Source organism: Zhongshania sp., assembly GCF_047636175.1.
GTDB lineage: Bacteria > Pseudomonadota > Gammaproteobacteria > Pseudomonadales > Spongiibacteraceae > Spongiibacter.
Genome location: NZ_JBLIKC010000002.1, coordinates 57,672 through 173,014, shown reverse-complemented (window position 1 = coordinate 173,014; position 115,343 = coordinate 57,672). Strand labels below are relative to the sequence as shown.

The 115,343-nt window shown below is 49.5% G+C and carries 99 protein-coding genes and 1 tRNA gene (2 of these 100 cut by a window edge); 43 read left to right on the top strand and 57 right to left on the bottom strand.

The window, feature by feature from the left end; genetic code table 11:
- Together ACI955_RS01810 and ACI955_RS01805 are read left to right on the top strand one after the other, a co-directional pair.
- Positions 1-158: the 3' portion of a wax ester/triacylglycerol synthase family O-acyltransferase gene (locus ACI955_RS01810; protein ID WP_415242021.1), read on the top strand. 1,252 nt of this gene lie to the left of the window's left edge; the window shows 158 of its 1,410 coding nt (coding positions 1,253-1,410); the start codon falls outside the window, past its left edge; the stop codon is at positions 156-158.
- Positions 159-205: 47 nt separating this feature from the next.
- Complete coding sequence (locus ACI955_RS01805) at positions 206-2,194, top strand: SDR family oxidoreductase (RefSeq protein WP_415242020.1); 1,989 nt, start codon at positions 206-208, stop codon at positions 2,192-2,194.
- 378 nt (positions 2,195-2,572) lie between these two features.
- Here ACI955_RS01805 and ACI955_RS01800 read toward each other — a convergent pair whose 3' ends face one another.
- The 9 genes from ACI955_RS01800 to bioB all read right to left on the bottom strand — a co-directional run bounded on the left by ACI955_RS01800 (position 2,573) and on the right by bioB (position 15,568).
- Complete coding sequence (locus ACI955_RS01800; protein ID WP_415242069.1) at positions 2,573-2,761, bottom strand: DUF3094 family protein; 189 nt, start codon at positions 2,759-2,761, stop codon at positions 2,573-2,575.
- Positions 2,762-2,892: 131 nt separating this feature from the next.
- On the bottom strand, positions 2,893-4,683 hold the full coding sequence (locus ACI955_RS01795; protein WP_415242019.1) for an acyl-CoA dehydrogenase C-terminal domain-containing protein: 1,791 nt from the start codon (positions 4,681-4,683) through the stop codon (positions 2,893-2,895).
- Between the two features lie 66 nt (positions 4,684-4,749).
- Entirely contained in the window at positions 4,750-6,537 is a 1,788-nt protein-coding gene (locus ACI955_RS01790; RefSeq protein WP_415242018.1) for an acyl-CoA dehydrogenase C-terminal domain-containing protein, read from the bottom strand.
- Positions 6,538-7,141: 604 nt separating this feature from the next.
- Complete coding sequence (gene bioD / locus ACI955_RS01785) at positions 7,142-7,831, bottom strand: dethiobiotin synthase (RefSeq protein WP_415242017.1); 690 nt, start codon at positions 7,829-7,831, stop codon at positions 7,142-7,144.
- A 28-nt stretch (positions 7,832-7,859) separates the two neighbouring features.
- Positions 7,860-9,977: a YjbH domain-containing protein gene (locus ACI955_RS01780; protein WP_415242016.1), complete on the bottom strand. Its 2,118-nt coding sequence runs from the start codon at positions 9,975-9,977 to the stop codon at positions 7,860-7,862.
- A 114-nt stretch (positions 9,978-10,091) separates the two neighbouring features.
- Entirely contained in the window at positions 10,092-11,183 is a 1,092-nt protein-coding gene (locus ACI955_RS01775; protein WP_415242015.1) for a hypothetical protein, read from the bottom strand.
- 543 nt (positions 11,184-11,726) lie between these two features.
- On the bottom strand, positions 11,727-13,301 hold the full coding sequence (gene bioC, locus ACI955_RS01770) for a malonyl-ACP O-methyltransferase BioC (RefSeq protein WP_415242014.1): 1,575 nt from the start codon (positions 13,299-13,301) through the stop codon (positions 11,727-11,729).
- Entirely contained in the window at positions 13,298-14,485 is a 1,188-nt protein-coding gene (gene bioF / locus ACI955_RS01765) for an 8-amino-7-oxononanoate synthase (protein WP_415242068.1), read from the bottom strand. Before bioF ends, bioC begins: the two co-directional genes overlap by 4 nt.
- A gap of 24 nt (positions 14,486-14,509) precedes the next feature.
- The gene (bioB, locus tag ACI955_RS01760) at positions 14,510-15,568 is read right to left on the bottom strand and encodes a biotin synthase BioB (protein WP_415242013.1); all 1,059 of its coding nucleotides are present in this window, start codon (positions 15,566-15,568) and stop codon (positions 14,510-14,512) included.
- A 94-nt stretch (positions 15,569-15,662) separates the two neighbouring features.
- On the opposite strand from bioB, the gene ACI955_RS01755 reads away from it, so the two are divergent.
- From ACI955_RS01755 to ACI955_RS01725, 7 genes are all read left to right on the top strand, one after another.
- A complete protein-coding gene (locus ACI955_RS01755) occupies positions 15,663-16,382 on the top strand; it encodes a double zinc ribbon domain-containing protein (RefSeq protein ID WP_415242012.1) in 720 nt (239 codons plus the stop codon).
- 73 nt (positions 16,383-16,455) lie between these two features.
- The gene (gene modB / locus ACI955_RS01750) at positions 16,456-17,157 is read left to right on the top strand and encodes a molybdate ABC transporter permease subunit (protein WP_415242011.1); all 702 of its coding nucleotides are present in this window, start codon (positions 16,456-16,458) and stop codon (positions 17,155-17,157) included.
- Positions 17,154-18,251, top strand: a complete 1,098-nt coding sequence (gene modC / locus ACI955_RS01745) for a molybdenum ABC transporter ATP-binding protein (RefSeq protein ID WP_415242010.1) — start codon at positions 17,154-17,156, stop codon at positions 18,249-18,251. Before modB ends, modC begins: the two co-directional genes overlap by 4 nt.
- Positions 18,248-19,237: a serine/threonine protein kinase gene (locus ACI955_RS01740; RefSeq protein ID WP_415242009.1), complete on the top strand. Its 990-nt coding sequence runs from the start codon at positions 18,248-18,250 to the stop codon at positions 19,235-19,237. Before modC ends, ACI955_RS01740 begins: the two co-directional genes overlap by 4 nt.
- A 302-nt stretch (positions 19,238-19,539) precedes the next feature.
- Positions 19,540-19,998: a (2Fe-2S)-binding protein gene (locus ACI955_RS01735; RefSeq protein ID WP_415242008.1), complete on the top strand. Its 459-nt coding sequence runs from the start codon at positions 19,540-19,542 to the stop codon at positions 19,996-19,998.
- An 11-nt stretch (positions 19,999-20,009) separates the two neighbouring features.
- Positions 20,010-22,223 (top strand): molybdopterin cofactor-binding domain-containing protein, encoded by a 2,214-nt coding sequence (locus tag ACI955_RS01730; RefSeq protein WP_415242007.1) that lies wholly within the window; start codon positions 20,010-20,012, stop codon positions 22,221-22,223.
- Positions 22,224-22,237: 14 nt separating this feature from the next.
- Complete coding sequence (locus tag ACI955_RS01725) at positions 22,238-22,789, top strand: hypothetical protein (protein WP_415242006.1); 552 nt, start codon at positions 22,238-22,240, stop codon at positions 22,787-22,789.
- A 102-nt stretch (positions 22,790-22,891) separates the two neighbouring features.
- Here ACI955_RS01725 and ACI955_RS01720 read toward each other — a convergent pair whose 3' ends face one another.
- Positions 22,892-25,243 (bottom strand): DUF1631 domain-containing protein, encoded by a 2,352-nt coding sequence (locus ACI955_RS01720; RefSeq protein ID WP_415242005.1) that lies wholly within the window; start codon positions 25,241-25,243, stop codon positions 22,892-22,894.
- 249 nt (positions 25,244-25,492) lie between these two features.
- Here ACI955_RS01720 and nadC point away from each other — a divergent pair, with 249 nt between their 5' ends.
- Positions 25,493-26,332 (top strand): carboxylating nicotinate-nucleotide diphosphorylase, encoded by an 840-nt coding sequence (gene nadC / locus ACI955_RS01715; protein WP_415242004.1) that lies wholly within the window; start codon positions 25,493-25,495, stop codon positions 26,330-26,332.
- A gap of 65 nt (positions 26,333-26,397) precedes the next feature.
- Positions 26,398-27,210 (top strand): queuosine precursor transporter, encoded by an 813-nt coding sequence (locus ACI955_RS01710; protein ID WP_415242003.1) that lies wholly within the window; start codon positions 26,398-26,400, stop codon positions 27,208-27,210.
- Positions 27,211-27,226: 16 nt separating this feature from the next.
- On the opposite strand, the gene ACI955_RS01705 is transcribed toward ACI955_RS01710, so the two are convergent.
- The 17 genes from ACI955_RS01705 to mpl all read right to left on the bottom strand — a co-directional run bounded on the left by ACI955_RS01705 (position 27,227) and on the right by mpl (position 44,427).
- Complete coding sequence (locus ACI955_RS01705) at positions 27,227-27,952, bottom strand: SDR family oxidoreductase (RefSeq protein WP_415242002.1); 726 nt, start codon at positions 27,950-27,952, stop codon at positions 27,227-27,229.
- Between the two features lie 159 nt (positions 27,953-28,111).
- Positions 28,112-29,113 (bottom strand): lipoyl synthase, encoded by a 1,002-nt coding sequence (gene lipA, locus ACI955_RS01700; RefSeq protein ID WP_415242001.1) that lies wholly within the window; start codon positions 29,111-29,113, stop codon positions 28,112-28,114.
- A complete protein-coding gene (gene lipB, locus ACI955_RS01695) occupies positions 29,110-29,793 on the bottom strand; it encodes a lipoyl(octanoyl) transferase LipB (RefSeq protein ID WP_415242000.1) in 684 nt (227 codons plus the stop codon). Before lipB ends, lipA begins: the two co-directional genes overlap by 4 nt.
- On the bottom strand, positions 29,794-30,093 hold the full coding sequence (locus tag ACI955_RS01690) for a YbeD family protein (RefSeq protein WP_415241999.1): 300 nt from the start codon (positions 30,091-30,093) through the stop codon (positions 29,794-29,796).
- Positions 30,094-30,135: 42 nt separating this feature from the next.
- Complete coding sequence (locus ACI955_RS01685) at positions 30,136-31,299, bottom strand: D-alanyl-D-alanine carboxypeptidase family protein (protein WP_415241998.1); 1,164 nt, start codon at positions 31,297-31,299, stop codon at positions 30,136-30,138.
- Positions 31,300-31,319: 20 nt separating this feature from the next.
- The gene (locus ACI955_RS01680) at positions 31,320-32,186 is read right to left on the bottom strand and encodes a septal ring lytic transglycosylase RlpA family protein (RefSeq protein WP_415241997.1); all 867 of its coding nucleotides are present in this window, start codon (positions 32,184-32,186) and stop codon (positions 31,320-31,322) included.
- The gene (mltB, locus tag ACI955_RS01675) at positions 32,183-33,175 is read right to left on the bottom strand and encodes a lytic murein transglycosylase B (RefSeq protein ID WP_415241996.1); all 993 of its coding nucleotides are present in this window, start codon (positions 33,173-33,175) and stop codon (positions 32,183-32,185) included. The genes ACI955_RS01680 and mltB overlap by 4 nt, the downstream gene beginning before the upstream one ends.
- A gap of 41 nt (positions 33,176-33,216) precedes the next feature.
- The gene (rodA, locus tag ACI955_RS01670; protein ID WP_415241995.1) at positions 33,217-34,362 is read right to left on the bottom strand and encodes a rod shape-determining protein RodA; all 1,146 of its coding nucleotides are present in this window, start codon (positions 34,360-34,362) and stop codon (positions 33,217-33,219) included.
- Positions 34,355-36,262: a penicillin-binding protein 2 gene (gene mrdA, locus ACI955_RS01665; protein ID WP_415241994.1), complete on the bottom strand. Its 1,908-nt coding sequence runs from the start codon at positions 36,260-36,262 to the stop codon at positions 34,355-34,357. The genes rodA and mrdA overlap by 8 nt, the downstream gene beginning before the upstream one ends.
- A gap of 12 nt (positions 36,263-36,274) precedes the next feature.
- On the bottom strand, positions 36,275-36,742 hold the full coding sequence (gene rlmH, locus ACI955_RS01660; protein ID WP_415241993.1) for a 23S rRNA (pseudouridine(1915)-N(3))-methyltransferase RlmH: 468 nt from the start codon (positions 36,740-36,742) through the stop codon (positions 36,275-36,277).
- Positions 36,732-37,076 carry a ribosome silencing factor gene (gene rsfS / locus ACI955_RS01655; RefSeq protein ID WP_415241992.1) on the bottom strand — a complete coding sequence of 115 codons (345 nt, stop codon included), beginning with the start codon at positions 37,074-37,076 and terminating at the stop codon, positions 36,732-36,734. The genes rlmH and rsfS overlap by 11 nt, the downstream gene beginning before the upstream one ends.
- A 22-nt stretch (positions 37,077-37,098) precedes the next feature.
- Positions 37,099-37,779 (bottom strand): nicotinate-nucleotide adenylyltransferase, encoded by a 681-nt coding sequence (gene nadD / locus ACI955_RS01650; RefSeq protein ID WP_415241991.1) that lies wholly within the window; start codon positions 37,777-37,779, stop codon positions 37,099-37,101.
- Complete coding sequence (locus ACI955_RS01645; RefSeq protein ID WP_415241990.1) at positions 37,780-39,036, bottom strand: glutamate-5-semialdehyde dehydrogenase; 1,257 nt, start codon at positions 39,034-39,036, stop codon at positions 37,780-37,782. It lies immediately after the preceding gene.
- 180 nt (positions 39,037-39,216) lie between these two features.
- Complete coding sequence (locus ACI955_RS01640; RefSeq protein WP_415241989.1) at positions 39,217-39,840, bottom strand: LON peptidase substrate-binding domain-containing protein; 624 nt, start codon at positions 39,838-39,840, stop codon at positions 39,217-39,219.
- Complete coding sequence (locus tag ACI955_RS01635) at positions 39,840-42,353, bottom strand: efflux RND transporter permease subunit (protein ID WP_415241988.1); 2,514 nt, start codon at positions 42,351-42,353, stop codon at positions 39,840-39,842. Before ACI955_RS01635 ends, ACI955_RS01640 begins: the two co-directional genes overlap by 1 nt.
- A gap of 89 nt (positions 42,354-42,442) precedes the next feature.
- On the bottom strand, positions 42,443-43,048 hold the full coding sequence (locus ACI955_RS01630) for a flavin prenyltransferase UbiX (RefSeq protein WP_415241987.1): 606 nt from the start codon (positions 43,046-43,048) through the stop codon (positions 42,443-42,445).
- Positions 43,048-44,427: a UDP-N-acetylmuramate:L-alanyl-gamma-D-glutamyl-meso-diaminopimelate ligase gene (gene mpl / locus ACI955_RS01625; protein WP_415242067.1), complete on the bottom strand. Its 1,380-nt coding sequence runs from the start codon at positions 44,425-44,427 to the stop codon at positions 43,048-43,050. The genes ACI955_RS01630 and mpl overlap by 1 nt, the downstream gene beginning before the upstream one ends.
- A gap of 480 nt (positions 44,428-44,907) precedes the next feature.
- Between mpl and ACI955_RS01620 the strand changes: the two genes are divergently transcribed.
- Positions 44,908-45,303 carry a hypothetical protein gene (locus ACI955_RS01620; RefSeq protein WP_415241986.1) on the top strand — a complete coding sequence of 132 codons (396 nt, stop codon included), beginning with the start codon at positions 44,908-44,910 and terminating at the stop codon, positions 45,301-45,303.
- Positions 45,304-45,466: 163 nt separating this feature from the next.
- On the opposite strand, the gene ACI955_RS01615 is transcribed toward ACI955_RS01620, so the two are convergent.
- The 3 genes from ACI955_RS01615 to ACI955_RS01605 all read right to left on the bottom strand — a co-directional run bounded on the left by ACI955_RS01615 (position 45,467) and on the right by ACI955_RS01605 (position 50,338).
- Positions 45,467-46,714, bottom strand: a complete 1,248-nt coding sequence (locus tag ACI955_RS01615) for an alginate export family protein (RefSeq protein WP_415241985.1) — start codon at positions 46,712-46,714, stop codon at positions 45,467-45,469.
- Between the two features lie 398 nt (positions 46,715-47,112).
- The gene (locus tag ACI955_RS01610; protein WP_415241984.1) at positions 47,113-48,831 is read right to left on the bottom strand and encodes a protein kinase domain-containing protein; all 1,719 of its coding nucleotides are present in this window, start codon (positions 48,829-48,831) and stop codon (positions 47,113-47,115) included.
- 34 nt (positions 48,832-48,865) lie between these two features.
- Positions 48,866-50,338, bottom strand: coding sequence for a NarK family nitrate/nitrite MFS transporter (locus ACI955_RS01605; protein WP_415241983.1), 1,473 nt, complete (start codon positions 50,336-50,338; stop codon positions 48,866-48,868).
- Positions 50,339-50,757: 419 nt separating this feature from the next.
- On the opposite strand from ACI955_RS01605, the gene nirB reads away from it, so the two are divergent.
- Entirely contained in the window at positions 50,758-53,307 is a 2,550-nt protein-coding gene (nirB, locus tag ACI955_RS01600) for a nitrite reductase large subunit NirB (protein ID WP_415241982.1), read from the top strand.
- Positions 53,308-53,381: 74 nt separating this feature from the next.
- Positions 53,382-53,705 (top strand): nitrite reductase small subunit NirD, encoded by a 324-nt coding sequence (gene nirD, locus ACI955_RS01595; RefSeq protein WP_415241981.1) that lies wholly within the window; start codon positions 53,382-53,384, stop codon positions 53,703-53,705.
- 107 nt (positions 53,706-53,812) lie between these two features.
- Here nirD and ACI955_RS01590 read toward each other — a convergent pair whose 3' ends face one another.
- Entirely contained in the window at positions 53,813-54,397 is a 585-nt protein-coding gene (locus ACI955_RS01590; RefSeq protein WP_415241980.1) for a TetR/AcrR family transcriptional regulator, read from the bottom strand.
- A gap of 244 nt (positions 54,398-54,641) precedes the next feature.
- On the opposite strand from ACI955_RS01590, the gene ACI955_RS01585 reads away from it, so the two are divergent.
- Together ACI955_RS01585 and ACI955_RS01580 are read left to right on the top strand one after the other, a co-directional pair.
- Entirely contained in the window at positions 54,642-55,430 is a 789-nt protein-coding gene (locus ACI955_RS01585) for a crotonase/enoyl-CoA hydratase family protein (protein ID WP_415241979.1), read from the top strand.
- A 208-nt stretch (positions 55,431-55,638) separates the two neighbouring features.
- A complete protein-coding gene (locus tag ACI955_RS01580; RefSeq protein ID WP_415241978.1) occupies positions 55,639-56,637 on the top strand; it encodes an alpha/beta hydrolase family esterase in 999 nt (332 codons plus the stop codon).
- Between the two features lie 11 nt (positions 56,638-56,648).
- Here the strand turns inward: ACI955_RS01580 and ACI955_RS01575 are convergent, their stop codons facing one another.
- The 5 genes from ACI955_RS01575 to ACI955_RS01555 form a co-directional block, all read right to left on the bottom strand.
- Positions 56,649-57,179, bottom strand: a complete 531-nt coding sequence (locus ACI955_RS01575) for an MOSC domain-containing protein (RefSeq protein WP_415241977.1) — start codon at positions 57,177-57,179, stop codon at positions 56,649-56,651.
- A 19-nt stretch (positions 57,180-57,198) separates the two neighbouring features.
- A complete protein-coding gene (locus ACI955_RS01570; protein ID WP_415241976.1) occupies positions 57,199-57,882 on the bottom strand; it encodes a TIGR04282 family arsenosugar biosynthesis glycosyltransferase in 684 nt (227 codons plus the stop codon).
- Positions 57,875-58,546: a TIGR04283 family arsenosugar biosynthesis glycosyltransferase gene (locus ACI955_RS01565; protein WP_415241975.1), complete on the bottom strand. Its 672-nt coding sequence runs from the start codon at positions 58,544-58,546 to the stop codon at positions 57,875-57,877. Before ACI955_RS01565 ends, ACI955_RS01570 begins: the two co-directional genes overlap by 8 nt.
- 74 nt (positions 58,547-58,620) lie before the next feature.
- Positions 58,621-59,472, bottom strand: coding sequence for a DUF547 domain-containing protein (locus tag ACI955_RS01560; RefSeq protein WP_415241974.1), 852 nt, complete (start codon positions 59,470-59,472; stop codon positions 58,621-58,623).
- Between the two features lie 7 nt (positions 59,473-59,479).
- On the bottom strand, positions 59,480-61,633 hold the full coding sequence (locus tag ACI955_RS01555; RefSeq protein WP_415241973.1) for an FAD-dependent oxidoreductase: 2,154 nt from the start codon (positions 61,631-61,633) through the stop codon (positions 59,480-59,482).
- Positions 61,634-61,830: 197 nt separating this feature from the next.
- Between ACI955_RS01555 and ACI955_RS01550 the strand changes: the two genes are divergently transcribed.
- Positions 61,831-62,967: a diguanylate cyclase domain-containing protein gene (locus ACI955_RS01550; RefSeq protein WP_415241972.1), complete on the top strand. Its 1,137-nt coding sequence runs from the start codon at positions 61,831-61,833 to the stop codon at positions 62,965-62,967.
- Positions 62,968-62,972: 5 nt separating this feature from the next.
- On the opposite strand, the gene ACI955_RS01545 is transcribed toward ACI955_RS01550, so the two are convergent.
- The gene (locus ACI955_RS01545; RefSeq protein ID WP_415241971.1) at positions 62,973-63,737 is read right to left on the bottom strand and encodes a DUF1223 domain-containing protein; all 765 of its coding nucleotides are present in this window, start codon (positions 63,735-63,737) and stop codon (positions 62,973-62,975) included.
- Between the two features lie 612 nt (positions 63,738-64,349).
- Between ACI955_RS01545 and ACI955_RS01540 the strand changes: the two genes are divergently transcribed.
- The 3 genes from ACI955_RS01540 to ACI955_RS01530 all read left to right on the top strand — a co-directional run bounded on the left by ACI955_RS01540 (position 64,350) and on the right by ACI955_RS01530 (position 67,475).
- Positions 64,350-65,726, top strand: a complete 1,377-nt coding sequence (locus ACI955_RS01540) for an arylsulfotransferase family protein (protein ID WP_415241970.1) — start codon at positions 64,350-64,352, stop codon at positions 65,724-65,726.
- A gap of 46 nt (positions 65,727-65,772) precedes the next feature.
- Complete coding sequence (locus ACI955_RS01535) at positions 65,773-66,009, top strand: hypothetical protein (RefSeq protein ID WP_415241969.1); 237 nt, start codon at positions 65,773-65,775, stop codon at positions 66,007-66,009.
- Positions 66,010-66,110: 101 nt separating this feature from the next.
- Positions 66,111-67,475 (top strand): sulfotransferase, encoded by a 1,365-nt coding sequence (locus ACI955_RS01530; protein ID WP_415241968.1) that lies wholly within the window; start codon positions 66,111-66,113, stop codon positions 67,473-67,475.
- Between the two features lie 964 nt (positions 67,476-68,439).
- Here the strand turns inward: ACI955_RS01530 and ACI955_RS01525 are convergent.
- Positions 68,440-68,910 carry a Dps family protein gene (locus ACI955_RS01525; protein WP_415241967.1) on the bottom strand — a complete coding sequence of 157 codons (471 nt, stop codon included), beginning with the start codon at positions 68,908-68,910 and terminating at the stop codon, positions 68,440-68,442.
- A gap of 259 nt (positions 68,911-69,169) precedes the next feature.
- On the opposite strand from ACI955_RS01525, the gene ACI955_RS01520 reads away from it, so the two are divergent.
- On the top strand, positions 69,170-69,511 hold the full coding sequence (locus ACI955_RS01520; RefSeq protein WP_415241966.1) for a hypothetical protein: 342 nt from the start codon (positions 69,170-69,172) through the stop codon (positions 69,509-69,511).
- 84 nt (positions 69,512-69,595) lie between these two features.
- Here the strand turns inward: ACI955_RS01520 and ACI955_RS01515 are convergent, their stop codons facing one another.
- Entirely contained in the window at positions 69,596-70,894 is a 1,299-nt protein-coding gene (locus tag ACI955_RS01515) for an acetyl-CoA C-acetyltransferase (protein ID WP_415241965.1), read from the bottom strand.
- A gap of 290 nt (positions 70,895-71,184) precedes the next feature.
- Here ACI955_RS01515 and ACI955_RS01510 point away from each other — a divergent pair, with 290 nt between their 5' ends.
- Positions 71,185-72,570 carry a 3-oxoacyl-ACP reductase gene (locus tag ACI955_RS01510; protein WP_415241964.1) on the top strand — a complete coding sequence of 462 codons (1,386 nt, stop codon included), beginning with the start codon at positions 71,185-71,187 and terminating at the stop codon, positions 72,568-72,570.
- A gap of 139 nt (positions 72,571-72,709) precedes the next feature.
- Here ACI955_RS01510 and ACI955_RS01505 read toward each other — a convergent pair whose 3' ends face one another.
- Complete coding sequence (locus ACI955_RS01505) at positions 72,710-73,183, bottom strand: EAL domain-containing protein (RefSeq protein ID WP_415242066.1); 474 nt, start codon at positions 73,181-73,183, stop codon at positions 72,710-72,712.
- A gap of 566 nt (positions 73,184-73,749) precedes the next feature.
- Here ACI955_RS01505 and ACI955_RS01500 point away from each other — a divergent pair.
- Entirely contained in the window at positions 73,750-74,646 is an 897-nt protein-coding gene (locus ACI955_RS01500; protein ID WP_415241963.1) for a DNA ligase, read from the top strand.
- Positions 74,647-74,667: 21 nt separating this feature from the next.
- Here the strand turns inward: ACI955_RS01500 and ACI955_RS01495 are convergent, their stop codons facing one another.
- Complete coding sequence (locus tag ACI955_RS01495) at positions 74,668-75,720, bottom strand: AraC family transcriptional regulator (protein ID WP_415241962.1); 1,053 nt, start codon at positions 75,718-75,720, stop codon at positions 74,668-74,670.
- 172 nt (positions 75,721-75,892) lie between these two features.
- Between ACI955_RS01495 and ACI955_RS01490 the strand changes: the two genes are divergently transcribed.
- Positions 75,893-76,762 (top strand): MaoC family dehydratase, encoded by an 870-nt coding sequence (locus ACI955_RS01490; RefSeq protein WP_415241961.1) that lies wholly within the window; start codon positions 75,893-75,895, stop codon positions 76,760-76,762.
- A gap of 36 nt (positions 76,763-76,798) precedes the next feature.
- Here ACI955_RS01490 and ACI955_RS01485 read toward each other — a convergent pair whose 3' ends face one another.
- The 4 genes from ACI955_RS01485 to sthA all read right to left on the bottom strand — a co-directional run bounded on the left by ACI955_RS01485 (position 76,799) and on the right by sthA (position 80,694).
- Positions 76,799-77,722, bottom strand: coding sequence for an NAD-dependent epimerase/dehydratase family protein (locus ACI955_RS01485; protein ID WP_415241960.1), 924 nt, complete (start codon positions 77,720-77,722; stop codon positions 76,799-76,801).
- Between the two features lie 172 nt (positions 77,723-77,894).
- The gene (locus ACI955_RS01480) at positions 77,895-78,671 is read right to left on the bottom strand and encodes a DUF3014 domain-containing protein (protein ID WP_415241959.1); all 777 of its coding nucleotides are present in this window, start codon (positions 78,669-78,671) and stop codon (positions 77,895-77,897) included.
- Between the two features lie 243 nt (positions 78,672-78,914).
- Positions 78,915-79,097: a PA3496 family putative envelope integrity protein gene (locus ACI955_RS01475; RefSeq protein ID WP_415241958.1), complete on the bottom strand. Its 183-nt coding sequence runs from the start codon at positions 79,095-79,097 to the stop codon at positions 78,915-78,917.
- Between the two features lie 205 nt (positions 79,098-79,302).
- A complete protein-coding gene (sthA, locus tag ACI955_RS01470) occupies positions 79,303-80,694 on the bottom strand; it encodes a Si-specific NAD(P)(+) transhydrogenase (protein WP_415241957.1) in 1,392 nt (463 codons plus the stop codon).
- A 468-nt stretch (positions 80,695-81,162) separates the two neighbouring features.
- Between sthA and ACI955_RS01465 the strand changes: the two genes are divergently transcribed.
- From ACI955_RS01465 to ACI955_RS01450, 4 genes are all read left to right on the top strand, one after another.
- On the top strand, positions 81,163-81,693 hold the full coding sequence (locus ACI955_RS01465; protein ID WP_415241956.1) for a phosphatase PAP2 family protein: 531 nt from the start codon (positions 81,163-81,165) through the stop codon (positions 81,691-81,693).
- A gap of 93 nt (positions 81,694-81,786) precedes the next feature.
- The gene (locus ACI955_RS01460; RefSeq protein ID WP_415241955.1) at positions 81,787-82,848 is read left to right on the top strand and encodes an MJ1255/VC2487 family glycosyltransferase; all 1,062 of its coding nucleotides are present in this window, start codon (positions 81,787-81,789) and stop codon (positions 82,846-82,848) included.
- Positions 82,849-82,856: 8 nt separating this feature from the next.
- Positions 82,857-83,987: a DUF2817 domain-containing protein gene (locus ACI955_RS01455; RefSeq protein WP_415241954.1), complete on the top strand. Its 1,131-nt coding sequence runs from the start codon at positions 82,857-82,859 to the stop codon at positions 83,985-83,987.
- On the top strand, positions 83,984-84,775 hold the full coding sequence (locus tag ACI955_RS01450) for an alpha/beta fold hydrolase (protein WP_415241953.1): 792 nt from the start codon (positions 83,984-83,986) through the stop codon (positions 84,773-84,775). Before ACI955_RS01455 ends, ACI955_RS01450 begins: the two co-directional genes overlap by 4 nt.
- A 172-nt stretch (positions 84,776-84,947) precedes the next feature.
- Here the strand turns inward: ACI955_RS01450 and ACI955_RS01445 are convergent, their stop codons facing one another.
- The 6 genes from ACI955_RS01445 to ACI955_RS01420 form a co-directional block, all read right to left on the bottom strand.
- Positions 84,948-86,687 (bottom strand): lysophospholipid acyltransferase family protein, encoded by a 1,740-nt coding sequence (locus tag ACI955_RS01445; RefSeq protein WP_415241952.1) that lies wholly within the window; start codon positions 86,685-86,687, stop codon positions 84,948-84,950.
- Positions 86,688-86,705: 18 nt separating this feature from the next.
- Positions 86,706-87,524, bottom strand: coding sequence for a UDP-2,3-diacylglucosamine diphosphatase (locus tag ACI955_RS01440; protein WP_415241951.1), 819 nt, complete (start codon positions 87,522-87,524; stop codon positions 86,706-86,708).
- A 136-nt stretch (positions 87,525-87,660) separates the two neighbouring features.
- The gene (locus ACI955_RS01435; RefSeq protein WP_415241950.1) at positions 87,661-88,356 is read right to left on the bottom strand and encodes a phosphoglycolate phosphatase; all 696 of its coding nucleotides are present in this window, start codon (positions 88,354-88,356) and stop codon (positions 87,661-87,663) included.
- Positions 88,353-89,021, bottom strand: coding sequence for a ribulose-phosphate 3-epimerase (gene rpe, locus ACI955_RS01430; protein ID WP_415241949.1), 669 nt, complete (start codon positions 89,019-89,021; stop codon positions 88,353-88,355). The genes ACI955_RS01435 and rpe overlap by 4 nt, the downstream gene beginning before the upstream one ends.
- A 109-nt stretch (positions 89,022-89,130) precedes the next feature.
- Positions 89,131-89,826 (bottom strand): N-acetylmuramate alpha-1-phosphate uridylyltransferase MurU, encoded by a 696-nt coding sequence (gene murU, locus ACI955_RS01425; protein ID WP_415242065.1) that lies wholly within the window; start codon positions 89,824-89,826, stop codon positions 89,131-89,133.
- 5 nt (positions 89,827-89,831) lie between these two features.
- Complete coding sequence (locus tag ACI955_RS01420; RefSeq protein WP_415241948.1) at positions 89,832-90,866, bottom strand: aminoglycoside phosphotransferase family protein; 1,035 nt, start codon at positions 90,864-90,866, stop codon at positions 89,832-89,834.
- 333 nt (positions 90,867-91,199) lie between these two features.
- Here ACI955_RS01420 and ACI955_RS01415 point away from each other — a divergent pair, with 333 nt between their 5' ends.
- The 7 genes from ACI955_RS01415 to ACI955_RS01385 all read left to right on the top strand — a co-directional run bounded on the left by ACI955_RS01415 (position 91,200) and on the right by ACI955_RS01385 (position 99,088).
- Positions 91,200-93,605 (top strand): LPS-assembly protein LptD, encoded by a 2,406-nt coding sequence (locus tag ACI955_RS01415; protein WP_415241947.1) that lies wholly within the window; start codon positions 91,200-91,202, stop codon positions 93,603-93,605.
- A complete protein-coding gene (locus ACI955_RS01410; RefSeq protein WP_415241946.1) occupies positions 93,583-94,863 on the top strand; it encodes a peptidylprolyl isomerase in 1,281 nt (426 codons plus the stop codon). The genes ACI955_RS01415 and ACI955_RS01410 overlap by 23 nt, the downstream gene beginning before the upstream one ends.
- Positions 94,863-95,858: a 4-hydroxythreonine-4-phosphate dehydrogenase PdxA gene (gene pdxA / locus ACI955_RS01405; protein ID WP_415241945.1), complete on the top strand. Its 996-nt coding sequence runs from the start codon at positions 94,863-94,865 to the stop codon at positions 95,856-95,858. The genes ACI955_RS01410 and pdxA overlap by 1 nt, the downstream gene beginning before the upstream one ends.
- On the top strand, positions 95,858-96,664 hold the full coding sequence (gene rsmA, locus ACI955_RS01400; protein ID WP_415241944.1) for a 16S rRNA (adenine(1518)-N(6)/adenine(1519)-N(6))-dimethyltransferase RsmA: 807 nt from the start codon (positions 95,858-95,860) through the stop codon (positions 96,662-96,664). The genes pdxA and rsmA overlap by 1 nt, the downstream gene beginning before the upstream one ends.
- A gap of 15 nt (positions 96,665-96,679) precedes the next feature.
- Positions 96,680-97,057, top strand: coding sequence for a Co2+/Mg2+ efflux protein ApaG (gene apaG, locus ACI955_RS01395; protein WP_368376985.1), 378 nt, complete (start codon positions 96,680-96,682; stop codon positions 97,055-97,057).
- A 9-nt stretch (positions 97,058-97,066) separates the two neighbouring features.
- A complete protein-coding gene (locus ACI955_RS01390; RefSeq protein ID WP_415241943.1) occupies positions 97,067-97,879 on the top strand; it encodes a symmetrical bis(5'-nucleosyl)-tetraphosphatase in 813 nt (270 codons plus the stop codon).
- A gap of 117 nt (positions 97,880-97,996) precedes the next feature.
- Positions 97,997-99,088 (top strand): multifunctional CCA tRNA nucleotidyl transferase/2'3'-cyclic phosphodiesterase/2'nucleotidase/phosphatase, encoded by a 1,092-nt coding sequence (locus ACI955_RS01385; protein ID WP_415241942.1) that lies wholly within the window; start codon positions 97,997-97,999, stop codon positions 99,086-99,088.
- Between the two features lie 4 nt (positions 99,089-99,092).
- Here the strand turns inward: ACI955_RS01385 and folK are convergent, their stop codons facing one another.
- From folK to tsaD, 3 genes are read right to left on the bottom strand one after another with little or no spacing between them, the layout of a single operon-like run.
- Entirely contained in the window at positions 99,093-99,602 is a 510-nt protein-coding gene (gene folK, locus ACI955_RS01380; protein ID WP_415241941.1) for a 2-amino-4-hydroxy-6-hydroxymethyldihydropteridine diphosphokinase, read from the bottom strand.
- Positions 99,602-99,955, bottom strand: a complete 354-nt coding sequence (folB, locus tag ACI955_RS01375; RefSeq protein ID WP_415241940.1) for a dihydroneopterin aldolase — start codon at positions 99,953-99,955, stop codon at positions 99,602-99,604. Before folB ends, folK begins: the two co-directional genes overlap by 1 nt.
- A 29-nt stretch (positions 99,956-99,984) precedes the next feature.
- Positions 99,985-101,010 carry a tRNA (adenosine(37)-N6)-threonylcarbamoyltransferase complex transferase subunit TsaD gene (tsaD, locus tag ACI955_RS01370; protein WP_415241939.1) on the bottom strand — a complete coding sequence of 342 codons (1,026 nt, stop codon included), beginning with the start codon at positions 101,008-101,010 and terminating at the stop codon, positions 99,985-99,987.
- 185 nt (positions 101,011-101,195) lie between these two features.
- Here tsaD and rpsU point away from each other — a divergent pair, with 185 nt between their 5' ends.
- The 5 genes from rpsU (at position 101,196) to ACI955_RS01345 (ending at position 106,485) form a co-directional block, all read left to right on the top strand.
- On the top strand, positions 101,196-101,411 hold the full coding sequence (gene rpsU / locus ACI955_RS01365; protein ID WP_103682796.1) for a 30S ribosomal protein S21: 216 nt from the start codon (positions 101,196-101,198) through the stop codon (positions 101,409-101,411).
- 78 nt (positions 101,412-101,489) lie between these two features.
- Positions 101,490-101,942, top strand: coding sequence for a GatB/YqeY domain-containing protein (locus ACI955_RS01360; protein WP_415241938.1), 453 nt, complete (start codon positions 101,490-101,492; stop codon positions 101,940-101,942).
- A 76-nt stretch (positions 101,943-102,018) separates the two neighbouring features.
- On the top strand, positions 102,019-103,881 hold the full coding sequence (gene dnaG / locus ACI955_RS01355; RefSeq protein WP_415241937.1) for a DNA primase: 1,863 nt from the start codon (positions 102,019-102,021) through the stop codon (positions 103,879-103,881).
- 182 nt (positions 103,882-104,063) lie between these two features.
- Positions 104,064-105,851 carry an RNA polymerase sigma factor RpoD gene (gene rpoD, locus ACI955_RS01350; protein WP_415241936.1) on the top strand — a complete coding sequence of 596 codons (1,788 nt, stop codon included), beginning with the start codon at positions 104,064-104,066 and terminating at the stop codon, positions 105,849-105,851.
- Between the two features lie 85 nt (positions 105,852-105,936).
- Positions 105,937-106,485: a hypothetical protein gene (locus tag ACI955_RS01345; RefSeq protein WP_415241935.1), complete on the top strand. Its 549-nt coding sequence runs from the start codon at positions 105,937-105,939 to the stop codon at positions 106,483-106,485.
- A 13-nt stretch (positions 106,486-106,498) separates the two neighbouring features.
- On the opposite strand, the gene ACI955_RS01340 is transcribed toward ACI955_RS01345, so the two are convergent.
- The 3 genes from ACI955_RS01340 to ACI955_RS01330 are packed head-to-tail and all read right to left on the bottom strand — an operon-like array spanning position 106,499 to position 110,958.
- Entirely contained in the window at positions 106,499-108,697 is a 2,199-nt protein-coding gene (locus ACI955_RS01340) for an ATP-binding protein (RefSeq protein ID WP_415241934.1), read from the bottom strand.
- The gene (locus tag ACI955_RS01335) at positions 108,694-109,068 is read right to left on the bottom strand and encodes a response regulator (RefSeq protein ID WP_415241933.1); all 375 of its coding nucleotides are present in this window, start codon (positions 109,066-109,068) and stop codon (positions 108,694-108,696) included. Before ACI955_RS01335 ends, ACI955_RS01340 begins: the two co-directional genes overlap by 4 nt.
- A 15-nt stretch (positions 109,069-109,083) precedes the next feature.
- Positions 109,084-110,958 carry a response regulator gene (locus tag ACI955_RS01330; protein ID WP_415241932.1) on the bottom strand — a complete coding sequence of 625 codons (1,875 nt, stop codon included), beginning with the start codon at positions 110,956-110,958 and terminating at the stop codon, positions 109,084-109,086.
- 328 nt (positions 110,959-111,286) lie between these two features.
- Here ACI955_RS01330 and ACI955_RS01325 point away from each other — a divergent pair.
- From ACI955_RS01325 to ACI955_RS01315, 3 genes are all read left to right on the top strand, one after another.
- Positions 111,287-111,363 (top strand) — tRNA-Ile (locus ACI955_RS01325).
- 548 nt (positions 111,364-111,911) lie between these two features.
- A complete protein-coding gene (locus tag ACI955_RS01320) occupies positions 111,912-112,700 on the top strand; it encodes a hypothetical protein (protein ID WP_415241931.1) in 789 nt (262 codons plus the stop codon).
- Positions 112,701-114,350: 1,650 nt separating this feature from the next.
- On the top strand, positions 114,351-115,343 hold the 5' portion of the coding sequence (locus ACI955_RS01315; protein ID WP_415241930.1) for a helix-turn-helix domain-containing protein. The gene runs 9 nt beyond the window's last position; the window shows 993 of its 1,002 coding nt (coding positions 1-993); the start codon lies at positions 114,351-114,353; its stop codon lies beyond the right edge, outside the window.

Sequence of the window (115,343 nt, the reverse complement as noted above, 5' to 3'; positions counted from 1 at the left end):
ATATTACGCTATACAGTTATGATGGGCGCTTACAATTCGGCTTGGTCGCCACCACTGCCATGCCAAATCTCAATGTTCTCGGCGACTATATACACGAAGCATTTGACGACCTAGAAAAGGCCGTTTCTCCATCTTTACTAGCTAACACGAAAAAATAACACCGTAATAGATACCTAAAATTCAAATAAAAACTTGGAGATTTACCATGAGTTATTTTGTCACCGGCGGTACCGGATTTATCGGTAGCGCACTAATCGAACGCCTAGCCAAGCGCAAAGGTACTATCTACGTCTTAGTGCGCCGCGGTTCAAAACAAAAATACAAAGACCTTCTTGAAAAGAGCGGACTCAGTTCAGACCGTTTAGTGGCGATAAATGGTGATCTATCCAAACCACGCCTCGGCATCAGCCCCAAAGATATGGCAAGCCTTAAAGGTTCGGTAAAACACTTCTACCACCTTGCTGCGATTTACGATCTAAAAGCTGACGCGGCGAGCCAAGAGATTGCCAATGTAGATGGCACTAGAAACGCCATCGCCGCCGCCGAAGCCATGGATGCCAAATGCTTTAACCTCGCCAGCTCTATCGCTGCAGCGGGCTTGTATCGCGGCACCTTTCGTGAAGATATGTTTGAAGAGGCCCAAGGCCTAGAACACGCTTATTTCCGCACCAAGCATGTCTCAGAGGGCTTAGTACGTAACGAATGCAAAATACCCTACCGCATATACCGTCCAGCCTTGGTCGTCGGCGATTCTAAGACCGGTGAAATCGACAAGATAGACGGCCCGTATTATTTCTTCAAATTACTACAAAGACTGCGCAATCGTATTCCACAGTGGGTGCCACTGATCGGTGTAGAAGGCGGGCAAATGAATATCGTCCCCGTTGATTATGTTGCTGATGCAATGGACTTCTTGTCGCACAAGGCTGGCTTAGATGGCCGCTGCTTCCACTTGGTCAATACCGAGTCACAGTTGGTGGGTGAGGTATTAAATATTTTCTCTAAAGCCGCCCACGCTCCCCGCTTTGCAATGCGTATTGATATGCGGATGTTTGCCTTTATTCCAGCATCAATTCTCAATCTGGTAAAAGGGCTGCCACCCGTTCGCAGAATAATAAATGCCATTCTCGCTGATTATCAGATTCCACAAGACGCCATGAGCTTTATGAATATGCCCACTCGTTTTGACACTCGCGAGACGCTTAAGGCATTGAAAGGCAGCGGAATCGGACCGCCAGCATTAGAAGATTATGCGCATGTCATCTGGGATTACTGGGAGCGCAATCTCGATCCAGATCTATTTGAAGATCGCTCGCTGCGAGGCAATGTAAAAGATAAGATTATTGTTATTACCGGCGCGTCATCAGGTATCGGTAAAGCGGCGGCAATTAAGTTGGCAGCGGCCGGCGGTAAAGTCGTTTTAGTCGCACGCTCTCTTGAAAAGCTGGAAGAGACTCAGAAGGAAATAGCTGACAAAGGCGGCTCTAGCTACGCTTACAGCTGTGATGTATCCGACTTGGAGTCCTGCGACAAATTAGTCGCTAAAGTGCTGGAAAATCATGGTCAGGTGGATGTGCTTGTTAATAACGCGGGGCGCTCAATACGGCGCTCACTCGAATTAACGTTTGATCGCTTCCATGACTTTGAACGCACCATGCAGCTTAACTATTTTGGCGCTATTCGTTTAATTATGGGACTGGCTCCATCAATGCTAGAACGCAAAGTTGGTCACGTGATTAACATCTCTTCCATTGCGGTCATTGTTGGCACTTCACCGCGCTTTTCGGCGTATGCCGCCTCTAAATCGGCTTTAGATGCTTTTTCTAAGGCAGCTGCAGCGGAGTTCTCTGACCGGAATATCGCGTTCACAACGATTAATATGCCACTGGTTAGAACACCGATGATTGGGCCAACATCGATCTATAACTCGGTGCCAACACTGTCTCCGGAAGAAGCAGCAGACATGATTTGTAGTGCCATTATTCGCAGACCGAAACGCATTGCCACGGGCCTTGGTATTACTATGCAAGTTCTTAACGCAATTATGCCAAAGGCGGTGGAGATCACTATGAATATGGTTTTCCGCACATTCCCAGACTCTTCAGCTGCCAAGGGCGACGGTGAAGAAATCAAGACCGAGGCGTCTACCGAGCAAATTGCACTGGCAGCCGTTTTAAAAGGCATTCACGTCTAAGTTCAAGTTCTGGCTTAACATCCACACAGTAAGTAATAAGCGAGCTTCGCTCGCTTATTACTTACTTACTTAAGTCACACATTCTTCTTTTCTTATTCCGCACATCTGCTTAATTATTTATTAGGCAATCAAAATCGTGAGTTCACATCAGCATCAAGCTAGCTTGGCTTATTGTATTTTCACTAAAGATATTTCATCCAATAATGTACAGCAGCGACTACAGACCGGATCTTCAGTGGCCTGACTCTGCGAACCATAATATGGATAAGGGCATAACATGCTAGGAAAAACAGCTAGGCGGCCTTTTAGCAACACGACGGGAATAACGGGGATTCAACGCAAAATTAGCGCCAATCGAGCAGAGTGTATAAAAAAGGGTTAATGGATACCGCTCAGCGCCGCAAGAACCAATGCACCGACTGAAATCGTGGTCACCATAATTAACAAAATACCCAGTAATTTGAGGGGGCGGTATGGCTTACGCTCAACATTGTTATATCCCTGGTTCAAAAAGGCGTCTACTTTAGCCTGGTCTTCTGGATACAACTTATTATGTTCGTTTTCCATCATTTCACCACTCGCGATTACAAATGACATTACCCATAAAGGGCAATAAAAAAGGCGGCCCCATTATCACTGGTTGCCGCCTTATTCTCCAGCTTTTCTGCAGTGCCCCTAAAATAGGCAGCTTTCTATAGTTAAGCGAAGGCTTCCTCTGGAATATCCATTAAGCTGGCGCTGCCATTGCGAATTGACTCCGTTAAGCCCTTTGCCTGCGGCAGCAAACGCTGAATAAAGAATCGCGCCGTATGCAGCTTGGCCTGCCCAAATGCATTACCTTGCTGGCTATCGCCATTGAGAACCGCGCGCGTCATCATCGCCCACATATAGGTATATAAGGTGAAACCCATAACATGCAAGAACTCGACAGAAGCGGCGCCAATGGCATTTGCATCACCGCCTTGCGCCTGTGACAAAACGAACTCGGCCAGCGACTCAAGATTATCAACAGACTCGTTTAATGGCTTCAAGAACTCATCCATGCCATTAACTGCAGCGGATACTTCAGAGAATTCGCGCATTTCAGCAATCAGTACATTGAGGTTTCGTCCGCCATTAGCGGCTATTTTACGCCCCATTAAATCCAGCGCCTGAATGCCATTAGTGCCTTCGTAAATTTGGCTAATACGCACATCGCGCACTAATTGTTCCATGCCCCATTCACGAATATAGCCGTGACCGCCAAATATCTGCTGTCCTGCAATAGTGCCCTCAAGACCCTTGTCAGTTATAAAAGCCTTAGCAACCGGAGTGAGTAACTCAACCATCCCATCTGCCTTGGCTTTGGTCTCACCGCTGGCAAACTTCGCTTCATCGAGCTGCTTACCAACATAAACTGCAAAGGCACGACCGGCCTCAACGTAAGCCTTTTGTGTTAACAGCATACGCCGCACATCGGGGTGAACGACAATCGGATCTGCTGCCGCCGCACTGTTCACTGGACCAGATGGCGCCCGGCTTTGAAGACGTTCGCGAGCGTAAACTGACGACCACTGATAGGCCGCTTCTGCGGCGCTAAGCCCTTGAATACCGACAGACAACCGCTCGTAGTTCATCATGGTAAACATGCCCTGCAAACCACGATTAACTTCACCAATAAGGTGACCTTGCGCGCCATCAAAATTGATCACACAAGTTGCAGATGCATTAATGCCCATTTTATGTTCGATACTACCGCAGTGAACACCGTTATTTTCACCGCTGCTGCCGTCGTCATTAATCTTCATCTTGGGAACGAGAAACAAAGAAATGCCTTTAGATCCAGCAGGCGCATCTGGTAGCTTTGCCAGCACCAAATGAATAATATTTTCGGTTAAATCATGATCACCACCGGTAATGAAAATCTTGGTGCCGCTGATCCTGTAGCTGCCATCTGCAAGCGGCTCGGCTTTTGTGCGGATCATGCCAAGATCGGTACCAGCGTGACTCTCGGTTAAACACATGGCTCCGGCCCATTTGCCCGAGTACATATTAGGCAAGAACTTGGTCTTTAGCTCATCTGTGGCATGACTCGATATCGCCAGCGCCGCGCCAGAGGTAAGCGTTAAATACAAACCCATCGCAATGTTTGAGGAGTACAACATTTCTTCAAATAACAAAACCAACATCTTCGGCATGGTCTGGCCGCCATATTCCGGCGCACCCGATAAACCACCCCAACCGCCTTCTGCCAATTGGCGAAATGCCTCGGGATAACCCTTAGGCGTAGTCACAACACCCTGAGTCCATTTAACGCCTTCTTCGTGCCCTGATTGGCTGAGCGGCGCTACCAAAGACTCATTAATCTTCGCGCCTTCTTCGAGAATAGCGTCAGCGAGCTCGCGGTTAACCTCTTCCATTGCAGGCATGGTTTCCCAGATCTTTTCCGCTTTAAAGACTTCGTGTAACACGAACTGCATATCACGGAGGGGGGCTTTGTAGTAAGGCATCTATTACTCCTTCTAAATCAGTACGACGGCCGTAAGGCCGTCGTTAACTTATCGAGCAAACATTATCTAAAACGCGAAAGCGTCTTCAGACATTGCCATCAAACTGTCGGCGCCGTTAAGCATCGCCAATTTATGTGACTCAGTCCTAGGTAAGATTCGCTGATAATAAAAGTGTGCAGTTTGGACCTTCGCTTTAAGGAAAGCGTCATCAGCGTCACCATCTAGAGCAACAGACGCCATACGAGCCCACATATATGCCAGTGACACATACCCTGCGTACATCAAGTAATCCACCGATGCTGCACCAACTTCATCTGCGTTGTTCATGGCCTTTTCACCTAATTTACCGGTGATATCACCCCACTCCGCATTAAGTGTTGACAGTTTCTCGATAAACGGTGCCATACCGGGCTTATCTTTTTCATCTTTGCAGAATTGGTGAATGACCTTGGTAAACACCATCAACTGCTTGCCACCACTACCCATTACTTTACGACCAAGCAAGTCCAAAGCTTGAATACCGGTGGTACCTTCGTACAGCGTGGCAATACGTAAATCACGTACGATTTGCTCCATACCCCACTCGGAAATGAAACCGTGACCACCGAATACCTGCATACCGTAGTTTGCTGATTCAAGGCCGGTTTCAGTAACAAATGCCTTCGCAATTGGCGTTAGCAGCTCAGAAAGCTCTTCCGCGTTACGGCGCTCTTCTTCATCACCAGAAAAGTAAAAGGTATCAACCAGCTGCGCAACCCAATAAATAAACGCGCGACTGCCTTCAGCAAAGGCTTTTTGCGTTAACAGCATACGACGAACATCTGCATGCACAATTAATGGATCAGCAGGACCGTCAGGATTTTTGGGACCCGTCAGTGAGCGCATCTGCAAACGATCGCGGGCATAGGCTAAAGCACCTTGAAACGACGCCTCACCGGCAGACAGGCCCTGAAGCGCGGTGCCAAGACGAGCAGAGTTCATCATGTGGAACATCGCGTTTAAGCCGCGATTTTCTTCACCTACTAAAAAGCTTTTGGCGCTGTCAAAGTTCATCACACAAGTTGCTGACGCCTTGATACCCATTTTATGTTCGATACTGCCGCAGTGAACACCGTTGCGCTCACCCACTTCACCATTCTCATCTGGCAAAAACTTGGGCACCACGAATAACGAAATACCTTTGGTACCAGCGGGTGCACCCTCTACGCGTGCCAAAACAAGATGGATAATATTTTCCATCATGTCGTGTTCACCGCCAGAGATAAATATCTTAGTCCCGGTGACGTTATAGCTGCCGTCGGCATTCGCTTCTGCCTTGGTGCGCAATAAGCCAAGGTCAGACCCACAATGAGCCTCGGTCAAACACATTGTGCCGCCCCAGGTACCATCGGTCATTTTAGGAAGGTACGTTGCCTGCAGTTCATGACTAGCATAGGCTTCCATCAAGCGCGCCGCTGACTGTGACAAACCGGTGTACATGCCCCAAGACCAACAGGCCGAGCTCACCATTTCAGTCACAACCAAACTGAGTGAGTTAGGCAGACCTTGGCCACCAAACTCAGTATTAGCGGACATGGACGTCCAGCCACCTTCGGCAAACTGCTTGTAAGCCTCTTTAAAGCCGTCTGGCGTGGTAACGCCTGATTTTGACCATGTACAGCCTTGCTGGTCGCCAATTTGGTTCAACGGCGAAAGTACGTTTTCAGAAAATTTGGCGCCTTCAGAAATGATGGCGTCCATTAAGTCTTCGCTTACCTCTTCACGGGTAGCGAGACTAGCAAAGTGTTTATCGCTGTTGAGTACATCTTTCAGTACAAAATTAATATCGCGAAGTGGAGCAGTATATTGCGGCATGACAATGACCTCATGAACAAAAATGTGGCGGATAACATAACAGGTGCCAATGTTGACAGTGACAACTATAGAGCTTTTCACACGTCATGCAAGCTATTTTGGATTTTCTAAGCTGCAGACATCCCCCTACTTCAGGTATCACTGAAACCGGAGAATACCGCCTAGCTAGCTGGCTAAAGCCCATAGATACCGAAACCCCGCAAAACTAGGGCCTGTGTGAATCAATAACTATTCTTAAGGTTTAATTAACCGCCTAACCAATCAGTGGTCACAATGAGGCGGCTATTAATTCGCTAATTGCCTCCAAGATCGGCAAGACCATCGATACCTGAATCATCACAAACATCACTATCAGAATCCAATTGGTTTTGATTACTAAGCAATGGAAAATGACAAAATCACTAAAATTTAAGCGTAAGCCTTTAGAATTACACCACAACAGAGTATGGCAGCAGGAGAATAAGGCAATCTTGTTTAACAATGCGAGGCGCCTGCGCAGTAATAATGACTGCGCAACGCATGGAATAAAGCTGCAGGTCACGGGGGTAATGATTACATTATAGTAGTGCGGCGGCAGAAAAGTAGCCGAGAATTATGACCGCGATCATAAAAGAGAAATATCCATGCACCCAGCCACAGTGTCTGCGGCCCGCTCGTCTCGGGCTAAATAAGGAACAATACCAATGCACGGAGCATCTAGCATGGCATTTAAGGTGGCAAGATTTTCTTCAACACAAGCCATATCGGGGTCTATCTGGTTTGCTACCCAACCAGCCAAACGTAGACCATCCGAGCGGATGGCTTCTGCGGTAAGTAAGGCATGGTTAATACAACCCAACTTCATACCGACCACAAGAATAACCGGCGCTTGCAGCGCAGATGCTAAGCCCGACAGCAACTCATGGCGATTTAAGGGGACCCGCCAACCACCGGCGCCCTCAATCAAAATAAGGTCTGCCGGCTGCATCATCACACCGCGACAGATGCCAGCCAGCTGAGAAACCGTTATCCGCTTACCAACTTTCTCCGCCGCTATATGGGGCGCAATAGCCGGCTCTAGCAACACGGGATTGACCTGCTGATACGGCAACACTTCAGTCATCGCCGCCATCAACATAAGGGCATCCTCATTGCGCAAGCCGTTCTCTGTTAGCTCTGCACCAGCAGCAACCGGCTTTATCGCAAGAGTCCGCAAACCTCGTAACGCCGCCGCTCTTAGTAAACCGCAAGCAACTAGGGTCTTGCCAACATCCGTATCGGTACCGCTAATAAAGTAATGTCGGCTATGCAACATGAAATACTTCGACCCTTGTTATAAAGATTTATTTTCCCACACCAAAGGTCTGCCAGGCTTCGCGCAAACGCTCTTGGTTCGCGCGGATATAAGCCGGGCTCAAACGGTCACCATTAAAATAGCCGTTACGTAAATTGAAAAACTCTGTCGGAATACCGTTGGGGCCAAACACCAAGCGGTTGCCTCGCTCTCCCACTATAGTATTAATATCATAGCGCCAGCTTGGGGTACCTGTTATCTGCACCCCTGCGAAGCGACCAACATCCTTACGGGGTGTTAGCGGTATGGTAAATCCAATACCAGCAAAATTATTACCCTCTGACTGCTTGTAAATCAGATGTAGACGCGTATCGCCAATATGCTGAGTAAAGTCAATTTTATAACCTGAATCTTCGTTATAAAACTCGCCAGCGGTCACATTAATCTCGCTATTGGTGCTCTGGAAGAAATAGCGCCATGAGGCTAAGCGGGCATTACGGGTAATACTCGGATCACGCTTGTCTTCAAAGTCGGTAAGAATTATACGGAAGCGATTCCGGCCATCACCTGGCTCCCAGCGACTCTCTAGGGATACACCATCACTCAATTCGAAAAATCGACCGTAAGAAATCATGGTAGTAAAGCCGCGCCCCAAGCGGAAAGTTTGACTGATAACGCGATCTTTTACCCCCTCGGTAACCCGTTGCGCCCTGAAGACACCACCAAAAATACCATCTTTGGTGAAATCATCGGTTTCGTGAACAGACCAATTCCTTGAAATATTAAATGCTGCACCCTGCCATAAAGGCAGAATAACATCTGCTCGCGCCGCTAATGAGTAATCAAAAACGCCATACTCTGTGCCCACGGTCGATGAAACAATAGGTTTGAGCATTACGGTTGGGCGAAATGCTAAGTACTCCTTCACATCCTCAAAGGTAGACTGAACAATATTTACGCCGCTGCGACGACGCAATTTACTCGTCGGCGCGGCAATCATCACTGACTCAGGCAAGCCACCTCGGCCATTCATAAACGCATCCCAAGCTCCAACCTCACCACCAAGGCCAAAAACGGGGATACCGTATTTTTCAAGCTGCAAATAAAATCGATCACCCTCCGGCAAGATCGAAGCAGCCATACCAATTGCAACCGCCAGACCGTCTATCACGTTATTGTTATAGCTGAGGTTTTCAAAGGCAATAATCCACTCGCGGCCGTAGCGTTGAACACGGACTTTCTCTAAGTTCGCCGCAATAAACTCGCGTTTTAGCTGAGCTTCGTTCTCTATGCGTGCGCGCACATTGGGATCGGTAATATTAGCATCCGGAGGATACAGCAATGGATTTTTTTCGAGCTCTGGATCTAAGCCATACTGCTCTTCAACCACAGCAACAGAGCGCGCAGCCAAAGTAACTCGGGGCTGATCTTTTGGCAAAGTACGCTGATATTTTTGCCCCAGTGGAATCTTTACATTAAAACCGTACCAATCATTTCGACCATCGACGCCCTCTTCGCCCGACAGCATCCATAACATCGAAGCCTTCCAACCCGCCGGCAATAACGAATCTGGTGTCGACAAGCGAACACCGGTATTTTGCGAGTAACCATCATCCTCTAGTATCACGCTCAGCCAATTTGTTGCGGCGTATTCAACACCACCAAAAACCCCATCTAAACGCAGAGTTTGACCGGCGCGACCATCATATTGACCAAAACCTAAGGTTGAACGGAACTTGCCATACTGCCAGGTTGTTACTGCGTATTTGGTATCGTATTCATTAATCGAACCGCCAAAATCCTGCTCACCAATGGCAAAAGAGACTCCATTTAGCAGCTCCCAAGGTAATTGTAATTTGACGTTGAATGATAAATCAGAACTATCAGTTGTAGATCTGTCGGTGACATTTCTCGGTGTGATTTCAATATGCGGAAAAATCCCTGCACCGATATTAACATCGTTCCCTTGATCGTTTAATTTTCGATTACGCGAGAACCGGCCATCAACCTGGGCATCCCAAGCAACCGTAGCCGTTCCGTATTCTAAAACCGAGGCATCAGGAACGTTAAACAAACCGCTCATACCCTGCATATTCATATTTCCCTGCGCATAACCAAGAACTGGCACAGCAGAACACAAGATAAAAGCAGCTATATTCTTATTCAATGAACACCTCTTTACCATTTAGCAGACCTTGAAACTTATGCTAAATATAATTCACTAACACATAAAAAAGGGCGACTGCAAAGCCGCCCTTCTTATCTTTACTACCGGCAAATATTAACCGCCATCTGCGCCAGCGCCACCAGTACCAACGCCAGTACTACCAGTACCACCAGTACTACCAGTACCACCAGTTCCACCAGTTCCACCAGTACCACCAGTACCACCAGTACCACCAGTTCCACCAGTTCCACCAGTTCCACCAGTTCCACCAGTTCCACCAGTTCCACCAGTTCCACCAGTTCCACCAGTTCCACCAGTTCCACCAGTTCCACCACCAACTTTAGGTTTTTCAGCTACGCCGCCCTTACCTTTTTCGTTAGCAGTCTGAACTGTAAGGGTAAAACCTTTACCACTTGCGTATGCCTGCGCTTTGGGGAATAAGTTATTCACCACGTCTGCTGGCATCGCAGTACCGTTAGTAATCGCATCAGCTAACTCTTTCATTAAATCTGCAGGAGTCGTCGGTACCGGATTTGCCGGATCCTCGGTTCTATCCTTAGCGATTTGCGCCAAACCGGCTAAATAAAACGCATAAATATCAGCCTGACTTCCACCACTTAAATCTGTATTCGCATCTGTAACTGGAGTCGGACCAGCTAACAGATCTAGGCTGTTGCCGTTTTCGATTAAACCAGGCACAAGAAGCTTAGCAATTTCAGTCAGCGATTTAATGGCAGTCTCAAGAACCTGATCGCTCACCGGCGAGATGCTCTTGTACAGAGCGACCGCCAATTCGGTAAACGGTGTAACAGCCAAGTTCCTGCCAACCTTTTCGTATGTATCAAGATCAGGCATGATTGATCTAATGGGTTCGTTGTTTTGCGTCAATGGAGCGTTTGGATTAGCCTCATCAAAATAACTACCACCGGTGCAAGTAACAATTAAGGGGAAATCACTACTAGCAAGGTCCTCAAAAACAAGATCAACAATACCAGAAAAGCTAGTTACAACTGATCCCAAAATTACATTAGCATCGCTTCTAACCACACATGTCGCACCGCCCAAGGCACCCTGTGCTGCGGTGAGGGTACCAATGACTGACTGAGGTACATCCGCTTTTTTGTCAGAACCACAACCAACAATAACACCTGCTGACAAAACACCTGCCGCAAGCAATTTAAGCCGCGTGCTGTTAAACATATTCATATTAAACTCCATTTCCATTCTCAAGACAGATTATTGCCAGCTTTGGCAGCAAATCGCTGCCCACCCCTTTAATGGCGTAAGGTTAAAAGACCTTAGCCAAACATTCAATCTCTAAGCCGCCAGATATTTTGTCATTGCTCGGCAATATTCACAACTACAACAGGCAGCACTACTTCACAACCTCGACATTACGAGCACATTAAGCACTGCAGAAATCGTTTTAAGACCGAAATCCACTAAAAGAAATTACTTTATAGCCCATATACACAATCTATTTCCAAGACAGACGCTCCGGAACATGCACTAAACCATAACCACTTTGAGTGGCATTTTTATTAAAATCTCATCCATATAGGCTACATGAAGCAAAAGATGCGCCATAAGCTTTTTTAATCCACCCCCAGCGCGAAACTCACCGCAAACAGACCGTACACGCAATAAAATTTGGATCTACGTTACTGTAAAGCCAATATATCCGCACCAAAACAACACGCACCCGTAAGCTGCGCGCAGAAAAAGTGCGTAAAAGGCTATAAGCTCGCTCTACTTAGTGCAGCGCAAATACCAAGCTTGGTAGGTGGCAGGTAAACATCCGCCAGGCTCTCTGAACTGCTCATAGGCGGCAGTGAGTGCTTTAATACGCCCACGACTCGTCAAGCCACCAGGGCGACCACTATTTACATTGTGGGCGCCAATGTTTTTCAGTTCGCGGGTTAAGTCCGACAAGCACTCATATTCCATCAGCTCGCGGGCTTCCTGCCATTCATCAACTTTTAGTCCTGCGTTTTTAACAGCCAAAAAAATTTCCGACTGCGGAGCAAATTGATTCACATGCGCGTATCCATCCACCCGCCGCCATGACTCACGTAATTCATACAATGTATCGGGTCCCAGCGTTGCAATAACTGCCGAGCCGCCGGGTTTTAATACACGCTCAATCTCCGCATACACGGCTGGCAAATTCTCACACCACTGCAGCGCTAGGCTCGAGAAAATTTGGCTAACACTGCTATCGGCCAAGGGAAGATCTTCGGCGTCCGCACACAGCCATCCGTCAACGACAGCTGTGTAGCGCGCTTTCGCATACGCCAACATCCCAGGGGCAAGATCTGCCGCCAGCAACTTTCCGCCACCTATATATCGACGCAGAGCTGGCAAGCTATAGCCGGTGCCGCAGCCGAGATCCAGCAGTGCTTCGCTTGGCGATACTGGCAAGAGTGCGACTAATTTATCTGCAATACGCCGCTGAAGCTGCGCGGCGCCATCATAGCTCGACGCCGCCCTGCTGAAAGATCGGCCAATATCAGACTTATCGAGATGGTAGGGCTTGGCATCGTCGAGTAGTTGCCATGAATTGACGAAATCGACGATTGTGTCAATAAACTCTTGCGGCGACGACAAAAAGGGAATGTGACCGCAGCCCATCATGACACTGCATTTATGGCCGGCATAGCTCGCAGCAAACAATTTGGCGCTAGCCACCGGCACAAGCGCATCCTCGGAGCCAAACACATGCATTATCGGACACCGAATTGCTCCCAGCGCTGCACGGTTATCTAAAGTATTTAAATACTTTAGCCCCTGAGTAAGCGCCGAGGAATTCACCGGTATTGGCTGACGATTCAAAATAGCGGCTACCGAGTCTGCACGCTGATCGCCTAAAAGCTGTAATGACCGAAAGCGACGCAACCCCTTTACTATGTTCTTTTCAATCGCCGCCTCAAAGGTATGGAAATCTGCCGGCGGCATTGCCGCGGGCCAATACTCATCTGCAACAAATACCGCGTTGCTCGCCACCGTAATTAAAGCGCGAACGCGTTCGGGATATTTTGCGGCTATCGCCGTGGCAAACATCCCACCCAACGACCACCCACAGTAAATCGCCGAATCAGGAAGCACCGGCAAAAGCCGCTCAATCACCGACGCTGTATCACCATCGCTGCAGGCTGGACTGCGACCACAGCCCGGCAGGTCAATTAAAGTAATATGAAAGTGCTGGCGCAAGGCAGGAATGATACTTCGCCAAATTTCAGCGTCACTCGCCCATCCGTGTAGCAATACCAGTTCAGCAGCGCCACTGCGGGAGGCGGCAAGGCGCTCGCGATAAATCGGCGTCATGGCAACTGCGCCGTAACACGCAACGCTGGGGGAAGCACCTTATGCAAGGCTGCAAGCAATACGTCTACATCTGCCGCTGAGTGTCCAGCAGTTATGGTGATACGCAGCCGAGATTGCCCAACTGCAACTGTAGGTGGACGAATAGCAGACACAAGAACACCCTCGGCCTCTAGATCGGCACTTATCGTCATCGCGAGTGCTTCATCACCCACTAATAAAGGTTGAATCGCCGTATTAGACGCCATTAATGGTAGGGCTAATTTCGCAGCACCATCTTTGAAGCGGCTTATCAACGCCGTTAAATGCTCGCGACGCCAAGACTCGGAGCTAAGTAAATCCAAACTAGCCAAACTCGCCGCTGCCACAGCAGGCGGCATCGCAGTGGTATATATATAGGGCCGAGCAAACTGAATCAAACTCTCAATCAATAACTCACTGCCCGCAATAAACGCCCCAAAACTGCCTATGCCCTTACCCAATGTACCCATCAGTACAGGCAGCTGATCCTGATCCAGACCGAATAGCTCGCAACAACCTGCACCGGCGCGACCAAGTACGCCAAAACCATGGGCATCATCTGCCATTAAATAGGCATCATATTTCTTGGCCAATGCCGCCAATTGAGGCAAGGGGGCGATATCGCCATCCATACTGAAAACCGCGTCAACCACTAACAACCGCTGGCCGGTAGCCGGCAATTTTTTTAGCCTGCGCTCAAGATCATCTAGATCATTGTGATGAAACCGCTGGAATTTCGCCCCGCTTAGTATGCCCGCGTCGAGTAACGAAGCATGATTTAAACGATCTTCTAAAATATGATCGCCTTTACCCAGCAACGCAGTAACGGTGCCTAGGTTGGCCATATAGCCGGTAGAAAACAGCAGGGCGCGATCTCGCCCAGTCACTTCGGCCAGTCGCTCTTCTAAGCGATGGTGCAGCGCCGAGTGGCCGCAAACCAGATGTGATGCGCCACCGCCAACACCATAGGTTTGAGCGGCATGTTGCATCGCGGCCACGAGCTGCGGGTGATTGGCCAAGCCGAGATAGTCGTTACTGCAGAACAATAGAAATTCGCGCCCATCGACAATAACCCGCGGGCCCTGCGCTGTTTCCAGCACCCGCCGTCTTCTATAGCGAGATTGTTCATGGCGCTCTGTAAGCCGGCGCTGCAGAGCCTCAATCATCATAATTAACTAGCCCGATGAGCGCTATGCCGTTGCGTCGTAAAAGAAACGGTCGTTCTGCGCCTGTTCAACCGCGCCCAATAAGGCATCACTTTCCGCCTCGTCATTATGTTCAACATGACGCTCTTCAGGCTTTATTCCTAAACGGCCAAACAACTCCAAGTCTTTATTGGCTTTTGGATTTGGCGTTGTTAATAGCTTTTCACCATAGAAAATCGAGTTGGCACCCGCAAAATAGGCCAGCGCATGCATTTCCTCGTTCATTGACTCACGGCCTGCAGACAGGCGCACATGTGATTGCGGCATCATGATGCGCGCTACCGCGATAGTCCGAATAAAATCAAAGGGATCTAAATCGGCCAAATTAGCCATTGGCGTGCCTTCCACCTTCACCAACATGTTAATCGGCACACTCTCCGGCTGCACCGGCAAATTCGCCAACTGCAATAACAAGCCGGCGCGGTCTTTGATCGATTCACCCATGCCGACAATGCCACCGCTACATACTTTAATACCGGCGTCACGGACATTACTCAGGGTACCCAATCTATCTTGGTAGGTACGTGTGGTAATAATTTCACCGTAAAACTCTGGTGAGGTATCTAAGTTGTGGTTGTAATAATCCAAACCCGACTCGGCAAGTTCTGATGCCTGCTCACCCGTTAACATGCCCAAGGTCATGCAGGTTTCTAGGCCTATTTCTTTCACGCCCCTCACCATCGCGGTAACGTATGGCATGTCTTTCTTTTTCGGTGAGCGCCACGCTGCCCCCATGCAAAACCGGGTAGCACCAGACGCCTTAGCGGCAACCGCTTCGGCCAGCACTTTCTCGACTGCCATTAACTTTTCGTTCTCAAGCCCAGTGTCATAGCGGTTGCTCTGTGGGCAATACTTGCAATCTTCAGGGCATGCGCCGGTTTTAATCGACAGCAAGGTGCTGACCTGAACCGCATTGGGATCAAAATTAGCGCGGTGTACCGACTGCGCTTGAAACAACAAATCATTAAATGGCTGAGCAAATAAAGCCTGAACTTCTTCACTGGTCCAGTCTGTGCGAATTGTCGTTAAAGCGGCGGTAGTCATGATAAAGTCCAACACGAAGTTTGTTTGATTTGGCTTACTTTTAGAGCAGCAATAATAAAGGCTTACAGCAAGCTGTCAACCAGCAAGGATGCTCATGGTTAACAGGTCCCCGAAAAACGATATTAAAAAACTCATCTATCAGCTTATTCCTGGGCGCTGCATTCTGTGCCAAAGCCCCAGCCTGCGGCATATAGATCTATGCCAGAGCTGCGAAAATGAGCTGCCGTGGCTGGGTAGTCGCTGTGAATGTTGTGCACTGCCCTTAGCGGAGAATCATCAATACACACGCTGCGGTAAATGCCTCCGTAACCCCCCGGCTTTTCAACACTGCATTTGCCCGCTCCGCTATGACTTCCCTGTTGACCGCCTAATTGCAGGCTTTAAACATCAAAAGAAGCTTAAGTATGGCGCGGTGCTCAGCAAACTATGGCTAAGCCACTGCCAAGCTCAAATCGATACCCTTCCTGACGCTCTAATACCCGTTCCAGTCCACTGGCGACGGCGCCTACTGCGCGGGTTTAATCAATCTTCACTGATCGCCAAGGATCTTAGTGCGGCGTTAGACATACCGATATATCACGCCGTCAGCCACCCCCACGCAACCCGTTCACAACAGGGTTTAAGCGCCGCCGCTAGACGTAAAAATTTGCAACATGCATTTGCATTTTCAAAGCATCATAACGTCAACGGCAAACATCTCGCCGTGATAGACGATGTGCTTACAACAACCGCGACAGCTAATACCATGGCCGCTATACTGGCGCGCAACGGCGCTGCCCGCATTGATATTTGGTGTTTGGCACGCACACCTTAAGGCAAGCAATGATAAAGGAGGAGAAGTAAATGCCCAAACAAGCCTCTCTCCAATCCACATTGCAGACATTCACATGAGCCATAACGACTGGCTCGCCATTGCCTTAACCCTCAAACTAGCTGGCTTAACAACGCTTATTTTATTAGTCATTGGGACGCCACTGGCTTGGTGGCTAGCGCATACCCGCGTTCGTATTAAACCGGTATTAGAAGCAATCATCGCCCTACCTTTGGTACTACCACCCACCGTTTTAGGTTTTTACTTACTTATTGCCTTTGCACCTAACTCGGCCATCGCCCAATTCTGGCAACTATTAACCGGTGGCTCGCTGGCTTTTAGCTTTAGCGCACTGGTCATTGCCTCGGTAATTTATTCCCTGCCCTTTGTTGTGCAGCCCCTGCAAAGTGGCTTTCAGCAACTTTCCAAACCATTGTTAGAAACCTCTGCCACCCTAGGAGCGGGCCCCATCGATCGTTTCTTTAGTGTCATTTTACCGCTGTGCCGCAGCAATTTCTTAGTCGCCAGCACCCTCGGTTTTGCTCACACCGTCGGTGAATTCGGGGTGGTCTTGATGATTGGCGGCAATATACCAGGCGAGACTCAGGTACTTTCCATCGCACTTTATGAGCGGGTGGAGTCTTTGCAATACAACACTGCGCACTGGTTGGCCGGCGGACTTATCGCTTTCTCTGTCCTGATCCTCAGTTTCGTATATTTGGTAAATGGTTACCGTGTGGTCACATCCCCAGTACAAAGCAGTGAGACCGCTAAATGAGTCTTCTGCTATCTCTACACAAGCAACTCGGCGACTTCAGTCTCGATATTGATATGGCATTGCCAAGCTCGGGGGTTACTGCAATTTGCGGGCCCAGCGGCAGCGGTAAGACAAGCCTACTTCGCTGCATCGCCGGTTTAGATATCGCCCCTCAAGGCATGGTTCAATTTGCAGGGCAAGACTGGCAAACGGAGCATCGGACCCTAAAACCAGAAAAGCGCGGCATTGGGCTTGTTTTTCAAGACGCGCAATTATTTCCGCACCTCACCGTAGCGGGTAACCTTGAGTATGCTCGCAAACGGCAATTTAATAGCGCCGGACCCTCAACTGCGCAAGTGTGTGAATGGCTACAAATTACGCCACTGCTAAATCGCACCATCACTAAGCTCTCTGGCGGCGAACGCAAACGTGTTGCCATCGCCCGCGCACTGCTTCGCCACCCCCAAATACTGCTGATGGATGAACCGCTAGCGGGCCTGCACGACAGTGCTAGAGAGCAAATGCTTGATGTGCTGCAATCGTTACCCAAACACTTAGCCATTCCGGTTTTGTATGTCAGTCATAGTTTTCATGAAATTAGCCGCCTGGCCGATCACGTTGTTTTATTAGAAAACGGCCAGCTCATTGCCGAAGGCGATCTGATCAGCCTAAGCACTCGACTAGACCTCCCCCTCAGTCACCAGCAGGGCGCAGGGGCAGTGCTTAGCGCACAGCTAGTTGAGCACGATGTAGATTACCAGCTCAGTACAATAGCGCTGGATAATGATCACCAGCTCACCATCAAGCAAATTAGCGCCCCAAAAGGCCAAGCACTGCGCCTATTTGTGGCCGCAAGGGACGTTAGTATTAGCTTAGAAGCACCTCAGAAAAGCAGCATAATGAATATTATGCCGTGCACTATTGACGCTATAGAACACCATTCGCCAGCGTCTTTAAGCCCCCAGCTCACCATTCGTTTGAAGCTAAACGAGCAATATGTGCTGGCGCACATCACCCGTAAATCCTGTGATCGCCTGCAACTTCAAGAAGGCCAACGCATATTTGCGCAGATTAAAACTGTCGCCTTAATCAATGAATACGGGCCTACAATATGAGCACGCTAGAACAGATCGATTTCACCAATCTCAATCCCGATCGCGTCATCGACGCCGTTGAAAGCCTCGGCTATGTCAGCGATTTGCGCGTATTTGCGCTTAATAGCTATGAAAATCGGGTGTATCAATTTGGCTTAGAAGAGAAAGAACCCATCGTGGTGAAATTCTATCGACCCGAGCGCTGGAGCGACGAACAGATATTAGAAGAACATCGCTTTACACAGCAGCTAGCCGATACCGACATCCCCGTTATTCCACCTTGGCAAAACACCGCCGGTGATAGCCTATTTCATTTTGAAGGGTATCGCTTTGCCCTGTACCCACGACGTGGCGGCCACGCGCCGGCATTGGATGACATGGACAATCTCTTCCAACTAGGCCGCCTGTTTGGTCGCTTACACTTAGTGGGCGCAAGCACAACATTCCAGGTTCGCCCCAAGCTCGATGTCATCGGTTTTGGCGACGAAAGCCGTCACGATATATTGCTCGGTGTGATTCCTGACAGTCTGCGAGAATCCTATGCAACAACTAGCGAGGATCTCTTAGTTCTTGTGCGGCAGCGCTTTAAAGACATCGCCCCCACGTATATTCGCACCCACGGCGACGGGCATGTCGGCAATATTTTGTCGCGCAGCGACGAGACATGGTTGGTGGACTTTGACGATAGCCGCATGGCGCCGGCTATTCAAGATTTATGGATGTTTCTGTCCGGCGAACAAGACGCTCAGCAACGCGCCATCATGGAATTAGTGGAAGGCTATCAAGAGTTTTACGACTTTAATCCCCGAGAATTAGGGCTCATCGAGGCACTGCGAAGCTTGCGAATTATGCATCACGCTGCATGGCTAGCACGGCGCTGGGAAGACCCTGCCTTTCCCAAAGCCTTCCCTTGGTTTAATACCGAACGCTACTGGGGCGAACACATTCTCCAATTAAGAGAGCAGCTGTCGTTGATGCAAGAACCCGCCTTGCGCATGCCCTACTAAGCGTTAAATTTGCCTAAAAACCGGCTAGACAGTCGAGAATGCGCACTTTTACGCAGCCCTGATCTAGCCCCAGCATTTATACGCACGGTTTCGATATATTTTCAAAATTCGCGGACAACACTTGATGTTAGTCTTGCCTATTTCATCTACTACACTAATAGTTATAATAAATATCCAGACCACTTTTCGGATCCCTGAGTACAATATAAGTACGCCAGCACTAGATTTATCTTAGGGTTCAGACCTGAAATCATAACAATTAATATTAAGACCGTCCTTTGCACAGGGGCGCAGGAGCCCAAATGTTTACTATCCGCGTAAACGGTGTTGCTCACACCGTCGATACCAGTGAAGACAAACCCCTACTTTGGGTATTAAGAGAAAACCTAAAACTTACCGGCACCAAATACGGCTGTGGCCAAGCCCTATGTGGCGCATGCACAGTGCACATTGACGGCCAGCCTACACGCTCCTGTGTGATGCCGATAAGCGCTGTTGGCGACAAGCAGGTTCGCACCGTTGAAGACATCCGCAATGAGAACATCGGCAGCCTAGTGCAAGATGCCTGGCAAGAGCTCAATGTCCCCCAGTGTGGCTACTGTCAGTCAGGGCAGATTATGGCGGCAACGGCACTATTAAAAAACAACAGCTCACCCAGTGATCAAGACATTGATAAAGCCATGTCTGGCAATATCTGTCGCTGCGGCACTTATCCGCGGATACGCCAAGCCATCCATAAAATCGCCACTGAGCAGCTATAGGGGTTGTAGCAATGACTAATTTGAAAAACGTATCGCGCCGAGATTTTATCCGCGTTAGCGTTCTTGCTGGCGGCGGCTTACTGGTAGCGTGTGGCGGCGGCTCATCCGGCGGCAATGCTCCCACCAGGCCAAATGACGACGACGGCCCAGCAACGACGCCTGCAGATGCCTTCCAAGTTGGCGAGTTTATGCGGATCAGTACCGACAACAAAATAACAATCCTCGTCGGCGCGGCAGAGATCGGCCAAGGTGCCCTCACCGCCATTCCAATGATTGTCGCTGAAGAACTTGACGCCGACTGGAGTCATGTGACATCAGAATTATCACCAGTAGCCGCCAATTTTAACAATCCATACTTCCAAAACCTGGTTCAATTCACTCTCGCAAGCTCAGCTGTTCGTGGCTATTTTGAAGAGCAACGCAATGTCGGCGCTGCCGTTCGACAAATGCTGATCAGTGCGGCGGCAAAACGCTGGAATGTTGAAGCAAGCACCCTCCGCACTGAAGCGAGTCAGGTGATAGATGATATCGGCGCGCGCAGCGCAAGCTACGGTGAGCTCTCTAGCGCAGCGGCTGAAGAAGCCATTCCCGACAATCCACCATTAAAAGATCCGGCAAACTATCGAATCATCGGCACATCGCCACAGCGCTTAGACGCCGCCGATAAAACCGACGGTAGCTTTCAGTACGCGATAGATATTGATATCCCCAATATGCTCACCGCCGTTATTGCCCGGCCACCAAGATTCAACAGCCAAGCCCTTAATGTCGATGATAATGCCGCCCTTGCGGTCAGGGGGGTGCGAGGTGTTTACACCATTACCGGTGGCGTCGCCGTTGTCGCTGATGATTTTTGGGCTGCGGATAAAGGCCGCAAGGCGCTCACTGTGCAATGGAACGAATTGCTGGCCGGCCGCACTGATTCCGAAATGCAACGCAGTGACTACGAGCTGAGACTTAATATTCCCGGGGCACCCATTAGAACCGATGGACTAGTGCTACTTGCGCAGACCTTAGCTAGCGAGACCATAAGCGCAGACTATTACTTTCCCTTTATGGCTCACGCCGCCATGGAGCCTTTGAATGTCGTCGTCGACTATGACGGCAGCAGCGCAGAAATTTGGACTGGCACTCAATCGCCAACCCTAGACAAATTGTTTGCAGGGCTTGTTTTGGGTTTACTGCCAGAGCAAATTACGTTTCACGCCATGCCATCAGGCGGCGGCTTTGGCCGCAGAGGTAACCCTCTTGCCGACTATGTGCGCGACGCCTGTGCGGTCGCCAAGCAATTACAACAACCGGTGAAAGTCATTTGGACACGAGAAGACGATATGAAAGGCGGCTTCTACCGACCAGCCGCCGCCATCAGGTTGTCCGCGTCTATCGACAGCACCAATAATATCAGTGCATGGACCCATCGAGTAGTCACCCAGGATGTCACCGCAAGTCTTTATAGTGAAAACCTTCTCGACAACTTCGCGGATTTCACCTTACCTCCGCTAATGGAGTTGACTGATTTTGATACCGGTATGCCTTATAAAATAGACAATGTGCTGATGGAAGCCCATCTCACCATCAACTCCTCCATGCCAGCACTGTGGATGCGCTCAGTCAATAAATTCTCAGACGTGTTTGCACAAGAAACCTTTGTAGATGAGCTAGCGATGAAAGTGGGCAAAAACCCCTACAACTTTCGCCGCGATTTACTCTCTGAGAAACCACGCCACCGCGCGGTGCTAGATGCCGTCGCCGAGGCAGCGGGCTGGGGTTATAGCGCCGCCGGTATCAGTCAGGGTATTGCCGTGATGGGGCACTGGAAGAGCTTTGTTGCGCAGGTCGTTGAAGTGTCTGTTTCGGCAAATCGAGAACTTACCGTCCATCGCGTCGTTAGCGCGGTAGATTGCGGTACTGCGATAAACCCGGATTTAGTCATAGCGCAAGTTGAGTCGGCAATTATTTTTGCGCTATCAAGTATTTTATTCGGCGAAATACTGCTGGAAGACGGTGTCGTTAAACAAAGTAATTTTGATGACTATCCGGTGCTGCGCATGCATCAAACACCTATTATTGAAACCGTGATAGTCAACAGCGCTATGCCACCGGGTGGCGTGGGCGAACTGGGCGTTCCCTGCGTAGGCCCCGCCCTTGCCAATGCCATTTATGGCGCCATTGGTGAGCGTATTCGCGAGCTGCCACTCACCCGCAGTAATTTTATAATCGCCTAATCAGGGAGTTGGCTATGACACTAAATTTTGCATCTACCGCTCGCGGGCTGATAGCACTAACCGTTTTCATTGCCGCGGCTCTAGCAAATGGTAATGCACTCGCACAATCCACATTATTCGAGCCGCTTTACGAGGTTTTAAGCCACCCAAGGTGCATGAATTGCCATACTGTCACTGACTTTCCACGACAGGGTGATGAACGCCGCCGACATGATCAATTAGTTGTTAGGGGCGCTGACAACCATGGTGCGCCAACGCTGCAGTGCTCCGCCTGTCATCAAGACGAAAACGTGGCAGAAGATGCAGTCCCAGGCGCACCCCACTGGGCTTTAGCACCGTTAAGCATGGGCTGGGAGGGGCTGGACGAAACCGGACTTTGTCAGGCACTTAAAGATACCAGCAAAAACGGCAATCGCAGCCTTGAGGACTTATTCGAGCATATGACCAAAGACGAATTAGTGTTGTGGGGCTGGACGCCGGGCAGTAATCGCACTACCCCGCCCCTTGGCCAGCAGGCCTTCGAAGAAGCTTTAAAAATATGGGTCGATGCAGGTGGGCCCTGTTAAATCAGACCTTTCTCGGACCAGTCTATCGGCATCGATAAAGGCTTGCCGCGTGTTAACGCGGCTGCACTGCTTATTTGCTATGGATTTTCAATACCGGGAAGCTTATTTAAGAGGCTTGTCTTTCATGTCACGCAAATTACTAATTACCGATTCCAATGCGCGATCAAACAGTCGATCATCATCAATGAGCGCTATGGATTGATCGACAAGCGCCGCTTCTAGCTCATTGAGGTTAAGCTCGGCGACCTTAATCCCCGAGCGGTTTACAAAAATATATTTACCAATGCCATTGATAACGGCAGCTAAACGACAGCGTAGAATACGCCCATCGTCCTGACGAAAATCAACCCAATTACCCACCCGCAAGGTTTGTATCCGGTTGGCCAGCTCGTTAGTCGTTTGCTGATGACTTTCCTCTGCTTTTTCGACATCTAGCTGCGACACTAATGGCACAGAATGGGCCTTGGAGGCAGGCCACGCGTCATCGCCATCGAGGGTTTCAGCCAGCGACGCATCCAAATTAGCCAAATCTGTTTCATCAAAACTGGAGTCGCTCTCAGGCGCGGCAGTATCTTGGCTTTCAAACCCGGCAGCTCGCGGCGACGCCTTGCGCGAATCCCGCGAAGGACCACCTTTCCGACTGAGCTTGGCGAGATGCAGCCGCTCCAGCTGCTCAAACCAGCGATCAGTTTCGAAGGAATTTAATGAAACGCGTGTAAACCCCAAGCGCAAGGTTTCAACCAACACTGGCAAGGTGGATATCAGTTCGTTTCGATGACCCACATCATCAGAGGGCATGACGCTCCAAAGTAAGCGCTCAATCAAACCGGCATCGTCGTTAAAGCGTTCGCTATCTTTACCATGCTGGATATAACTTAGAAATAAGACCTTGCTCCAGCCCAGCTGCAATATTTTAGTTACCACCGGCGGGCAATCAACACCACCCAATTTTCGCTCTAAAATAGCTGCAATATGCATACGCGCATTTTCAGCCGCCGCCTTGCCATCTTCGGCATCTACCGTTCTACGCGCAACCAACTCCGCTCGCAGCTTGGCTTTCTCATTAAAGGATAAAAAGTTATCGCAGGCGTCGGCAAAGACCTGAGTATCTACACCAAAGTCACGCAAGATACACATCACAACTTCTTCGGTTTTCTTATACAGCGGATCCCGCTCTGCAGCAGCCACAGGCGACCAACCAATACCCGCGCTAACTAGGGCACTAAGTAATTTGCGCGCCGGATGCTCATCATGACTAAAAAGGCCCTTATCTAGCATTGCCATTTTTAAGACCGGAATCTGCAAGCGGGCAATAAGTCCCTTCAGCGACTCGGCTAAAGCATCACCATCCAGAATAAATTGAAACAGGGCGCCGACGAAATTAATGGTATCTTGATCACGCTGACGAGAAAGTGCGGACACATCGGTATTAGCAACCAAGTTCACCTGCTGCAAGCGCGCTACTAAGTTTTGCGCCATAACATCAAAGTCGGTTTGCGCTGAACCGTCCGATGAGGTTTTTACAGTGAATTGATCGAATTGCTCGTGTTGCATTTCCTGCAACGCTACCATGAACGATGGCTTAGACATCGACGTCTTCGACCCACCAGCCTCGCCAACCTTTCCTAGCAAAGTATCTATCGCATCAAACAAATGCGTGACCAATTCCGCTGACTGTGAATTTTGCGGCGACGCAATCTGCGGCTCCTGTTCTGCTGATAACTCAGCACTATGATCCTTTGATCTAGGCGCAGAACTCACCGATTTTTTCTCAAGCGTTTCCAGCGGTAAACCTTGAGCAGCCAGCACCGGAACCAGCTGCTGGTATAGCTCCCCAAAGCTTGCAATCACTTTTGCATCAAAAATCTTAAAAATAATTAGCTTAGCTTTAATATCAATATCTAGTGATTGACATACTGCACCTAAGGCGGAGGCAATCTTTGCAGGCCCCATCGGTAATTCTTTTGCAGCAAGCAATGGGCCACTAACAACCTGCTGCCAGGCGGTACATAAAATCCAAACTTCGTGGAGAAACCGGCGCTCCGCTTTATTTGCCATGCCTTCAAGTGCAATCAGCTCTTCAAGTGCCTCTGACTCCAATAATTTAAGTTTGGCTTGACCTCGCTCCACAGACGACGTCACATAGTTATCCGACGCCATAGCGACAAAAGCTGTGATAAACGCCTCGGAAAAACCCTTTTCAATGCTCTCGCGATTAATTCTAATCTCACGCATAGCATCAAAATAAAGGTGCTGCTCGCGAGCATTACTCGCATCGTCAGCCAGCTCGAACAAGCGGTCATCAACTTCATCAAGGAATACCGTCATGCGACCTTGTAAAAAACCACAAGCCTTATCACGTATTGCCGCCAACGCATCGGGCAATGAGACGGCAGCAACAGTCGATTCTCGTCGAGCGTTTAATTTCACTACCTTGGACGTGAGGTCAGTCATAAAAAGCTATTCTTTCAAATGAAATTACAAGAGTAAAACCTAAGGTTATCAACACCTTCACGCATAAGTCGTCGCAGACTATAGAAAGTGCCAACTGAGGTATGGTTATACGTTAAAAGGTCTTTCCACCGCCATTGTTACAACTACTTATGATACCCGCCAAGCTAACACAAATGGCGCACATTTAAGCTTGTGCTGATAGAATACACGGCAGCCCGTTTTATTAATCCATCGGTTTGGAAAAATACCATGCAATTTTCAGATGCTTTGCAGAGCGACATTACTGAGACCGTGCGTTTCGCGCTTGCAGAGGATATCGGTAGCGGTGACATTACAGCCCAACTTATCCCCGCCAACCAGACCGCGACCGCAAGTATTATTACACGCGAAGCCGCCGTTATTTGCGGCGTTAATTGGGTCAATGAAGTTTTTCAACAGATTGATAACTCGGTCACAATTACCTGGCATATCGCGGACGGTGACCATGTTGCCGCCAACAGCATTTTATTTGAGTTAAACGGCCCGGCGCGCTCTCTGTTGACCGGCGAACGCACCGCCTTAAATTTCCTGCAATTACTGTCAGGTACGGCCACACTCTGCAAGCAATACTCAGATTTGGTCTCTCACACCAAAGTAAGGTTGTTGGATACTCGAAAAACCATACCGGGATTGCGCACAGCACAAAAATACGCGGTAAGCTGCGGGGGCTGTCACAATCACAGAATTGGCTTATACGACGCCTTTCTAATTAAGGAGAATCACATTGCAGCCTGCGGTGGTATCGGCGCAGCAATTGCTGCCGCTAGGGATATTGCGCCACTAAAACCCGTCGAAGTTGAAGTAGAGAGTCTCACTGAGCTAGAGATTGCACTGAATAGCGACGCTGACATTATTATGCTCGACAATTTTAGTCTCGACGATATGCGTGAAGGTGTAGCCATCACTTCAGGCCGCGCTAAGCTGGAAGCCTCCGGCAATGTTAGTACCCAAACATTAGCGGCGATCGCAGAAACCGGTGTCGATTTTATTTCAATTGGCGCACTGACAAAACATGCCCGAGCCATCGATCTGTCTATGCGCTTTATTTAAAGCGCCATATGACAATAGCACCGCGGCAGACCGGAAATTATCGTTACTGAATCTAGGAGATATCGGTGCTAAAAAGTGTACTTAGTGATAAAGCCACCAGACTTTTTATTGTGCTCGGAGGCTTTTTTGTTGCCAATGCCATACTCGCAGAATTAATTGGCGTTAAAATTTTCTCGCTAGAACATAGCCTTGGTATTCCCCCACTAAACTTCAAGGCATTCGGTATAGACGGGCTGGCCTTTAATTTGACAACAGGGGTCTTACTGTGGCCCTTTGTATTTGTACTGACCGATTTAATTAATGAATACTACGGCAAACGCGGGGTTCGCTTACTCTCGTATTTAACCTCTGGGCTCATCATATATGCCTTCGCTATGGTCTTTATTGGCATACACCTCACCCCAGCTGACTTCTGGCCCCAATCTCACATCAATTCAAGCCTGCCTTTAGAGGAGCAAGCCGCGCTGCGCAGCCAAGTTGGTGATTACAACGCCGCCTTTAAATTAGTTTTTGGCCAAGGCCTCTGGATTATCATCGGCTCCTTGATTGCTTTCCTCATTGGCCAAATTATTGATATCACCGTCTTTCAGCGTATAAAGAAAATCACCGGAGAGGGCCGGATATGGCTTCGGGCGACCGGCTCTACCCTAATCAGCCAATTCATTGATAGCTTTGTGGTGTTGTTTATTGCCTTTTACATTGGTGCCGACTGGAGCCTACAGCTGGTACTGGCCATTGGCGTGGTAAATTATATTTATAAGTTTCTAATGGCAATATTACTGACGCCACTGCTATACGCAGTGCACTACGTCATTGAAAGATACCTAGGCGCTGAAAAGGCCTCGGCAATGAAACATGAGGCGATGTTAGAACCGTAAAACGCGGGAACTCTTGCTAACTGGTGATATGTCCCGCTTGGGGCCGCAAGACAATATCTTCCACCACCACATTGCGGTCCATACGATAGATATCCAAAAAGGCGCGGGCCACATCTTCAGAGGGCATTAATTGCTCTTTAGCAACACCAGATGCCTGCCACGATGGCGAGTAAGTCGGCCCCGGAGAAATACAGGAAACGCGAATACCTTTGCCTCGCACTTCTTCGCGCAGTGCTTTGGTAAACCCGCTCACCGCATGTTTGGCCGCACAATAGGCTGAGACGCCAGCATAACCTTCAAGGCCAGCAGTTGATGACATATTAAAAATATCCCCCGACTGCCGCGCCAACATGCTTGGCAATACCATTCGACTCAAGAGAAAGGTGCTGCGTAAATTCACTGCCATCACGCGGTCGAAATCTGTTGCTGTCATGTCCTGAACAGCCGCGCCGTGCCAACTACCGGCGTTATTAATCAACACCGCAACGTCGCCCATATCGCGCTGCAATGCCACTGAAAAATCGTTTACTTGCTGCTCATCGCTAACGTCAACTGCGTAGCACCGCGCCTCAACCGCAGCGCCGCAATTGCCCGCCACTTGGTCCAGTGCGGTCTTATTTCTCGCCACCAAGGCTAAGCGCAGCGGAAAACCTGCGTTTGCAAAACACACGGCAATGGCGGCACCAATGCCTTGAGAGGCTCCACTGATAACGAAGAGAGGCGCTAAAGATTGTTCAGACATACGACCTCACAAAATATATTGGGCAAGTCACGTGGCCGAAAATTGCATGCCTAGCAACGCTAGGCAGACTCAATAGACCAAACATCAAAAGCAATAAGAAATTTCTAGGAGAGATGTTGGCGCCTGCAAGCCAAAGCCGATCAAGCGCATTACTATCACTCACATCGATTTTAACAAGCTAAAGTCCACTTGTTTGTCAGCATGGTAAGAAGAGCGAACCAGCGGACCGCTGGCAACACTTTTAAAACCAAGTTCGGTGGCAATTCGACCAAACTCGTCGAACTCTTGCGGTGTCACAAAGCGCTCGACCGCCAAATGATCACGGCTAGGCTGCAAATACTGACCCATGGTAATCATGTCGATATCATGGGCTCGCATATCTTTCATCACTTGGATCAGCTCTTCCGCGGTTTCGCCCAAACCCAACATCAGACCAGATTTGGTCAATACATCAGGACGCCGCTCTTTGTATTTTTTAAGTAAATCTAAGGACCACTGGTAATCCGAGCCAGGGCGTATTTTTTTATACAGACTCGGTACCGATTCAAGATTGTGATTAAACACGTCAGGCGCTTCTTTCTCTAAAATATCTAGCGCAACATCCATTCGGCCACGAAAATCCGGGACCAAAATTTCAATCCGAACCTCAGGACTGAGTGCGCGGGTTTCACGTATGCAGTCGGCAAAATGCTGGGCGCCACCGTCGCGCAGATCATCGCGATCTACCGATGTCACCACCACATATTTTAATTTCATTTCGGCAATAGCTTCTGCCAGCTCACGCGGCTCGCTCTCTGCTAAGGCATTGGGACGACCGTGAGCGACATCGCAAAAGGGACAGCGACGGGTACAAATTTCGCCCATAATCATGAAGGTGGCGGTACCCGCGCTAAAACACTCGCCCAAATTTGGACAGGCGGCTTCTTCGCATACCGAAGCCAGTTTATGTTTGCGAAGGATACGTTTAATCCGGCTCACCTCAGGACCGGTCGACATTTTGACCCGTATCCAAGACGGCTTAGTAGGCAATTCAATCGTCGGAATCACTTTAATCGGAATGCGTGCTACTTTTTCCGCGCCACGCAATTTCTCACCCTGAACCACTTTTTTAGCTGCGACCTTCGATACCAAGCCTACGGCGCTGTCAGTTTCTGATCTCATAAAACCCCCGATGCGTCAGGCAAGCAGTGTTCGCTCACTTCCCGACAGTGTAAATAGCCTAATAGGTTAGTCAACTCTGCGCCAAGCCTATCGGCAAGTTCATTCTGCGACTGCGGCTCCGCCGCGCTTTGACGGCGAATATCAGTCACCTTCATGCCCTGATGGCCACAGGGATTGATGCGCTGAAACACGCTGAGATCCATATCAATATTCAAACTCAGACCGTGGAAAGTACTGCCGCGCCGCACCCGCAAACCCAATTGCGCTATTTTGGCGCCGCTTTCAACATAGACGCCGGGCGCGTCGGAACGCGGGTGCGAGGCTATGCTCACGCTCGCCAACACAGCCACAATACTGCTTTCTATCGCCGTTACAAGGTCGCGAATACCAATACTCAAACGTCGCAAGTCTATCAAAACATAGCCTACCAACTGACCAGGCCCGTGGTAGGTCACCTGACCGCCGCGATCAACTTGCACAACCGGAATATCCCCCGGCATCAATATGTGCTCCGGCTTTCCAGCTTGACCCTGAGTAAATACCGCGTCATGTTCCAAAAACCACAACTCGTCAGGGCTATTAACATCGCGAATATCGGTATAGTGCTGCATTGCGCGCCATACCGGCTCATAGGGTTGGCGGCCAAGTTTACGCACCCAAAGGGTATCTGGCCTGCTCATTTAAAGAACCATCTTTACAATGCCGGTTGCTTTCAATTCGGCGAATATTGTATCGAGCTGCGGCTTACCCGTCGCGGTAATCACCACCGTCACCGATAAAAACCGACCCTCACTACTTTCGCGCTCAGTTATCTGCGACTCATCAATATCCCCCGCATTGGCGCGCATAATATCAATCACTCTCTGGCGCAAACCCTCGCCAGCAACACCAATGACTTTTATTGGATATTGACAGGGAAATTCCAGCGTTGGATTGCCAGTCTCGGCTCCGCGGGATTCGGTCATAGTAAATTTATTCATAATACTGCTCGCGCGAGATTACCCCCGCGCATTATCAAGTGATCAAGAAATCAGATTAACAAAGAACAACACAATGCTGTCCCAAAGACGCTTTAAAATGCCGCCTTCCTCAACAGCCTGTAAAGCTACCAGCGGCACCCGCAGTCTTTCTGCGCCCGCCAAACTGACAACTAACTCGCCATACTCTTGGTCTGCTGTAATCGGCGCAATCAATACCTCATCAACATTTAGCTGAGCGTTAAGCGCGTCGCTCTTACCACGAGGAATAGTAATAAAGACGTCTTTCTGCACACCCAAATTCACTTCGTCGCTATCGCCCTTCCATACTTTAGAGCGTGTTAACTCCGTGCCACCCGCGTAAAGCTGGTGGGTTTCAAAATAGCGGAAGCCGTACGATAGTAGTTTTTGGGTTTCACGCTCGCGAGCCTTAGCACTGCTGGTGCCCATGACCACAGAAATCAAACGCATCCCTTCGCGCTTAGCAGACGTAACCAAACAATATCCCGCGTCGACGGTATGGCCGGTTTTTAAGCCATCCACGCTCGGATCACTCCACAACAGACCATTGCGGTTACTTTGCCGAATATTATTAAAAATAAAATCGCGCTCGCTATAAAGTACATACTCATTTTTGTAAGCAATGATTGCATTGGCCAGCGTCGCCAAATCTCGCACCGAGATGTAGTGATCTAAATGTGGTAAACCATGAGAGTTAGCGAAATGGCTATTGGTCATCCCAAGCATCGCTGCGTGCTGGTTCATCATGCCAGCAAACGCTTCTTCACTGCCGGCAAGATGCTCTGCGACCGCAACACTGGAATCGTTGCCAGAGGAAATCACCACGCCTTTGTGTAAATCACCAAGGGATACCTGCTTACCTACCTCAATCCACATTAGTGATGAACCGTTGAATATCGGGTTCTGTGCCCACGCATTCTTACTAATGGTGACCATATCATCGTTACTGACTTGACCACGTTCTAGCTCGTAGGACAGCACATAGCTAGTCATCAACTTGGTTAAACTGGCCGGTTGCATACGCTCGTCGGCATTGTGTTCAATCAACACCTCGCCGCTATTGGCGTCCATCAAAAAATAAGCCGATGCCGCGATACTTGGCGCAGCAGGAACCAAATCTGGCTGCGCAACGACGCTCGAGGATAAAACGACCGTCGCCGCGAAGACTGCAAACACTTGCTTAAACATAAGACCCTTTTCTGTTCTCGTTAACTTGATGAGTCACCGGCTTCAACCACTAAATGGGATTCACCGGACCATTGTTGTTGTAATACTTTTTTCGCAGCCTGCGCTGAATAATAATCTACAAAGGGCCCCACTCTGACGCGATGCATCGCCGACCCTCGATCACTGCTACTGGCAATCACGACGGGAAAAGCCAAACCTTCGCTCAACTTCTGCTGCAAAGCATTTGCAGAAGTCAGTTGCGAGAAAGCCGCTATCTGTAAATAGTAACGTGCCGCCTCACGAGATGCCGCATGGGTATTGTCCGTATCAATGACTTCAATTTCTACCCGCGCCGTTCCCCGTTTCGCATAACCAAGCTTCACCGCTGCCGCATATGAAAGGTCAATGATACGATCAGAGTGAAACGGGCCGCGATCATTTACCCTCACAATAGCCGTTCGGGCATTATCCAAATTTGTCACTTTGACATAGACTGGAATCGGCAGCGTGCGGTGGGCTGCAGTCATCTCATAGAGGCTATAAATTTCGCCGTTAGACGTTGCGTGACCATGAAACTTGGTGCCATACCACGAGGCAATACCCCGCTCTTTAAAGCCTCGATGCTGATCGACTAGGCGATACTCTTTGCCATTGACCATGTAGGGACTAATATTTCCAGCCACTCGCAGCACTTCATGCCGCGGCTGAGCATCCGCAATCATATTTGGATCCAAAGTCTGCGGTGGCGCACCATCTTGCTCAAATTGATATCGCGACTTACCTTGGCCCACAGGGGCACCACGGCTCTCCGTGTCAGCAGACCCAGTATCTCCTTGTTTGCTCGATGGCAGGGGCGCGCAGCCAACCGCTAGCAATAACGCCGATATAGCAACAACACCATATTTCAAGGTGCGGTTACCTTAGCCATTTCATCAGCAATCAATTCGCTTAGCTGGTAGGCCGCCATCGCGTACATTGAGCTGTGGTTATAGCGGGTAATCACATAAAAATTCTGCAAGCCTATCCAGTACTCGTCGCCTTTGTCGCCATCTAACTTCATCGCCGTCGCTTTTCGCTCAGGCGCCAAAGCGCGATCGCCAGTAATGCCCGCAGCTCTTAACTCTGCAATGGTTTTCTCAGGCTTAAGCCCGGCATTAAAAAAGCTCTCATCAACACCATCTTTGACCACCGCCGAGCTCACGACAGGTTCATTTAAACGCCAGCCGTGGCGTTTAAAGTAATTAGCCACACTGCCGACAGCATCAACCGAACTATTTACGATATCGACCTTACCGTCGCCATCAAAATCGACAGCATAGGCACGGTAGCTACTGGGGATAAATTGGCCATAACCCATTGCACCAGCATAAGAACCTTTTAAACTAAATGGCTCAATACCCTGTTCACGCACCATCAACATATATTCTTCTAGCTGACCCAGAAAAAAACTACTGCGGCGCGGAAAATCAAAGCCTAAAGTCGCCAAGGCATCGACTACCCGAAAACTGCCTTTATTGCGGCCATAACGGGTCTCAACGCCAATAATACCGACAATCATAGACGCGGGAACGCCGAATTGTTTTTCAGCTCGAGTCAACTCTTCGAGATGCTCCTTCCAAAACTCCACACCCTGAGTAACCCGAGAATCTTGAATAAAGATCTTCCGGTAACGCTCCCACGTCATCACAGACTCTGCAGGCCGTGACATGGCATCCAATATCGATTGCTTAGCTTCCGACTGCTTTAAAATTGCCAACACCCAATCGCGGTCAAAATTATGCTCTTCAACCATTGTTTTAACGAAAGCCGCCGCGCCAGGATGGCTGCTATAGTCAGCCTGCGCAGCGCTGGTAATGAGCAGCGCTGCCACTGCAGCGCTGAATATTTTTTTAAACATATGTCTGTGCTTGTTTTGTGTTTTCACGTCGCGTCCTATCATTATTGCTGCACCAAACGCTCATCGGCGCAGATACCCATCAAAACCCCAAATCCCACCAACAAAGTGACTAATGAGGTTCCGCCTTGGCTAACTAGTGGCAGGGGAACACCCACCACCGGTAATAAACCTGACACCATGCCCATGTTTACAAATACATAGACAAAGAAAGTAAGAATAATACTCCCGCCCAAGAGTCGACCGAAGCAATTTTTTGCTTGCGATGCAATCCACAGGCCCCGACTAATAATCAAACCGTAAAGCAACAATAACAGCAATACCCCTCTAAGGCCGAATTCTTCAGCCAAAACTGCAATGATAAAATCAGTGTGGCTTTCCGGCAAAAAATCCAAATGCGACTGGGTTCCCAACATCCAACCCTTACCCTCAAAGCCGCCGGATCCGATCGCCGTTTTCGACTGAATAATATTCCAGCCAGCACCTAATTTATCGAGTTCCGGGTTCAATAATGTAAGGATACGCTGGCGCTGATAATCATGGAGGACAAACTCCCACATGGGATAAGCCATCAGCGCGGATAGCCCGAGGCAGGAGGCGATAAAGGTCCAACTGATGCCCGCCAAAAACAACACAAAAATACCCGAGGCGGCGATCAGTATTGAGGTCCCTAAATCGGGCTGCATCACAATCATCGCCGTGGGTATGGATATCAGCAGTAAGCTGATCATGGTATGGCGGATACCTGGAGGCAGTGAATGGGTTGAAAGATACCAGGCCACCGCCATCGGCAAGACTAACTTGGCCAGCTCTGATGGCTGAAAACGAAAACCGCCTATCTCCAGCCAACGCTGGGCGCCCTTGGCACCCACACCAACAAAACCGACTGCCAACAGCAGCATTAATACCCCGATGTACGCAAATGGCGCCCAACGCTGCAGCTGCTCGGGATGAAGTTGAGCAACCAAGAACATGACGACAAAACCGATAGACAGAAACCGGCCCTGTCGTAATACCGCGGTCATGCTGCCATCACTGGCGCTATACAGCACCACCAGACCAACACCGCTTAAAATAAGTAATAAAATCAAGAGCGGTATATCAATGCGCAGCCGTTGGCTGATACTGCGGTGGCTGCTTATGCTGCGGTTACTACCCGGCATTTGCCTTAAAAAATCAGAGTTATTCACTGGCATCAACTCCGGCTTCGGTATCAATAAGCTGCCCCTTGCTATTAGATGCAGTACCTAGACCTAGCGATGGATCGCCCAATAGATAGGCGTCAATCACCTTGCGTGCTGCCGGACCGGCGACGCTGCCGCCATGTTCGCCATTTTCAAATACCACGGCCACGGCGATTTTTGGATCGTTGGCCGGCGCAAAGGCAATGAACAGGGCGTGATCCCGGTTCCGCTCACGCAAACTACTTGAGTCATACTCTTCACCGGCAGCAATACCTACCACTTGCGCAGTACCGCTTTTCCCGGCAAGACGATAAGCTAAGCCCGCCTTCAAACCTCGACCCGTGCCACGCTCGCCATATATTACCTGCTCCATTGAACGGGTAATACTATCCCAGTGTGCATCAGAGACATCTTCCATCTGACCCATGAGCGGCGCCACAACCGGCTCGTCACCGACCGAAGACAACAAGCGAGGCGCATACAGGTCGCCTCGCGAGGCAATAACTGAAGTCGCGACCGCCAACTGCAGGGGGGTCGTCAACATAAATCCCTGCCCAATGCCGACGTTAATAGTTTCGCCAGGGTACCAGTGGCTACCTCGACTTTTCTGCTTCCACGCCCGCGATGGCATCAAGCCCGAACGCTCATTAGTATTGTCGATCCCCGTTGGGTCGCCAAGACCAAACCGCGTAGCAAAACTATGTAAACGGTCGATACCGAGCCTATAAGCAAGTTCATAAAAATACACATCGCAAGATTCCACCACTGCCTGCTCTAAATCTACCCAGGCCCCGTGGCCAGTGCGCTTCCAATCACGATACCGGCGACTGTCGTCTGGCAAACTAAACCAACCCGGGTCAGGGATACGGGTTGACGGCTTAATCACACCGTAATGTAAACCTGCCAGCCCCCAAATTGGCTTTATCGTCGAAGCAGGCGGGTACTGTCCTTGCAACGCACGATTAAACAAAGGTAGATTCGGATCATTTTGCAAACCCTTATAATCAAGCGAACTGATCCCATTCACAAACAAGTTAGTGTCATAGCTCGGTGCACTCACCATGGCGATAATCGCGCCGGTATGAGGTTCCATCGCAACAATAGCGCCGCGCCGCCCTTGCAATGCCTCATAGGCAACACGCTGCACATAGGCATCTACGTTTAAGGTAATATCACTGCCAGGCAAAGGATCATGCCTTTCTAATACCCTTAAAATACGGCCGTGAGCGTTACTTTCTACGTTTTGATAACCCACCGTGCCGTGCAGTAACTCCTCGTAATATTTTTCAAGACCAATTTTGCCAATGTGATGAGTACCGCTGTAATTTACCGGATCAATCACATCTAGCTCGCGCTCATTAATGCGCCCAACATAGCCCAGCATATGTGCAAATAACTCACCTTGGGGATAATGACGCACCAGCTGCGCATCAATTTCCACCCCCGGCACGCGGTGCCGATTTACCGCCAACTTACCAATATCTTCCTCACTAACCCGAAACTTCAAAGGCACGGCTTCATAGGGTCGGCGGCGACTTAGACGCTTGCGAAACTGTTCAATATCGTCATCAGTTAAGGGGATAATTTCATTGATGATCGCCAAAGTATCATCCAACGATTTCAAGCGCTCCTTCACCACAGTTAGCGTGTAACTAGGAATATTCTCGGCGAGCAGCAGGCCATTGCGATCAAAGATCAGCCCGCGCTTAGGCACAATCGGCAATAGCTGAATGCGATTGCGATCGGACTGAGTTTTATAAATCTCGTAATCAGAAATCTGTAACTGAGAATAGCGCCCTATCACGATCATCGTCATGGTCATGAGTATCAAGATTGATATGGTGACCCGGTAACGATAAACGCGACGTTCATAAAGGGTATTTTTGAGCTGCTGGCGTCGGGTCATATTACTCAGCCATCAGCGATGATAGGGGTGGTTATTGAGAATGGTCCAAGCGCGGTAAAGCTGCTCAGCGAATAACACCCTCACCAAGGGATGCGGCAAAGTCATCGCCGACAGAGACCACTTTTGCTTAGCCAGCGCCAAACATGAGGCGCTTAGTCCGTCTGGGCCGCCAACCAAAATACTGATATTGTCGCCGTCCATCTGCCAGCTCCGCAGAGCTTCAGCCAAGCCCTCAGTGCTTACCGCTTTACCTAAGACATCTAAGGCAATCACTCTATCGTCAGCTGGAATCGCCGCGATCATCGCATCGCCCTCCTGGGCAATGGCACGGCGAATATCGGTATTCTTGCCCCGCTTAGGCAGGGAAAGTTCTTTAATCTCGAAATTAATTTCCGCCGGAAGGCGCTTGCGATACTCCGCCACGCCCTCTTCAACCCACGCCGGCATTTTAGTGCCGATACAAATAAGGCTAACTCTCATCGCTTCCTGGCACAGGTACCTGCCATAGACGCTCAAGATCATAAAATAAACGCGCTTCTGGCAGCATCACATGCACTACCACATCACCAAAATCTACCAGAACCCAGTCGCCGGCATTTTCGCCTTCGATTCCCAATGGCACAATACCGCGCTTCTTTACTTCCACCCAGACATTGTTCGCCAGCGACTTAACATGGCGATTAGAGGTGCCACTGCACACCACCATAAAGTCAGTTATGCCACTTATTCCGCGCACATCTAGGGCCACAATATCGCGGCCTTTTACTTCTTCCAGCGAGTCCGTAACAAGCTTCTTTAATTGTTCAGCATCCATCAAACAGGAATTCCTATGTCTTTCACTGTGTATATAAACCGTGTTCAGCGATATAGTCCGCGACAACGTCGGGAACAAGGTAACGAATCGACCTGCCGGAGGCCAGCCGCTGTCTAATATCCGTTGCCGATATAGGCAACTGAATCAAACCTAACTCAAAAAAACCACCGGCGCTTACCGCCGTTAACGCACTGGCCTTGGCAAGACGTCGCGCCTCAGCAAATTCCGTCACTGTGGCATCGGCCGCTAAGGGATAATCAGCGCGATGCAATAACAGCACATTAGCCAAATCAAACAGCAACCGCCAATCTTGCCAGCGATGTAATTGGTTAAAAGCATCACTACCCATAACCACCGTGAGTGATACCGCCGCGCCCAGCTCAGCACGCAAATCCCGAAGCGTGTCGACCGTATAGGACGGCCCATCTCGCAGTAATTCACGACCATCTGCATACAAACCAGATTCACCAGTTATAGCAGCGCTGACCATGGCTAAGCGCTGGCCACTTTCAGCACCGGGCTCACCACGCAAGGGTGGGCGATGACTTGGCATCAACCTCAGTTCATCGACACTGAGCGCCTCTTTTATCTCTATTGCCGACCGTAAATGACCATTGTGGACAGGGTCAAAGGTGCCACCAAAAATGGCCACTGATCCACCCGCGCCGTTTACTCCTGAGGTTTGCTTCGACAAGTCCGTCATTTAGACCCGGATATGACCGTCGCCCAACACAATATATTTCTGTGAGGTCAGACCTTCTAATCCCACTGGGCCACGGGCGTGAATTTTATCGGTCGAGATACCAATCTCAGCGCCGAGGCCATATTCAAAGCCATCGGCAAACCGAGTCGAGGCATTTATCATCACTGAACTAGAATCTACCTCACGCAAAAACCGGCGACCGCTTGTGTAGCTCTCAGTAACAATAGATTCGGTGTGCCCCGAGCTGTACTGAGCAATATGGTCCATCGCCTGCTCTAATCCAGCCACCACTCGAATCGATAAAATTGGCGCGAGGTATTCGGTTGCCCAATCATCATCGGTGGCATCAGTGACGCCCACCAAGATCTGCCGAGTACGCGGGCAGCCGCGCAACTCCACCCCTTTCTCAATCATGGCGTCAGCAATTCTAGGTAGCAATTCCTCAGCGCGACTCTCCGCGATAAGCAGGGTCTCCATGGTATTGCAGGTGCCATAGCGATGGGTTTTGGCGTTTAAGGCAATGGCAAAGGCCTTATCAGCGTCGGCGGCATCATCAATATAGACATGGCATATGCCATCTAAGTGCTTTATCACCGTAACAGTGGCATCACGGGCAATGCGCTCGATAAGACCCTTGCCACCCCGGGGAACCACCACATCGACAAATTCTGGCATGGTGATCAACTCGCCCACCGCCGCTCTGTCGGTAGTTTCCAGCACTTGCACAGCGGTTTCAGGCAAACCCGCCGCCTTTAAGCCTTCACGAATACAGACGGCCAAAGCCTGATTGGAATGAATCGCCTCGGAGCCACCGCGCAAAATAGCCGCGTTCCCCGACTTCAAGCACAGACTAGCCGCCTCTAAGGTCACATTGGGCCGCGACTCATAAATAATGCCAATAACACCGAGAGGTACCCGCATTTTACCCACTTGAATACCACTGGGCCGGTAATTCATGTCGCTGATAGCGCCAACCGGATCTGCCAGCGCAGCCACTTGACCTAGCGCTTCAATAATACCGTCGATGCCCTTGGCATCTAAAGCCAGTCTATCCATTAATGCCGCGTCTAAACCATTGGCCTCACCCGCGGCGAGATCTTTGGCATTGGCTGCCAGTATGGCGTCGCGATGCAAATCAACTGAAGCCGCCATCGCCAGCAAGGCGCGATTTTTGACACCACTGTCTGCGGCGGCGACTACTCGCGATGCCTGCCGAGCTTGTCGCCCCAGCTGATTCATATACTGCTTAATATCCATCGATTCCGTCGTCTCCACACCGCACGTCGCGAGACGCAGCGGATTATTCACTGATGTCGTGTCGATCTACTACACGGAAAGACGACACATCCCAGCACGGTATTGTCGCTGAAGATAAAAAAGAGCAATAGTATAACGGATTGGAAATGGTCTCACTATCGACAATCTCTACCGAGGGCATTAAGTCTCGCTAGCGAGACCGTCAAGAACCTCATGAAGTGCGTCTAAACGCCGCAGCGGGTCATCAATACTCAAAATTTGATAGGACTGTTCTTCCGGCAAAGGCAAAAGCTGGGCAAGCCGATTAGCCAAGGCACCAGCCTCGTCGACATCGACTGCCATACCTAAACGCTGCACATGGGGGTGCTCGCCAAGCTGGCGAAGCAAATCACTCAATTCTTCACTGCGCTGCGGCAGCGGCTGATCCGCTTGCTCTTGCAGCCAATCAATATCTGCCGTATACAAACCACCTGCTGACTGGCGGGCATGGTTGATTTTAAAACGGCGACGACCCTCCACAACCACTCCTAAAAGGCCATCAGGCAATTGATCCCAGTCAGCAATATGCGCCTCAGTGCCTATTAGCGCCAAACTGCTAGGCCGCTCACCCGGTGACAGGACTTCCCCGCCGCCCTCTGGCATCCAAACTATGCCAAAGCTAGCCTCGGCGCGCAGGGTATCGCGCACCAAATCCAAGTAGCGACGCTCAAAAATCCGCAAGCCCATACGACCACCGGGGAATAGCACCGTTCGCAATGGGAACAACGGTAGCTCGGCACTCGTGTTAGCGGCAATATCTGCCATTAGCTCTTCGCTCCCGCTTCCGGCCCTAGTGGTTTAATTACTAAAATGAGCTTTGGTAACAACAGCATTGCGCCCAATAAAGCCGCAATCATCGCAAGCCCCGTTAGTAAACCAAAATAAATACTCGGCGTAAAATTAGACAGCGACAAAATTGAAAACCCAAATACTATAATAATTGAGGTGTAGTACATCGCCTTACCAATACTGGCATGGCTGCGATACATGGCCGCCAGATAATTGCGATCCAGCGCAAACTCTTGCTTAAAGCGGTGAACATAGTGAATGGTGTCATCAACACCAATACCCACCGTAATAGCCGCGATAGTGATAGTCATCATATCCAGGGGAATCCCCACCAAGCCCATGCCACCCAATACCGCACCGGCTGCTAATAAGTTTGGCGTTAGCGCAATAAATGCCAAACTTAAGGAGCGAAACAGCAGCACAAACATCGCGAGTATCGCAACAAACACCGCGCTCAAAGTCATAATTTGCGAAGAAAACAGGCTTTGCAACATATTGTTGTAGAGCACCAACATACCGGTGAGATGAATTTGCTCGGGTTCAAAACCCAAGTCGTCAATTAAGTGGGCCCGAATATCCGTCAATAACTGCTGGCGATGCAGCTCACGGCTAGTTTCCTTCACCCGCACGCTGATCCGCACTTGGTCGACCTCTGCCGACCAATACGGATCCACCAAAATAGAAGTAATTGACTCTGGTAGCGAACGCTGCGCCAGTGCCAGCTGCAAATCATCGACGTTACCCATCACAATTTTCATCACATCATAGAACGTCGCCAAAGACAGCACTTTTCCCGTTTCGGGCAGGCTATCGACATAATCATGCACTGACTGCACACGCTTCATGCCCGCAACCGTAAACCACTCACTCTGCGGGGCGCCGCTGTCGCCACCAAAGTCGTCACCAAAATCATCACTGAAATCATTGGCGAAATCATTTTCAAAAGCCGCATCTTTAGCCGCCACCGGCTGCTTTTTGGGGAGATCTAAAATAATATCCAGCGGAATGGTACCGCCCAATTCCGAATCAATAGTCTCCATGCCCTGATAAATTTCAGTGGTGTCATGAAAATAATCAATAAAACGATTCTCTACTTTTAGCTGGGTAATTCCCCACACGCTCAGCAATAACAAGCCCGCTGATACTAGTAATATCGTCTTGCCATAATGCTCAGTCGCCGCCGCAAAATAGCGGGTAAACGTAGCCGAATCACTACCACCTTCAGTCTCAACACGGGGCTTTAACAGCATCAGTACGCATGGCAACACGATAAAGGTCATCGTCAGAGCTGCCAGTACGCCCATTGTCATCATCCAGCCAAAATCAATAACCGGCCGGATTCCGCTCACTACCAAGGAGGCAAACGCCACCAAAGTCGTCAAAGAGGTGTAAATACAGGGCCGCAACATAATCCCGACGGTTTCTGAGACCAAGGTAAACTGATCTGCATCGGGTTGGGCCGCCGCATACTCTCGAAAGCGCACCACCAAATGCATGGTTATCGACAGAGTAATAATGAGCAGCAATGCGACAAAATTTGCAGAGATAACCGTCAAACGCCAATCTAAAAAGCTGAGTAGGCCCAGCATAAACACTACCGTCAGTACGCAGGTTGACAGCGGCAGCAGCATCCAGCGCCAACTGCGGAAAATAGCCACTAACAACACCACGATGAACAGCAGAATACCGCTGCCAAACACCCGTAAATCGCTTTTCACAAAGGCAATCATATCCACGGCAATCATCGGTACGCCGCCAAGAAAGACAGTTGCATCGCCGCGGTAGTCGTTGACAATAACCCGGGCCTGCGCAACCAGTTCTGCCTGTCGCTCATGAACCACGCCAGTGTAATCTGCAAAGGTTGTTTCCAGCGTAGCAAGTACGGTGTGCTCGGCATCTGTTAAGGTGTTTTCGTCAGCTTTTGCTCGCAGTAAATCGCGCTCGTCAAGCAACGCAAAATAACGCTCATCACGCTGCAAATTAACCTGAAGTGCCGTCGTGCGACCATCAGCACTGGTTAACAAAGATTTATAAATTGGACTAGTTGCCAGCTCTCGCTTCACCAGCTCGATATCGATGCCCGGCGTTCGCAAGGTCGGTATATCGCCGCTCGTTACCTGGCTTAAAGACACCCGCGGGCTTTGCAATAAGGGCACATCTAAAATGGAATTTACGGATGACACATTTGGCAGTTCTGCCATGCGCCGGCGTAATTCACCGAGGGTTTTCAATTGCTCGGGAGCGAACAGATCATTCTTGGGCTGATAGGTCACTAGCAAGAAATCTTCCGCACCGTAGCGCTTACTAATTTCACGATAGTATTCAAGCGAGGTATCACCCTCTAAAACCAGAGCGTCAGCGGAGGCGTCTAGTTTCATGGTAGGAATAAACGTTGCCAGCCAACCGACACCAACCAGAAGCAGCACCATCACCCAAAAAGCATTTTTTAAAACGATGCGTTGATACAGTGAAAATAACGCCGCAGACATGCCAAATCCTCAATAAATCATTTATGCCGGAATATTTTTATTTCCGGTACTGGTTTTATTCTGAATGACCACCGGGGTGGCCTAAAAAATCAAGATTCTTCACCCCAACGTGGCAGCAAGGTTTGCGCTACACCAAGATGATCGAGAATACGCGCGACAACAAAATCAATTAGATCAGCCACACTTTCAGGCTGCCGATAGAATCCTGGTGACGCAGGCATAATGGTCGCGCCCATTTGCGCTAAACTGAGCATATGCTGCAAATGAATCGCCGATAGCGGCATTTCCCTGGGCACGAGTATCAACTGACGACGTTCTTTGAGTGCAACATCGGCGGCGCGTTCAATTAAATTATTACTTGCGCCACAGGCAATAGCAGACAGTGTCCCAGTACTGGCAGGACACACCACCATCGACGAGGGCGCGCCACTACCCGAGGCCACTGGCGCCATCCAATCTTCTGGACCATGAACTTTAAGCTGATCTGGCGCGCAAGAAAATCGCTCACACAAGTGTTTAGATAAAATACTCGGGCGCCCAGGCAAAGGTTGATCGGTCTCGGTTGCAACAACTAACAAGGCCGCTTTTGAGATCATAAAATGCACCTCACAACCGGCGCCAAGCAAACACTCCAACAACCGCAAACCGTATTGGGCACCTGACGCACCCGTCATTGCCAAAGTTACTGACTTCATTAACTACTCTCCCAACGCGCTCGCAAAGCACTCAACAGCCTTTGGTGCACACCCCCAAATCCGCCGTTACTCATAATGACCAAATGATCACCAGTTTTTAGCGAACCAAGCAATTCGCGCACAGTGCCATCAAGATCGGTACTTAAACGGGCGGGGCTTGAACTCTCGGCAATCACCGAATCCAAAGACCAATCCAAACCCGGAGGCTGGTACCAAATTACTTCATCTGCGCAGGCGGTAGCCGGCGCCAAACGATCTTTGTAGACACCCATACGCATAGTATTAGACCGCGGTTCAATCAACGCCACAATTCGGCCGCTACTCACCCTGCCCCGCAATCCCTCTAAGGTGGTTGCTATGGCTGTGGGGTGATGCGCAAAATCATCGTAAACAGCAATGCCTGCAATGGTGCCTAATAACTCCATCCGCCGCTTCACACCGCGAAACTGACACAGCGCAGCAATACCGTCTTTTGGCTGAACACCAATATGATGCGCGGCAGCAAGCGCCGCTAGCGCATTATTCACATTGTGCGCGCCGGTGTGCGACCACGTCACAGCGCCCTGCAATACCCCGCGATAAAACACCCCAAAACTCGAGAAATCATCGCTCTGCACTTCAGCCTGCCATTCCGCGAGCTGATCGCGATGACTACTAAAGCGCTCAACTTCGCTCCAGCACCCCATTTCAAGTACTTTATCTAGAGCAGCCTCTGCGGCGGGCACGATAATGCGGCCAATTGCCGGCACGGTCCGCACCAAATGGTGGAACTGTCGCTGAATGGCAGCCAAATCATCAAAAATATCGGCGTGATCAAATTCAAGATTATTTAAAATAGCAGTGTAAGGGCGGTAATGAACGAACTTAGAGCGCTTATCAAAAAAAGCGCTGTCGTACTCATCGGCCTCAATAACAAAAAAGTCACTTCCACCCAGCCGCGCGGACAAGCCAAAATCATCGGGCACACCGCCAATCAAAAACCCCGGCTGATAGCCGCAGTCTTCCAAAACCCAGGCCAACATGCTGCTGGTGGTCGTTTTGCCGTGGGTCCCAGCGCAAGCTAACACCCAACGACTTTGCAACACATGGTCACTGAGCCACTGCGGGCCAGACGTGTAGGGAATACCGCGATTCAAAACATGCTCGACCGCAGGATTACCACGAGACATCGCATTGCCGACAATCACAAGATCTGGCTCGGGAGTTAAATGGCTGGGGTCATAGCCTTCCATCAAAGTAATCCCCTGAGATTCCAGCTGCGCGCTCATCGGCGGATACACGTTGGCATCGGAGCCAGTCACGGTATGCCCCAATTCCCGCGCGAGAATCGCCAAGCCGCCCATAAACGTACCGCAAATACCCAAAATATGGAGATGCATAAATGAAAACGCCACACAGAAAATTCTGTGTGGCATGGTATCACCGCTATCGCGCCAGCTCTACGCTAACAGATCAGTCAGGACGGACGGCCAGGTTTAGAGACCAAAGATTTATAGACGAGCATCGAATAGCCCGAAGTCGGCGGCTCAACCAAGCGTATAAAGCGGGCACGAACTTTACATGGTAGGACGTAAGCCCAATTAACAATGTTTAGCCGCTTGCGCTACCCATGCCCTAGGGCGTCAATAGGCGTGGACATTTTCATTAGCAAGCATGCTTTCCTTTAAAAAAGACGCCGACTAATGAGCACTGCATCTCAGAACGCAAGCCTGAACATTGAAGCAAAATCGGGATAAAGATATTATTTCACCTACAAAATCTCCTGCTGACAGTACATTTTTATATTGCCGACATAAAACTTATCTACCGCGGATAATAACACCTGCTCGTTTAGACATACGCTTATTTCAGGAGCTGTAATGAAACATTTAAAGATCATACTACTAAGTACTGCGTTATCTGTGGCAAGCCATGCACATTCTCAAGCTCAATCTGCTGGGCTACTGGGGGGCCTTCTTCCTCAGATAACCGGCATTGCCAGCCAGACTGTACTCCCAGTGGTAAACGGTCTGATAGGTGACAATGAGCTTATTGGTGGCATCGCAGCTCAAGTCAGCGACACCCTAAATACAACTCTGAACACTGTTTTACCATTTCCAGTACAGGCCTTGGACGTAGTAATTCCGCTGATCGACGAACTAACAAGTGATGGCGAAGCACTGCAGCTTGGCGGCCAGATGCCAATGCTACTTGATATTACAAACTCCGCCGTAATACCACTGCTGGGCGGACCTACGGGAGGCGAAGTCTTTTAGCTCTTAACAGTTGCGCGTTACGGAGTTCGATTGCTATTCAACCATAAAATGGAACAGCAAAATAACTCCGCTTTTAAGTACCAAATCAATAAATTGATTAATAATTCTTCATCGTCACGTCGGCGATATGCTAGCGAGATGAGCTTCAGATGCTCTGCGACACTTAAAAATTAATGTTAAAGGTTAACCACACTTTCTGAGCATCAACTAGCGTCAAGCTTCCACCGTTAAATGACTCCGTGTCGCCCGCACTGTAGCTTGCGTAGCGTAGCTCTGCCGAATAGTGCCCCCAGCCTTTTCCAACAAAACCGCCGATCTCAGTACCAAGATCACTACCGCCAGTGGTGCTATCTTGATCAGAACTAAAGTCGTGGTAGGCCAGCTGCCAATTCAATCCGTAAGCAATGCCCGACAGCGTCATATACACGTCGGTTATACCCTCACTGATATTACCCAGACCTTTGTTAAGAAAGTTATCTGTCCAACCTTGAAATTTGAACAGTGTCGCCAAGGGCGTAATAAAAAAGCCGTCATCATCTGCGCTTAAGGCTTCATAACCAAAACCAATAGCGACAGGCGATAACTTTATATTGGTCTCTGCCAGCATGTAATCAGCAGTATAATCTGCGGGATTATCGCCAGCACCTTTCTGAGTAGCGTACTCAAGGTTGTAAGCAAAAATACCTGTCTTGCCCTGCCAACGCAGGCCATAGGTATCGGTATCCATACGCTTAAAGCCGGCAAAATTATCATCTGTTTCTAGCAGATAGGCGAACGCAGTCAAACTGCCCGCAGCGAAGGTATAATTTGCATTAAGTATATGTGAGTCCATTTCAGTATCACCGACGGCACTAGCTTCGCCGAAAATACGATTCACATTTGAAATATGCGCGTAAGTCAGTTTCAAATTTTCTATACTACTATTCGCAATGGTAAACGCATCATATGTTTGTTCATTTTGGCGCCAACCAACATGACCAACAAATCGATGATTATCTATGACTAAACGCTGGCGACCGTATTTGAATTCAGTATCCCAATTTTTATACGCCAAAAAGACCTGATTAACTTCGGTGCCGACGGGGTCCGCAATTAATGGCTCAGACACGTTGCCATTAACACCATCATTTGAACTACCCGCAAAATTGCTCACGTCGTCCATTTCAATAAAACCAGAAAACCCCTGATACCCATCTGTTTTAAAATTCAAACGGGTCTTAAGAGTTAACGCACTACCGTTATTCTCTCCAACACGCGCATCTTCAGTCACTGACTCGTAGCGCAAACGTAAGTTTAAATGCACCTCACCTTTGGCAAAAGCTTGACCAAGTGATTCTGCCGCAAAAGAATTCTGAGAAAAAAAAGCCGTAGCGATAACAATAGCCGCGCTTGGCAAGTTAATAATATTCAAAATAATATCTCCGAAAAATAAGGTCTTGCCGTTTTTTCATTAAGTGGAATTGTAAAAAATCCTGAACGAACCGCATTCTCATATTGCTTCTGCAAATACGAAGCCAAAAACATAAAAAATGAAAAAATATTAAAAATTATTAAAAATTATTATATTTCAACAAGTTAAAAATAATGAAAACCCTGAAACTCATGACGCACCAAAATATCTCGCCACCAAATAACAGTCGCGCACGTTTTTAGAGCGAAAAGGCACCGAACGAACACACGAGGAATAATAGCTTTAATAGGCCGATAGTATTTAATATAAAATTATTCGTAGATTAAAGGATGGATACTCAAGGAAACTTCATACTTTTTTTATTTTAAGAGCGAATCAAAACTGCAATAAATTACAACTTAACGCAGCAAGCTCCACAGCAAACACGCGAATAAGAACAGAGAGATCCCTTGCCAGGTACGCAGGGGGTTTCGGATCAGCAGGGGCTGAAAGGTGTCTCTCATAAAGTCCGGATTGGGATTCGCCAAATCGTATACAAACTCAGACACGTCGCTGTAACGCAGCTCCGGACTGATACTTAGGGCGCGCGCCAACGAGGCATCCAGCCATAGCGGTACGTGGGCGTTGTAAGCGCATGCGGAGACATACTTCAAGCGCGAAAACGCAATCGTCGTCGCGCAGTTTTGCAGCCGGCCCTGATAAGGCAGCTGTCCAGTCAGCATTTCAAAAACAATCACCGCCAATGAGAACTGATCGGCTCGACCGCTCGGCCGCCGACCTAGAATATGCTCTGGGGCAGAATACTGCGCCGTTCCCAAGACTTTGTCGCGCTCGATAGGTACAGCTATCTCGGCGAGACCAGCCACGTAACAGGAACCAAAATCGATTATTTTCACTGAGCCATCATCGCCGACTAAAATATTATCTGGTTTGATATCTTGATGAAAAGTATCTCGTCGATGCATAGCTTGCAGGCCTTTGGCAACCGGCAGAATAATATCTAGCATCGCCTGGGTCGCTGGCTTTGGGTGTTTTTGCATCCACTCCCCCAGCGTTGATCCGGGCGAGTAGTCTGACAAATAATATAAATAACTTGGCGTTTTTGGCGGCTCAATCACCTCGATCACGTAATCACTTTGAATTCGCCGCCCGATCCAACTTTCTAATATAAAGCGCTCTATATACGCAGGATCATCATTGAAATTTGGAGAGGGTGTCTTCATTACGTAACGCCGATCTGCGAGCTGATCAAACACTTTGTAGAGCTGGCTACGCGGGCTAGCGTGGATTTCAGCTTCGACTAGCAAGCCATCGACCACTACGCCCACGCTTAGCGGTGGTGGAAATGGCAGCACTGTAAGCTTACGATATACGTCGCCAGCATCGGCCAATGGCAAAGCATCAATCCGCAACAACTGGCAGCTCAAATTATCATCACTGCCGGCCGCCAATGCTTCATCAATTAAACACTGCCCTGCGACATCGAGCTCGTCACCATGCGCGGCTATTAAAGCCTGCATGCGACTACTACTGAGCACATCGTGAATACCATCGGTGCTCAAAACGAAGACATCACCAACCGCGACGTCTGCGGCGCGGTAGTCGACATCAAGGTTAACATCGAGACCCATAGCGCGGGTAAGATAAGACTTACCACGGCCAACTGGCATGGCGTGGTCGCGGGTGAGCTGCTCGAGAATACCCTCTCTTAAACGGTATACCCGACTGTCACCAACATGGAATATATGCGCGGTCTGGGATTTAAAAATAGCGATACTGAGGGTGGAAACATAACCTTTCTCAGCCTGTATATAATGCTGACCCTGACCGTACAACCAACGATTAAGGGCCGTCAGAACTTGCTGAGCAGACCGCTTTACCGACCATGAATCTGGCGTTGAAAAGTAATCACTTAAAAATCCGGTCACACACGTTTCTGCCGCCTCCTTTCCCGCCTCTGCAGCGGAGACACCGTCCGCAATAATAGCCACTGCACCTTTGGTGGTGATTTGATCATTTTCTGGCACGCGAATGCCTAAGCTATCTTCGTTAACCGGTTTTTGCCCAGCACTGCTGTGCTGAGCTATCGATAATTTCAAACCACCGTCAAAGTGCATTGGGCATGCTCCAGAAAGGATGCTGTTACTAACCCTAGCTTACTTCAATCAGCGCAACACTGCCGTCTTCATTCACCTCGGCGGTATGGCCCGCAGGCTCTTCCATATACTGCACCGCTACAAACACGACTGCCGCGCAGGCTGCAATCACTAAGAAGAAGTCGCCATTACTAACGAAGGACAGCACCGTTAGGAAAATAACCGCGCCAACATTGCCATAGGCCCCAGTCATGCCGGCAATTTGACCTGTCATGCTGCGCTTAACAAGCGGCACAATAGCAAATACTGCACCTTCGCCAGCCTGCACAAAGAATGAACAGCACATGGTAGCCACCACCGCCAGCCAAATCGGCCACGCAGCGTCAATCTGACTTAAGACCATATAGCCCAAGGTCAGACCAGAAACCAAAATTGACAGGGATTTACGGCGACCAAATCGATCGGATAAATAGCCGCCGCCGGGACGAGCAACCAAGTTCATAAAAGCAAAGCCCGATGCCAACATGCCAGCCTGTACCGCGCTCAGTGTAAAGGTCTCCATAAAGAACAGCGGCAACATCGAGACCACCGCCAATTCAGAGCCAAAGGTCACAAAGTAAGCGACATTAAGAATAGCCACTTGCTTAAACTTGTATTGCTGCATAGGGGGAATAGGGACGTTATTCAGGACATCACTATTCACTCTTAAGATCTGGCTAACTTGCACTACAAACAAGACCACCAACACTAGGTATAAGGCCACACAAGCGAATTCGCTCAACAAACCTAAATTCGCCGGCGATAATTTCCACGTCAATACGGCTAAAGCGAGGTACATAGGTATACACATCGCAATATAAAAAACTAAATCGCGCTTACTACTCACCACCAATCCACCGGACTTTTTTGGCTTAAAATAGGTAGCACCCTTAGGAGTATTACGGGCGCGCCAGTAAAAGAAAAAACCATAAAGGAATGCCAAAATGCCGGTCGTTCCGATCGCGTAGCGCCAGCCGTCATCACCACCGTAGTAGAGTGCTAGGGTCGGCAAGGTCATTGCACCTGCGGCGGAACCAAAGTTACCCCAGCCGCCATATACGCCTTCCGCCAAGCCAACTTGGCGCGCGGGGAACCACTCGCCCACCAAACGGATACCGATAACAAAGCCAGCACCAATAAAGCCCATTAAAAAGCGCAGCAACGCGATCATTTCGTAGCTATCAGCCGTCGCGAATGCCACACACACCACGCCGCCAATAATAAGTAAGGCGCTAAAGACAACGCGCGGACCGAAGCGATCCACCAACATACCCACCACCACTCGCGCCGGGATCGTCAAGGCGACATTCAAAATCATCAAGGCTTTAACCTGCTGGCTACTCAGATCAAAGGCCTCTTGAATGGACGACAGCATCGGCGCAAAGCTAAACCAAACCAAGAAAGTAAGAAAGAAAGCAAACCAACTAAGATGCAGTAGGCGAATTTTATCTTGCTTGAGATCAAGCACATTAAGGGTTGAGGAAGACATGACCAGCTCCAATAGGGATATTACGGAATCTGAGCTAAGGTCAGCAATCACTATGCCAAAGCACTACCTACTAGCCCGCCCCTTTCTTAAGCTATTGTTTATTAATAATTTAAATTTTTTAAAAACGTCCCGTCCCACATTTACGCACCAATCTAGAGCACAAAGTAATCACCCAAACCTGCTTAACGCCGCACCAACTTAGAGCCTCACGCCCCATCAAGCATCAGACTGCGAGCTAATTTTGCTACAAAATTAGCTTTTAAAGGACATAAAATATAATTTAATCGTTTTATATCAATTACTTAAATATGCACTTATGCAGTGGCATAGCTTTTGCTCTTACCCCTACAGATAGTTTAAAGGCGCGCAAAACCGCACACGCAAGCCCAATACCCGCGCAAATATTTAAGGATGTGAAAATGACTAACAAACAACGCCTACTCATTGTTGGTAACGGCCCGGTTGGCCATCAATTTATTGAATCGCTTGTCGAGAGCGGTCAGTCAGATCGATTCGACATTACCGTCATTGGTGAAGAACCCCGTCACGCTTACGACCGAGTTCATCTCACCGCGTGGTTTGAAACCCGTGAAGCCGCTTCTTTAAATATGGTCTCAGAAGGTTTTTACGCCAACAACGGCATCACCGTTTTTAGTAGTGAAAAAGTCATTGAAATTGATCGTGCCGCGAAATGTGTCAGCACCGATAAAGATCAACAATATAACTACGACAAACTTATCTTATCCACCGGCTCGTTCCCATTCGTGCCGCCGGTGCCTGGCCACGACCGCAAAAATTGTTTTGTATACCGCACCATCGAAGACTTGGAAGCTATTACCTCCGCCGCTGCGAATGCCAAAGTCGGCGCCGTTGTCGGCGGCGGCCTACTCGGCTTAGAGGCGGCAAAGGCGATAAAGGACCTGGGCTTAAAAACCCACGTCATCGAATTTGCCCCTCGCCTCATGGCCGTTCAAGTTGACGAGGGCGGCGGCGCTCTGCTGCGGCGTAAGATCGAAGATCTCGGCGTGTCAGTACACACCCAAAAAAATACCCAACACATCGTTGACGGTGAAGACTGCGTTCACAAATTACAATTTGCCGATGGCGCCGAGCTGGAAACGGATATATTGGTATTCTCTGCCGGTATTCGTCCACAAGATGCACTTGCCCGCCAAAGTGAACTCGAAGTTGGCCCGCGCGGTGGTATCGTGATTAATGACTATTGCCAAACATCTGACCCGGCGATATACGCCATTGGTGAATGCGCACTGTGGGGTGGACGTATTTATGGCCTTATCGCGCCCGGCTGGGACATGGCCCGGACGGCAGTGGACCATGTCTTAGGCGGTATTCAAGAAACCAGCTTCACCGGCGCCGATATGAGTACTAAACTCAAGCTAATGGGCGTTGATGTCGCGTCTATCGGTGACGCCCACGCCAGCACGCCGGGCGCCAAGTGCTATACTTTTATTGACGAAAAAGCCGAAGTTTACAAAAAAATTGTGGTTAGCCAAGACGGCCAGCACCTGCTGGGCGCGGTGTTGATTGGTGAAGCCAATGACTACGGCACGCTGCTACAGTTCGCACTGAATAAAATCACTCTACCCGAACAACCGGAAAGCATGATCCTGCCAAGTTTGGACGGCAGCGCTGGACTTGGTCTTGGCGTGGACGCCCTACCTGATGTCGCCCAGATTTGCTCCTGCAATAACGTCAGCAAGGGTGATCTTTGCGCCGCAGTGCAAGGCGGCGCTATGACGGTGGGTGATCTGAAAGCGGGCACCAAGGCCGCGACTACCTGCGGTGGCTGCACCGCACTAGTGGGACAGGTACTCAATGCTGAACTCACCAAAATGGGTGTCGAGGTCAACACCGATCTCTGCGAGCATTTCCCATACACCCGCCAGGAAATCTACCATCTGGTTAGAGTCGGCGAAATTAAATCCTTCGATGAGCTTTTAGAAAAACACGGCACAGGCCACGGTTGTGAAATTTGTAAGCCCACCGGTGCATCTATTCTTGCCTCATGTTGGAACGACTATATTCTGGAGCCCAAACACGCCAGCCTGCAAGACACTAACGATCGCTACCTAGCCAATATGCAAAAGAACGGCACCTACTCCGTGGTGCCGCGCATGGCCGGCGGTGAGGTTACCCCAGACGGCTTAATCGCCGTCGGCCAAGTCGCTAAAAAATACCGGCTCTACACCAAAATTACTGGCGGCCAGCGCGTTGATTTATTCGGCGCCACCCTCGACCAACTTCCACTTATTTGGGAAGAGTTGATCAGTGCTGGCTTTGAATCGGGTCAAGCCTACGGCAAGTCTTTGCGTACGGTTAAATCCTGCGTGGGCTCAACCTGGTGCCGCTATGGCGTACAAGACAGTGTGGGCCAAGCCATCGACCTAGAAAACCGCTATAAAGGCCTGCGATCGCCACACAAACTTAAAATGGCGGTATCGGGTTGTACCCGTGAATGCGCAGAAGCGCAGAGCAAAGATGTTGGCATTATCGCCACTGAAAAGGGTTGGAACCTCTATTTGTGCGGCAATGGTGGCATGAAGCCACGCCACGGAGACTTATTTGCCTCAGATATCGACACCGACACCATGGTGAAATATATCGACCGCTTCTTGATGTTCTATGTTCGCACCGCAGACCGCCTCCAACGCACCTCAGTGTGGATGGAGAACCTAGAGGGCGGCCTGGACTATCTACGCAAGGTCATTATCGACGACTCACTAGGCCTTTGTTCCGACCTTGAAGCCGAAATGGAAAACGTCGTGAACACCTATCAATGCGAATGGAAAACTACCGTTGAAAATCCGGAGAAGGTAAAGCAGTTCCGCAGCTTTGTGAATACTGACAAAAGCGACCAGGAAATTATGTTTATTCAAGAGCGCGGCCAGATACGTCCCGCGACCGAAGCCGAAAAAGTTGCTGACATCGATTTAATCGCCGTCGCTTAAAGATCACTAACTAAGGCGTCGATAAGCTAAACACTGAAGGCTGATCGACACTACATTTATATGAGGACTACCCCATGTCGTGGACAACTGTTTGCCGCCTCGATGACATAATACCAAACACCGGTGTTGCCGCCTTAATTGATCAAACCCAAGTAGCGATATTTCGTGTCGGTGACGCCGTTTATGCCCTGGCTAATAAAGACCCTTTTAGCAATGCCAATGTGCTTTCCAGAGGCATTATTTGCAGCATACAGGGCACGCTCGCGGTGGCGTCACCAATTTACAAACAACACTTTAGCCTTACGGCAGGACAGTGCCTAGAAGACGACAGCGTCTCTATAGATTGCTACGAAGTGCGCACCGAAGACGGTACGGTGCAAGTCCTTATTAGCCATTAAACCAGCACATCATAACGCCGATTATCAGATTTATCGTAAGTCTCCTCCTCGTCCGGTCGCCACTCAGGTGGGGCCGGCTTTTTTTGCTCCCGGTTTAGCACCAAATACTATTTAGTGGACGTCGTAAATAGCGGTAGTAGACTCCCCACTATGCGGCCTGACCTAACCCCTATTCTACTGTTTAAAGCAACACGATCCTGTGCGACAAGATTAAATCCATTATGTAGAGAAGCACCTAAAACTATCGTTGCCAAGACCCCGGCGTCAGACTCAGGACAAAGGACGCCCTCATGCTGAAACTCAAGAAAGCGAGCCGCAAGTAAACCGTGCAGGGGATGCTGTTTGGCGGCATCATTATTAGCCACCTCACTACGCCCCCAAAGCGGCGCTGTGAGTGGAATAATTGCAATATAAAATAACTCCGCAGCTTCATAGACACTCTGCAACCAGCTTTTCATATCAGCTTGCAGATCTGCATCAATCGCCGCCTTTACCGCTTGCACTTCCGGCAGACGCTCCCCAATCAGGGCATACAATAATCCCGCCTTATCGCCAAAATTATTAAACACACTCGCTTCTGTGGTGCCCGCGCAACTCGCAATATGCCGAGTGGTCAGGGCGGAAATACCGTCACTCTGCAACAAGCGGTAGGCCGCATCTAATAATTTTTCCCTAACCCTAGGTCTCGCCATGTCCTCGCCTCTCAGTCACATCGACACCGGCTAAAACCAACTGGCATCCGTAAGGAAATCTGTTGTAATCGGCTTATAATACCCATTAAAAATAACCGTCACTGCCTCCAGCCTGGAAGCTAACCGCATGCGCTGTAGCGCCACCGGCAAAGGCAAGCATAGAATACCACCTTAAGACATTGCCACTAAAAAAGTGCCACAATAGATACCAATAGCCGCCACCAAAAGATATACGGTATATATTATGTCAGAAGAAAAAACAGTCATTATTGAACGCCGCCCGCCCCTACTTTGGGTCACTATAAATCGTCCGGCCGCCCGCAATGCGGTAGACGGAAAAACAGCTAAGGCCTTGGCGGATGCCTTCAAGGCCTTTGAAACCGACGCCGAACTTTCGGTGGCCATCTTAACCGGAGCAGAACACAACTTTTGCGCCGGAGCTGATTTAAAAGCTGTTGCCAGTGACGACCTTGACAGACGAAACCCTCTCAATACCGACGGCATCGCCCCCATGGGACCAAGTCGGCTGGAATTGAGTAAACCCGTTATCGCCGCTGTTGACGGTTATTGCGTTGCCGGCGGCTTAGAGCTGGCACTATGGTGCGATATGCGAATTGCCACCGAGCGCGCCGTGTTTGGCGTATTCTGCCGACGCTTCGGCGTGCCGCTCATCGACGGCGGCACGGTGCGACTACCGCGTTTAATCGGCATGAGTCGAGCAATGGATATGATTCTCACCGGTCGCGCTGTAGACGCCGCTGAAGCCCTTGCCATCGGCTTGGCAAACCGTGTGGTGGCTAGCGATCAGCTGCGCGATAGCGCAGAGAAACTCGCACTCCAGATTGCCGCGCTTCCTCAACAATGCCTGCGCAGCGACCGCCACAGCACCTATCAGCAATGGGGAATGAATGAAGCCGAGGCCATCGCCAATGAATTTCGGCTGGGAATGCAGACCTTCTCCAGCGGCGAAACCGTGTCGGGAGCACAGCGCTTCGAGCAAGGTTCCGGCCGTCATGGCAGCACAGAAAACTAACGTCCCTAAAAACACCTACAAGGAACAATATTCGCGCCATTGAGTAATTATCCGAGGTGCTCGCTGCGCCGAAACTGCGATATATCAATGGTGTTTTACTATTAGCAAAAATGAATAAACATTATATAAAATACAAAAATAAACTATAATTTGAAGATGAGAAAAATAATATCTAAGAACATAATACTCACCAATACAGAAGTACACCGTGCGCATCATTCGCTTTAGTTTACTCGCCGTTCTTAGTATCGCGGCTGTTAGTACATTGCTATATAGCTACTATGGCTATAGCCCAGCGCCGCCGCGAATCCAGCTGAGCGGGGAGCTAAGTGAGGGCACGATCACCATCGAAGCTAGGGACCGCAGCTACACAGCGTATATACCGACTGAGCTAGCTAAAGATCCAGCGCTGGTATTTATGCTACACGGCTCTTTGCAAACCGTAAAAGGCCTGCGCGAGTCCACTGCCTACCAATTTGAACAGCTCGCCGAGCAACACAAATTTATTGTGGTATACCCTAGTGGATACAAGAACAACTGGAATGATTGCCGAGGCGAGGCAAATTATCCCGCGCGCGCAGAAAACATCAATGACATAAAATTTATTACATCCCTAGTAAGCGAATTCCATCAGCGCTACGGCAGCGACACCGCCAAGACTTTTATTGCCGGTTATTCCAATGGGGGACATTTAGGTTTTCGCTTTGCCCTAGAACACCCCAATTCCGTTGCCGGCATAGCCGCCATTAGCGCAAGCCTGCCCACCGCCGACAACCTAGCCTGCAAAGACACAGGTAAAGCCATTCCGGTGCTCATCATGAACGGCACTGAAGACCCAATAAACCCTTATTACGGCGGACAAGTGACCTTATTCGGCCTCGGCAACCGCGGCCGGGTATTGTCATCCATAAGTAGTGCAGAGCACTTTGCACATAAGGCTGGCCATCATGGCGCCCCCAGCGAAACCAAACACTTCCTAAACAATCGCGCCGATGACTCCACCGCGACAAAATATTATGCTTGGCGCGACGACGAACACCCAGAGGTGATTCTGTATACCATCGTCGGTGGCGGGCACACTATTCCTCAGGAATACTTTAGACCGCCGCGAATTCTAGGCGCCAGCAGTAAAGAGATAAATGGTCCTGCAGAGATATGGGCATTTTTCGCACGCCAAATACGCCGCGTAGACACGGCCGGTAAATAGCCGGGACAATGTTAGTACAAGCTTAGCTGGCGCTCTTGATATTTATTGGGTGGCAAATATACAAGCTGATCGCCGCACTTAATTTCACCCGACTCTAAAATCTTGGCACATAGGCCGCCATAACCCAGCATTGCCACTAAACCGCCTTTCCCAAGTGCGGCTTCCATGCGAGAACAGGGGTGACACTGTGCTGTAGCCTGAAAAACCGCATCTCCAATTTTAAAATACTGGTGCCGCAGGGCATTGAGATTAATACCCGACACTAATAAATTTCTTCTCAATATATCCACAGGAATATGCTCAACGCCGACGTTTTCGGCAATAGCGCGAATAAACTCAACACTAATAATACTCACCTGTCTGGCGGACCCCTTGCTACCCTCAAGACGACGATCACCCCGCAAGCCGCGATCTGCAATCGCCAAAGTTTGGCTCACCGCAACCATGGGCTCTTTACGCGCTGGGCGCAGACCAATCCACTCCAAGGTCCCCGGTGACAGCTCATCGATAAAACGCGAAATTAAACGACCCTGTGCATTCATTTTGATTCCTAAACCTTACTTAAACGGGAGATTGCTCGCTCGTTGACTCCGGCCACTCTGGTGGCAAATACTGCAGATCCGCGGACTCATCAATGTCATGAACGGCTGTACATTCGATATAGCTCATTCCACATTCCAGCAATCGTCGCCGAGTTAGCTCAGCGACCTTATCTGTGCTCCAAGGAATGTTGGTAAATAAGCGCGATTCATAGCTGCGCATACCGATTAGGGCGTAACCGCCGTCTGCACAAGGTACCATGCAGGCATCGTGCTCATGCAGCGCCGCTGCCGCCCAGCGCAATACCGAGGCATTAATTTCTGGGCAGTCACTGCCAATAATGATCACGGCATCAGTATTTACTAAACCCTGCACGGCGGCGTTGCCCATGCGTTCTCCCAGGTCATCGCCACGCTGCTCACACAAGCCAATACCATCAGGTATATCTACTGTCCGCCAGGCCGGCGACTGCGCTGATGGTGTCATCCATAAGTTAACCGAAAACCGGTATTCAGTCGGTGTATCTATCAACAGACTCGCACAGTCTTGAAGTATTTTAGTGAGCATCTTTTTTGCTAAGCTAGCGGCGCCATATGCACCCAATGCTGGTATCAACCGAGTTTTAGCCAAACCAGCCAGCGGGGCTTTAGCAATAATCTGAATACCAACTTTTGGCAATGGGCGACTTGGCTCTGAACTATTCATAGCGTTTCGCTAGGCTTTGCGGCGATGCACCCAGCCAATACATCAAGCGTAAATGCCACATTAATAAAATAGTCCGCCATATACCACGACGCTGCCAGCGCCGCCCTGAGGTCGTTATTTTAGAGCGCAAGCACACTGGGGCTGATAATTTTCGAAGCGCGGCCGACAAGGCGATATCCTCCATCAAAGCCTGATCCAAAAAGCCACCCACCGCGTCAAATGCCTTTCGGCGAACAAATATCCCCTGATCACCGGTCGCAATACCGCTTAGACGGGAGCGCCAATTCATAAAAAAGGCAATAACTGCAAACATCTTAGCGTCACCTCCAATGCGGACATCAAACCGTCCCCAGGGCTGTGTGTCGAGCGCGGAAATGACACTATCCAGAGCCGCATCAGGCAGCTCACTATCAGCATGTAAAAATAATAAATAATTTGCTGTTGCCGCCGCGGCGCCAAGGTTCATTTGCTTTGTTCTTCCACGGCCACTATGCAGGCAGGGAAACCCCTGCGCCGCAATGACATCTGCGGAGCCATCAGTACTCCCACCATCAACAAATATAAGCTCAATACTGCGGTCAGTATCTGCTAGCTGGCTGCGTAAAGTCGAACACAGCAGCGCTAATCCGGGCGCCTCATTCAATACCGGAATGACGACGGACAATGCGGGAGGGTTTCCACTTCCAGTCTCATGGATTTCCAAATTAAACGTCCATCATTGCAAGTAAATATCGATTTCTATTTACCAACATCATTTAGATCCCAGTCATAGTCGGTATAACTGATGCCCAAACTGCCGTCGCCCAAACGCGCCACGGCAGACTTGCCGTTGACAACAATACCGGGACCCGGACCACTTAAACCCAATACATCTAGATACGCGACCAAGAAACTAGATAGGGAATCTGCGCCACCCCAGCCCTGCTCAAAATCTGTTTTATACCATTTAAAGATCGACGATATATGTAACTCACCATTTGAAAAATAATTGCGACTGCGGTCACTTAGAAAGTTTTGGGTAACAAGATCTAACTGGACCTCAAGTTTTTCAGCGGTGTATGCGCTATTCAGCAACGCTGGGCAACCGATGCTGGCACAATTTACAGCAAAGTGAATACGAGGTTCATTATAACGGCCAGAACCGCGAATCAGCTTATGTTCAATATTGTCTAGACTCCTAGTCTCACCCAAAAAAGAAATAAATTCTTTTTTCCAAGGCGAGCTAAAGAAGGACCCCAGATCTTTTATTGATTCCAAATCCGGGTAACGCGTTAAAATCAGATCTATCGTCCATGCGTTATAGGCATTAATCAAAAGTGCCAGTTGCTGGTCCTTAGACCAAGAGTCAAAAATCATAACGTCAACTGCCGACAAGCTGGCCAAATAGGCTTGTAGTATATTGCGGTCATCTTTCATCGCTGCATAATCAACGCGACTCGCCTGCCCATCTTGTATCATTACCACATTCTTTTGCAGCAAGTTATCCCACGCCCTGTGGGAGAATTCGGCTGCTATTGAGGGCGTGACCACACACAATAGCAATACACCGTAACAGACACCGCGCAATGTCTTTATTACTTGATATTTCACTTAGATATTAACCTCTTCGCCATGCATGAAACTTCAGCAACCATTTCATAATCCACTGCGGGGCGTGCGCTTTCTGCCACTCGCCAGCAACGTATTTATTTGCTTCCGACATACTCGGGTAGCTGTGAATAGTAGCTAGTATTTTTTTCAAACCAATGCCGTGCTTCATTGCTAACACATATTCTGCCAGTAACTCGCCAGCCTGCGCGCCAACAATGGTCACACCTAAAATGCGATCTTTGCCCGGCACGGTAAGCACCTTAATAAAGCCTTCGGCTTGGCTGTCACAGATAGCCCGGTCAAGGTCATCAATACCATAGCGAGTGACTTCATAGCTAATTTTCTTATCAGTTGCTTCCGACTCACTTAGCCCAACACTCGCCACCTCTGGATCAACATAGGTCACCCTTGGTATTAGGGTGTAATCTACTTTGAATTTTTTAAAGCTGCCAAATAAACCATTTACCGCCGCATACCATGCTTGATGAGCTGCGACATGAGTAAACTGATACGGTCCAACAACATCGCCCGCCAGCAAAATATGCGGAAAGCTTGTCTCTAGGTACTCATTACCTTTTAACTTAGACACGTCCATGCCCAGATTCTCCAAGCCATAGCCCTTAGTACGTGGCTTGCGACCAATCGCGCATAGCAGGGCATCGAATTCAATTATCTGTTCCACGCCAGACTTGTCCGCCACGATCATAAGATTCTGTTCGCCATCGCGCTCGCACCGAATCGCGCGCATACCGGTGAGAATATTAACGCCATCGTCACGGAGCGACTGCGCCACCGCCGCCGAAACATCTTCGTCATCGCGCACCATAATCCGGGCCAACATCTCTAGCTGGGTGACATTTGACCCCAACCGGGCAAAGCATTGTGCTAATTCACAACCGATAGGACCACCGCCCAATACTAGCAGTCGCTTGGGCGGCGCTTCATTCTCAGCCAGTGACTCCCACAGGGTGTCACTGGTTAAATAACCCACTTCTTCCAGCCCTGGCAGTGGCGGTACCGCTGGCTCCGCACCGGCTGCAATGATTATTGCGCGTGATGTTAGGCGCTGAACACCGCCGTCATTCAAGCTAATATCGACCGTCCAGGGATCGACGAATTGAGCGTAGCCTTGCAACACCTCAACGCCCAGCTCAGTATAGCGCTCGACACTGTCATGCGGCTCTATGCGGGAGATCACATCATTAACACGCGCCATAATGCGTCGAAAATCAATCACCGGCTCAGAGGCCGCCAAGCCATATTTCTCTCCATGGCGCTGCTGCGTCGCAAGCTTTGCCGTTTTAATTAAGGCCTTACTCGGCACACAGCCGTAGTTAAGGCAGTCACCCCCCATCTTATTGGCCTCAACTAAGGTGACTTTGGCCTTAACCGCAGCGGCAATATAAGAACTGACCAAGCCGGCCGCGCCGCCGCCAATAACAATCAAATTGCGGTCAAAGTGCTTGGGCCGCGACCACTTGGCATTTTCTTTTCTAGTGCTAAGCCACCCCAAAACCTTTTTCGCTACCAAGGGGAAGATACCCAGTAACACAAAGGAAAACAGCAAGGAGGGCGACAATATTCCTGACAGGCTAGTTAAATCGCTAAGTTGGCTGCCTGCGTTAACGAACACCAAGGTACCCGGCAACATGCCGAGCTGACTTACCCAATAAAACTGCCGAAGTTTAAGCGGGGTTAATGCCATCAAAATATTGATTAAAAAGAAGGGGAATACCGGTACCAGCCTCAGACTAAAGAGGTAAAAGCTGCCCTCACGCGCCACTCCGTCATTAATCGCTTTTAAGCGATCACCAAACCCCCTCTGCACGGCGTCTCTAAGCACATAACGGGTCATCAAGAAGGCCAGTGTCGCACCGATACTTGATGCAAAAGAGGCTATCACCGTTCCCCATCCCAATCCGAATATGGCTCCTACCAATAGGGTCATGACCGCGGCACCCGGCAATGACAGCGCGGTGATCAGCACATATGACGCAAATAACACCATTGCCAATATCAGCGGCTCATCAGTCCGCCAAGACGCTAAATCGAGTTGTAATTGTTTTACCCCTTCAAGGTTTAAATATTCATTAAACCCTAGGGCAAAAAAGGCGATTACTAGGACTACAATCAAGCTTAAAAACACGATTTTCTTTATCATCACGACCTCTTAATTGAGCCAGCAAACCAACAAACCAAAGAAAACGTGGACTGTTGACCATAATAGTGTCACTTTGAATCTAATTTCACACATATACACCGATGCGAAATTGTATCTCTTAAAAAGAATAATAGCCCCCGCACTTCCATCACCGCTAACTCTTTCGTAGTAATGATGATGATACAAAATGGATCACCATGGCTGGTAAAAGGACTTTACTTAAGCGTGCGTTAATTAACCCTCTGCTACCGCGGCAATCCGGATTATCGAGTTACCAAAAGAGTCGCGATCAATTTATTGTCAGCATTTTACTGAGCGCCTACCTATATATTATTTATATCAATCTCTATAATCAGGTAGCCATTCCAGAAACAGATCCCTATCACGCATTAAACTCTCTGTTTTCAGTTATTGTCGTTGTCGGAGTTAGCGCCGCAATAATACTAATGCGATTGACCGGCAGACGAACTCTCGTCGTAAACTTGTTTATCAGCACACTAACCCTCGCCCTTGCCGCGGTGGTATTGCAAACTGGAGGTGTAAATTCCCCAGCCATACCCTGTGCCATGCTTTTGCCAGTCATCGCCATAACGGGAATTAGAGGCGCTGCCGGCGTAATCTGGACGATAATACTATGTGCACTTGCCGGGCTACTATTTATTGCCGATCAAAACGCAATCAATTCCCAGAATATTATCGAAGACGACGACTTCCAATTAGCAACCTTTGGTGGACTATTAACCGCCAATGTATTGGTGGTTCTCGTTACAATTTACAACGGCATCTCCGCGGGAGAATTGCACAGTCAGATTGAAGAACAACACAATAAATATATGCACCTTGCCCATCATGATAGCTTAACCGGCATAGCCAACAGACTTCACTTTATCAATAAAATCGAACGCGCCATTTTTAATGCTAAACTCCTTGGCACGCCATTTAGCGTGCTTTTTTTCGATCTAAATAGTTTTAAAGAACTTAATGATAAGCTCGGCCATCACTTTGGCGATCTGGTATTAATCGCGTTTGCGAAATGCCTTCGGGAGCACACCCGTGCCAACGATGTTGTTGCCCGCCTTGGCGGTGATGAATTTAGCATTTTATTACTCGGCCTAGATGATATTAATGTTATAAATCAGAAAATAGCCATTTATTCAGCGGCACTTTCGGCGCCAATGAATATTGAAAATACTCAATATAAAATAAGCGCCAGCATCGGGTATGCCATTTATCCAAAGGACGGCGATAACTACGAGTCCTTACTAAAAATAGCTGACAACGGAATGTATAGAGTAAAGCGCGACAGCGCCGCACCTCCCTACAGTCCAATATAGAAACACTATAAATACGCTGCGGCAGCTTGCAAAATAGCTGGAGATTCAGCATTAGAAATCCAAACAACTAAGGCAGATTTTTTCTGACCCTTAGCTGGTATTTTTGGCCCGGCGACGCGCTTAATTATCGTTTTCCCCGCTTTGTCTGAACCAAAAGGATACTGATGGTGTGATAAAACCACAAAATCATGCCGCAGCACTCGACCGCTATTTTCACCATCAAGTACCTTGGTCTCTAATCCCATACCTAAAATCGCTATATGTACTTTCAAATCCCCATGGTCATCCGCCGCAGGAGTAAAACTAAGAGCAAGGGTATCCACGTTCTTTAGCCACTGCGCAGCCAGCACACCCACTTGCTTATTGCTACGCGGCAATTGCTCTGCCGTCACACTCTGGCCACCGTTAAACCAGCCACGCCACTCCCTGTTATTAACCAAAAAACCCGGTGTATAGACCTGCGACACCAGACCGGCACGACTCAGTTGCCGTTGCCGCTCGGAAAAAATTGACGCCGAAAAACGATCTACCCAGCCTAATTGATTCCAATAGTCGACATGAAAAGCCAAGGGAATAATACGTGAAAATATTGCCGGATCATCGCTTAGAGACGACAACCATGCATCAGCATTAGGACAGCTGCTACAACCCTCAGAGGTATATAGCTCAATGGTCGTTGCTGCGTCTTTATCACTGCGTAACTCCAAAGCATGCGCGGGCATGATAATGAGCAAAGCACTGATCAACAATCCTGTTGCCGCGGACGACATCCTCTTCCCCATAACTTTGCCCCCGCTATGCAAAAATTGCAGAACTCAGGCAGTATCGTGATGCCCTACCAGACGTTGGGAAGGCTATTTAATCGCGGGCTGGTAAAATAGCCAAATTCTGACAGTTGTTGAGCGTACTTCGCAGTTTACAGTGGTAGTTAAAGTTCCGAGGGGGGGTAGTGGGTGTCGCTTCGGCACTGTCTTGGCAAAGGAATCAACTTACGGCGCTGCTGCAAAAAAGCCTTACGTGGAATAGAGGCCAAGAATTATGGGAGTGCGATAATAACGATTCTGGCGGTGTATTTATTACCCTGACTAATTTCGGTTCTCAAGTCGACTCACCCTCAGATCAAACAGTATTGGACGGTTGGTTCATGATATATTACAGTGGCGACTAGTCATAAGCCTGATGTAGTAATGTCCAAACATCATCCCTTTGCAGGATAAAGCTGGTTTTTGGACTAGCGTCCACTGAGCTCACAAATATCTTTGTGGCAGCCCTCACGAAGCAAGTCATCTCAAACATGCTTCAAATAATCAGAGAACAAGCAATATGATTAGCAAGAACGCCGCCCCCTTCGAGGAAGATCGTAAACTTCAAAATAGTGCACCATGAGACAAAATCATGATGCTGATCTTACAGAAAAATTATCAAAGGGTATTTTCATCGCATGCGTCGCCGTCTCCATTCTGGGTGGCACCTTTCTTTTTGGCGCATTTGCCTTTCGTGATAACATTTTTCCTATTCCCCAACTCAAAGTCGGCTACGGCATGCTAAGGCAATCGATCAGCGGTGATAACAGTGGTGATTTGGCCCAGCATTTACAGCCCACCCGTGACCAAGGAGATGGCGTCACGATTAACACTGCGAAAGCTGACGGGGCCCTTGTTTTCCTGTCCGGTTTCTTCGACGGAGAAAACCAGATTCGCCTGATCCGGCGTGACGGAACTGTTGTCAAGAAATGGGGCCTCAATATTTTGGAACACTTTCCCGACAGCGATACCCGGGCGTGCGATATTGAGTCTCCGCTGAGAATTGACGTGCATGGCGCGCTTGCAACTCCAAAAGGGGAGATAGTGTTCAACTATGAATATTGCGGAACCGTCAAGCTCGATCAATGCGGCAAAGTGTTGTGGACGATAAACGAAAAGACCCATCATTCCATCATCCCCGCTCTAAACGGAGGCTATTGGTTACTGAATCGTCACGTTTGGTCGTCAACCGACCACCCCGATCGTTTTCCGCCGTTCACGACCTCCGAGCACAGCAAGATCATCAACGAAGATACGCTACTCCGAATAGATGAAGACGGAAAAATCGTCGAAGATATCTCAATCCCGGAGATTTTGCGCGCGGGTGGGCTGGAGGCTTTATTGACAGCGCAAGTTGCTTTCAAACAAAATTTCTCTGGCAGGGCGGAATTAGTGCACGCGAACAAAGTGGCGGAACTGACCCCTGATATTGCGGCTGCTTTTCCTTTGTTCGCAGCAGGCGATCTTGTATTGTCCTTCCGGAATTTAAACCTAATCGTGGTTATCGATCCTGCCACCAAGTCCGTGAAATGGCACCAGACTGGACCTTGGGTCCGGCAGCATGATCCGGAATTCCGCACTGACGGCAGAATTTCAATCTTCAATAATAATACTTACAGAAATGCCTACTCTAATGGTCAGGTCCGTTTGAGTAGCCCGTTTAAGACCAACATCATCGCCGTTGATCCCTTAACCCGCGATACAGAAATTCTGTTCGGGGAACTCCCAGGTCAGGAAATGTTGTCGGTGATCCGTGGCCAGCATGAGTTATTGGCCGACGATGGTATGATCATCACCGAGTTCGATGCAGGCCGTGTACTGGAAATCGATTCTAACGGTAACATCGTCTGGGAATACATCAATCGCTACGATGATAACTTCGTGGGTGAAGTTATAAACGCAGATGTCTATCCGGCAGGTTACTTTCAAGCGGGCTGGGCGGAATGTGAGCAATAGCAGGTACCTTGGCACTATCTTCGAAATCACCAGGAAGAAATTAACAATGTTGAATATTGTACGACCTGCCGCACTTATCACGGCAATTCTAGGGCTTACGCTGCCCAATTTAGCACAAGCCTACATAGGCCCAGGTGCGGGTCTTGGCGCAATCGCGGTTACCATTGCCCTGGTGTGTGGCGTGCTTTTATTGCTGGTTGGGGTGGTCTGGTACCCTCTGAAACGATACTTCAAGGATAAAAAGTCCGGCACCAAAGGTGGTCCGTCCAACGGCGCGCAATGATCCTCGACATCGTTATTTCGCTTCTGGCAGTCGCTGGCTTTGGCCTCTCACTATGGCGCTTCAGAATCACGACAGTTGCGACAAACACTATAGAGAAGGCAATGACTGGGCTGTCCGCAATGACGGACAGCGCGCTGGACGATGATGCGAAAGAGATTGCCGTGCGGCGTGCCGGGTTTAGCCTGATAGCCGCGAGCTTCGGCATATCTTGGCGCCTCAGTCTTGCGCTGGCAGTCGCGGCTCTGCCGATCTTTCTCGCCGACGCCATGGGCCTTGTTTCGCGCGATAAAGTTTTTGGGTTGATGCTGCGGCTGGACTACATCGTTACCGTGTCAGTCGTCGCTATCGTACTGGCCGAGTTTGTTAGGCGAACGATCCCCTCCCCCAGGGCAACCAACCAAAACAACCGCTATTCGGCGACGGATCGGTTTTTCCATGTCATAGCCTTTGCCAGCCCGGCGGTGCTGAAAGCCGCTTCATGGGTTGAGGATCGTCTGATCGCCACACCCACGCAAGTCCCTTCGGCCCCGCCGATCTTTATCACCTCATTGGCGCGCGGGGGAACGACCGCACTCTTGAACGCCCTACATGACGTGCCGGGCGTTGCCACCCATACTTATCGGGATATGCCGCTTTTGACGGCACCCAGCCTTTGGAACCGGCTCGCGGGCGGCCAGAAGCGCAATGTCGACAGGCACCAGCGGGCGCATGGTGACGGCCTGGAGATCGATCTGGACAGCCCAGAAGCGCTGGAAGAAATCGTCTGGAAAATGTTCTGGCCGGAGCGCTTTCAGCATCCTACAATACCCCTGTGGCGTCGGGAAGACAGGAAACTGGAGGCAGAAGAATTTCTGTCGCAGCACATGGCGAAAATCATCCGCGCGCGCCTCAAGACGAAGGAAACAAATACGCAGATTGCCCGCTACTGCTCAAAGAATAATACTAATATCGCGCGGATCCCCTATCTATGCGAGGCATTTCCTGACTGCCGCATAGTCGTGCCCGTGCGGAGACCGGAGAGTCACGCGGCCTCTTTACTGCGCCAGCACCAGAACTTCATCAAGCAACAGGCTGCCGACCCGTTCATCGCACGGTATATGCGAGACATCGGACATTATGAATTTGGCCTGATCCACAAGCCGATCCAGTTCCCCGGCTTCGCGGAGGACCGGTTCGACCCGGCATCAGGCGACTACTGGCTCGCCTATTGGCTCCATGCCTTCCGCGAGATTCTTAAACATAGCGATCGCTGCATTTTCGTACTTCAAGATGACCTGCGCGCGTCGCCGCAGGAGACGATGATGACCTTGTGTCAGGAATTGCAGCTTAACTCAGGCGCAATGCAGTTTACCGATTATTTTCGAGCGAGCATCGATCTGTCGCCAACAGATCTCTATTCGGCCGAAATCTACGAAGACGCCGCCAAGGTCTATGAAGACATCGTACTGATTGCACGCGGATTCTGACAAATAGCTTGTCTAGACTTGGGAAGGGAAATCCCGATATTTAAGCAGCGCCCCGATTTCATTCGGTAAAACGCACCATCCTGAATTTTAGATAACATTCAGCTCTAACTAGTTGCCTCCCAAGATTGATCAGGTTGAAGACAACAGCGCAAGCAATCATGCTCTGGCTTGAAACTCGGTTTCGCAATCGCCTTTCAATTCTTTAACTTACTGCCAGCCCGCTCTGTATTACCTCCAACCAAACTCGGCATAAGCTCAGTCTCAATCGCCCTGCCCTTACTCATCAAGAAATCCAATTACCTTTCTTCAAGATACACCCGCGAATCTTTGCAGCGCATCGGCTCTGACAAACACGAATTTAATAATTTCCAAATCTTTAGCTCGAGTTCGACAAAACTCCGGCACCGATTAAAATACAGCTATTTCCGCTCAATACGAGCCCCTGATTAACCTAAACGACTCAAACCCCATTCATTAACAAGACCAGCAAAATAATTTTTGATTAGTCAGCATGACGCTGCCCTAACCTAGGCAACCAATAAGTGCGCTAGCAACTGCAAGTATTGATAGTATCTGGCTAACCTAAGTACAGGAAAGGTAAGAGACCTAACTACTGATTGTCGACGTTCAACACCATCTAAAATATTAAATAAATCCTTTTCTTATCAGCCAGATTTCAGGAAATTCTTATTATTTATTAAGCATTTTTATATTTTCAAGTAGGAGTCAATATTAACCAATAGCGATTACTCTGCCGAGTATTGGTGTCAAGCAGTAGCATTAAGCTATCTTGACATCAATCATACGATTTAACTTGTAGCGGCGCTCCGGTTTCGGGCAGCGCATCGGGGGATGAAAGACGCACACAAACCCGCCGCGTTACAAATCTTCGGCTGAATTCGTGATTAATTCTTAGATCGGGGTATGCGGCGCCTAGGGTAGGCACCGCCAGAGCAGAAGCAAATTACTTGTTAATAGCGCGCAACATCCAAACGGTTTTCTCATGGATTCGCATGCGGTCTGACACCACGGACGCCGTCGACTCATCATCAGCCGCCTGCGCCAGTTTCAAGACCACGCGACAACTCTTTACCACCTGTTCATGGCCTGCGGTCAGAATATCTACCATGGCATCCGCTGCCGGCACGCCATCGACCTCTTCGATAGAGCTTAAACGCCCAAATTCTCTATACGTACCCGGAGCAGCAACGCCTAAGGTACGGATACGCTCGGCAATATCATCTACCGCAACCGCTAATTCGGTGTAGTGTTCTTCGAACATCAGATGCAAATCACGGAAGCGCGGGCCAGTGACATTCCAATGGAAATTGTGGGTTTGCAAATACAGCGTATAGGAATCTGCCAGTAGCACTTTTAAGCCGCCCGCAATCTCCTCGCGATTCGCTTCGCTGATACCAATATCGATTACTTTCATGCAGATTTTCCCTGTTATGGTTGAAATTATTGTCTGCTGTGCGTAAAACAGCTTAGTAATAGACTAACAGGAGCCCATTGACATTTAAAATATTAGTTTTAAATTCAATCGATAGGAATAAGCTATAACAAAACGAGAAAGACCCCTTTTATTCCTTGCAGAGCAGCGTAGCGTAGGCTGGAATGCCTTGAGGACAGAGCCTAAGGTCGATAAGCTTGCGCCACAAAATATCATTTATAGTGAATATCCGGAGTACAACATGGCTTTATTGAAGGGCAGAAACAATCGAAGTGGTCGAGCTTATCGGTTTTGCCTAAGCCTAGTTACCTTGTTCGTGATAAGTGCCTGCACCAGCACACCCAAAGAGGCCCCCACCCCGCCAGGTATGCAAGGCGGCTTCAACCAATGCGAAACGCCACGTCAGCAAATGTGCACACGGGAATACCGCCCAGTGTGCGGCCATGTCGATACTGGCATACGCTGTGTGACAACGCCCTGCCCCTCCGAGCGGCATAAAACCTATGGCAATGCCTGCTCAGCCTGCGCAGAAGAGGACGTTATTGGCTACGAGATTGGCGATTGCGCCAGCTATGGAAAATAAGGTTGCCTAAAATCTGACATAAAAAAAGGCCCTAAGCGCGAGCAAAGGGCCTTTTTCATGTGACTATCACTTAACTCACAAAGCTTAGCGCTCAATAATAGCAGTGATGCCCTGTCCGCCTGCAGCACAAATTGAAATCAAACCGCGACCGCTGCCTTTTTCTTCCAGCATTTTCGCCAGCGTCGCCACAATCCGACCGCCGGTCGCCGCAAACGGATGACCTGCCGCCAATGAGCTGCCGTTCACGTTTAGTTTGCTAAGATCAATACTGCCGAGCACGCGATCAAGGCCCAGTTTTTCTTTGCAGAAAGTTTCATCTTCCCAGGCCTTCAGCGTTGCTAATACCTGCGCAGCAAACGCCTCATGAATTTCGTAATAATCGAAATCCTGCAATGTCAGCCCGGCTTTCTCTAACATACGTGGCACCGCGTACGCAGGCGCAAGCAATAAGCCTTCTTTCTCCGAGGCGCCATTTTTGCCATAAAAGTCTACTGCGGCAGTTTCAATAATCGTCAAATACGCCCGAACCGGTAAGCCACGCTCCTTCGCCCACTCTTCGCTGGCAAGCAGAACTGCCGACGCACCATCAGTCAAGGTAGAGGAATTCCCAGCCGTTAAGGTACCTTGGCCACTTTCTTTATCGAAGGCTGGCTTTAGGCTCGACAGTTTTTCAAAGGTGGTATCGGGACGCAAAATATTGTCTTTCTCTACGCCGTTAAAAGGTGTAATCAAATCGCTAAAAAATCCGCGATCATAAGCCGCGGCTAAATTCTTATGGCTGGTGCAAGCCAACTGGTCTTGCTGGTCGCGGGGAATTTGCCATGCTTTGGCAGTGACTTCAGTGTGCTCGCCCATCGACATACCTGTGCGCGGCTCAGCATTAGCGGGAATCAATACACTCACATCCTTAGGACGAAGCTGCAAAAATGGTTTCATTCGATCGCCAAAGCTACGAGCTTTATTTACCTGTAACAAAATCCTACGTAAGCCCTCACTTACACCAATAGGCGCGTCAGAAGTGGTATCTACACCACCGGCGATGCCGGCATCAATCTGCCCAAGCGCGATTTTATTGGCAACCACATTAATGGCTTGGAGGCCGGTACCACAGGCTTGCTGAATATCAAAACACGGGGTGTTTGGGTCGAGAGAGGTGCCCAATACCGACTCACGTGTTAGATTGAAATCGCGGCTATGCTTCATAACCGCACCTGCAACCACGTCACCAAGGCAAACATCTTGCAAATTATAACGCTGCACCAAACCTTCTATAGCAGCGGTTAACATTGACTGGTTACTCACTCCAAAGTAGGCCGTATTGGAACGGGTAAACGGAATGCGGTTACCGCCGATGATCGCAACGCGCTTAATTGCCTGTGACATAATCTGACCTCAAAAATCGTACGAAGAATAATGTGGCCGCAGTTTAGCAAGCTTATCTGCGGCCACATTGGCTGAATCGACCACGTTGCAGGTCGGCACTGTCAATCACCTTATAGCGCGCTGCGATTACAATGCGGTTCTTTATAGAGCTGCGCAGCGTTTTAATGATCGTGCAAACGGTATATTGATTTTTATTTATGGCCGTATTCCAGCCTAATACCAAAATCAGTCCGCCAGCAGACAAAGTAAGCCAAATCACTATTTTTAACACCCCTGACGGAGATCTGAGTATGAGCGATAGAATCGAGAAGCTGATTAATTCGGCGGCAGGCAAAAAGCTGCTTGGCGCGATGGGCGTCACAGTAGCCACTGATCTGCAGCGCTACACGGCCACTCAAAACAGTTACTTCTCAGGTGCCGTACTAGTTGGCGCAGGCGATGACGCAAAACTACTCGCTAGCATTCAAGGAAACTTAAGCGACAGCGATGCCCAGGTCTTTTACAGCCCAGAAGCTGCGGCACAAGTCGGTGCCAGGGCCGACAGCAACGCCACAAGCGATCGCTACCAGGCACTGGTGTTTGATGGCAGCGGCTTCGTTGACGCTACCCAGCTAGTCGCCGCCTACCGGTTTTTTAATACCAATATTCGCAAATTAAAAAGCAGTGGCCGAATCGTCATTATTGGTCGCCCACACCTACAATGCGCAAATCCTGAAGCCGCCGCAGCTCAACGCGCTCTAGAGGGCTTGAGTCGCTCACTGGCCAAAGAAGTGGGTGCCAAAGGCGCTACCGCGCAATTAATTACCGTCGCCGACGGCGCAGAAGCCAATATAGACAGCAGCTTGCGCTTTATTTTGTCGCCTAAATCGGCCTATATCAGCGGTCAGGTCATTAAAGTGCGCGCAGCCGACACCGACACCGCCGCCGACTGGCACAAACCACTGGCGGGCAAAATCGCCTTGGTGACCGGCGCCTCCCGCGGAATCGGTGAAGCTATTGCCGACACCCTAGCCCGCGACGGCGCAACAGTGGTTGGCGTCGATGTTGCCCCTATGGAAGCAGAACTTGGCAAGGTTATGTCGCGCTTGAACGGCAAAGCCGTGATTGCAGATATCACCAGCGCTGACGCGCCAAACATTATTGCCAAGGCACTTGGCGAGCTCGGCGGTGCGGATATTATTGTTCACAACGCGGGTGTTACCCGTGACAAAACCATTGCAAACATGAGCGAACAGCATTGGCAGATGACATTAGACATCAATTTGGCTGCCGCTCAGCGCATTACTGCTGAACTGCTTGAAACCAACACCATAAACGACGGTGGCAGTATAGTGGGTGTCTCATCAATGAATGGCATTGGTGGCCAGCGCGGTCAAACCAACTACGCGGCATCTAAAGCCGGTGTTATTGGCTACGTTGATTTCATGGCCCAGTCAAAGGAGCTGGCAGCTAAAAACATCACGGTTAACGCAGTCGCTCCCGGTTTTATCGAAACCGCCATGACCGCTGCCATTCCCTTGTTTACAAGAATGTTTGGCCGTCGCCTTAACTCGCTCTCACAGGGCGGCTTACCTGTAGACGTTGCTGAAACCATTTCCTTTTTCGGCAACCCCGCCTCACGCGGTGTAAGTGGCAACACCGTAAGAGTCTGCGGCCAATCTTGGTTTGGCGCATAACCTAAGAATACGTTAATAACCCTGGCTTTATAGACACGCCTCACCAGCACTGGTGGGGCACTAAAGCCGCAAGAAAATATGTCGCCGCGATTTACAGCGGCAGTGATGAAAACACATGCGCTTTGCCTTAGTATTTTTCTTACACCTTAAAACCAGCAAAATCCATCGTAGGTAGGCATTCAAAGCCAGGCTGTGCAAAAAGATAGCTCTGCATCAATTCGACTCCCGCGCTTTGCAACCAAACCATCTCTTGTTTAGTCTCGGCCCCCTCGCCCAAGGGGGTGATATCGAGATCCTTAAATAAATTAATACAATTTCTAATAATATGCTGCCGCGTTATATCTCGATCAATATTGCGAATAAGCGCCATATCGAATTTCACAATATTTATCTGAAAGTCGGCCATTAACACCAGGCCCGAATACCCAGAACCGAAATCGTCAATTGCGGTTATAAAACCAGATTCCTTGTAGTAATCGGCGATATGCTTAACAAAACTAACATCATCAACCTTTTCAACTTCCGTGAACTCAAAGATGATTCTGTTGCTTGGAAAATCATACTTCTCCGCCGCCTCTAAAGTCGTGCGGAGACAGCGCTCAGGCTTATAAATAACCCGGGGAGAAAATTAATACGAGATTTAGTTTTGATGCCAAGGCTATCGCCTTAACCCGGCAAAGTTGGTCGAACAAATAGCGATTATCATCATTCACTTTAGATATTATGGAATATGCAGATTGATTGTTTAAACCGCAAACCAGTAATTCGTAGCCGAATATCTGCTGGGTCTTACAGTTGACAATTGGTTGAAAGGCCATTGTAAAATCAAAATCAAGACTACCTTTGAAAGCACATCTACTACAGGAAAATCTGTCATAAACAATTGGGCTTTCGCCCATTTTTAAACCTCCTTTTCATGATGCGTATTAAACAACCGCCCCATAAACTGCCTTTTGACAGCGACAACCAGACAGGACCCCAACTCAAAAAGTCACTTCACGGAATGTCCACGGACCGGCCAATTTGGCCGATCATAATAAGGGTAAATATTGTCCCGAACCTTCGATAAACGCGCCAATACGTGTAATCCTCTATCATTAGCTTCCATAGGACTGTTTTTGTTCTAAGCCACGCTTTAAATCAACTGCTTCACGCTTATTGAATCAAGGAGGATTCACAATGCCTGTAAGTAAATTTATTTTCCGCTGCCCGATCAACTTGCCAGCAAGATCAGCGGCCACACTACTGATCTTGGCAATAATTACAGGGGCCCTTGTGACTCCGACTCTCGCCGACTACACGTCTAAACCCGCCCTGATACTTGCCAAGCGCTATCACTCCGACATTAGCCTGGCGGACTACTGGGTCAGTGAGAAATTGGATGGCGTTCGCGCCTACTGGGATGGCCAAGCGCTTATCTCTAGACAGGGAAATATATATCACGCGCCTAACTGGTTTATTGCAGAGTTTCCCAGCGCTCCTTTAGATGGCGAGTTGTGGATGGGGCGGGGACGATTTGACGAGCTGTCTGGAGCGGTGCGCAAGCAAAAGCCGCTCAATTCCCAGTGGCAGAAAATCCGCTTTATGGTCTTTGACCTACCCGCCGCGGAGGGCAGCTTTGATTTACGACTTATTCAACTTAAACGACTTATCGACCAAAGTAACTCGCCCTATCTAGAGCTAGTGGAACAGCAAAAATCATCCAGTGAGGAGGCCTTACTAGCTCACCTAGACGAGGTGATTGCGCTGGGAGGTGAAGGACTTATGCTGCATTTAGCAAGTGCGCCCTACCGAGCCCAGCGCAGCGATGATCTTTTAAAGCTAAAGCGCTATCAAGATGCCGAAGCCACAGTGATTGGCCACTTACCCGGCAAGGGCAAGTATGTGGGTATGCTAGGTGCTCTGCTGCTCGAAACCAAGAGTGGCCTGAGGTTCAAAATTGGCAGTGGCTTTTCTGATGAGCAGCGCAAAGCACCGCCCCCGATTGGAAGCACTATAACTTATAAATATTTCGGTTTAAGCAGCAAGGGCACGCCACGTTTCGCAAGTTTTTTGAGGATTAGAAACGAAAATTAACGCTGCTGCGCGCCGCGATGATCAGAAATTATCCCTGAGCTGGGCCGCTCTTTTCTGCTGCCGATACTCTATCGGCGTCAGTTCAGTCCAGCGCTTAAAGGCTCTATAGAAGGTGCTGGGTTCTGAAAACCCGGTTAGATACACCACGTCGGCAATGCTCTCATCAGTCCGCGCCAACAGCCGCTTTGCTAGAACGCAGCGATAATCTGCCAGCACCTGATTAAAGCTAGTTCCCGCTTCAGTCAGTCGCGCCCGCAAAACTCTCTCGTTCATATCTAGCCGCGCGGCGATATTTTCTAAACTTGGCTGTCCCAGCTCCAGCATCTCGGCGATGATTTGGCGCACATCGCCCACCACATCCTGGCGAGACAGGCGCTCCAGCTGTTTGCTGGCCAATTTCTCATGGAGTTTGAGTAAATCTGGCTCTGCATGAGTTGAGGGCGTTCCAAGAATGGACGTCGCAAACACCAGTGATGATTCTGGACGTTCGAAGTGTACTGAACACCCAAACACTCTTTCGTATTCTGCCACGTCGCCAACCACTGCGTGAGTCAAATTGACTGCATCAGCGACAAATGATCCGTCGGTAACGGCTTGGAAATAACGGATTAAAAACCGCGCAAAACACTCATTACGATGACGAAAACTCGGATCATCACCACCCGCAAATTCCAGAACCATCTGCGATTGGAGGTCGCCTATTTGCAATTCAAACTGCATGGCGTCGGTCACTAAGCGCTGATAGTTTTGCGAACGTTTTAAGCCTTCACCAAAGTTTGGGCTGCTCAGAAACAAATATTCCAATACCTGACCGCGATATACCTGGACGGCATCGGCCAAATGCAGACCAATATTTTGATCACCACTCACCTCTTCCAGCACTCGCCAAAACAACAGCTGGGCGGTATGGGGAAAGCGCGCGGTGCGATCCTGTAATAAGGTCGGTGAAATTTTGCATTCACTGACGATGCGATCAACATCCAAACCCATATTCTGCATGGCCGGATATACCAGTTGAATAAGGAAACTGGAATCGCTGAGCTCTGAAAAGTCTTTAGAATGTGATGCTGTCATTCAAGCCGATTTCTTTTATGCAAAATATCAACACTGTTAAGTATTGACCGAACTGCCGCAAACGACACCGAGGCTGGGCAAATTCTTCATGCCACGCTTTTCATTATACTATATGGTCACCTGATGTTCGTTACAAACCACTGCGCCAAGCTCAGTATGGAGATAGAGTCGAATGACCGCAAGCAATGAGTTAAGGCTAAAAACGCTGCCTAGTACGCCACCTATGTTACTAAAAGCAGCGATTACCCGGAAAAAACCGAGTAACACGCCCAAATTCCCAAGCCAGATATTAGAAGTGGCCGATGTAGGAATTAATATGAAGCAGTTGGGCCGCTACAACCAAGCCTGCGGTTTTGGCGATGACCTCAGCACCCTGTCAGTGAGTTTTTTACATGTTCAGGTCTTTCGCTTGCAAATGAAAATGATGCTGGGCAAAGAATTCCCCCTGTCACCCATGGGCTGCGTGCATTTAAGCAACACCATTATTCAACACCGCCTTATAAGCAGCAATGAAGTTCTGCGGCTACGCTGCAAGATTGCCGACAACAAGGTCACCGATAAGGGCTATGAGTTCACTTTTCACTGCGAGGCTTTCAGTGGGGAAGAGTTGGTCTGGGAAGACACCAGTCGCTATTTATCCAGAGCTAAGACCAATGTTACCGGCGGCCCCAAAGCCGTTAGGGCTGAGCCACGCACTTACGCGCAATCGCTCCCTATCGATATTAGCCGCAGAGATGCCCGCAAATACTCGCGTGCATCCGGTGACTTTAACCCCATTCACCTGCACGACCTCAGCGCGAAATTGCTGGGCTTTAAACGCATGGTCATCCACGGTATGTGGAGCAAGGCGGCCTGCCTAGCCGCCTTAAGCGGTGTAATTAAAGAGACGGCTTACCGCTGTCATGTCGATTTTAAAACACCCATATTCCTGCCCGTGAGCGTGCGCCTTGATTACGAGGCAAACGGAGCGAATCTGGACTTTGAATTACGTGACAAAAAAGGCGTAAAACCGCATCTGATAGGCCATATCCAACCGCTCTAAGAAAACCGCGACGGGGTGGGCGAGGCCATCGTTGAGTTACCGCAGTAACTCTGGCGATAGATTTTCTACCATGGCGCGAATGCCCTCGCGCCAATCCGTCCGGGTCTCACCGATTAAAGCGTGCATTTGGCTAGTATCAATCGAAAGACTGCCGAATGCTGTGACCTTCTCATTAAATATAGGTTTAAATCCGCTTAGCTCGGTCAAGTAGGCACACCACTCTTCAATACTCACTGCTTGGGAACCACCAAAATTCGTGGTGGTGACGTTGGTAGTGGCTGCGCCTAATAAAAAGGGAATTTTTTCAATATAGTCTTCTGCATGCAATAAGTTATAGCTATTGGGCCCCTCTGGGTGAATATCTATCGCTATCTTCTCTTTCATCATTAGCAGGTGATAATAAGGCCAGCCACCGTTATTACCATAGGGCACACTGAGACGTGCAATCGTAGTGGGAATATCAAACTGCTTAGCGGCAAAACGGCATACTGTCTCGGCGGCAATTTTGGCAATGCTGTAGGTCGGGAACATAGACCGGTGGTTGTCACCGAGCGGGTCGCTTTCTTTACGTGGCAACGGTCCGGCGTATTCATAAACCGCCGTTGACGAGAAGTGTAAAAAAGCTTTGGCACTTTGGCAACGCGCCATCAAATTCCCCACGCCTTCACCGTTCGCAGCCAAGTCGTAAGCGAAGTTGCCAGATTTGACCACTGCCAAATTCAGCACATAGTCGAATTCATCGGGACAGGCAGCCAAGCTATTTTTGTCCGCAAGGTCGGCACGAATCACCTTTATACCGCGCTTTTCTAATGCGTTTTTCGCACTGTCTTTACTAAATCGCGCCAAGGCCGTGACGTTGGCAATCTTGCTAAGCGCATCGACTATAGGCGCAGCCACCTGACCAGTAGGGCCAGTAATAAGGATATTGGTATTATTAAGATCAACGGGCGTTACCGGCATCGCTCTGCTCCTGCTTTATTAAATTATTATAAGAGGTCTTTGCGAGCTTACTAGTTTATGCAAGCCAGACAACACATTTTCTGCCCGAGCAAAGCTCTCTGAGTCACAGGAGTGTATCTAAGCCGTTGAGGGATTTCGCCATCCAAACGGATGGCGAGAGAAGGAAGAGGTATTAGAGGAAGCTTTCCAATTCGCGCAGCCAATCCTGCAGTTTCTTCATATTTTCTGGTCCAAGACGCCACATCCACTTACTGAGCGGATCGGCATTTTCCAACACCGGATCAACATATTCGTATAATACTTTTGGCCGTTTCAGAGCTGCGTCGGCTGGAATAGCTTCTACCATTAGCAAATGCTCGATCATGGTACGCAGCTGATTATCAAACGATTGGGGGTTACCCAATTCGTTGTAAGTACCCTCCAAAAACGGTGACCATTTCTTGTAGTAAATCGCCACGTTCTTTGGCTCAACGGTCGTCACAGTATTGACCAGCCCGCTCCAGCGCTCGGAATTCTCCGGATCATTCAGGTAGCCGCGCTCGGTTTTAACCGCCAAGAACGGTTCTTTGTCGTAGACCATAGGCAAATGCTTGGTCGGAAAACGGTAGGTAGCCAACTGGTCAACCACTGCCACCCATTTACGCACCTGTTCATCAGGCTGCAACCATGTGGACAGAGGCTCAGACAGGGTTGCCGCAGCCGCACGCATTTGCTCGTCGCTGCCGTTAATGGCAACTGGAGGTGCCGGCGCCTTAGCCGCTTTTTCGCTATAGTCGTCTTCAGACTCTACCGCCAAGATTTCTTTGACCGTCTTTTCTGGCTTCGCGTCATCGACAGCCTCAACAACTGTGCCGTAATACTCACTGTTCGTAGAGCGATCTAGGACATACCAAACAAACCCGGCAATCCCAACTATGACTACTACCGCAGACAAGGCTTTCCAATTCATTACAAAATCCTGTTTTAATTGTGATGCAAGAATATTTTCTGCTGTCATCCCTAGCAGGCAAGGCGTTAACCCTAACGCCGGCAGCAACTACATGCAAATAATGACTTCATGTTATAACTGCGGCTTGGAATCATCAACACAGACGGCCACAAGGACCATATAACAGGGGAAATAAAATTGAAAAACGCCACAGAAAGTGGCGTTCAGAAGGAGTATTTACCAAATTACAGTAAAATGACATCCCTATAGATCGAAATCGTCGAGTAAGCCTAGCTCATCCATCAAGCGTTTACGCTCTAGGCGCTCTTCGATTTTTCGACGAATACTGCTATCGCCTCCCGCCTTGGGCCGCCGTTCCTCAAAATTAACGGAAGCGTCGTCGTCTAGGGTGTCGTCGATATCATCATCGGCTAGGTCATTTGCCATTGTTTGCCCACTCCAGTACTGCGTAGATACAGAATGAACACCTCGGCTATCCGCGGTTGTTCAGGGCACTATTTATGATGATATGAGATTTCTGTCAATACAAATTTATACCTAGAGGGTAAATATGTGATGGCTTCGATCGATTTAGAATACGGAGAAGCCACCGCCAAGCATGCTGGGCCGGCAACGCCGGCCATCAGCCGTGCTAAAGCCGGTTCAAACCATTTAGGGCGGCGGTTCGATAAGCCTCGGCCATGGTCGGATAATTAAAGGTCGTTGTCACAAAATAGCGCAGCGTGTTGCCGCCATTTTTCTGTTTCATAATCGCTTGGCCGATATGAATAATTTCCGCCGCTTCGGCACCAAAGCAATGAATCCCCAATATTTCCAAAGACTCGGGATGAAACAGTAATTTGAGCATGCCGACGGTCTCGCCACTAATCTGACCTCGGGCGGTGTCTTTGAAAAACGCGCGCCCCACCTCGTAAGGAATCTTCGCCTCGGTCAGCTCGCGCTCAGTCTGCCCCACCGAACTAATTTCCGGCAGGGTATAGATACCGGTAGGCACATCATCGACAAAACGACAGCTATCTTTACCCCTTGCGGAAGCAGCGGCTGATCGTCCTTGGTCGTAAGCGGCACTGGCTAAGCTCGGCCAACCGATGACATCGCCGGCGCCAAAGATACCGGGCACAGAAGTCTGATAATGTTCATCCACAATCAATTGGCCGCGATGATCGATTTCTAGGCCAATGTTCTCTAACCCCAATTGGTGGGTATTGCCGCTTCGTCCATTGCACCACAGCAACGCATCGGCATGGATACGCTTGCCCGATTCAAGCAAGACCTCCACACCTTTATCGCTGGTCTCAACGGATTGATATACTTCGCGATGGCGAATCATGACGCCCATATTGCGAAGCTGATAGCTGAGGGCATCAGAAATTTCGTCGTCTAAAAACTCTAACAGACGCTCACGACTGTTAATTAGCTCAATCTTGATGCCAATGCCAGAAAAAATTGACGCGTACTCACAGCCAATAACCCCAGCACCGTAAACAATAATTTTGTTCGGGGTATTAGTCATTTTTAAAATGGTATCGCTGTCATACACCCGCGGATGAGTAAAATCGATGTTTGCTGGCCGATAGGGTCGCGAACCCGTCGCAATCACCACACTAGCCGCAGTTAGGGTTTCAACTTGACCCTCGTCAGAAATAATTTCGATGGTATTATTATCAACAAAATGTCCACGCCCAAAAATAAGACGTATCTGGTTGCGATAATAAAAACGACTGCGCATATCCACCTGCCGCGTAATCACTTCATTGGCGTGGCTAAGTAGGCGGGGATAACTCAGCGTGCGGGCATCACCAATATCGCGAAATGCCGGCGTATTATTGTAGCGAATCGCCTGACGCACCATATGTCGCAACGCCTTAGATGGAATGGTGCCCTGATGAGTACAAGCTCCGCCAACTGAATTTTGGGCTTCGATCACAGCGACTCGGTGACCGTGTTTCATTGCGTTCAGCGCCGCGCTTTCACCGGCGGGACCACTACCTAATACTAAAACGTCGTAATCAAATGTCGTCACAGACTTTGTCCTCTACAGCAAATAAATCAATAACACAGTAACCATACGCGCATCACATCTCGGATGTATTGATTATGGTGATACATTATTTTCACCATTAAGATCGCAATTTCAACGGTGTCCACAACATATTTATAAAAATTAATAGCTCACAATTTAGTCGGCGCATTCACTGCCTAGTGCAGCTGCCAAGCACCCTCGATAATATTTTGAGCCGCAGCTGGAGATTAGCCGGCAGGTATTGCGCCATGTAACTTAACCGCGCGGTCAACGCACTCGGTGCTAAGATCACACCTAGTAAAGTATTGGCAAGACGCCATCGACGCGGCAGTATATTGTTGATCAAGAACGACTAAGACATCTTAATAAGCTAGGGAAATATCACCGTATACTGTCTTTAAACTGAAACACCCTCGTCACAATACTGAAAACACATCCGCGTATGGTTTTATTTGTGAGGATAAAACTATGCGCTTAATACAGTCGATTAATCAGTTCGATGTGCGAATGTTTCTGGCTTGCGTTAATACTCGCCACCAGCAGCAATTATCTCGTGTAGCCCGCAGTGTATCAAAAACCGGCGACGGCTATGCCCAACTCGGCCTCCCCCTTTGCGTTTACGCCATGGGGATCAGCCAAGGCCTAGCCTATTTTAGTGCAGTGACTATTAGTTTTGCCGCCTGGCTACCCGCCTACTGGGTGCTTAAAAACACCTGCCGCAGAAAACGACCACCAGCGGCCATTCCAGCATTCAGCGCGGCGATTATTGCCTCAGACGAATTCAGCTTTCCCTCAGGCCACACCGCCGCCGCATTTCTGCTGGCAACCATGACTGTGCTGTTCTTTGGTGCGGCCGGGATCCCACTGTTTATATGGGCCACCGGAGTCGGGGCGTCGAGGGTTATTCTCGGGGTGCACTTCCCCACCGACACCCTCGCCGGCGCCAGCCTAGGCATGGGCATAGCCTATTTAGGGCATTCTATTGTCACGGCGATCTAGGCCTATCCCGCGACCCACACGGGGCAAGCGCCAACCACACCACTCTTTATATTCATGACCTTGGCGAGCCGCACCTAACCCCAGAGAAAAATTATGAGACTGCTTTACGGCGTACAGGGAACCGGTAACGGCCATATCTCCCGGGCCCGCATGATGGCCAAACACTTTGCGGAAAAAAACGTCGACGTTCGCTTTTTATTTTCCGGACGCGCACCTGACCAGTACTTTGATATGGACATTTTTGGACACTATCAGTTCCGTGACGGCCTTACATTCGCAACTAACAAAGGGAGTATCAGCGCGCTAAAAACCTTAGCTCACCTTAAACCACTGACGTTTATCCGCGATGTTCGCAATCTTGACCTCAGTAGCTATGACGCCATCATAACCGACTTTGAACCGATTACTGCCTGGGCCGGTAGGCTACAAAAAAAGCCCGTTATTGGTGTTGGCCACCAGTACGCATTTGGCTATCCAGAGGTACCGCAAAGTGGCGTCGACTTGCGCAACCGCTTAATTATGCGGTTCTTCGCACCAGTGCAATATCGACTGGGCCTACACTGGAGCAACTTCAACGCCAACATCACACCGCCTATCATCAATCCCGACGAGATTCGCCAGCCCTGCACGACACCCCCACATATTGTGGTGTATCTCCCCTTTGAGGATCAGCAGCAGGTCAGTGAGGCACTCGCTAAATTCCCGGCGCAGAAATTTATTCAATACGCGCCTCAACTAGAGCGTGAGGAATGTGGAAATATCAGTCGCCGGCCAACTAGCTTGCACGATTTTAAGCACCAGCTCTGTCATGCTAAGGGCGTTATATGCAATGCCGGCTTCGAGTTAATCAGCGAATGCCTGCACATGGGAATTCCTGCCTTAGCCAAACCGGTTGCCGGCCAAGCAGAGCAATTAGGAAACGCCGTCGCCTTACAACAACTCGGCGTGGCCAGTGTGATGCACGAGTTTTCGGCAAAAAATATTGAAAACTGGCTTGCCAATATCCCCTCGCAACTGCCGGCCCACTACCCCGATGTTGCGGCGGCAATCTGTGACTGGCTGCTAAGTGGCGAGTGGCATGACAGCAGTCATTTAGTCTCCTCACTCTGGGAACAAACCGGTCGACCTAGTCATACGATTGCTGCAACGGGCTGACATTATTGATGAAATATAGCGATCGAAACCACCCTCAGAATCTATCAGTCAATACCGAAAGCGAACTGCACGGACCCGAACTACCCGATTTCACTGACGTTATGGATGAATGCCGCGGTCGGCTTCGCCACCGCTTGTCTGAGCTCATCTCTATGGAGCAGCTTTGCCGTCAGGCCGGTGACTTAATTTCTACCCGCACCGAAGCGCTCATTGACGTTAAAGACTTCACCCTGCCCTTGGTGTCACTTACTATTGGCAACCCACATACCGCAAAACATTGCCTACTCCTGACCGCCGGCATTCACGGCGTGGAACGCATCGGCACCCAGGTTTTATTAGCCTGGTTAGAAACGGTTATTGAACGTTGTCGCTGGGACGCCCTTTGGCGCGCGCAGTTTAATACCGATATTGCCATCGTGGCGGTACCTATCGTCAATCCCGGCGGGATGCTTCAGGACTCACGCTGCAATCCCAACGGTGTTGACTTGAATCGTCACGCCCCTATCGACGCTGAAGACAAAGTGCCTTTTTTGATTGGCGGTCAGCGCATTTCAAAAGCTATTCCCTGGTATCGAGGTAAGCGTGGCGCAGAAGCTGAAGTTGAATTTGTCGCCCTGCAAAATATAATCAAACGTTACTGCCAGATAGCTCGCCCAAGTATAGTTATCGATTTTCACTCCGGCTTCGGTTTTCAAGATCAGCTCTGGATTCCCTATGCCTACCGGCGCCAACCCATTGACGACATTGCTAGCTACGTTGCACTCAAATTACTATGGGAGCGCAATTTTCCCCATCACAATTACGTCTTTGGCCCACAGGCGATGCACTACCTAAGCCACGGTGATATTTGGGATTACTTCCATCGCCAATGCCGCGCCGACGGCATCACGCTGCTGCCGCTGACCTTAGAAATGGGCTCATGGCTGTGGGTTAAAAAACATCCCCAACAACTGTTTAGCTTTGCGGGATTATTCAACCCAACTGTGCCCCATCGCCAAGCTAGGGTCTTGCGAGGTCATCTACTACTGATTGACTTCCTACTCGCCGCAGCGCGGAATATCGAGTACTGGCAGCCAAGTGGAGAGCAGGAACGTGAAATGCAGCAGATGGCACAAAGCCTTTGGTATCGGCAGTTATGAATACCTTAGATGCAATACAAGACACTTACGCCCCCGATATTAAACACTGGGTATTCCTTCGCGGTCTAGGTCGCGAGCAAGCGCACTGGGGAGACTTTATACAACGCTGCGAGGCCGAACTTGGCTGGCACTGCCACGCTATTGATCTACCAGGATTCGGCAGCGAGCATCAGCGCCCCTCGCCGCTCACCATCGCCGATATTCGCCGAGACGTTCAACAGCGACTGCCGCAATACATCGCCAACACTGGGCAAGCCTTTGGCGTGGTCGCACTCTCTCTAGGTGGTATGGTTGCGCTAGACTGGTTAGCTATGGCGCCACAAGACATTGCCAAGGCCATTTTCATCAATAGCAGCAGTGCAGATTGCGGATTACTTCAACGCATAAAACCCGGCGCTATTACTGCCACTGCCCATGCACTTTTAGCCACCAGCCATGCTACTCAGGAGAGCGCCATACTCAAAATGGTGAGCAATAACAACACCCAACACGCCGAGTTACTAGGCCAGTGGTGCCACATTCGACAGCTGCGCCCAAGCACCAAACGCAATGTACTGCGGCAGCTTATTGCCGCATCGCAATTCAAATCACCATCAGTCGCTAGCATTGCAAACGCTAAGGGCCATTTTATCAGTAGCCGCGCCGACCGAATGGTTTCATATAAATGCAGTGAATACCTTGCCAACAAATATCATTGCTGGCTAACACTGCATAGTACCGCCGGTCATGACTTACCAATTGATGATGCCGCGTGGTTAATTGGCGTATTCAAAACAATCCAAGGCTGAAATCATAGTTGATCTCCACTTGCGGGAGCGAGTCACTCATTACCTTCGATAGCGAAAACCCTAATCAACCAAAGTTTACCCCCTATTACTTAAGCGGTAACGCACTTTGGATAAATCCGATCCCAAGAGTAGCCAAGCTATTTATTGATTTTAATTTGGTCTGGGCTAGAGCTTAGGCAGCTTTTGGCTGCTGCCCTGCCGACGGTGTTTCACCTAAATAGCGTTTGCGGCGAGCTGGCTTCATTTTTTCTATGTCCACCAGCACTAAACCGTCAATGCAATCGGCAAAGTCTGGGTCCACATTAAAGGCGGCAAAACTTACCCCACCGTCTTCACACAATTCAGTATATTGCTTGTACAAAGTGGGCACCGAACAACCCATCGCCGCGAGCTGCTCTTTAAGTGTGGCGAACTCGTCGCGATAGTCTTGACCGCTAAATACCGTTTCAGTCAATTCACTTTTATAGGGGCTGCTAGCCTTGGCCCAAGGCTGCGTTGCCGGGAAGTGAGCCTGATAAAATTGAATCAACAAGTCTTTTGCACCACGCGGCAGGCTATCGCTTAGACTGACCGGCCCGAATAAGTAGCGAACCTCTGGGTAGCGACGCAGGTAAGTGCCCAGACCCTGCCAGAGATAATCCAGACCATTTCTACCCCAGTAACGCGGCTGAACGAAGCTGCGCCCCAATTCAGCGCCACACTCAAAATAGTCTTCCGCATAGGGGATCTGATACTCAAACAGCGACTCGCTGTATAAGGTCTCACCTTCTGCTAAATCTTTAAGCCGCTTTAAACGATAAGCTCCCACCAGCTCCAGCTGGTTTTCGTCCCACAGCACAATATGATCGTAGTAGGCGTCAAAAGCGTCTACATCACGGCGATGGCCAGTGCCTTCACCAACAGCGCGAAAGCTCACTTCACGCAGGCGGCCTATTTCACGCATCACAGTGCAATCGCCACTGTATTGATAGCAGTAAATTTCCATACCGTCTCGGGTACTACCAAGATGGTCACATTGACGAATAGCGCGGCGTAATTTCTGTCTATCCTCGGGGTGAGCGACCGCTTGCGCAACAGGCATAAAGCAGGACTCGCCACCGCGCTTACGACGTCCCAATTTATAAATATGCTTTTTAAACAGCCTAGCTTTTGCAGGGGCAGTTAAAGGTAGCTTTTGGTAGACATCAGCCTCAATAGCAGGGCCAATGGTGACTATTACGGTGCGATTACTCTGCTTGAACATCTCTCGAATCAGCCACAGCGTCGACAGGGGTTTCGCCAGCAAGGACAGGGCGTAGAAAAATACTGAATTGCGAGCATTAATATGCACTGGCAAAATAGGCGCCTTGGCTTTACTCGCAAATTTGATGAAGCCATTGCGCCAGCGGCCGTCACGAATACCCGCAGGGCTAAAACGTGAGACTTCTCCAGCAGGAAATATGATAACCGCACCCTCAGCACTAAGGTGATTATGAATAGCTTGCAAGTTCTCTCTGCGATTACGTTTGCCGCTCATATTATCTACCGGCAACAGCAGTGAACGCAGCGGTTTGATCGCATAAAGTAACTCGTTGGCAATCACTTTGACGTCGCTGCGAACTTCTGAAACCAGTTTTAATAGCGCCAAGCCGTCGAGACTACCAATAGGATGATTGGAAATTATCACTACCCGACCGCTTAAGGGGATACGCTCTTTATCCAACGCACTAACCGCGTAACCAAAGTCAAAGTAGTCTAGGCCCTTCTCAATAAAATCTAAGCCTTGAAGATAGGGATAGTCTTTCTCGAATTGCTTAAACTCCGCCTCATGAAATAAGTATTTCAACAACGCTGATAGTGTTCTCTTTATACGTGGATAGCCCTTGGAGATTTTAGGAAATTGCTCATCAATCACAGCATCAACAGAAATCATAATATCTACTCCTAGTTATTATCCGGCGCGACGCAGGGGTAATAATTGCGCTTCAGCTGGACCGCCATTATCCGACATGCTTTGCAATAAGGTCTGATGCTCGGTCCATTGCACCAACTCTAAATTTCCTTGGTAGGTTTCACCTAACAAGGTGCAGTTCTCAATCCAGTCGCCGTCATTGCAATACAGTAAACCTTTAATATTTTTCAGTGCCGGCTGATGAATATGACCACAGATGACGCCATCTAAACCGCGTCTTGATGCCTCTTTGACCGCCGCCTCCTCAAAGACACTAATTACATTTCTAGCGTTGGGAATTCGCTGCTTGATATAGGTCGCTAAAGACCAATAATTGTGGCCAAAGCGACTGCGCAAAACATTAGCCCAGCGGTTCAAAAACAATAAGAAATCGTAAGCTACATCACCAACGAGGTGCTCCCATTTACGCAAACGTATATGCTCGTCAAGGCAGTCACCGTGAAACATCAACAAACGTTTTCCGTTCACGGTGGTGTGAATAGCTTCACGCTTTATTTCAATAGGTCCAAGAATATGACCAACATAATCTCGCAATGGCTCGTCATGATTACCCGGTATATATACCAGCCGCGTGCCGCTACTGGCTTTAGCGAATAAGGCCCTGACTACATCGTAGTGACTGGCTGGCCAAAAGAAGCTTCGCTTTAGCGCCCAAAGATCGACAATATCGCCAACCAAATAAAGCGTCTCGCATTCAACACTGTTAAGAAAATCAAGAAGGTAGTCCGCACGGCAATCTTTAAAACCGAGATGAATATCGGATAACCAAATGGTTTTGTATCGCTGTCTTGTTTCCACGCGTATGCATCCTCGCTATGCATTTGTAGCAAGATTAGGACTTCAAGGTGACAAACAGAGGGCTTTTTAAAGGCAATTTTATGACAGTGTCATGGGTGGGAATAAAATGACGCCGAGCATTAAGCGTCAACAATTATTATGTGGCTAATAAATCTAAGAAATGATCGACTAATAAATCAGGTTGCGCGTCGGCTATAGGCGCCCCGTGGTTATAGCCATAACTCACACAGGCAACCGGCATTTTGGCTGCCCTTGCAGCGTGCACATCGTTGATTGAATCACCGACCATGACGGTATTCCCAAGATCGACACCGAGTTGCTCACAGGCCAGTAATAGCGGCGCAGGATCTGGCTTGCGAACACTGAGCGTGTCACCACCAACCAATATAGGCATAAAAGTATCCATACCAAAATGCGCCAAAATAGGACGACTGAATCGCGCTGGCTTATTGGTGACACAGGCCATCTTAATACCCTGTTCGTGCCAAACTGAGAGGGCCTGAAAAACACCATTATACATCGTGGTTCGCTGACAAGTTTGCTCGCCATAGTGCTTAAAGAAAACCGCGAGCAATTTATCTGTGATCTCTTCGCTTACTGACTTCTCAGGTATTTCCAAGGCAAATGACAAAGCGCGCACTACTAATTTACGCGCGCCATTGCCCACCCAAGATCGAGTTCTTGCAAGGCCTGCTGGCGGGTAATTTAACTGTTCTAAGCTTGCATCTAGGGCGGCGGCTAAATCCGGCACACTATCAATCAGGGTGCCGTCTAAATCGAATAGAATCGCCTTAAGCTCGCGGCCGCCAAGAAGGCTCTGCAGTTTTTTCATACGCCGGCTAATTCACTTCGCATTTTTTCAATGACATCAATATATTCACCGCCATTGAAAATAGCCGAACCGGCAACAAAGGTGTCGGCACCTGCCGCGGCGATTTCGGCGATATTGTTGGCTGATATTCCGCCGTCAACTTCCAGACGAATACTCCGACCGGATGCATCAATAAGCGCCCTCACCTCTTTGATTTTATCAATGGTTGATGGAATAAAGCTCTGACCACCAAAACCGGGATTCACCGACATTAACAAAATCATGTCGAGCTTATCCATGACATATTTCAATACGTCGGGGCCGACCGCGGGATTCAATACCAAGCCCGCCTTACAGCCGGCATCGCGAATCATCTGCAATGAGCGATCAATATGGGTGGAAGCATCGGGATGGAAAGTAATAATGCTGGCGCCAGCCTCTGCAAAATCGGCAATCATCCGGTCAACCGGCGAGACCATTAAATGCACGTCTATCGGCGCTTTCACGCCATGTTTACGCAAGGCTTTGCACACCAAAGGGCCAATGGTAAGATTCGGCACATAGTGATTATCCATTACATCAAAGTGCACAATGTCTGCGCCCGCCTCTAGCACCGCATCCACTTCCGCACCCAGACAGGCAAAATTAGCCGACAGTATTGACGGCGCTATCCAGTAATCAGCCATAGTGTTTCCCGCTTTGTTTATCATTGTAATTGAAGTCGTTTTCCCATGCGCTAAAGCACAAGGTCGTTAAATACTCAGACCGACATTTTACGCCAATCTCGGTCCAGATTCAGCTGTCAGTTTTAACCTTTAAAAATACGTCTAATGCCGCTAGCCGCTCAGGTGTGCCAATATCCCACCAATGGCCATCATATAAATCGCCGCTTACCGCCGCCCTCGCCATCGCCGCCTGCATTACCGATTTCAAAGCGCGTTTGCCGACACTAAAATCGCTAAATACCGATGGCCGCCAGACACTGATACCAGAAAAAGTATAGCTAGCTTCATCCCCGACAGCGCTCTTTTCTGTGACTAAACCCGGGGCGCTAAGCCCAAAGTCACCTAAAGGATTATGGTCCGGATTTTTAATCATCACTAAATGGGCTGCATCCGGCCGCTTGGCGATTAAAGTGGCGAAGTCAAAATCCGTCCAAATATCGCCATTAATCAGCAAAAAGGGTTCGTCATCAGAATTGCCATCGCACAACAGCGGCAGTGCCTGGACAACACCGCCAGCGGTTTCCAATGGTGTTTGCTCGCGGGATACCTTTATAACTAGCCCGCAGCGCCGCCCGACGCCTGCCAAATAGGCGTCTAACTGATCTGCTAGCCAGAAACAATTCACCACAATGTCGCTAATACCCGCGGCAGCCAGCTTTTCAATATGGTAGTCAATGAGGGCCTTACCACCGGCCCTTAGCAAGGGTTTGGGCGTGTGATCAGTCAGCGGTCGCATCCGCGTGCCTAAACCGGCGGCAAGAATCATTGCTTTCACAAATCAAGACCCGTATACCAAGACTGCCCGATAATAATTGGTATCAGTTTTTCTTCAAACCAGCCACAAAATGCCTCCAATTCGGGATACTGGCTGGCAACGCCGAGGGTGTAGGCAATAACTAAAGGCAAATCACTCAGGTAGTTAGATTTTCCGTCGCGAAGATGTAAGCGAGCAAAGATGCCCAGCACTTTGATATGGCGCTGCATGCCCATCCAGTCGACATCTTGCAAAAAGTCGGCTTCGCTAATATTACTTAATAGACCCGCCCGCATCGCCATTTGCCGATAGACCCCAATCCAATCATCGACCTGCTCCGGCGACCAGCTGATATAACAGTCGCGCACAAGAGAAACCAGATCGTAAGTGATGGGGCCCTGCACTGCGTCCTGAAAATCAATCATGCCTAGACGTTCATCTGCCAACACCATTAAATTACGGCTGTGAAAGTCGCGATGAACCAGCACTTGCGCCTGCTGCAGAGCGCGCGCGATCAGTAAGTCAAAGACGTCTGTGAGCATCGCTTGCTCATCGACGTTTAATTTATAGCCCAATAGGCCCTCAACAAACCATTCGGGAAACAGCGCCATTTCGGTCTGGAGGCGCGCACCGTCGTATTGGGGAAGCTCGTGTGCCGTCACCGGAATTGCTTGCAGGGTCAGCAGGTTGCGAAAAGCTTGACGATAATAGTGATCCGCCGCCGCACTGTTCACCAACAGCGGACCCAATAGCTGATCGCCAAAATCCTCCTGCAATAGGAACCCGCGCTCTTGATCCCAGGCCAAAAGCTCAGGCACCCGCGCGCCATGACGGTGTAATAGACCCTGAACCATTGAAAACGCGAGATTATCTTCTTTCTCTGGCGGCGCATGCACCGCAATCACACTGCCACCGGCATTTAATGGCAGTCGGTAATAATGTCGAAAGCTAGCATCGCCCGACACCACCTCCAGCGTATTTGCGGCATCGCTTGCAGACAAAGCCAACTGCTGCAAACACCAGCTATGCAGCTCGCTCAAAATTTGATTCATATCTTAATTCCGTTAACGACTCATATTTAGAGACCGTTGCTATGAGGGATCTATCCAATACTGATATTTTTCACTCTGGTGGCGCCCCCTGATTGCAGCTACCGCTGGCCGCAATGACACATAACTGGCAGTTTATAGGCATTAACACCTTTATTCTCAGCGTGTTTGCTCGCCACAGAAGCAAACTCCTACGCCGGCAAAGATCTCTATATGCATCGCCACAGACCAGAGTTTTAGCCCTTTTCTGCACTCAGGCGGGCATCCTAGCAGAGAATGCTTTATTATCCACCTTCGCCAATCCGGGCTCCATCGCCAGAATAAAATCATTTACTGATGTCAGCGTTTCGCCTAATTCTAATATCCCTGCTCGCTGCCCTCCCGGGGTCGGTGCTAGCACAGGTAAATGCCGCCGCAGATTGCAGTAGCACAGACGCCTCGGCACTCAATACCGACACCTCGGAATTACCTGCGTACTATCAGCACTGGCACTGGGTACCAAACTCCCACCTGAGTGAATCCGCGAAATGCGGCCTCAGCCCCGGCTGCCAGGGGCGGTTCATTGAACCTGCAAGAAACTGGGAGGGGGCTGACCAAACGCCACTGCGCGCGCCGCTAAACGTCTCCGCCGACACCATTGAATCTATCGGCGACAAAGCCACCATGACCGGCGACGTCCAACTCCGTAAAGGCGACCTAAGCCTAGATGCGGGATACGCGCAGTATAATCGCAGCAATAACACCGTGATGTTGCGTGACAATGTGGTTTTGCGCCAGCCAGGTATTTTATTGCGGGGTCAGTTCGCCGAAATCAACACTAACAAAGGCTTAGGCGAACTAGAACAAGCGGAAATTTTAAGCTTTGATACTGGCGCCCGCGGCACCGCGAGGCGTATTTCGCGGCCCGACTACAGCCGCTTTGAGCTCGAACAAGCGAGTTACACTCAATGCACGCCTGATAATGAAACCTGGTCGCTACACGCCGACAGCATTGTTTTAGATTACGACAGTGGCCGTGGTGTGGCGCGAGGAACCAGTATTCGAGTCTACGACTTTCCGGTATTTTATACGCCTTATCTAAACTTCCCTGTCGATGAACGCCGTGCAACGGGCTTTTTGTTCCCGTCTATCGGGGTGGCTGATGGCAGCCTAGATATATCAACACCGTATTACTTAAATCTTGCTCCCAACTACGATGCCATTATTTCACCGCGTTACATCGAGCAACGTGGCGAGGCTATAGAAGCTGAATTGCGCTATTTAAATAAATACAGCGAGTGGGCCGTCAACACCAGCTACTTAGGCAATGATAAAAGGGAAGATATCAACCGCTGGTTACTAGGCGTGGCCGAAGAAGGCTATATTAATGAACGCTGGGGCACTGAAATCGATTTTACTAAAGTCAGCGACGATGACTACTTTAGTGACTTGGGCCTTGCCAATCTAGCGGTCAAACGCAGCACTCACCTAAATCAGCAAGCGGCAGTCAATTACAGCTCTGACGACTGGACTGGACGTATTGAAGTGCAGCGCTATCAGACCATTGCCGCGGTTGAAGATCCCTACCAAAAACTGCCACAACTGAGTTTGAACTACCAATCACCGGCAAAGAATTTCAAACTGGAACCCAGCATTGAATTTGAGTACACCCAGTTCGATCACCGCGATAAACTTCGCCAAGGCGGCGGCAGAGTAACGGGGCAACGCCTGTTTGGCACCGCAGGAGCCAGCTTACCGATGCGCTGGCGCTGGGGTTTTCTTGAACCCGCCATCAAAAGTCGTCATGTTCGCTACGAGCTAGAAGACGCAGATTTAGCCGGCATTGATGGCAGTCCCAGCGCCAACAGCGGCCAATTTAGCCTTGATAGCGGCTTATATTTTGAACGTGATGTAAAAATATCTGATCAAGACTGGACCCAAACCGTTGAACCGCGACTGTTTTATCGTTATGCCGAATATCAGGAGCAAATCGGCCAGCCTGACTTCGACAGCTCTGCTCTGACATTTACCTATCAACAGCTTTTCCGCGACACCCGTTTTACCGGCCACGACCGACTAGACGATGCGAATCAAATTACCGTGGGCGTAAGCAGCCGCCTTATTAATAATAATGCGGGACGCGAAGTCCTCACTGCCAGCCTTGGTCAATTGCATTATTTTGATGATGGCCGGGTCCAGTTGCCCGGTGATACCGTGCGAAAAAGCAGCAACTCCGATTTGGCTGGCCAAATTCGTATTCTGCCGGACGACAATCGCTGGTTGAGCACTGATATTCTGTATGATGCCCGCCAAGGGGTGCTCAATCAGACCAATCTGAGCTACCATCAGCGCAGCGACAACGGCACCCTGTTTAACGCCGGCTATACCTTTCGTCGTAAAGGAAACAATCTCGGTGGTTTAGAGAACGACGTTAAGCAGGGCGATGTTTCTTTGAGTTTGCCGCTAAATGACCAGTGGAAACTATTTGCCAAAACCCAATATGATTTCGAGGACGATCGCCCTGTCGAAAATCTTGTTGGCGCGGAATACCAGAACTGCTGCTGGCTTACCCGCATTGTTTATCAATGGGCCTTGGAACCCGACGACAACAATGGGTCTAATGTAGTTGGCACCAACAATACCGGAACTCAAAATAATTCTGCTGTATTGATCGAATTTCAGTTAAAGGGACTCGGGGGCCTCGGCACCGCAGTCGCTAGTGTTTTAAAGGACAGTATTTTTGGCTACTTATCTGATGACTAATATGCGTTTATTAAAAACTTTTATCGCCGTGCTATTGATTGCGCTGGCGCCACTCACCCAAGCCGAAACCGAGTGGCTAGATAAGGTTGTGGCCATCGTCGATGACGATATCATTCTTGCCAGCGAACTCGACGAACGTGTTCAGGGTATTCAAGCCAATATAGCCCGAACCGGCAAACAAGGGCCGCCAGAAGATGAGCTGAGCAAAGAGGTTCTCGATTTATTGGTGCTTGAAAACATTCAAATGCAAATGGCCAACCGCTATGGCCTGCGTATTGATGACGAAGAGTTAAACGCTGCGGTGGCGCGTATTGCCGCCAATAACAATATGTCGATCTCACAGTTCCAGCAAGCACTGGTCTCCAGCGGCGCCTCTTACCTCGCCGTGCGCGAGCAAATCAGCCGTGAAATGGTTCTTCAGCGCGTGCAAATGGGTAACGTAAATCAGCGTATTCAAGTGACTGAGCAGGAAATCCGAAATTACCTGCAATCATCAGAAGGCAAGGAAGTCACCTCACCGGAATTCCACTTTTCACACATCCTCATTCCAGTCAGCTCAGACGCCACTGACGCCGAGAGCAAACAAGCCAAAGCAAAAGCAGCCGCAATAAGCGATAAGCTGCGCACCGGTAAAAGCGTGGACAATGCCAGCGACAACATCAGCATCAGCGACCTCGGCTGGCGCAAAGGCATTGAGCTACCCGCTCTATTTAAAGACGTAGCCGCCAATATGAATGACGGTGATGTCTCGGAACCACTGCAAAGTGCCAGCGGTTTCCACATTATCAAACTCTTAGAAAGCCGCGGCGTGAAGCAGCTGGTCAAGCAAACCCGCGCCAGCCATATATTGCTAAAACCGTCGGCAATCCGCGATGAGTCACAAACTATTGCCCTAGCCAAGCAATTGCGCCAACGCGCTTTAAAAGGCGAAGATTTTCGCGAGCTTGCTAAAGAATTCTCGGAAGATATTGGCTCGGCGCAAGAAGGCGGCGATCTCGGCTGGACAACTCCCGGGCAGCTAGTGCCAGAATTCCAAGAAGCCATGGACGAAACTGCACTTGGAGAAATTCATAAGCCAACAGCAAGCCAGTTTGGCTGGCACGTTATTAAAGTGATTGAACGTCGCAGCAAAGACGTGACCGAAGACATGCGCAAACAAATTGCTCGCAGCGCTCTCCACGAACGTAAATACGCCGACGAACTCGATATTTGGCTGCGCAAGATTCGCAGCGAAGCCTTTGTCGACATTAAAATTTAATGCCAGTACGCCTTGCCATCACCCCCGGCGAACCTGCCGGGGTGGGACCAGAGCTCCTAGTTAAACTAGTCCAGCAAGACTTTAATGCTGAACTCGTGGTCTTTGCCGACCGAGAGCTGCTGCGGCAGCGCGCTAAAGACATCGGTCTGCCTTTAGATATTATCGATGCCGACTTTAACGCAACACCGCAGCGCCATCGCGCGGGTCAACTGCGAGTCGTCAATATCCCATGCAGCAGCCCCGCCATAGCCGGCATACTCAACACCGACAATGCCAATTACGTATTAGAAACTCTGCGCCAGGCTACCGATGCGTGCATAGCAGGACACTGTGATGGTCTCGTTACCGGGCCAGTGCAAAAATCGATTATTAACGATGCTGGCATTCCCTTTAGCGGCCATACCGAATTTCTGGCCGAGCGCTGCAATGTCGATAAAGTAGTCATGATGCTGGCCAGTGAGCAGCTGCGTGTCGCCTTAGTGACCACCCATTTACCCTTGAGTGCGGTTCCTGCAGCAATCACTAGCGATAATCTGCAGCGCGTTACTGAAATTTTACATAGCGCATTAATGCAGCAATTTGGGTGTCAGCAACCCCGCATCTTGGTCTTGGGCCTAAATCCCCATGCCGGTGAAGGCGGGCATATGGGCAGAGAAGAGATCGACACGATTATTCCCTGTCTTGAGCAACTGCGACAGCGCGGCTGGCAACTAGAGGGCCCATTACCTGCAGATACAGCATTTACCCCGCGCCATCTTGAGCACTGCGATGCCGTACTGGCCATGTACCATGACCAGGGCTTGCCGGTACTTAAATATCAAGGCTTTGGCCAAGCCGTAAACATTACTCTTGGCCTGCCTATCGTTCGCACCTCAGTAGACCACGGCACCGCCTTGGACTTAGCCGGCAGCGGCCGCGCCGACAGCGGCAGCTTTAACGCCGCCCTCACCACCGCCATATCTATGGCGGAGCACAGCAGCAGGAACAGTTATTAATGCAGTCGCCCCAATCACCACCGCGCCATCAGGCGCGCAAACGTTTTGGTCAGAATTTTCTTAATGATCAGGGAATTATTCGCAGTATCGTTCGCGCGATATCCCCTTTAGAACATCAACGCGTCCTAGAAATTGGGCCCGGCCAAGGCGCGATCACCGAATCTATTTTAGCTACTGGCTGCCAGCTCGACGTTATTGAGCTAGATCGCGACCTCATTCCCATTCTTGAACATAAATTCGGCGCACAATCGAATTTTAGTATTCATCAAGGTGACGCCCTCAAGTTCGACTTTGGTGCCCTTGCCGCAGGTGAGAAACTGCGGGTCGTCGGCAATCTGCCCTACAATATATCGACGCCGCTGATATTCCACCTGCTCACCGCCCATGACTGCATTGCAGATATGCACTTTATGCTCCAGAAAGAAGTGGTAGATCGCCTTGCCGCCCAGCCAGGCAGCAAGACCTACGGTCGCCTTGGCATCATGGCCCAATACTATTGCGAAGTAGAATCGCTATTTGATGTACCTCCTGAAGCTTTTACCCCCCAGCCCAAGGTACAATCCGCGATCGTAAGATTAACCCCCTACGAAAAGCCGCCACTCCCAGCCAATAATGTCGAGACCCTGCAAATGGTCTTGCGCAGCGCGTTTAACCAACGCCGAAAAACCTTGCGCAACACCCTAAAAGGGGTTATCGATAACGAGGCAATAGAAAGTTTGGGAATAGATCCCGGCCTTCGCCCCGAACAGCTGGGCTTAGTGGAATATGTTGCCATCGCCAATGCGATAGACAACAACAGCGAGTAATTTGCGGAGCACACCATGCCAGAATCAGCACCAGTAGAAATTAAGGTAGAGAGCCAGTTCCTACCCGACCAATCAGAGCCCGCACAGCAACGCTTTGCCTTTGCCTATACCATTACCATCCGCAATACCGGCGAAGAGGCCGTGCGCCTGCTTAATAGGCATTGGATTATTACCGACGGCGACAACCAAGTTCAGGAAGTACAAGGTGAAGGCGTCATCGGCAAACAGCCACTTATTCCACCAGGTGAATCATTTAGCTACACCTCGGGTGCAGTCATAGACACCGCTGTCGGCACTATGGAAGGCAGCTATGAAATGATTAGCGCCTCGGGTCGGCCGTTCATCGCACCTATTGGTATCTTCTCCCTCGCTCGCCCCTCAGCGTTACACTAAGAGCGCCAGATGAGTCGATATGCGGTAGGTGATTTGCAGGGCTGTTTAAAGCCCCTGCAATGCCTGCTAGAAAAGGTGCATTTTAATCCGCAACAGGACCAGCTCTGGCTAGTGGGTGACCTTGTTAATCGCGGTCCCGACTCACTAGACACGCTGCGTTTTCTCTACAGTATAAAAGACAGTCTGCATATCACCCTCGGCAATCACGATCTCCACTGTATCGCCTTGGCCCGCGGAACCACTAAGCGGGGACGCCACCCCAGCCTTGATGCGCTGCTAAATGCCACGGACTGCGACGAGCTAATGCAGTGGTTATTGCAACAGGCACTAGTGCTGCGCTCAGAAGATGGTCACTACCTGATGAGTCATGCCGGCATTCCCAATGCCTGGAGTAGCGAACAAGCACTGGACCTAAGTCGCGAGGTCGAAGCTGTATTGCAGGGCCCAAATGTCGATGAGTTCTTCCAAAATATGTACGGCGACGAGCCACTAGTGTGGAACGATAATTTACAGGGTTATGAGCGTCTTCGGGCAATTACCAATCACCTGACGCGCATGCGTATCTGCGATGCCGACGGCCAGCTCGAGTTTGGCTTTAAAGGTATTGCCGCAGACATCCCCGCCCCCTACCGACCTTGGTTTGAATGGCAGGACGAAGGACGCCGCAGCGAAACCCTACTATTTGGCCACTGGGCCGCACTCGAATGCAGAACTGATCGCGACGATATTATTGCGCTGGACAGCGGCTGTGTTTGGGGACGCAATATGACCATGCTAAATATGGATAATCGCGATATTTATCGCTGCGATTGCCAAGCCTAAATTCAAGTTCCCCTCTAGCCCCACAGCACAACGCCATCACAAACCCCAGCAACAAGCCTAGCCACCGCGAAATGCTATACTGCCGACATATTTTTAAGGCAGCAACCATACCTCAGCATGAAAACTTATCTGGTCGGCGGCGCGGTGCGCGACAAACTATTAGGCTACCCCTTTCACGAAAGAGATTGGGTGGTGGTGGGTGCGCTCCCAGAAGACTTACTCAAGCAGGATTTCCAGCAGGTCGGTAAAGACTTCCCGGTGTTTTTGCACCCCAGCAGCAAAGAAGAATACGCCCTTGCCCGCACCGAACGAAAATCGGGTGCCGGCTATCATGGCTTCGTCTGCGACTTTAGCCCCAACATCACCCTAGAGGATGATCTAAGTCGCCGCGACTTAACCATCAACGCAATGGCCGAAGACGACAACGGCGACATCATCGACCCTTATGGCGGCATGAACGACCTCAACAACCACATATTGCGGCATGTATCACCAGCCTTCAGCGAAGACCCACTGCGCATCTTGCGGGTTGCCCGCTTTGCTGCGCGCTACGCCCACCTTGGATTTACTGTCGCTAAAGAAACCAAAGACTTAATGTGCGCAATGAGTGATAACGGCGAATTATCAACCATCGCCGCCGAGCGCATCTGGGTAGAATTGTACAAAGCGCTCAAGGAGCAATCCCCCGCCGCCTTCTTTACCGTGCTTTTAGACTGCCGCGCACTACACGCACTGTTTCCGCTGTGGCCGCCCGCCCTAAACACCGCAGTACTCGACAGCGTGGCACGAGCCGCAGATTTGAATATGGATGCCGATATTCGCTTTGCCATCGCCTGCAGCGCCCTAAATGTCGATCATTGCAAAATTTTGTGTAGCGAACTTCGCGCTAGCAATAGCGCCGCATGGCTGGCTGAGCGTTTTTCCGCCAATATTCCATTATCGTCCTTAAGTAATAACGAAGAATGGCTAGCGCTACTTGAAGCATTCGATTATGCCCGCCGCCCACAGCATCTTGAGGCCTTTATAGCTGCGACAACGTTACTGATACCCGAGGAAGATCGCCTAGGCCAATTGCAGCTAGCCGCTGCGACCTTGCGGGATATTAAACCGGCCGAATTTATTGCGCAGGGGTTCAACGGCCCAGAATTAGGTAGGGCTTTGCGAGCAGAGAAGATCAGACATTTAGCAGAGCTAGGGTGCGGCGTCTAAGACACTAGCCCGCAGATATATCGCGGCCCTGCCATTGAAACGGCACTGGCCACAATTTTTGATCAGACTGATAGCCCTGCCATAAAGTGCGGTAATTACGACCGTCCACAGGATGACAACGTTCTGGTGCAATTTCACTCAGCGGTAACAGCACAAAGGCGTTATAAAGAATTTCTGCGCGCGGCAGCTCTATGCCCGCGTGGCACCCGCAGGCGTCGTCGTAACTTAAAATATCAATATCTAAAGTACGGGGGCTAAACTTTGCTGCCCCCACCTTTCGGCCATTACTCAACTCTATTGCCCACATTTGCGCGGCCAACTCATTTAGCGGCATATCGGTGGAAAACCCCACCGCCATATTCAAAAACAAACTCCCTGGAAACCCCACCGATTCACTTTCGTAAACCCGAGACAAAGTTAAGGAGCCAAACTGCTGATTAAGACTATCAAGCGCAATAGTCATATGACGGTAGCGCTGGGTATTACTGCCTAGGCTAAGGAACACTTCTGGCATTAACGCCGACCACGCTCAATAATAATGCCAACATCTTTGGCCTGGCGCATAGCACCCGGCTTGCTCAAACTTAACCGCATCCAAGGCACCGCAAAGTCCGTCATTATCAATTCAGCGCAGCGCTGAGCCAGCGTCTCCACCAAGTAAAACTCACTGCGTTTCACAAAGTCTTCCACCGTCTCGGTGATCGCCTTGTAATTTAAGGTAAGAGCAATGTCATCACTGGCCGCAGCGGGGCGAATATCAGTACCCAACTCCAAATCCAGCACCAAGATTTGGCGATGTGCGCGTTCGAAATCGTAGATGCCAATAATGGTATCTACCTGTAAACCGCGTATATAAACAATATCCATAGATGGCCTGTTGCCGAACAAAGAGTAAATCAGACTGCGCTTAATTCGGTCATCGGCCAGCGCGGCCGTATTGAAACACTGAGACCTTCGTGCTGACCGGCCTGCAAGCGACAATGACCAGCATAAGCAATCATCGCACCATTATCTGTGCAAAATTCTGGCCTTGGGTAAAATACTTCGCCACCGATCTTCGCCATTTTCTGGGCCAAGCGCGCACGCAATACAGTATTGGCACTCACCCCACCCGCCATCACTAAGGTACGTAAGTTTTCTTGAACCAGAGCGCGGGTGCATTTAATAAGCAAAGTATCCACCACTGCCTCCTGGAACGCCGCTGCGATATCAGCTTGATTCTGGGCATCGTAGGTACCGGCTTTGCGGCTGGCAGTCACAGTATTTAAGGTAAATGTTTTCAAACCACTAAAACTAAAATCTAAACCAGGACGATTCACCATGGGGCGTGGAAAGGTATATCGGCCCGGAGTCCCGCGCTCGGCTGCCTTCGCGACCTGAGGGCCACCCGGGTAACCCAAATCGAGCATTTTTGCTGCTTTATCGAAAGCTTCCCCGGCGGCGTCATCCAAAGATTCACCCAAAATACGGTATTGGCCAATGCCATCAACACGCACCAGCTGGGTATGCCCACCAGAAACAAGCAGAGCGATAAACGGAAACCTCGGCGCGTTTTCTTCCAGCATCGGGGCCAACAAATGCCCCTCCATATGATGCACTGCGACCGCGGGAATACCCCAGCCGTATGCCATGGCGCGCCCAGCACAGGCACCTACCATCAAGGCGCCGGCAAGACCGGGGCCGTTAGTAAATGCCACGCCATCTAATTGCTCACCGCGCATTCCGGCTTTATCTAAAACTTCGCGGATCAAGGGCAGCAATTTACGCACATGATCCCGTGACGCCAATTCTGGTACCACACCACCAAACTCCGCATGCAGCGCAATTTGACTATACAGAGCCTCAGCGAGCAAACCTTGCTCGGAATCATATATCGCAACGCCTGTTTCATCACAGGAGGTCTCTAGTCCTAAAACACGCACTTGCAAACTTCCCATGCTAATTGAGGGCGCATGATACTGGCTCAATCGGATTCACACCAGTTATCCCTTAATGGCTTTGCTTTTTGCCACAACAGAGTATAGAATTCAGCGCCCTTGGAGTGCTGCTTTTTATTTAGCAGTGCAGACAGCAAATTTTGTTCCATTGATTAGGACAGGTTTAACGAATGCCTTCAGTCAAACTCAAAGAAAACGAACCATTTGATATCGCCCTACGCCGTTTTAAGCGTTCTTGCGAAAAAGCAGGCGTATTAGCAGAAGTTCGTCGTCGTGAATTCTACGAAAAGCCAACTTCTGTTCGTAAGCGTCAAGCAGCCGCAGCGGTAAAACGTCACGCTAAGAAAGTATCGCGCGACAACAAAAAGCAGCAACGCCTCTACTAAGAGCTCTTTTTAAGAGTTTTTAGTAGCGCATAGCGCTTTAGCTCAATCCCTCCTTTATAAAGGAAACTCTGCGAGCCCATGGCAGATCAAACGCTTAAGAAATCACTCACAGACGCGATGAAAACCGCGATGCGAGCCAAAGATAAAGCGACATTGAATGCCGTGAGACTCATACTCGCCGAGATAAAACGCATTGAAGTCGATGAGCGCATTGATATCGATGACGCGCGAGTTCTAGTTGTGCTCGACAAAATGTGCAAGCAACGTCGTGATTCGATTAGTCAGTATGAAAATGCTGACCGCGAGGATCTGGCCGAGCAAGAACGCTTTGAATTGGGCGTTATTCAATCTTATATGCCCACCCCCTTAACCGACGACGAACTGGACGGCCTCATTAAAGAAGCCATTAGCACCAGCGGCGCGGAAACGCTGAAAGATATGGGCAAAATTGTCGCCCTACTTAAGCCGAAGGTGCAAGGTCGCGCGGACATGGGCGCGATCAGCAAAAAAATTAAAGCACTGCTTGCCTAACGCAAACCTCATTGGCAATTGATACCGCCAACATCAACTGATACGCTCATTCAACTTCTGCTCCGGAAACTTTGACGTGGCCGCTAAAGGACGTATCCCTCAATATTTCATCGACGATTTACTCTCCCGAGTCGATATTGTCGATGTTATCAATCGCCGCGTATCGCTAAAGAAAACCGGCAAGAACTACAGCGCCTGCTGCCCGTTCCACGAAGAAAAAACTCCCTCTTTCAGCGTAAATCCCGACAAGCAATTTTACTACTGCTTTGGTTGCGGCGCCGGCGGCAACGCGGTGGGTTTTATTATGGATTACGAGCGCCAGGATTTTCCTAGCGCCGTCGACAATCTTGCCCACATTGCCGGGCTAGAGGTTCCACGCGAAGATCTCAGCCCCCAACAGCAAGTGAAACAAGAACGTCGCAAGACTATCTACGATCTCATGGAGCAAGTTTCGGCCCACTACCAAAAGCAGCTGCGCTCCGACTCGCAATCTCAGCGCGCCATCGACTATCTTAAGCGTCGCGGCTTGAGCGGGCGCATTGCTCGCGACTTCAATATTGGCTTCGCACCGCCGGGCTGGGACAATTTACTCAAAGCCTTTGGTGATACCGACGAGCGCAAGCAACAGCTAATCGACGCTGGCATGCTAATTGAGAAAGAAGATGGCAAACTCTACGACCGCTTCCGCGACCGAATCATGTTCCCCATCCGCGATAACCGCGGACGTGTTATCGCCTTTGGCGGCAGAGTATTAGGTGACGACAAACCAAAATATCTAAACTCGCCAGAAACCGATATATTTCAAAAGGGCAAAGAACTTTACGGCCTTTATCAAGCCCGCCAAAACAACCGTCACCTAGAGCAACTGCTAGTAGTAGAAGGCTATATGGATGTCGTTGCGCTGGCACAATATGGCATTATGACCGGCATCGCCACCCTCGGCACCGCCAGCAATACCGAGCATTTACGCACTGCATTCCGCTACGCTAGCGAGCTGATATTTTGTTTTGACGGCGATGCTGCAGGTCGCAAGGCGGCAGAACGAGCCCTGGAAAATGCCCTACCCGTCATGGAGGACGGCCGCCGGATTCGATTCTTATTTCTACCCGAGGGGGATGATCCAGACAGCGTGGTAAACCGCGACGGCGCCGCCGGCTTTCAGAAACTACTGGCCGGCGCCTCACCGCTAGAACGCTACTTTTTTGAATCATTACATGAGCAGACCGACCCCACCACCCTAGAGGGTAAAGCGCGCCTCAGCAAACTAGCACTCCCTAGGCTGCAGCTTTTGCCTGAGGGTGTATTTCGCCAACTCATGCTGGACTCACTAGCAGAGCGCACCGGACTTAGCCGTCAATCTGTTGACCAACTGCTCAAAGAAAGCCAAGCCATCGCCCAGCAAGAAAACACAAGGCCACCAGCACCTGAGCAACGGCGCAGCACAACAATCAAGCTAGCCGCAAAAGTGCCAGGATCGCGACGCGACCCCCTTCTTTTCGCCCTGGCAATGCTGTTATTTAATCCACGCGGCGCGGCTAGCGGCCCAGCAAGCATTAGCAACATAGACGCATCGCCATCGGCAGCTCTGCTTAATAACACCATCGCATTACTGCGAAAACGGCCAGAATCTAGCACCGCCATGCTATTGGGTCACTGGTACGGCCAACCCGAATACGAGGTGATGACCGAGGCACTCAAAACCATTGAACTGCTCGGCACCGAATTAAATGATGAAAAAGCGGAAACCGCATTTTTCGACACCTTGGCGCACATAGAGGCGCAAAGGTCGACCCAAACACTGCGCGGCCACGTAGATGAATTACGAAACCGCAATGAAGTCGACAAACCGCCAAGCGCCAACTACCCTGAACTTAGCGAAGCAGATAAGCAGCAATTACTGACGATTCAGCAGCTTTTAAAACAAAAACACCGCCTGTAGAGTCAAAATTTAACGCCGCCGCATGCCCTATAGTATTTATCACAACATACAATGAAGCCGATCAAACACCAATTACCACATCACACACTGAACGAGTCTGGAATTTACTGGTCGGATGGTGGGTCAGTAGGGTATAATTTGCGGCTAATTTTTAACCTGTACCTAACGAGTAATTTGAAAGAATGAGTGACTCAAAGCATCAATCGCGCCTCAAGCAACTCATTGCCAAGGGCAAGGAACAGGGTTACCTAACGTACTCTGAGGTCAACGACCATTTACCGGAAGATATATCTGATCCGGATCAGGTCGAAGAAATCATCCAAATGATCAATGACATGGGTATTCAGGTGTTTGAACACGCACCTGATGAAGACACCCTGATCATGGCCGGCAGCGACTCCCCAGATGACATCGCTGCGGCTGAAGCGGCTGCCGCCCTCGCCGCTGTAGAAACCGAAACCGGTCGCACCACCGACCCTGTGCGCATGTATATGCGCGAAATGGGTACGGTTGAGCTATTAACCCGCGAAGGCGAAATCGTCATTGCGAAGCGGATCGAAGAAGGCATCCGCGAAGTAATGGCCGCACTAGCTTACTACCCAGGCGTTGTTGCTGGCGTATTGGTTCAATACAACCGAGTTGTTGCTGAAGAGCGCCGTCTCGGCGATATCATGAGCGGCTACTTAGACCCTGCTGACAATGTTCCGTCACCACAGGCCCAAGCCGCTGCTGCTGCAGAAGCCAGCGATGATGATGACGATGCTGTGTCTGGCCCAGACCCAGAAGAAGCCCGCATCCGTTTTACCGCCTTGCAGAAGCAATCTGACAAAGTTGAGAAGTCTATTGCTGAACACGGTCGCTACAGCAAGCAAACTGCTAAAGAATTAAACGCCTTGGGCGAGCTATTCAAATTCTTCAAGCTCACCCCAAGTATGTACGACCCATTGATTGAAGAAGTTCGCACCACCCTGAGCTCTATTCGCTCTATGGAACGCGAAGTAATGACAATCTGTGTCAAGAAAGTCGGCATTGATCGCAAGGAATTTATTCGCAGCTTCCAAGGTAATGAAGCGAACCTAAAATGGGGCGACGAGCTACTCAAAAAGCACCCCAAGCTAGCCGACTTCAGCGATGTCATTCGTCGCCTTCAAAACAAGATTGCCTATATTGAAGAACGCCAAGACCTAACGATTTCTGACATTAAAGAAATTAACCGTCGCGTTTCTATCGGTGAAGCCCGCGCCCGTCGAGCCAAGAAAGAAATGGTCGAGGCCAACCTGCGTCTGGTTATTTCGATTGCGAAAAAATATACCAACCGTGGCCTGCAGTTCCTCGATCTAATCCAGGAAGGCAATATCGGTCTCATGAAAGCGGTAGATAAATTTGAATACCGCCGCGGCTACAAGTTCTCAACCTACGCAACTTGGTGGATACGTCAGGCTATTACCCGCTCTATTGCTGACCAAGCGCGTACTATTCGTATTCCGGTACACATGATTGAAACGATTAATAAACTCAATCGTATCTCTCGGCAAATGCTTCAGGAAATGGGTCGCGAACCCACCCCTGAAGAACTTGGCGAGCGCATGGAAATGCCAGAAGACAAAGTGCGTAAAGTACTTAAAATCGCCAAAGAGCCTATCTCGATGGAAACACCCATCGGCGATGATGAAGATTCACATCTGGGTGACTTTATTGAAGATGGCACTATCTCTTCACCGATTGAGTCTGCCACTGGCGAAGGTTTGCGTGAAGCCACCAAAGACGTACTTTCCGGCCTTACCGCACGCGAAGCAAAAGTATTGCGGATGCGTTTTGGTATCGATATGAACACCGACCACACCCTTGAAGAGGTTGGTAAACAGTTTGACGTTACCCGCGAGCGTATTCGTCAGATCGAAGCCAAGGCATTGCGCAAATTGCGTCACCCAACACGCTCAGATCATCTGCGCAGCTTCCTGGACGAATAGAGCACAGCAGAGACAAACCGAGCTTGCCACGGCCTTTCAGGCCAGTGGGAAGCTCGGCTCACAATATTTAGACGGAAATTTTACGATGCTAGCGAACACTCTGCGCCAGCTATGCACCGCGAGCTTTGTTATTGTTTTGCTGAGCCTAATCGCCGGCTGCCAATCTCCACCACCTCCGCAGCATCCAAATTCTACTGCACAAGCGATCTTAACTACCCAAGCCAAAATCATCAGTGTTTCGCATGCGCAACAATTACTGCAATCTCAGCAATTCGAAGCAGCTGAAATTGATTTCAAAGCCATACTCAAAACCAGCAACGATCGCAACGTCATTCAGCAAGCCCTAGCTGGACTAACGCTGACCTATCTACACCCAGATAGCCCACTCCTAGATATCACCTTGGCAACCGCCACTATGGACCACCTCTACCAGCAGATGATGCGCTGGCCTCAAAGCCAGCACAGCCTCGATCTGCTGTTCTTCAGCGTAAAACTCTACCTAGAGCAAAGGCTGAGCTTAAATCAAGAAATTGCCCTACGAGAAAAGGCCGAGGCCAAACAACAGCAACTGTTAAACGAAGCGCTTACCCTGCAACGGACTATTGAAAAACTACGCCAATTAACACTGCAGTAGAGCACGCCAATAGTCAGACACTGCGCTCAAGATAGGCGCCCAACAAACCCCGTAAATTGGCAATATCTTCCTCTGACTGAGCCATCAGCAGCGGCACTGTACGCCAATGTTCGGTGCGTAAATGCGCCACCAAACGGCCTACCTGACCACTGTCACTATGGGGGCCCATCACAATTAATTGCCACGGCAGTTCGGTCAGTAACTCAGCGACCCGCGTTAAATCACCACTGTGATAAGTGTTCCAATGTTCGGCACCGGGAAGCCGCTCAATAACTTGAGCTAGGGTATCTCCCTCCTCGATAAGCAGCATATTGCCCACTGCCGTTGCCGGCAGTAAATCTCGCACTACCGCTGTCAACTCATCACTCGCCACCGGCTTCACTAAATAGCCGCTGGCACCCAGTAACAAGCCCAAATCATGTTCATTCAACATCGACAACATCAGCACCGGCACACTTGCCAGCACCGCATCACCGCGCAAGCTGTGCAACACTTGCCAGCCATCTAAACCCGGCATCATCACATCTAGCACCACCAAATCAGGCCGATGCTCTCTAGCCATGGCCAAGCCTTCCGCGCCCGACGACGCGGTGCGAACTCGGTAACCTTCGCGACTCAAAACTCGGTGACTTAAATCCAAAGCCGCTAAGTCATCATCAATCACTAAAATATCGCCGCTGGCATTTTTCTTCAAAGCCGCCAAACTGCCATCACCAGCACCCAGCGGCAGCGTGAGCCTAAATGAAGACCCCGCACCCAGCTCACTGCTCGCAGTGATACTGCCGCCCATAAGCTCTGCAAATTTGCGTGAGATCGTTAATCCTAAACCCGAGCCACCATACTGCTTGGTGGTCGACTGGTCGGCCTGAACAAAGGCGTCAAACACACGCCCCAGCTGATCTTCACTCATACCTATGCCGGTGTCTTTTACCTCTGCAACTAGATAATCACCGTCCTCTTCAGCCTGTTCAGACACCGTAAGATAAATATCCCCAGACCGAGTAAATTTGGCCGCATTACTTAACAAATTCAATAAAATCTGTCGCAGACGGGTGACATCAGTACGAATACGGGCATTCTGCAATTCAAAATGGCAGTGCAGAGTATTGCCATTTTTTGCCATTAACGGCGCGACGGTCCCTTCTACGTCACCCAGCACCGTCTCTATAGCAACATCTTCCCAAAACACCGCCATATGCCCGGATTCAATTTTAGAAATATCCAAGACATCATTAATCAAGGTCAGCAGATGTTTACCCGCTAATTGAATTTTCTCAAGATCTGGCTTCAAATCGCCTACTGAGAGCTGTTCTTCTTCGGCAATTTCCTCCAATAGCATTTCTGAATACCCAATAATGGCATTCATTGGAGTACGCAACTCGTGGCTCATATTTGCCAGAAAACCGCTCTTCGCCTGATTGGCCGCATCCGCTCGTCGACTCGCTTCACGCACCCGACCCATCGCCTGGCGCAGACTGGATGCCATATCATTAAAGGAGTTCGCCAGCTGACCAAATTCATCGTGGCCCATGTCGGCAATGCTGTAATCAAAATTACCACGGCTCCATTCAGAGGTGCCTTTTTGCAACTGTCGAATCGCACGCCGAGTATACCGGGTCATATAATACCCAAGTACAAAGGTAGTCATTAGCGCTAACAAGAACACTCCCAGTGCGACCTTGTTAGTCATGCTAACAACCTCGCGGAGTCGCACGTTTATTTCATCTGAACGCGTTAACAAATACCATTCGTTGACACTAATACGCGAACTTAAGGCCTCGTACTCGCGCTGCAATTCTTCGCCACGTGGGCCTTCATTAGATTGCAGAAAATCACGCCAATGCTGCAGCAATAGCGCCGCCTCTAGCGGCTCGTAACGCCCCGCTTCCAAATACTCTTGTAGGTTGCCATTCAACTCCCGCTCCAGCGCCACCAAAGCATCAATGCCGCGCAACAACTCCTTGCGCTCCTGCCCCGTGATACCACTTTGCGAGCCCGAATCTGCCAAAGCATCAACCACGAGTATTTTTCGCTGGGAGCTATACATGCGTTGACTAAAATCATTCAACTCAGATTGAGTGCGAATCACATGTTGCAGCAACCACACATTGCGCCGCCTAGTGTCATTCCCCCACACCTGAATCAACACACTACCGAGTGACAGCACCAAAATGGCGACAAATGAGAAGGTTAAGCGGCGGGTAAAACTCATTCAGCAGTACCAAGCAGATGTTCAATTTTTCCTAATAACCTCGGCAAATCGACCGGCTTAGTATCGTAATCATCACAGCCCGCCAAGAGCGCCCGCTGACGATCATCGGCCATGGCGTGCGCGGTTAAAGCAATAATAGGAATCGCCTGTAGCAAATCGTGGCCCTTCATTTCTCTTGCAACCTGCCAGCCATCCTTAACCGGCAAACTCATATCCAATAGCATCAAGTCAGGTTTAGCCTGCAGCAAGCACATGTCGATACCCTGCTGACCATCCACCGCCAGCAATACCTCATAGCCTTTACGCATTAAGCGCCGACTCAGCATATCGCGGTTCATCTCATTGTCTTCAACAAGTAATATTGTTGGCATTACAGCACCCATACCTTATTCACTAAATGCACTTTTCAGCACCTGCTCTAGCTCTGAACTTGTCGATGTTAGGGTCAAAATATACTGGTACTCCACGTCTGGACTCTGCGCCGTAATTTTTGCATAGCAAGCCACATCAAAGCCGTCGATACTCACATCCGCCAACATCGGCAGTGCCTCGCTGCTCGTAATTCGCAATTGCTCGCCGGCGCGCGCATGCAGCTCTACCGAGTACTGTTTAGACGCCGTTTGCTTACCTGCCATTAAGGTGAGATCCAAGCACATTTTAATGCTGCACAACTGCCACTGATCCGCGCTTGGCGGCAGCAGTAAATCGTAGGGAATCCCCACCCCTAAAATCTCTATCAGCTCCAAGGCGTCACCCATGCCTTTTAGTGATACCGGCACACTGTCGCCTGACAGTATCTCTATAGAGGCCGCCGCTACTGTGGCCGGTGCTGCTAATATCTGGCTGCCTACCGTGCAAGACTCGATGCGGCCCGCAAGATTAACATTGTGTCCAACCACGCCGTACTTAGAGCGCAAGTCTGAGCCCACATTCCCCGCCACAACATCGCCGGTATTCAAACCAATACCCATAGAGATTTCTGGTAAACCGTCAAGCCGATTACGAGCGTTAACGTCTTTTATCGCGAGCTGCATCGCCACAGCGCAAGCCAAAGCGCGATCACAATCATCTTTATCGCTTAGCGGCGCGCCAAAAATGACTAGAATACCGTCGCCCACAAACTCATCAACGGTCCCTCTAAAGCGCTGAATAACCTCAGTCATCTCACCAAAATAATTATTCAGCAACTTCACACACTGCTGAGGACCAAGTTGCTGACTGAGCGCCGAAAATCCACGGATATCCGCCATTAGAATAGTGACCTGGCGCAGCTCGCCGCCCAGTTCCAAACCATCGCTGTCATCTAATAGACGCTGAACAATTTCATCTGACAGATAGCGGCCAAATATCTTGCGAATAAAGCGCTGACTTTTTTCCAATTCAGCAAGATACTCACGCTCCCGGTCTCGCCAGCCCTTAGCCTCCAGCAAGGCGCTAATTCTGGCTCGCAACAAGGTCCCGTTTACCGGCTTGAGCAAGTAGTCACTGGCGCCGGCATCAATACACCTAACCGCGCCCTCCTCATCCTGCATTCCACTCACAACCACCACAGGAATGCGGCGCAGAACCTCGTCACCGCGAATAACCTGCAGAACCTCATAGCCGTTCATGTCGGGCATCACCAAATCAAGCAATACCAGATCGGGCTCGGCGCTGCGCATAATTTCTAAACAGCGCTCACCGCTCGCGGCTTCTATCACCATATAATTTTGGCGCTGTAACTGGTGTGCCAATAAGTCACGGCTACTGTCGTTGTCATCTACCACCAAAATACTAGCGGCCATATGCTCTTTATCATCGCGGATAATGCCGCGCTTAAAGCTTTTGAAAATCTCTGCTATCGGGTCTGAAGCCGTCTTGTCGTCATCACTTAAATTAAAGTGCTCCAAAAGGCCCTGAAATAGCCGCGATTGGTGGCGAATTTGGCGAATATAATCGCAAACTTGCTCATCGTCACAATCCTCAAGCAAGATATCGCCAAACCCATCCACCAGCCCGATAGCATTACGCAAATCATGTCGCAGTCGGGACAGCTCAGTTTGGGAGTCTGCTGAAAACGTTGAGACAGAGCCCAACATCTCGATCATCGTCGACGCTGCCTTAGCGATTTTCTTAACATCGGCCGTTAATTCAGACGAATGTGAAATCACCGCCAACTCTAGCAAGGCCTCAGTAAAGGCAAATACCGAGGCCAGTGGCGCCTGCAAGGACTGACGTTGATCATCCAAATACGCTTTAAAAATACGATCGCGATTACTCACGCACGGCCTCCAACATTAAAAATAGCAGCCCAGATTATTGCACTTCGCTGGCAAAATAGCATACGCACGGCGATTTCTGTTAACACAGCAAGCCCAAGTACTGGCCAACCCCGCCACTGCACTCTATAATGCGCGCACGTTTTAGGCCGAGGTAGACCTTCTACCAATCCCTCGCCCACAGCAATCTTATCCAGTTGCAAGAACCAGCAAACTAATTAAGAGCGCTAAAAACAAGGTAATAACTAAAAAGAACAAACACGCGCAGCGTGTAAACGGCTGATTTATCAGCAACACGCTAGCGGTGAATCGCAGCAGCGTTTAAAAATAAGGGCCTTTAGCTCAGTTGGTTAGAGCATCCGACTCATAATCGGCAGGTCCCCAGTTCAAGTCTGGGAAGGCCCACCATTTTTCTTACATTTCATATGTTTATGTGGAATCGACGCTCCGATTCCATAATCGGCACCTCGTCGCCCTCTCCCCCACCTAATATTCCTTCGCCTGAATTTTTCAGAAGAGCGAACTATTTCTGAAGAAATGTATTTATTAGGATCAAGCGGGGGCTTTTGAGGGCTATGGACTTCCCGGTGTTTACTAGACAGTTGATGATTTGAAAATCAGCGACTGACCGCTATTGACGAAGGAGCCTTTCGTACTAGCTTTTTATGCCGTATGTCTTAGTTTGGTTGTGAGTTCAAATGGTCAACGCAACACATGCGGTCAATTGATCAGCGAGGGAGACTCAAAAAAGTAATTTCCCCTCAGAATCAGTAGTGCCAAAACCCCTCAAATTTGCGTGTCGGACCACGCTCCGCTCGACGTTCGGTCGCCAGCCCCGCCAAGAGTGGAGGTGTCATGCTCTACGGATGCAAAGATTGCCTTTAACACTGACCTAGATTAATGTCTTAAGATACTTAAGTTCGCACAGTCATAATAAAAACATATAAGGGATATATATGCAGGTTAAATGGGAAACTTGGACGTCCGCAAATAAAATAATTTTCGTATCTGGTTGTACTGCTGCAGTTTCCTTTCTCCTTCCTTGGGTTGATATCGGATTTATGTCTAGAAATGGCATTACTCAAGGTACGGTTTTATTTGGGGTCCTTCTACTCTATCCGTTCATACAAGTACTGAAAGGCCGAGACATTATTTACTGGGCAGCACTCGGCGGTATTATTTCAGCGGCAATTTTAGATATAGTTTACATAAACAGTAAAACAATTGAATTCAAATTTATGGGCATGGGTGTAGATGACCCAATAAACGCATCGTCATCTGGATCTCACTTATTTCTGATTGCATGTGCCGCAATGGCATGGGGCGTGGTAATGCATATATCAGCCCACAAAACCGACACAGGCAACAGCATAACAACAGCCAATGTGATCTACGACCACGTAAAAAAATACCGCCCAATATACCGGATCTCATTCATAACCTGGGCCTGGATCTCATCATTCTTCGCAATAATATTAACTTTCGAGCTATGCAGCAGATTGCTTTACCACAGCAACGAACAAGGGATTACGACCGATCGACATTATGGTTTACCGATATTGATTACGATACTCATCATTGCAGGCCTAAAACTATTGCATAAATCTTATTACTCATTGAAAGCGACATCATCACCACATTTAGCAAAAGAAAAAATGTTTAGAATGGCACTATGGGCTTCTGTAATCGCAATTACGGCATATTTAGGTGTTTATATTTACGATTCATTTTTTTGGAAAACATAAAACAACGGCCAAAAAGTCGTCTACAGCGATTACGCATTGATACGAAGACGTCTCTCAGATGCCCTAATACTACATTTATGTGAAGCACTTAAAGATGCATGTTGGCTATTGTGATTTCGCTCACCAGACACTTTACGGTTTCAACAGTTTTGGAATATCGAAAGGTGAAATCACCCCAAAATTCTTGATATCAATCCAAGTACGTAGTGCCAAAACCGCCGAAACCCCTCGAACTTTTTGTTTCGGCCGAGAGAAAATTTCGATCACGCCGCCCCGGGCCAAAACCTCCCGAGAGTCGCCCAGAGCGCGCCCCTTTCACACTTTTCCGGCCCCGGGATAACTGCCCCCATCGCCGGGGAAACGACCCCAGGGAGACCCACTCTCGACGACGTGAAATCAGCCAGTGAAATCCGGAGCGTCTGTCGGAAAATTTCACTTCCGCTGTTCCGCCACCCTTCTCCGTTTTCCGCTTTCCGAAGAAACCCCATGATTATCTTGGACTTACCCAGAAACTTCCTATTCAAACTGCCCTTTTCCGCCTTTCCGTCAGCGGAACCGTTCTGCTCTGACCCAAGTTTCTCTTACGAAACAACCGCTTATCAAAATCGTTAGATTCACTCATAATCGGTAGGTCCCCAGTTCAAGTCTGGGAAGACACACCATTTTTTATATTTCATGCAGTTATGTGCTCCTGAAAGCATAGTTTGGCCGCTCACGTATTGACGCCTCTACCCCATTAACGGGGGATAACACTCAACAAACCCTATTTATAATCACGCCCCACCCGCAGTGGGCCAGCACTCGACGAGTCAAGAAACACCATACACTAACTGCCCCTTATAACACCGAGACATCAGTAGTATAAAGTGCGTAAGCACTGGACTTGGCTCGAACAATTCCCTGAATAAAATTGAACTTGGCCCGACAGTATCATTTACTTGCTCCGAGCCTAATTTGAAACACTAAAGCCGGAAGCATGTGTCAGATTAGTTAGCCTGTCGCTCGCAAAAAATAACCCACTACTATGGCCGCAAGGCTTTGAACAACAGTGGGGAATCTGATTTGGAACCTTGAGAATCGCACTGCAATGAGAGCCAAAAAGTATTGCGGGGCTTGTCCATAGCTCCCCAGAAATCCGGAGATATCGCATGCGAGAAACGAGGTAGCCGTCGCCTTCTGGTAAAAAGCGGACGGTCAAAAACACGTACTCCGGTGAAGGTCGTAGGTTGTTATAAGGGCGATCATATCACCTCTAGTCCGGTGGCCAAATTCACTACACCACTATACTGTGTGAAAACCTCAAACAGAATAGCGCTGGGTTGCCTAGATTACACAGGGAGCTCCAAAGCTATAATTACCGTTACCAGACACAATTGTGATATAACTATTTGATTGTTAATAAAAGTATTTTAGTTTCCAATTTTTACATTTAACTTGATATATATAAGATAAATCTTGTAATGGGCCGCCGAATACTTGCCCATGAGCACGATGGTTTTGATTCTGTTAACTCCTATAAATAGTTGAACCCGCCTAAATAATGAATTATGTGAGTGATCGAGTGCTGCTTTCGCAATCTGTTCGCAATCGAGATGCCTAGTGATAGCGGGAGCTAAATCACCGAAGGAATAAGAATGGTTCGGGGAAGTCATGCCTCAAGACCTTAGGGTTATTGCGTCAGTTTATCGCAGTCTAGTTGCCATTCTTAAAGAAGAAGGGCTCACTTCGTTTGATATTTCTGAAAAAATCGGTCTCGATGTTGGGCGCTTAACCGCTCCGCAGGCGATGCTCAGCCTAGCGCAAGTAACCACGTTGTGGGAGCTGGGCTATGGATTTCGTGGACTGGAGATTGGTATTGATGTTGCCCAACGAATCCGTTTAGTTGATTTTCAGGATATTGGGGTCTTTTTGACAGCAACCGAAAATGTCGGGGAATTACTCAAACAGCTAGATAATTACTCAGCGTTGTTCAGCAATGTTATGGAAATCGATGTAACGGAGACTCACGCCGGAATTCAGCTGTCACTAAACTACAACGCTAGCGTATCGCTAGTCTGGGAACGCTTAGATTTTCTTGCCCTGTCGACGGTTGTGTTGGTGTCCCAGTATCTTGATAGTCATTTGCGTTTGGCCGCAGTTGAGCTTACTCGGATAAAGCCACCTTATACAGAGCCCTGGGACGAGGCTTTTGGCGTAAAGGTGAAGTGGGCGGCGGCGGTCACTCGGCTTACGGTGGCGCATGATGAGGCTTGTCAGCCGGTATTGACCCATAATGAACAACTTAAGAAGGAACTTCAGTTGTTGCTTGATCGACGCCTGCGAACGGGGAAAAAATCACAACCTATAGATGAGATAAGAACCGTCATGATGAAACAAATGATCAGCCGTGTTCCCAATATTAATTCGGTATCCGACGCGTTGCATATCAGCCCCCGCACTTTGCAACGTCGTTTATCTAATAGTAACTCATCCTTTAGTGATCTATTGCTATCGCTGCGCAAAGATATGGCGAAAAAATATCTTGAATTAGGACTTTCTCCCACCGAAATAGCCGACACACTTGGTTATACTGACTTGGCCAGTTTTAATCGCGCTTTCAAGCGCTGGGAAGGTGTTACTCCGGGTCAGTACAGCCGTCTTTTT

What these genes read in the sequence shown, in the direction of transcription:
- ACI955_RS01805 (WP_415242020.1), top strand. Translation starts at nt 206, where the DNA reads ATGAGTTATTTTGTCACCGGCGGTACCGGATTTATCGGTAGCGCACTA.
- ACI955_RS01800 (WP_415242069.1), bottom strand. Translation starts at nt 2,761, where the DNA reads ATGGAAAACGAACATAATAAGTTGTATCCAGAAGACCAGGCTAAAGTA.
- ACI955_RS01795 (WP_415242019.1), bottom strand. Translation starts at nt 4,683, where the DNA reads ATGCCTTACTACAAAGCCCCCCTCCGTGATATGCAGTTCGTGTTACAC.
- ACI955_RS01790 (WP_415242018.1), bottom strand. Translation starts at nt 6,537, where the DNA reads ATGCCGCAATATACTGCTCCACTTCGCGATATTAATTTTGTACTGAAA.
- bioD (WP_415242017.1), bottom strand. Translation starts at nt 7,831, where the DNA reads ATGTTGCATAGCCGACATTACTTTATTAGCGGTACCGATACGGATGTT.
- ACI955_RS01775 (WP_415242015.1), bottom strand. Translation starts at nt 11,183, where the DNA reads ATGAATATGTTTAACAGCACGCGGCTTAAATTGCTTGCGGCAGGTGTT.
- bioC (WP_415242014.1), bottom strand. Translation starts at nt 13,301, where the DNA reads ATGACGCCGATTTATCGCGAGCGCCTTGCCGCCTCCCGCAGTGGCGCT.
- bioF (WP_415242068.1), bottom strand. Translation starts at nt 14,485, where the DNA reads ATGATTGAGGCTCTGCAGCGCCGGCTTACAGAGCGCCATGAACAATCT.
- bioB (WP_415242013.1), bottom strand. Translation starts at nt 15,568, where the DNA reads ATGACTACCGCCGCTTTAACGACAATTCGCACAGACTGGACCAGTGAA.
- ACI955_RS01755 (WP_415242012.1), top strand. Translation starts at nt 15,663, where the DNA reads ATGGTTAACAGGTCCCCGAAAAACGATATTAAAAAACTCATCTATCAG.
- modB (WP_415242011.1), top strand. Translation starts at nt 16,456, where the DNA reads ATGAGCCATAACGACTGGCTCGCCATTGCCTTAACCCTCAAACTAGCT.
- modC (WP_415242010.1), top strand. Translation starts at nt 17,154, where the DNA reads ATGAGTCTTCTGCTATCTCTACACAAGCAACTCGGCGACTTCAGTCTC.
- ACI955_RS01740 (WP_415242009.1), top strand. Translation starts at nt 18,248, where the DNA reads ATGAGCACGCTAGAACAGATCGATTTCACCAATCTCAATCCCGATCGC.
- ACI955_RS01735 (WP_415242008.1), top strand. Translation starts at nt 19,540, where the DNA reads ATGTTTACTATCCGCGTAAACGGTGTTGCTCACACCGTCGATACCAGT.
- ACI955_RS01730 (WP_415242007.1), top strand. Translation starts at nt 20,010, where the DNA reads ATGACTAATTTGAAAAACGTATCGCGCCGAGATTTTATCCGCGTTAGC.
- ACI955_RS01725 (WP_415242006.1), top strand. Translation starts at nt 22,238, where the DNA reads ATGACACTAAATTTTGCATCTACCGCTCGCGGGCTGATAGCACTAACC.
- ACI955_RS01720 (WP_415242005.1), bottom strand. Translation starts at nt 25,243, where the DNA reads ATGACTGACCTCACGTCCAAGGTAGTGAAATTAAACGCTCGACGAGAA.
- nadC (WP_415242004.1), top strand. Translation starts at nt 25,493, where the DNA reads ATGCAATTTTCAGATGCTTTGCAGAGCGACATTACTGAGACCGTGCGT.
- ACI955_RS01705 (WP_415242002.1), bottom strand. Translation starts at nt 27,952, where the DNA reads ATGTCTGAACAATCTTTAGCGCCTCTCTTCGTTATCAGTGGAGCCTCT.
- lipA (WP_415242001.1), bottom strand. Translation starts at nt 29,113, where the DNA reads ATGAGATCAGAAACTGACAGCGCCGTAGGCTTGGTATCGAAGGTCGCA.
- lipB (WP_415242000.1), bottom strand. Translation starts at nt 29,793, where the DNA reads ATGAGCAGGCCAGATACCCTTTGGGTGCGTAAACTTGGCCGCCAACCC.
- ACI955_RS01690 (WP_415241999.1), bottom strand. Translation starts at nt 30,093, where the DNA reads ATGAATAAATTTACTATGACCGAATCCCGCGGAGCCGAGACTGGCAAT.
- ACI955_RS01685 (WP_415241998.1), bottom strand. Translation starts at nt 31,299, where the DNA reads ATGTTTAAGCAAGTGTTTGCAGTCTTCGCGGCGACGGTCGTTTTATCC.
- mltB (WP_415241996.1), bottom strand. Translation starts at nt 33,175, where the DNA reads ATGTTTAAAAAAATATTCAGCGCTGCAGTGGCAGCGCTGCTCATTACC.
- mrdA (WP_415241994.1), bottom strand. Translation starts at nt 36,262, where the DNA reads ATGACCCGACGCCAGCAGCTCAAAAATACCCTTTATGAACGTCGCGTT.
- rlmH (WP_415241993.1), bottom strand. Translation starts at nt 36,742, where the DNA reads ATGAGAGTTAGCCTTATTTGTATCGGCACTAAAATGCCGGCGTGGGTT.
- rsfS (WP_415241992.1), bottom strand. Translation starts at nt 37,076, where the DNA reads ATGGATGCTGAACAATTAAAGAAGCTTGTTACGGACTCGCTGGAAGAA.
- nadD (WP_415241991.1), bottom strand. Translation starts at nt 37,779, where the DNA reads ATGACGGACTTGTCGAAGCAAACCTCAGGAGTAAACGGCGCGGGTGGA.
- ACI955_RS01645 (WP_415241990.1), bottom strand. Translation starts at nt 39,036, where the DNA reads ATGGATATTAAGCAGTATATGAATCAGCTGGGGCGACAAGCTCGGCAG.
- ACI955_RS01640 (WP_415241989.1), bottom strand. Translation starts at nt 39,840, where the DNA reads ATGGCAGATATTGCCGCTAACACGAGTGCCGAGCTACCGTTGTTCCCA.
- ACI955_RS01635 (WP_415241988.1), bottom strand. Translation starts at nt 42,353, where the DNA reads ATGTCTGCGGCGTTATTTTCACTGTATCAACGCATCGTTTTAAAAAAT.
- ACI955_RS01630 (WP_415241987.1), bottom strand. Translation starts at nt 43,048, where the DNA reads ATGAAGTCAGTAACTTTGGCAATGACGGGTGCGTCAGGTGCCCAATAC.
- mpl (WP_415242067.1), bottom strand. Translation starts at nt 44,427, where the DNA reads ATGCATCTCCATATTTTGGGTATTTGCGGTACGTTTATGGGCGGCTTG.
- ACI955_RS01620 (WP_415241986.1), top strand. Translation starts at nt 44,908, where the DNA reads ATGAAACATTTAAAGATCATACTACTAAGTACTGCGTTATCTGTGGCA.
- ACI955_RS01610 (WP_415241984.1), bottom strand. Translation starts at nt 48,831, where the DNA reads ATGCACTTTGACGGTGGTTTGAAATTATCGATAGCTCAGCACAGCAGT.
- ACI955_RS01605 (WP_415241983.1), bottom strand. Translation starts at nt 50,338, where the DNA reads ATGTCTTCCTCAACCCTTAATGTGCTTGATCTCAAGCAAGATAAAATT.
- nirB (WP_415241982.1), top strand. Translation starts at nt 50,758, where the DNA reads ATGACTAACAAACAACGCCTACTCATTGTTGGTAACGGCCCGGTTGGC.
- nirD (WP_415241981.1), top strand. Translation starts at nt 53,382, where the DNA reads ATGTCGTGGACAACTGTTTGCCGCCTCGATGACATAATACCAAACACC.
- ACI955_RS01590 (WP_415241980.1), bottom strand. Translation starts at nt 54,397, where the DNA reads ATGGCGAGACCTAGGGTTAGGGAAAAATTATTAGATGCGGCCTACCGC.
- ACI955_RS01585 (WP_415241979.1), top strand. Translation starts at nt 54,642, where the DNA reads ATGTCAGAAGAAAAAACAGTCATTATTGAACGCCGCCCGCCCCTACTT.
- ACI955_RS01575 (WP_415241977.1), bottom strand. Translation starts at nt 57,179, where the DNA reads ATGAATGCACAGGGTCGTTTAATTTCGCGTTTTATCGATGAGCTGTCA.
- ACI955_RS01570 (WP_415241976.1), bottom strand. Translation starts at nt 57,882, where the DNA reads ATGAATAGTTCAGAGCCAAGTCGCCCATTGCCAAAAGTTGGTATTCAG.
- ACI955_RS01555 (WP_415241973.1), bottom strand. Translation starts at nt 61,633, where the DNA reads ATGATAAAGAAAATCGTGTTTTTAAGCTTGATTGTAGTCCTAGTAATC.
- ACI955_RS01550 (WP_415241972.1), top strand. Translation starts at nt 61,831, where the DNA reads ATGGCTGGTAAAAGGACTTTACTTAAGCGTGCGTTAATTAACCCTCTG.
- ACI955_RS01545 (WP_415241971.1), bottom strand. Translation starts at nt 63,737, where the DNA reads ATGTCGTCCGCGGCAACAGGATTGTTGATCAGTGCTTTGCTCATTATC.
- ACI955_RS01540 (WP_415241970.1), top strand. Translation starts at nt 64,350, where the DNA reads ATGAGACAAAATCATGATGCTGATCTTACAGAAAAATTATCAAAGGGT.
- ACI955_RS01535 (WP_415241969.1), top strand. Translation starts at nt 65,773, where the DNA reads ATGTTGAATATTGTACGACCTGCCGCACTTATCACGGCAATTCTAGGG.
- ACI955_RS01530 (WP_415241968.1), top strand. Translation starts at nt 66,111, where the DNA reads ATGACTGGGCTGTCCGCAATGACGGACAGCGCGCTGGACGATGATGCG.
- ACI955_RS01525 (WP_415241967.1), bottom strand. Translation starts at nt 68,910, where the DNA reads ATGAAAGTAATCGATATTGGTATCAGCGAAGCGAATCGCGAGGAGATT.
- ACI955_RS01520 (WP_415241966.1), top strand. Translation starts at nt 69,170, where the DNA reads ATGGCTTTATTGAAGGGCAGAAACAATCGAAGTGGTCGAGCTTATCGG.
- ACI955_RS01515 (WP_415241965.1), bottom strand. Translation starts at nt 70,894, where the DNA reads ATGTCACAGGCAATTAAGCGCGTTGCGATCATCGGCGGTAACCGCATT.
- ACI955_RS01510 (WP_415241964.1), top strand. Translation starts at nt 71,185, where the DNA reads ATGAGCGATAGAATCGAGAAGCTGATTAATTCGGCGGCAGGCAAAAAG.
- ACI955_RS01500 (WP_415241963.1), top strand. Translation starts at nt 73,750, where the DNA reads ATGCCTGTAAGTAAATTTATTTTCCGCTGCCCGATCAACTTGCCAGCA.
- ACI955_RS01495 (WP_415241962.1), bottom strand. Translation starts at nt 75,720, where the DNA reads ATGACAGCATCACATTCTAAAGACTTTTCAGAGCTCAGCGATTCCAGT.
- ACI955_RS01490 (WP_415241961.1), top strand. Translation starts at nt 75,893, where the DNA reads ATGACCGCAAGCAATGAGTTAAGGCTAAAAACGCTGCCTAGTACGCCA.
- ACI955_RS01485 (WP_415241960.1), bottom strand. Translation starts at nt 77,722, where the DNA reads ATGCCGGTAACGCCCGTTGATCTTAATAATACCAATATCCTTATTACT.
- ACI955_RS01480 (WP_415241959.1), bottom strand. Translation starts at nt 78,671, where the DNA reads ATGAATTGGAAAGCCTTGTCTGCGGTAGTAGTCATAGTTGGGATTGCC.
- ACI955_RS01475 (WP_415241958.1), bottom strand. Translation starts at nt 79,097, where the DNA reads ATGGCAAATGACCTAGCCGATGATGATATCGACGACACCCTAGACGAC.
- ACI955_RS01465 (WP_415241956.1), top strand. Translation starts at nt 81,163, where the DNA reads ATGCGCTTAATACAGTCGATTAATCAGTTCGATGTGCGAATGTTTCTG.
- ACI955_RS01460 (WP_415241955.1), top strand. Translation starts at nt 81,787, where the DNA reads ATGAGACTGCTTTACGGCGTACAGGGAACCGGTAACGGCCATATCTCC.
- ACI955_RS01455 (WP_415241954.1), top strand. Translation starts at nt 82,857, where the DNA reads ATGAAATATAGCGATCGAAACCACCCTCAGAATCTATCAGTCAATACC.
- ACI955_RS01450 (WP_415241953.1), top strand. Translation starts at nt 83,984, where the DNA reads ATGAATACCTTAGATGCAATACAAGACACTTACGCCCCCGATATTAAA.
- ACI955_RS01445 (WP_415241952.1), bottom strand. Translation starts at nt 86,687, where the DNA reads ATGATTTCTGTTGATGCTGTGATTGATGAGCAATTTCCTAAAATCTCC.
- ACI955_RS01435 (WP_415241950.1), bottom strand. Translation starts at nt 88,356, where the DNA reads ATGAAAAAACTGCAGAGCCTTCTTGGCGGCCGCGAGCTTAAGGCGATT.
- rpe (WP_415241949.1), bottom strand. Translation starts at nt 89,021, where the DNA reads ATGGCTGATTACTGGATAGCGCCGTCAATACTGTCGGCTAATTTTGCC.
- murU (WP_415242065.1), bottom strand. Translation starts at nt 89,826, where the DNA reads ATGATTCTTGCCGCCGGTTTAGGCACGCGGATGCGACCGCTGACTGAT.
- ACI955_RS01420 (WP_415241948.1), bottom strand. Translation starts at nt 90,866, where the DNA reads ATGAATCAAATTTTGAGCGAGCTGCATAGCTGGTGTTTGCAGCAGTTG.
- ACI955_RS01415 (WP_415241947.1), top strand. Translation starts at nt 91,200, where the DNA reads ATGTCAGCGTTTCGCCTAATTCTAATATCCCTGCTCGCTGCCCTCCCG.
- pdxA (WP_415241945.1), top strand. Translation starts at nt 94,863, where the DNA reads ATGCCAGTACGCCTTGCCATCACCCCCGGCGAACCTGCCGGGGTGGGA.
- rsmA (WP_415241944.1), top strand. Translation starts at nt 95,858, where the DNA reads ATGCAGTCGCCCCAATCACCACCGCGCCATCAGGCGCGCAAACGTTTT.
- apaG (WP_368376985.1), top strand. Translation starts at nt 96,680, where the DNA reads ATGCCAGAATCAGCACCAGTAGAAATTAAGGTAGAGAGCCAGTTCCTA.
- ACI955_RS01390 (WP_415241943.1), top strand. Translation starts at nt 97,067, where the DNA reads ATGAGTCGATATGCGGTAGGTGATTTGCAGGGCTGTTTAAAGCCCCTG.
- ACI955_RS01385 (WP_415241942.1), top strand. Translation starts at nt 97,997, where the DNA reads ATGAAAACTTATCTGGTCGGCGGCGCGGTGCGCGACAAACTATTAGGC.
- folK (WP_415241941.1), bottom strand. Translation starts at nt 99,602, where the DNA reads ATGCCAGAAGTGTTCCTTAGCCTAGGCAGTAATACCCAGCGCTACCGT.
- folB (WP_415241940.1), bottom strand. Translation starts at nt 99,955, where the DNA reads ATGGATATTGTTTATATACGCGGTTTACAGGTAGATACCATTATTGGC.
- rpsU (WP_103682796.1), top strand. Translation starts at nt 101,196, where the DNA reads ATGCCTTCAGTCAAACTCAAAGAAAACGAACCATTTGATATCGCCCTA.
- ACI955_RS01360 (WP_415241938.1), top strand. Translation starts at nt 101,490, where the DNA reads ATGGCAGATCAAACGCTTAAGAAATCACTCACAGACGCGATGAAAACC.
- rpoD (WP_415241936.1), top strand. Translation starts at nt 104,064, where the DNA reads ATGAGTGACTCAAAGCATCAATCGCGCCTCAAGCAACTCATTGCCAAG.
- ACI955_RS01345 (WP_415241935.1), top strand. Translation starts at nt 105,937, where the DNA reads ATGCTAGCGAACACTCTGCGCCAGCTATGCACCGCGAGCTTTGTTATT.
- ACI955_RS01340 (WP_415241934.1), bottom strand. Translation starts at nt 108,697, where the DNA reads ATGAGTTTTACCCGCCGCTTAACCTTCTCATTTGTCGCCATTTTGGTG.
- ACI955_RS01335 (WP_415241933.1), bottom strand. Translation starts at nt 109,068, where the DNA reads ATGCCAACAATATTACTTGTTGAAGACAATGAGATGAACCGCGATATG.
- ACI955_RS01320 (WP_415241931.1), top strand. Translation starts at nt 111,912, where the DNA reads ATGCAGGTTAAATGGGAAACTTGGACGTCCGCAAATAAAATAATTTTC.